Genomic DNA, 115343 nt, shown 5'->3' on the forward strand with positions numbered 1-115343 from the left:
AAGTATTCCACACATTAAAATCTAGGAAATATCAGTTTACTTAACCTAAAATCTCAAATTTGAAATCAGGATGCGGATTCTTTTAGTTGATGATGAAGTTGAGTTAACTGACCCTTTGAGTCGAGTCTTAACCCGCGAAGGTTATACAGTTGATGTGGCATTTGACGGAGCAAGTGGCAGCAATTTAGCAATGCAGGGAAATTACGATTTGCTAATTTTGGATTGGATGCTGCCGAGACAAACCGGACTGGCAATTTGCCAGAAGTTGCGATCGCAAGGACGGAATACGCCAGTGCTATTTCTCACCGCCAAAGATACCGTAGACGATCGCGTACAAGGACTCGACGCCGGTGCAGACGACTATTTAGTCAAACCTTTTGAACTGCGAGAATTGCTAGCCAGAGTCCGCGCATTGCTGCGGCGGCCTCCTACTTTTGATGCCGAGGTTGTTGTCGGGCGGCTGCAAGTTGCAGATTTACAGCTAGACTACGACAATCAATTAGCTTATCGGGGCGATCGCACAATTGATTTATCAGAAAAAGAATGTCAGTTATTAGAATACTTAATGCGCCACCCCGGTCAATTGCTAACACACGAACAAATACACCAGTATTTATGGACTGAAACCGAAAAACCCAGCAGCAATGTATTAGCCGCTCAAATTCGCCTGCTGCGGCGCAAAATAGAAGCACCGGGTGAATCTGTGCTAATCCAAACAGTCTACGGCAGAGGCTATCGCTTTGGAGAAGCAAATTAAAAATAATAGACATTGTACAAAAATCCCTCTTCTCTCTTCCATCGGACTGACATCCATTACATCCGTTACATCCGTTAAAAAATCCGTTGCCGAACTTCCCTCTTCCTTCTTCCTGTCTATTATCGGGAAAGTGTGCACCCTAAACCCGCCCTTACATATCTTGACAAACCAAAGTAATTACTGTCACCTCTGGGGGACAAAATAGCCTTCCCGGCGAATAAGTTCCCAAACCCCGATTCACGTACAGCAAATTACTCCCAACCTGATGCAAACCGCTAGCCCATTCCCAGTGAGTAACTACTCGATCGCAAGCCGAAAGATAAGGAATGAACTTTCGGATTCGTTTAGGAATCAAATAGCCAATTTTTCTCACCCAAGCGTACAAAGGGCCGATACCAGGAATAACAATTTGACCGCCGTGAGTGTGCCCAGACAACTGTAAATCAATCCGCCAATTTTGCAGCTTTTCAGCAGTATCAGGATTGTGAGACAATACAATCCGAGAAATGGCGGGATTTATTGATGCCATTACAGGTTTAGGCGCAAAATCGCCCGACCAAAAATCTGCTAGCCCAACTAAAGCCAATTGGGGCCCCAAGGGATAGATTGCTTCGTTGTACAAAACCCGAATCCCGACGCTATTTAAAGCATTAGCAACCTCTTTCTTTGCCCCCGGCCAATAGTGGTCGTGATTGCCCAAAACCGCGTAAATTCCCACCCGACTGTGCAAGTTTTTCAATCGCTCCACTAAGGTGTAAATAGGTGCGGGATCGTAGGTAATAAAGTCACCGGTTAAAAAAATCATGTCGGGTTCAGCTTCATTAGCTGCAGCAATCGCCTTTTCTAGCAACCATTCCGACAGCCGAACCCCGTCATAGTGAAAGTCAGTAAGCTGTACAATTTTAGTACCGGATAGATTTGCTGGAAGATTAGCGATTGGTATTGTTAAATACTCTATTCGCAGTTTCCCAGTTAATAACCTGTGCATAAATCTAAGGTTTATTGATGACAGAGCGCCACCTATAGCTTAGCAAATAAACAGGCAAGACTGCAAAAGTAGATATTCTTCCCTTTTCCCCCTGTCATCCGACTAATGACTAATAATCGCTGACTAATGACTACAATTATAGATGCGAAAAGTGGTATTAACTCAAGAGAATTGAAACATAAACTCCCAATCTTCATTTAGGATTTATTGCAAAATAGTTGGGTCTTACGTCCCCAACTACTACAGCATTTTTATAATATTATGACTTGCGTAACAATCTGTTTAAAACGCTATCAATCCTCCTCACACTGGCATTCCTAACCCGAATCTATATTCTTTTAGCAATTATCAAAGCTGAAATTGGTCTCGCATATAGCATAGGCTTACCACGGGGGGCTTGCCCCTACCAAACACTATCTCATCACTAATGATTTATTACTGAGTAGGTGGAAATAAACATGGCTTGGGGGAGACCGGGTTTTGCATTAATAATAAACTGTCGCTCGTATATATTATTGCCTTAGCCGCCCCTAATATCTTTTATTCTTGGTCGCGTCTGCCTATTTTTTAACTAATAAAGTTTGACAGATTTCGCTTCTTCTCAATATATTGCTGGTGGTAATCCTCTGCCATATAAAATTCAGCAGCAGGTTTGATTTCAGTGGCAATATCTTTGTCGTATTTACCGGAAGTTTGCAATTTTTGTTTGGAGGCGCGAGCGGCTTTTTCTTGTTCCCAATTGTGATAAAAAATTACAGACCTGTACTGTTCGCCTCTGTCGGGGCCTTGGCGATTGATTTGGGTAGGATCGTGACAGTTCCAGAATACATCTAGCAGTGCTTCGTAACTCACCTGCGATCGATCGTACTCTACCAGCACAGATTCAGCGTGACCGGTCACTCTAGCACAAACATCCAGGTAGCAAGGATTAGGCCAGTGACCTCCTGTATAGCCCGCAGCAGTCGAGACGACACCTGCAACGGCGCGAAACTTGTGTTCAACTCCCCAAAAACAACCGGCGGCAAATGTGGCTTTTTCCATCGTGTTACTCATCGTATTGGGATAAAACTCGGCACTAAATTATGCTTGACATATTCCCATTAGCGTGCATTCCCAAACTAATCGCGGCTGTACGTAGTTTAGCAAATATTGTCGTGCTTTCTCCAAGGGCTCTAAGGGCGATCGACTAATTCTCCCTGCCAAAAATTGTTGCCAGTAACAGTGCTGTAAATAATCGATTAACCACAACTGAGATTCAGTATCTAAAGTTTTATCAATTTCCTTGGCCAATTCCAAAGCAGACCGCAGATTTTGAGGTAACTGCTTCACCTTTTGCAGCAAATCCTCTGGCATTGATTGCAGTTGCTGCCAAATAGCAATTGCCTCCCCAGGACTGCCCTGAGCCATCCCCAGTACCTCCGGACGATCCAAAATCTCCGCGAATCCGGCTTGCTGCAAAACTTGTGCCATTGCTTGGGTATTCAGCCGAGAAAACTGGATTTTTTGACAGCGGGAAATCAAAGTTGGCAGCAAAGCTTCCACTGTCGGAGCAATTAAAATTAGCGCCGCTTTTCCCGGTTCTTCCAATGTTTTCAGCAAGCCGTTAGCAGCTCCCTCACCCATTGTTTCTGCTTGTTCCAAAACTACGACTGAACGCCCAGCTTCTAGTGGCGGTCGGCTGAGAAATTCACCGATTTCTCGAACTTGTTCTAAGCGAATTTGTGGCGGTGCTTTCCGCTTTAAACCGGCTTCCTCTGCTTCCTTTGGCGTAAGCCGTTTACCTTGGTTCATGTAAGTTGGTTCTACCCAGAGCAAGTCTGGGTGATTTCGCTGTCTTACGCGATTTTGCACGGAGGCTATTAATCGGGTTTCGGCAAGATTGGCTGAGAATAAAAGCTCGATGAAAGACTGAGCAGCTAAACTTTTGCCGATGCCGTTAGAGCCGACAAATAAATAACCAGGAGCAATTCGGTTTCGCTCGACTGCTTGTGTTAGCAATTCTACTGGTCGCTCTTGTCCGATTAATGATGTGAAATAATTCATGTTTGCGGAAGAAGGAAGTTCGGCAACGGATTATGTAAGGGATGTAACGGATATCAGGAAGAAGGATGAAGGAATAAAATTTAGGGTGTCAGCAATTAAGAACATCTTAAGCGTAGGTGGTGGTTGCTATAATACAAAAAGGTTATTTTGGTTTAATGGACGGCTCAATAATTGTTTTGAGTTAACAATGTTAAGTTGTAAGTTCCTGGAGCAGGGCACGGCATTGTAGTGTTTCTAGATATGATGTAACCCTAATTTTCAGAATTGGTATTATTTAAATATCCCCAAGCTTCTAACCTGCGAGTTACAATAGTTTGAATTTCCTGAGCGACTTCATATTCAGGGCGATCGCCATTGATCCGGACAATTCGAGATTTATTTTCCTGGGCTAACTCCGCAAAACCTTGCTGTACAAGGCGGTGAAACTTCAAATCTGCTTGCTCGATCCGATCGCACCCTCCCCGAGCTTTTACCCTCGCCAAACCCGCCTCCACCTTAATATCCAGCCACAAAGTCAGATCGCTTTCCAAGCCGCCGGTGGCAATTTCATTCAACTGCTTAATTAAATTTAACTTAAGACCGCGGCCGTAGCCCTGATAAGCAATCGTAGAGTCAGTAAAGCGATCGCATAAAACAATCGTTCCCTTCGATAACTCGGGTTTGAGAAAAGTTTCGACGTGTTGAGCGCGATCGGCAGCATACATCATTAATTCTGCTCGATCGCATACCAATTCTCCCGAATCTTGTTTTAGCAGCAAATGTCGCAGTCCCCTTCCCAACTCAGTACCCCCCGGTTCGCGAGTCGCCACCAACCGGACTGTCAGAAAGCAACTTGCTTGCAACCAATCTATCAGCCGCTGCATTTGCGTAGTTTTACCCGCACCTTCAACCCCCTCAAACACGATAAGTTTGCCCTTCATTGCCCTAACTTCCCACCGGAATAAAATAAATCCATATTGTTCTGTTCATCTCTTCTAGGTTCGGTATGATAATAAAGTCTAAATGCCTCACGGCTGGAGTTGTCTATGGCTCGCTATACTGGTTTTTTTATCGTTGCCGTTCCGATCGACCGTCTCCGTCAGTCCCTGATTGAAATTTTAGAGTCATGCAATCTTGATATTATCTACAATACAGGAGATTCCGTCATGGCTCGCGAGCTTCCCGGTCAAGTTTCCATTGCCAAACTTGTCACCGCAGAAGTCCTAATTGAGAAAAACACGGCTAGCGACTCAGAGGTTCGCATGAACTTCGTGATTAAAAACGAGGAACTGCCCCTGCAAACCAACAACCACTGCCGTCAAATGTTCGAGCTAGTTAGTCGTTCAATTATGAACAACAATAACTGGCGACTCTTGGAAAGTATGGCACTGTAGCCATCAGTCATTAGTCCTCACTCATTAGTCATTAGTCATTAATTTGTGGCTAATGACCAATGACCTCCTACTTTTATCTGTCATCCATAAATTTAAGCTCGAAATCCCCGGCGCAAAAACAAAGAATTTGTAACCACGCTAACAGAACTAAACGCCATAAATGCTCCGGCCGCCGCAGGACTGAGTAGAATTCCGGTTGCAGGCAGCAAAAGACCCGCTGCAACCGGAATTCCCAGAGTATTGTAACCAAAAGCCCAAAATAAATTTTGGCGAATCTTATTAAAAGTAGCGCGCCCCAGCTCGATCGACTCAACAACATCCATCAAAGCATTTCGCATCAGCACAATTTGAGCTGTCTCAACTGCGACATCAGTACCGCAGTGCAAACCGATACCGACATCAGCTTGAGCCAAAGCCGGGGCGTCATTGATACCATCTCCCACCACAGCCACTTTACAGCCTTGGGCTTGCAAAGCCGCGATCGCCCTCGCCTTCCCCTCCGGCCGCACCTCGGCCAAAACATCAGCCGCCGCCAAATCTAGCTGCTGCGCCGTCGCCGCCGCCGCAGACGCCGTATCCCCCGTCAGCATCATCACCCGCAATCCCATGCCCCGCAAACGTTCCACCGCCGCCTTAGCATCCGGCCTCAGAGTATCTTTTAGCCCGATTACCCCCAGCAAAACGCCCCCAGAAGCCACGTAAACCGCCGTTTTGCCTTGCAAAGACCCCGACAATTCCGTCGCCACAGCGACCCCCTGCTTCTTCATCCACTCAGCATTCCCCGCGAACACCCGCCGGCCCTCCACCACAGCAGAAACCCCGAAACCAGGTTCCGTGCAGAAATCCTCAGCAGCTAGCAGCGGCAAACCTTGCTGTTGAGCTTCCAGCAAAATCGCTGCGGCGATGGGATGAGAAGCGCCCCTTTCCACCGCCGCCGCAATTTGCAGCAGTTTTGAGTCAATTGTGGAACAGGCATCTTGCCTGTTGCCAGAAACTCCCTCAATTGTGGAACAGGCATCTTGGCTGTTACCAGAAACTCCCTCAATTGTGGAACAAACATCTTGTTTGTTACCAACATTAATATCTGAGTTCAAATCCCACTCCGAATTCTGGAAAATCGGCAAATAATCTGTGAGTGTGAGATTTCCGGTTGTCAGAGTGCCCGTCTTGTCAAAAACCACCGTATCTAATTGATGCACCCGTTCTAAAACATCACCACCGCGAATTAAAAGTCCGCGCTCCGCCCCGATGCCAGAACCGACTAAAATTGCAGTTGGGGTAGCCAGTCCCAAAGCGCAGGGACAAGCGATGACTAAAACGGCGATCGCCAATTTCAAACTTAAGAGCAAAGGCGATTGATAATGGATAATTGGCAATTCATTTCCCATATTCATTGCCCCGTGTCCCATATCCATTGCCCCGTGTCCTAAAAGCACAGAAGGCCAAATATGAGTGCCGGCAAAATACCAAAATAGGAAAGTTAAAAGCGATATCGCCATTACCCCATACACAAAATATCCCGCGACAGTATCAGCTAAATTTTGAATCGGCGCTTTGCGAGTTTGGGCTGCCTGCACCAAAGCCACCATTTGAGCTACAGTTGTTTCCTTACCGGTGCGAGTGGCCCGCATCACAACTGCCCCGGATTTATTGATAGTTCCCGCCGCAACTGTATCTCCTGGCTGCTTCAAAACCGGCAGCGATTCACCAGTCAGCATCGACTCATCTATGGTTGTTTTACCTTCGCAAATTTCGCCGTCTACTGGTATTTTTTCTCCGGGCAAAACTTGCAGCCATTCTCCGACTCGGACGCGATCGGCGGGAATTTCAATGTATTGTGGATCGTAGACCTCTGATGTCGAGTTTAAAGGCAATTCTTCCGAGCGCAAATCTAAACTCGAAAGTTTAAAATCAACTAAGCGGGCTTTTGCCGGCTGCAATGCGATTAAAGCTTGTAAAGCTGATGCAGCGCGGCGTCTGGCTTGCTGTTCGAGAGTTTTGCCCAACAAAATAAAGCCCAGCAGCATCACCGGTTCGTCAAAAAAACATTCCCATCCCATCCGTGGAAACAGCAGCGCCGCGTTGCTAGCGGTGTAAGCTGTGACAGCGCCTAAAGCTACCAAAGTATTCATGTTGGGCGCATTTCGCCACAAACTGCGGCACCCGTCAACAATAATCGAACGGCCCGGTAGCAGCAAAGCTAGGGTGGCGAGTCCCCAGTGAAACCAAATATTGCTGAGAATTGGGGCTTTTGTGCCGAGTACGTGACCTAAACCGGATAAAATAATTAGGATTAGGGCGATCGTCAATTGCTTGATTTGCTGTCGAATTTCTTGCCGTCGCCGTTCAATTGTTGTCGCTTCTGCTTCCTGCTGATTTTCACCTGAACGAGACTGAGAGGGAAATCCATTATCAGTCAACTTTTTCGCTAAAGCTTCTGCATCGACAGTCCCCGGTTGACACTCAACCGTCGCGACTTCTACGGCTAAGTTAACGCAAGCTGAAATTACGCCTGAATATTGCATGAGTTGGCGTTCCACAGCTTTCGCGCAGCCGGCACATTTCATCCCGCCGACATCGAAAGTAACAAGTTCTGGCGGTGATTCTTTAACTGATATGATTTCTGGTTGAATTTCGGGGATTGTTTTGGGTAGAAATTGCATGGTTTTTTGGTATTGATTAGAATATTTCGCCACTTCAGAAAGGGTTTAATGCACTGTTTAGACAAATGTCTATATTTTTATCATAGATAAATATTGTGGCATCTTCCCAAAGTGTTAGTTTTTTTTAATTCTTATTAGTTGCAGGCGGTTAAATCCGCAGTCGGGGAGGGGTTTCAACTACTGTAGGACGGCGAGTTTAATGCTAAGACACACTTGGGACACGGCATTGCCGTTTCGCTATTTGATATAATGAGCCAATTGCCTAGTTAGTATCCAGCTTTTCTTTGACGAATTTAGCTATGACAGAAACACCAAAATTTTATATTGTCAAACGTCCTGCGGGTAATTGCGAAATTTTGCCGTTGGCGGAGCCCTCGCAGAGGATCGCGCAACTTGAAGAACAAAACCCCAGTATTATTGAAAAGTGGGGCCCTTACGATTCGCCCGAAGATGCCATCGCCCGCCGCATCGGATTAATTCGCGCCGGCAAATGCCAGCCGCAATGACGAATTACTATTACTTTCGTCTGAATCGCGAAAGCTAACCGGATCTCAAATCTGTTAGCCTCGGAATTCTTCATATTTCTCTTCTATTCATCTGCGTGAATCAGCGTCAATCCATTGTCATCTGCGGTTCAGAAATTATCTTTTTTTAACCGCAGATGAGGGCAGATAAACAGAGATTAATTAGATCGATTCTGGTGGCACCGTCCCTGATGGTTTACTGTTGACTGGATTTTACGTCCGACGATGCTACCGGATTTGAGATGACTCGCAAGGACGGATTGCAAAAAATAGCGAAGCATTCGAGTTTACAATCTTGGCTTTTAGCCGTAAATCTTCCCCCGAATGCTTTTTTTTCACTGAAACCCTATACAGGTTTTCTATTTAGATTTAGAAGGTGCTGCACTCGGTTTTGCTTGCGCCGCATTCGGTTTAGGGGGCGCTGCATTCGGTTTCGACTCCGCCTTATTGTTCCCTGTTTTACCAGTAACTTGCTGTGTCAAAACTTCCATAGCTTTCGCGTACTGGGGATCGGCCGTCGTAGCAATTTTATCGCGATCGCGCCTCAATTCCTGTTTTTGAGCGTCGGTGAGTTCTACCTTAAAATCCGGTTCAATCCCGGCGTGGTTGATATCAGTGCCGTTGGGAGTAAAATACTTGGCAATTGTCACCGCCAAACCGGCACCATTTCCCACGCCGCGTACTGACTGAACTAAACCTTTACCAAACGTCTTTGTTCCCACCAAAACCGCGCGTTTGTTGTCTTGCAAAGCACCGGATAGAATCTCGCTAGCACTTGCGGAACCGCCGTCTACCAGTACAACTAGCGGTTTGTCTGTGAGCTCTGCCTTATTTGCCGTTTGTTTATCCGCTTCACCGACTCGATCGACCGTCGAGACGATCGTACCTTCTTTGAGCCACATCCGAGCAATTTCAATACTTCCGTACAGCAACCCGCCGGGATTGGAACGCAAGTCTAAAATATAGCCCGTTACCTTTTTCTGTTCCAACTCCTTAATTGCCGATCGCATTTCCGATGCAGCATTCGCACTGAACTGATTTAAGCGAATATAGCCGACTTCTCCGATGGGAGTTTTCTGCACCGACTGCCGCACAGGATGAATTTCAATTTTAGCGCGTTTCAGCTTAAATTCTAATTCCTTGCTTCCCCGCAAAATAGTCAGCGTCACTTCAGTATTCACCTGGCCGCGAATCAAACTTACCGCTTGATTCGTATCCATGCCTTCGGTGCTCTTGCCGTCAATCTTAGTAATAATATCTTTTGCCAGAATACCAGCAGTAAAAGCAGGGGTATCTTCGATCGGCGAAATCACCACCAACTTTTTGGTTTCCTCATCTTGAGTCAACTGAATCCCAACTCCTGTCAGTTCCCCAGAAGTGTCAACCTGCATATTTCTGAACTCTTGAGGGTCCATAAACCGCGTATAAGGATCGTCCAGCTTCTTCAGCATTTCCCGAATTGCTTTGTAAGCTTCCTCGTCGCTGGTATAAGTCCGGTTCAAATAATCATTCCGCACCGCTTTCCAGTCAACCTGGTTAAAAGTGCCATCTACATAACTTTTGTCAATAATTTGCCAAACTTCATCAACCAACTCTTTAGGGCTTCCCCGAAAAGAAGCCAGAGATTTAGAACTGCAACCAGTGTTCGCAAGAGTTACAGCAGTGAGTACCACTGCTGCTGCACTTAGAACAAGCCCTCGTTTTGTTATAACCATTTGTCTGACGCGCGGGAGGAAAAGAGTTCAGAATAATTACGCTCAATCTAACACAGGCAAGGCCGGCTCGCGTTTGGCGTACATATATTATTCCACTTTGCCGAGTTCTGCGGTGTCAACTTAAGACTGAAACCCTCTATCTCTTTCGTTTGTATCAAAGTCTCGATCCCCCTAAATCCCCCTTAAGAAGGGGGACTTTGAGCGTTATTGTCCCCCCTTAACAAGGACTTTGAGCGCTCTTGTCCCCCCCTTACTAAGGGGGGTTAGGGGGGATCTCCGGGTTTAAAAACACGCATTAGGGACGATCCTCTCCGAGGGCTGCGCTAACGACAGCTATTAAGGATCGACCCAGCGATCGTCCGATTTAATCAAGTCTATCAATTCTGCCACCCCTCGGTCTTCCGGCACTTTCTTAATTTCTTCCCGGCCCCGGTACAGCGAAATATAACCCGGTTGCTTCCCGACGTAGCCGTAATCAGCATCAGCCATTTCTCCCGGGCCATTGACAATACAGCCCATTACTGCTATATCCAAACCCGTGAGATGCTTGGTCGCCTCTCTCACTTGGTGTAACACTTCCTCTAAATTAAACAAAGTGCGACCGCAGGAAGGACAAGCGACATACTCAACCATCGTTTTCCGCAGTCCCAAGGCTTGCAGAATGCTGTAGCAAACGGGAATCTCCTTTTCTGGGGCCTCTGTCAGCGAGACGCGGATGGTGTCACCGATACCGTCAGTTAACAAAGGTGCGAGGCCTGCGGTGGATTTGATGCGGCCGTATTCGCCGTCTCCTGCTTCCGTGACGCCCAAATGCAGCGGGTAATCCATGCCGAGTTCGTCCATCCGGTGCACCATCAAGCGGTAAGCAGCAACCATCACGGGCGCGCGGGAGGCTTTCAGGGAAAGTACGATATTTCGGAAGTCGAGGGATTCGCAAATTTTGATAAATTCCAGGGCCGATTCCACCATGCCTTCGGGCGTGTCGCCGTAGGTAAACAGCATCCGTTCGGCGAGGGAACCGTGATTGACGCCGATTCGCAAAGCTTTGCCTTGGTCGCGCAGGGAAATCACCAGAGGTTCCAGGGTTTCGCGGATTTTTTCGCCAATTTCCGCGAATTCGGCGTCGGTGTATTCGGTTCTGTCGGCTTTCGGCTTCTCGAACACGTAAAGTCCGGGATTGATTCTCACTTTGTCTACGTGTTTGGCGACTTCCAGGGCAATTTTCATGCCGTTGTGGTGGACATCGGCCACGAGGGGCACGGGTTGATAGGTGGCGTGCAGTTTTTGCTTGATTTCGGCTAAAGCTTTGGCGTGGGCCATGCTGGGCACGGTGACGCGGACGATTTCGCAGCCTATCTCGTGCAAGCGCCGAATTCCGGCGACTGAACCGTCGATGTCGAGGGTGTCTTCGTTAATCATCGATTGTACGACGACGGGGTTGCCGCCGCCGATCGTCACGCTACCGACTTTGACGGGCCGGGTTTTGCGGCGTTTGATGGTGGTGTCGAAGGTTGGTTCGGTGGTGAGGGTTTTAGTGGGGTTCGGCAGAGTTTGCATAACTGGTTGCTAGGGTTCTGTAATTAGAGTTTATAAAATTGTGTCTGCTGTTTTTTAGGTTTGCACAGAAAGGGTCTGTTTGGACAATGAGGTTTTGGGATTTATGATTCTTAATGAGATTGCTGCGAATTTGTCGATCGAATTATGTGGGAAAAGGGCGATCGAACTAAAAGCCAACCATCACCGGGAAGGCGAACTGAAGTTGGGCCCGTGGAACTAAACCGAACTTAGAAAATACAGTTAAAATACAGGCTAGGCCGAGATAAAAATTAATATTGGTTGGCGGTGAGGAGAATGGTTTGGACGCCGGGGCAGCGGTTAAATGGCGATCGGTATATCATTGAAGGCAAGTTAGGTGAGGGTGGCTTTGGGGTCACGTACCTAGCGCAGAAGGCGCAAAACAGGCAGCGGGTTGTCATCAAAACGCTGAAAGATGAATTATTGAGAGATCCAAATTTTGCCCGGTATCGGGACAGATTCCGGGATGAGGCGGTAAAGCTATCTGTGTGCAGGCATCCCAATATTGTGCAAATAGACAACTATTTCGATCATGGTAATTTGCCTTGCATTGCGATGGAATATGTGGCAGGAGAAGATTTGTGGAAATGGGTGGAAAGGCGCGGTATTTTGTCAGAAACTGAAGCTTTAAACTACATCTGCCAAGCAGGAGAAGCCGTAATAATAGTTCACGAAAAAGGTTTACTCCATAGGGATATCAAGCCACAAAACATTATGGTGCGTGACAATCAAGATGCAGTTTTGATTGATTTTGGTTTAGCGCGGGGTTTTATTCCAGATCGCACTCAACAAATGACTTTTGGGTTAACACATGGTTTTGCGCCTCCCGAACAGTACGGGGAAATGGGCAGATTTGCTGAGTACACAGATGTTTATGCTCTGGCGGCAACGCTATACTATCTGCTAACGAAAACACCACCAACTGCTGCATTTATGAGGGCTTTAAATCATCCTTTAAAGCCGCCGTTTCAGATTAATCCTAATATTAGCGATGCGGTGCATCAGGCAATTATGAAAGGGATGGAAATGGATGCGACAAAGCGCCCTCAGTCGGTGGAAAAATGGTTGGCTATGCTTCCACAAGCCACCATTGGCAATTGGGGACAAAGAGGGGGTGTTTCACCAACGATTCCTAGCCCGCAGCCACCGCCACCAATTCTACAATGGATAGGAACCCTTTGGCGCCCCAAACAAAATATTCCTAGCCCGCAGCCACAGCCACAACGTATAAATTTGATTTCAGCAAAAGGAGTCAATTATCGCAACCTCGATCGGCTGTTGGCTAGCGGAAAATGGCAAGAGGCGGATGGGGAAACGGCAATAAAAATGCTGGAAGTAGCGGGGAGAGCGGGGGATGGCTGGCTGAGGGCTGAAGATATCGATCGATTCCCCTGTGAAGACTTACGAACTATTGACCAACTTTGGGTAAAATACAGTAACGGACGTTTCGGCTTTTCGGTGCAGAAACGCATCTATCAAAGTCTGGGAGGAAGCAGAGAATACGATCAGGAAATTTGGGACGCTTTTGGCGATCGAATAGGTTGGCGTGTGAATAACAAATGGTTGTACTACAACGAATTAAAATTCAACACCAAAGCACATAGGGGGCACCTCCCAGTGGGGGCGAGATTGGGTGGGTTGGGAGTGTGTGGGGGGGGTGTGTGTGGAGGAGGGAATCTCTCTTCTCTCGCGTCGAGACTTGTAGAGTGTAACATCTAAGGGTTACAGAGTTTCGTGAAGGTTATAATAACCAAAGCTTGAACCACGAAACCTCGCTACTTCTACGTTTCGTATACCTGGCATTCACCGGACTGGGCTAAAAGCCTACCAGTGATACTAATTGTTAACATCATGTTTGATGTCGAATGAACTTTCAAATTATCGGAAACATTACTAATATTGAAACAATAGCAGTTGGCAACTCAATTCGGGAAGTGGAACGTTTGCATAAAAATTATGGTAATGGACGTTGGAGAAAACTCAAAGGAATTGCAACAATTATCCTTACTGATGGTACAGCCTGCGAAGCTGAGCTACATTGGTACGAAGCACACGGCATTGGAAAAAAAGAAATTAAAATCAAATATATTTTATAGGAGGAGTCATGAATCCCCATAACTTAGAAACACAATTTGTAGTTTGCATTAACAATCAAGACTATCAAGCATCCTTAGAAGTGCGAAAAATCTACCAAATAATACCGGATATTCGCGCTGGGGAACATCAATTTATCCGAGTTATTGATGAATCAGGTGAAGATTATTTGTATCCAGTCGCATATTTCGTACCCATCGCATTGCCGAAAGCCGTAGAAGCAGTATTTGCCTAGGAGAAATTACGAATGAACTCTGTAGAAAAATGCCCTAATTGCGGCGGTGAAATAGTTATCAAAGAAGTCGATAAACTTTGACGGGGCGGCAAGCATACTGCTATCTTAAAAGTATCCGCTGAAGTTTGCCTAAGCTGTGGAGAACGGTTGTACTCTGTGGAAACAGTTAGGAAATTTGCCAAAATTAGACAGCAATTGCAGCGAGAAGAGACTCAAGAATTTCAAGCGATGGGGCAATCTTTTCGAGTTGGATAAGTTATACGATAAAACCAATGAAAAACCTAACTCAATTAACCCAGCTTGAATTAGTGCTGCTGGAATTAGTAGCTAAAGGTCAAGGAAAGTGGAGTTGGTACGAACTCGCGAATGCACTTTCCCGTCGAGATGTACCGCGAGAACCTGACATGATGGTTGTCTTAAAAAAACTGGCTGCTGATGGCTTGGTTAAACGATATGTAGAAACTAATTCGCCTCGCGACAGATGGGAATTGACGCCAGAAGGGTCTATGGTGTTGGCAAACCCAAAAGCAGATAGTCAAAGCAGAATTATACGTTATGCAATTGCGATCCAGAAATCAGAAAGCAATTATTCTGCTTATGTTCCAGATTTACCCGGATGCGTAGCAACAGGTACAACTATCGAGGAAGTCGAACAGCAAATTAAAGCAGCAATAGTTTTTCATTTAGCAGAGTTGCGTCAATCTGGTTCGTCTATTCCTGAAGCCAGGACTTTATGCAAATATGTTGAGGTTTAATGTAATGAAAACTATCAATTAGTATGTGGATGGTGTTGTAGAAGTTATGGGAGGCAAGATTCGATCGCACTTCCCAATCATCCATCAAAAATCGAGGCGCGATCGCACTTCAGTCGATAAATCTCTCTCGCGGATGATGCGATCGCCCCTCCTCCCCAGCAAAACTACAAAATGTACTGGCAAATCCCTTCACAGACCCAGGCTCAGCAGTTAAATAATCTGAGGTTTTCCATTGGACGATCGCACAAACGCACCAACCACCGCAGCTAACAACCGCCGACCTCTAATTATCGCAGGAATTCTCCTCGGTATCGGTCAATCAGGCTTTTTTGACGGCATTGTGCTGCATCAACTCCTGCAGTGGCACCATATGTTTAGCAGCGTTAAAACCGATACTACCGTTGTCGGTTTAGAATTAAATACCCTCGGAGATGGATTGTTTCACGCTGCGGATTGGTTGGTAACAGTGGCGGGCATCTTCTGTTTGTGGCGTGCTGTGAAGCGCAAAGATGTTCCTTTGTCAACTCAAACTTTTTTCGGTTCAATATTAATTGGTGCTGGATTGTTTGACTTTGTAGAAGGCATTGTTGACCATCAAATTTTGGGAATCCACCACGTCAAACCCGGTATCAACGAGTTAGCTTGGGATTTAGGATTTCTCGCCCTCGGTCTTATTTTAGCGCTGTTAGGTTGGATGCTGGTACAGAGGGAAGTTCCGGCAGATACTAAAGTTTAAATGAATGCACAGATTGGAAATTATACCAAATCCGCCAAAATCGCCGACTCTCTTTTTAACTCATCAGTTCATCCCGCCGACTCCAACCAGGCAATCAAATCCTCTTGACTTCTAAAATCCAACAAAGCCTCTCCCAAATCATCTAACTGTTCCGCAGATAACCCCTGGATGCGAGTTTGAACTTCCACTGTAACATCACCCACCCGCCGCACTATCTGACGCATAATTAATCCTATTTCCCCCTCAATTTTACCCCTTTCGATTCCTTGTTCGATTCCTTGTTGTATTCCCTGTTCGATTCCCTGTTGTAGACCAATTTCTATCCCTTTCATCACAGACCCGATTTGGTCTTGGATAAACATTTCTCGCTTGTCTACATCGTTCAATTCGTCTAGGGTCAAATTTGCTCGGTTGGCAATTCCCAGCGCGGTATTAATCTCTTCAATAGACCCTAATGTCTCTGGTACTGCTTCCCAAGAGGGCGCGTTTTTCATAAAATAAATCCATTTTTCCGGCAGAGTTTCGAGTTCATTCAATTCTTTTTTGAATTTCGGTAACTCTACAAACACTAATTTTAACTCGCAGTTGGGATAGACGAATTTCTCTTCTGTTTCTGTGAATTCAAACTTTGAGATTAGTTTTTCGGTGTTTTCAAACAAGATAAAGTCGGTGATGGTTAAAGCAATCACTGGATTTAACTTTAAATAACCTTCTCCGGCTTTGAGTTGAGTAGAATAGGTTTTGGCTGCATTATATACTACCCGTTTTTCAAAGGCGGCGACGTTGAGTACGTGCATTTCCACAATCACGGTTTTGTTACCGGTAATCTTGGCTTTGACATCCAGGTAAGTGTCTTTCAATCCTGTAACGCTTCCTGCTGAATAAGGGTCAATTATTTCTAATTCTTGGATAGTTGGTTCTCCGTTATACAGCATTGCATTTAGGAAGCTGATGAGAATTTCTGGATGTTCGGAAGAAGCGAATATTTTTTTGAATGCAAAGTCTGTTTTGGGGCTGATGAAACGCATATTATAGAAGGAAGAGGGAAGAAGGAAGAAGGACAATGCAATATTTTAGGGATTTTTAGGTTGGTAGTTGCGCTTTACCACCCTTAGCGCAACTACGAAGTTTTTCAATTATCAGCCTGTGGCTTGAGTAGTAGCAGGCGACATAACTAGCTTTCCAGTTATATCCATCGTCGCAAGCTTCAGCACTTCATTAAAAGCTAAACCCCGAATTTTGAGTTCCCACCGAATGCCTTTTGCTTTCATTCGCTTGGCTTTCCGCATATCGACATCAGCAGCTTTTTGATGCAAAAGCAAATATTTCATTGCTGCTGTAGCTTCTACTTTTGTGGGAAATGCAATATAGGTGATAAATCCGCCGTCCCAGTGATTGGCATTGCGGACACTGCTGATAGTCGCAACTCTCGGACTAAAGCGGTTCCAGTAAAAGTCGCTGTAGCCGATCGACTCTGTTTTTACTTGGAGTTTGTTTGCCATTTGACTTAACTCCTATAACCTTGTGTGCGGGGTTGGCAGCAGGGCTTTAATTCTGCTATTTATATTATAGCATTCGGAAGTGGTAATTGGGAGCGAATGCTGGCTGTTATTTTACCTCCCAGACTGCTTCTGTCAATTCGGAAAAGTAAAATATCCCCAATCCCTTTAGTTCTTTTTTGTCTCGAATACAACTGCCTCAAAAAGCTCTACAAGCTTTAAGTCTGAATAAACCGATAAATACAAATACTTTTCCAGTTTCTGCCGATTTCTAGGTAAGAACAAGCCTAAACCTGATAAGCTTTTATACTTATGTCTAATTCTTGAGTCAAGTAATTCACCATGCTGTTGCACTCTCTGAATAAGAAAATTATTGAAAAATAACAATAAATCGTTACAGGCTGACGGACTTGCACCTGATAATTCGGTAAGTTTTTGTAAAAAATTTGCGAAATCAACAAAGGTTTCTCCAAAGTTACGATAAACTACTACAGTAGTGTTATTGGAAAAATTGACTTCAGGTCCTAAAATTGAGGATATAAAAACTTTCACTGGCGCAATATCTGCTTGCAAAATAGAATCAATCACAACATTAACTTTTTCGGTAAAATAGCGGAAATAATGATTGTTAGTTAATGTCAAACTATGGTACATATCAGGCTGTTCATAATCCATAATCTTTTTAGCTAGCTGAGAACCATCAATGTCTGGATAATCGCTCAAATGGCTTAACAATTGCTCATAATAGTAATTGGGCGCTCCAAGTTGCAGTTGAGATGAAAGCGTATACTTAGCAGTATTTTGGAAGGTATGGTGTACTTCAATATTTCCTTTATTACAATTTTGGAAAAATAATAAGTCTATATTTCCCTTTACAGAGCGGTTAAAATTCAATATAACTTGATTTATTTTTTGAAGATTCATCCATCTAATTTCTGAAATTAAAGGGGACGTGGGATGCTCGTCGGGGCTGATTTCCATAAGCGTTCCACTATGACCTAAAAACACAATAGCCCAGCGTTTGGCTTGAAATTGAGATTGGGCCCAAGTCAGATACTCACTCAAGACTTCTGCACTACTACTATCTGCTGTTTCTAAGTATTGCGTATCAACTTTACCTTGGCTAATCAGACTTCTAGAAACTTGTGCTGCTCCACTAAAGTCTGATTGTACGACTACCAAAACCTTATTATTTTTTACACCTTTACTTAGCATTTGAAGAATTGGTTGTCCGAATCTTGAGAGATTATTGTCATAGGGCATCCAGTATAGTAATATCCAGTCATAATGATTTTTTACCGTACTTCCAAGCATATATTGGTCTCCAGAGCGATATATTGTCTCTGTTAAAGAACTAATACTTACTGTTATCAGTTTTATGGCTTCCCTTCTTTTCACTTTCTCTGCTCCGGGTTGAGGATAGTCAGATTTTTGTAAACGGTATTTTTTGCTAACTAAAACCTCAATTCATATTCAGCAGTGACGCGGTTGTCTCCTTGAAAATTACTCGAACTTCTGAGTAAAATTTTATCGCTCACTCGATAGCGCACAGTAAATTCTGTCGGTTGATTGGCTGACAGAACTCGAATGATTGATGCTGAAATATTGCGCGTGATGTCAAACCCAACTTCTAAACCTAAACCGAGAGAACCCGCACCTGAACTCGAACTAGCTGTTTGTGCTTCGTTACCTCTAATCCGAGTGGGAAATAAGCGAAATTCGCTCAATCCTGTGGCGTTAGTAATCGCAGATTGAATGTTGTTCAATAAACCCGCACCAGCTAGATTTGCGATCGCCAGCGTACTGTCTCCTTGTCCCAAAGTCTGCACGAAACTGCCGCCCAACAGCGCTACAATCTCTGTTTGCGATCGACTCGGAGAACTCCTCAACTCCAGACTTTCCGCCAACTGAGAAGCCCTTCCCTGCACCAACGCTTGAATTCGGACACTCCGCACATTGCCGAAACTTGTCGGTTCGTCTGCGATTTCAGAGGCTACAGATGTGCCGGGAGTGCGGAACCGCGTTACTTCCTGCACCGAAGTTGCTAATCTCACATCCAGCGTCGGATCGAGTCCTTGTGTTGGTACAAAGGTCGCAGTCTGCGGGTATCCTCGATCGAGTCTAAACTCTGTCGTAAACAAATTCACCGACCCGGAGGTCAACCGAATCGTACCCTCCGGGCGAAGGTCATCTAAAGTTCCATTCACCGTCAAGCCCCCAGTCGCCTGAAAACTCAATATCGGCGCACTTGTGACCCGGATTCCCCGGCCCAAATTCAGCCGCAAATCGTTCAATCCAACTTCAAAGGAAGGGGAAGTCGGAGTCGCAGGAGAAGCAGAAACCTCAGTCGCAGGGGAAGCAGAAACCTCAGTCGCAGGAGAAGCAGAAGATGTCGAATCAGAATCGGAAGCAGAAGAGGAAGAAGCTAACTCAGTTGTGCCGCCGCCGGGACTCCGGAGAAATACTTCGCCGTTGTACAGTTCAATATTACCGCTCAACTGCGGGCGCCTCGCCGTGCCCCTTGCCTGCACTTGACCGACTACGCCGCCGCTGTACAATCCTCTGAGGTTCACTGCCAACTTGTCGAGATTGACAGCCAGGGGATTATCCGCATCGACATCGCCCTCGGCGAAGGGCACAGACAACGGAATCACGCCAGCGGCCACAACTTGCCCCTGACTCAACTGTCCCCGAATTCCCTCTACCCGAATACGATCGCCCTCGAAGCGCACCGTCCCAGTCAGCCCTGTCAGCGGTTCTGGGAAGGCTCTCGCCCGGACGGTTGCATTTTCAAAATTCGCGATTCCTTGCGCTACAGGGTCTTGCAGCGTCCCTCCGACGCGAATTTGCACCTGTCCCTGACCGCTGACCCACGCCACTTGCGGAGTCAATACATTAATAATTGCCAAACCTTCATTTTGCAAATTCGCCCTCACATCTATTTGATTGCTATCAGCTTTCACGGCTGCAAAGGGCAACTCAAAAGGCAAACTTCCCTGCACTTCAATCGGTTCGGTTTGAGTTACCAAAGCGCTGCCGCCAAAATTCAGGCGGGCGTTGCTGTAACTGAAACTGCCGTCGGCTTGTTTAATCGGTTCTCCGTTTAGCGTACCCTCAACCAAACTCAATTCTCCCGTGGCTTGCGGGTTTTCCAAACTGCCGGCCAAATTCGCCCGCAAATTCAGATTTCCCGTGACATCCACAAAAGGCAATTCCACCAGTTTTGCCAACTCTTCCACCGGCACATTTTCTATCCGCAACTGCCCGGATTGAGCTTTTTGCCCGAGTTGTCCCGAAAAGCCGATCGCACTTTTGCCCGATCGAATTTCCAAAGGCAAAACAGTTAAAATCCCGTCCTGAAAACTGCCTTCAATGCTGAACTTTTCAGCGACATATCTTCCCCACTGCCAGTTATCGCCTTTCACGTTAAATTGAGCTTGCACGCCCGTTTGCAAAGAACCTGCGACAGCAATTTCCGCGCCAAAAGTGCCTTGCAATTGGGATAAGGGAGGCAATTTTTCTGATGATTTCACTGCCTGCTGCTGCTGCAAAATAGTTTCAATTTCTGCCAAGCGGCGCAACTGTTCGATTAGCGGGGCATCCGGTTCTCCGACTGCTACAGTTTGCACGTCGCCGCTGTCACCGTAAACGGGAGGTTTTAAGCCTCTAGCTAAGTCACCTAAATTGAAATATTGCAAAGCGGTTAAAACCTGCTGCAAATTGCCTTGCTGGACGTTAACTTTCCCGGCAAATTGCGGGTTGGCGCCTGTTTGAACATTGCCGGAAATTAAGTATTGACCGCTGCCTTGGCGGAATATGCCATTTGTGAGAGTGGCGCTGCCGTTAGCGTAGCTGAATTCGGCTTGGAAACTGTCACCTTTAATGTAGCCGATCGCCGGTTGGGCGATCGCAATTTGTCCGCTTGCTTGCAAAGTCGCCGGATTTAACGGCATCTTCCAACCGGGCACATTTACTTGTCCCGAAACCGTACCGGTTATCGGCCCCAAACCGGCCTCTTTCCCCGGTGTGAGATTCAAAGCAGCCAGGGGAAAATCGCTTAAATTAACTCGCAAAGTTTCTCCCTCGGTTTGGCCCCTAGCGACAGATTCCCCGCGTTGAATTAAGAAAGATGTCGGCAGAAAAGATTGATTTAAAGCTACTTCAATTTTGTCGCTTGCGCCGGCCAAACGCAAATCTACACTTTTCCCAGCATCCGCATTCACACTCCCCGCCAGTACCGGGTCAAAAGCGATTTGATTTACTGCTAAATCCCGCACTTCCACGTCGCCAACTAAGCTGAGTTCGGCGAGGGTTCCGGTGAGGCTGCCGGTAAAATCTACATTGCCGCGCAGGGGTGGGTTTTGCTGTGAGGAATTTTTGTCCGCAATTGCAGACAAAAATGCTAACTGTTCTGCTGGTAAGGCTTCCAGGTTAAAGTTGGCGAGTTTGACATCCAAATCTAAGTTAGAAATTGAGGGCCCTCCTTTACCTCCGAGTTCGACGTTAACAAAGCCGCTTGCTGTCAAACCTGGAGTTGTGGCGTTCTCAATTTCCACCCGTTTGCCATCCCAATTAAATACTGCCTCAAAAGGTTGTTTCAAAAACGGCAATTCCGAGATGCGGAAACTGCCGCCGGCGCGAACTGTTTGTGGGGAAGCGGCAATCGGGCCGGATAAATTGATATTGCCGTTAAACAGTCCTTGAAGCTGGGGGAGATTTTGGGAACCAGAGACTCCACCTCCGTTTTGCAAGCTTTGTCGCTGCGACTCAAAGGCTTGCTGGAAGCGACTTAGAGCAATTTGCTCGCCCTCGATTGAGGCGCGCCAATTCCCCGATGCGGCGCTGCCTTTAGCATTGACAATTCCTCCGCCGTTGGCGAGTCGAATTTGTCCGTCGCCGTTGGCGGTGATGCCGTTGGCGGTTAAATTATCTACTGTTCCCAAAATGCGGACTTGGCCGTCGAGGGTTCCCTCAATTTCTGGCGGTAAATCCGCTGTCAGCAAACCTGTTTGTTTGAGGGTTTGTTCTAAATTACTGACGGCAATTCCGTTCGTTTCCAGCAATGCTTGCAAGTTGCCGTTTTCCAATTTTGCGGTAGTATCGATCGCCCCGAGTCGATCGACCAAAATCCGTCCTTCTCCGCTACCACTAATTCCCTTGGCTGTCAAGTTATCCAAACTGCCCGCTGCTTGGAATTCGCCGTTAACTCTGCCGTCAAATCCTTTCGGCAAAGTCGCCGTCAGCGGAAACAGTTGGAGATTGCGAACAGTTTGTTCTAAGCGACTGAGAATAACTCGATCGGCATCGGCGAAAGCTTGCCAGCGTCTGTCTTCTAATTTACCTCTAAAAGCAACAGTACCGTCGGCAATATTGAGTTGGCCGCTGCTGTTGACAGAAATATCGGCGGCGGTTGAATTATCAAGATTGCCGCTGGCTTGAATTTGATTCGATATTTGTCCGTCAAGCGATTGGAGATTTTGGATTTTTGATTTGAGATTGTTGAGGTTGGCGACTGTTTGGGGATTGTCAGCAGTGAAAGCTAAGCCAACATCTAACAGCGGCAATCCTAAATTTACTAAGCGGCTGATCGAAGTGCGATCTGTTTCTGCTGTTGCTTGCCAGTTTCCGGCTACCAATTCTCCTTTTAAATTAACATTGCTGCCTGCAAGATTGAGTCTGCCGCTGCCGCTGGCATTGATGGTGCTAGCCGTCAAATTGTCAAGGCTTCCCGATGCTGTAATTTGACTCGATAGGAGTCCGTCAATTGATTTGAGATTTTGGATTTTGGATTTTAGATTGTTGAGATTGGCAGATTGCTGATTTTCGGGATTGAATGCTGAAGCCACATCTAAAATCGGCAGTGTCAAATCTACCAGGCGGTCGATGGAAGTGCGATCTGTTTCTGCTGTTGCTTGCCAGTTTCCCGCTACCAATTCTCCGTTTAAATTGACATTACTGTCGGCAAAATTTAGCCTACCGTTGGCATTAACATTGATTCCGCCAGCAGTCAAATTGTCAACATTTCCCGCGACTTGAAATTCACCTGCTAGCTGTCCGCCTAGCGATTTTAGATTTTGGATTTTGGATTTTAGATTGTCTAGATTGGCGGTCGTTTCCCGTGCTAAGAACGGCAAGCCAATATCAATCAATTGATTGAGAGCTACTTTTTCAGTGTTGGCAACAACTTGCCAGTTCCCCGATTCGAGTTCGCCATTAACATCAACAATACTGTCAGCAATATTCAGCGTTCCTTTGCCCGTCGCAGCGATCGCATTTAAACTCAAATCGTCCAAAGTTCCCGCAGCTTCGACGGTTCCGCTGACCAAACCCCCTACTTCAGGAGGCAAACTCAGCCCCGGTACAACTGGCTGCAAACTGTTGAGGGCCACGCGATCGCCCTCGATGATAGCTTGCCACTGACGGTCTTTTAGCGCAGCATCCACGTTAACAGAAGCGTTGCCAATTTTCACAACTGTATTTTGCAAATCTGCCGAATTCCTTGCGGCTCTAATTTCGCCCGCTGCCGGGAAAGTTCCTTGCGGTGCTTGCCATTGAACTCTCGCTTGAATGTTGTCTAACGGGCCGAAAATTTGAGCTTTTGCGGAGACATTGCCAATATTAACACCAGCAGGAATTGGGAGAGCGTAAATTTGCGCGATCGCGTCTCCGGGTACATTTTCAGCTTGCAAGTCAAACACCAAACCAGATCGCGAATTCTCACTTCCCAACCTAATATCGACTTCACCTTTCCCGCCAATTTTACCACCCGCCGCCGGCACTACCAAAATATCGCTCAAAGTCAAACCTAAAGAGGAAAACGGGGGAATAGAAGATTGAGAATTGGGATTTGGGGTTTGAGCCATTCTCCCCCGTTCCAATTTGAAATTAGTGCTAATATTGTTTAATTGCAGGCGATCGACCGTAGCGGGTTTTGTCGAGGCGATCGCACCTGTCAGCACCGGCATTGCAACTGTTCCAGTCAGCTTGGCATCCGCCTTCACTTCCCCCGCCACAGCCACGGGTAATACTACTTTCTTCCCTAACTCTGTCTCCACCGCACTGACAACACTTGCCAAAGCGACTGGTTGCACGTTCGTTGTTAGATTGAAGCTAGCGTTCTCCAAATTAAAATTGGTTCCAGTGGCAACTGTTCCTGCTATTCTAAGCGGAATTAAACCGTAATTAGCCGCCAGACTATCGACAATCACATTAGTTCCCTGAAACCGCAACTGACCGCTGCTATTTTGTACGATTTGTTTCAGCGGAGCAATACTTGCTTGCACTCCTCCAAAACTAGCCGTTCCCACAATTCCCGATACTTTATTTTCTCGCAACTGCACGGTCAAATTACCATTAGCAAGACCTTTTTGTAACAAGATGCCGGCGGGAAGCTTCAGCAGTCGAGCGAGGTCGTACAAAGGCAAATTTTGACCTTGCAACTGCACGTTAGTTTGAGCAGCGGGTAACATAGAATCAGCTTTAACTATAAAATTATCGCTGTTAGTAAACTGACCGTTTAGTTCGTAGAGAACGCGCTTATTTTGGTCGCGAAATAGAGCGCTGCCATTTTTCAAGCTTACAGAAATCGGAGCCGAAGTTTTCTGTCCGACTGCGGGACTCGGCACCAAAACTGCGGCGACATTTTCAGCTCGAATTGCCTCAACTTCAGTTTTAAATAAACCCGGAGATTTCCGCTCTGCTGTTGGAATATTAACCCAGCGGCCTTGAGCATCCTGTTCGATATAAGCGCTGGGTTTAACTAGGGTAATATCTAATTTGAGAGTGCGGTTGAACAGCAGTGGCAAAACCGAAAACTGCACTTCCACTGCTTCAGTAGAAGCGTAATCGGGATCGGTAGGAGTTGCAGGTAAAGTCGATCGGCCAAACCGCAAACCTGTCAGAGAAAATCTCTCCAAACGTCCGAGTTGCACAGGTCGCTTCAGCAACTGACTGACTTCCGTTTCCACCAAAGGAGCTAACTTTTCCCGCACCCACTGGTATCCTACCGCTGCCCCCACCAAGGCGAGAATACTTAATCCCGTACCGCTAAGCAGCAGCAGACGCCACCAGCGGCGATGGGGACGGGGTGCGAGTTGATTTTTGTTATCGTCCGAGTTAGTCATGGGTGTTTCTCAAAAATCAGAGAATTCAGGAATTATAGGAAATCAGCCGATTTTAGACAGGTATAATCTCTGTGATTCGCCAGGGTGCCTTCTGCCTTTGGTAGACTCAAAAGTGAGGTCGGAAGTGCCGATCCCCGGGTCGAACGCAGGCAAAAGGCACGCCCCCACTCCAGAGTAGACTCCAGAAACCTTTACCGAACTTAATCAAAACACGCAACACCACCTAAAACCAAGTCCTCCAGCTCCCCCAAATCCCCTAGATTCCCCCCGCTGTGCGGGATCGGCGGTCAATCTCAAATCTCAAATATCAAACCAAGTCGTCCAAATGCCCCAATTCCTTTCGATCCCGCCAGTGCAGGATCGGTGGTCAATCTAAAATCTAAAATATAAAATTTAAAATCGGTTGCCCGATCGCTCCTAAGATAAAAAAACGGTGGTTAAGAAGGTCTTTAAAACTTATGCGAGTGTTCGTCTTACTCTTCAATGCCCGCACCGAGAATGAGGGAATTCATACCATTCAACTCGGCGATCGCAATAAAGTTCTGATGTTTGAGTCAGAAGACGACGCCACCCGCTTTGGCGTGATGTTGGAAGCTCAGGATTTCCCAGAGCCCACGGTTGAGGCGATCGACGAGGAGGAAATTAAGGAGTTCTGCGACAGTGTTGATTATGATTGGGAACTGGTGCCTGCAGGCGCGCTGGCGATCCCGCCAGAAGACAATGTAACACAGACTCAGTGGCAGCCGGAGCCCGAACCCGATCCAGATCCAGATTCTGACGTTTCCCAAAACGAACTGGATTCTATTCGCCGCCGACTCGAAGGACTTTTGTGAGAGTCCGCAGTCATTAGTAGAGTCTAATTGCAAAAATAGCTCTGTAATCTTGAAAAACATCTGCGTTTATCTGCGTTTATCTGCGGTTTCTCTCTAAATCAATGACCCATGACCCATAACCCATGACCCATGACCATGACCCATGACCAATAACGCAGAAAAAATTATGAAGAATTTGGAAGAACGGGGCCATCTGCTGACGGAACAGGTGAATGTCAACAGCGAGAATTTAGACCAACTCAGTTCGATCGAGTTAGTGGACTTGTTCAACCGGGAAGACGCCCAAACCTTAAGCGCGATCGCCCGTGCCCGCAAACAGTTAGCCCAAGCGATCGACATTGCAGCCGAGTCTCTGCGTCTAGGAGGCCGCCTGTTTTACGTCGGTGCGGGTACTTCCGGGCGTTTGGGGGTGCTGGATGCAGCCGAGTGTCCCCCCACCTTCTGCACGCCGCCCGAACTCGTACAGGGCATAATTGCCGGGGGTGCGGGGGCTTTGGTGCGGAGTTCGGAGGATTTGGAGGATCGGGCTGAGGATGGGGTCGAGGCGATCGCCCACCGTCAAATTACCCACTTAGATGTGGTTGTCGGGATTACGGCTGGAGGTACGACGCCGTTTGTCGCGGGCGCTTTGCAGGCGGCGCGCCAGCGGGGGGCGAAGACTGTGTTTATGGCCTGCGTACCCGTCGAACAAGTGAATTTTGAGGCTGATGTTGATATTCGGTTGTTGGTTGGCCCGGAGGTAGTGGCGGGTTCGACGCGCTTGAAAGCCGGTACAGTCACAAAAATGGCTTTAAATATCATTTCGACTGGGGTAATGGTGAAGCTGGGGAAGGTTTACGGCAATCGGATGGTTGATGTGGCCGTGACTAATAAGAAATTGCGCGATCGGGCTGTGCGGATGTTGCAGGATTTGACTGATTTAAGCCGGGAGGAGGCGGGTTTTTTGCTCGAAAAAAGCGGCAAGTCGGTTAAATTAGCTTTGATGATGCACTGGACTAATTTGGAAAAGGAAGAGTGCGATCGAATTCTGGGCGAGTTTCAAGGGAATTTGCGATCGGCTGTAGGATCAATTAGTCATTAGTCAGCAGTCAGCAGTCAGCAGTCATTAGTCAGTAGTGATTAGTCAGTAGTCAGTAGTCAGTTGTTATTGGTTATTGGTTATTGGTTATTCTTCATTCCCCATTCCCCATTCCCCATTCCCCATTCAGTTGTCAACTGTCATTTGCGATATCGATTCCAAAAATTGTGCAATCTCTTCTGCGGATCTGATGTGATAAACACTTTTGGTATTTTGAGCGCGATCGACATACTCGCGATATTTTGGAGTCAAATACTTGTGACACAACCAAAGAGCACGGTAACTATTAATTGAACTCTTCAATATCGGACTGTTTTGCGGCCAGCCTTCTGGCGGTATAAACTTACCTGTAATCAGCCGTTTAGTCACCCACAAGAAATGCACGTATAATGGCAGATCGACAAAAACCAGACTATCCGCCTCGTTGAGTCGAAGCCAGACGGTTTCCATACAACCAAACCCGTCAATAATCCATCGGTCAGCAGCCAAAATTTTCTCATGGGTATGCTTATATTCTTCATTGGGAACCTCAGCGCCCCCAGATTGATATTGAATCTTATCTAAGACGTAAAGTGGCAAACCAGTGATTTCCGATAATCTCTTGCTGAGAGTTGATTTACCACCTCCAGCGTTGCCAAACACCGCTACTTTTTTCATAGTTACCCTTTTAGTAATTTAGTTATTAGTCATTAGTCATTATTCATTAGTTATCAGTAGCAGACTAAAAGCTGAAGGTCGCTCTAATTTATAGCTTTCAAAAAACTCTATTTGGGTAATTTTTGGCCCGGATCATTGACGTTCTTGAGAAAGGCGATTAGGGTCAGTATATATATTTGTTGTTTGGCGATCGCTTGGATATTTTATCACACAAGCGGTCGCGGTTCGGTATTGTCGATCGATTTGTAAAATATCGGTCAAATCTAAGGCGATCGCTCCTTAGTTAAAAAAGTCGTTTCTGAAGCCAACGCACCTAGTACCAGACTGCTGGATACTCTACCCACTTTGAAATTTCAAACCGAGTCCTATGCAACCAAAACATAACCTTAACCTATACTCATTCTTGGCGTATCTCCCCTGGCTGAAGAAAAGCTACACTGCCAAAATTATGGTGGTTGCATTTTTAGGCACGCACGTTCCTTTGCTAACCTTAATGGTCTGGTTTCTTACCTCAAACGCTTACTCTGTAGAGACATCAGTCGGGGTTCTGCTGGTTGCTCTGCTGGCGACATTAGCGGGTACGGCAGCAACCCTTTATACGCTGCGCTACCTCCTTCTTCCGGTAATCTTAACCTCGGAGGCTCTACAAAACTACCTCGATACAAGAACTTTGCCGAACTTACCCACAGAGTTTACTGATGAAGTCGGTACGCTGATGGCAAATTCCTCACAAACGCTTTACAAACTAGATGAATTGATTCATTACATTACCCACTACGATGAACTGACGGGATTGCCAAATCGTGACTTATTCTGCGATCGCCTGAATCAAACCCGCTCTCAAAATCACTCACCCTTGGTCGCAGTGCTGGTATTGGGTATCGACGATTTCACAGGGATGCGCCATGCGTTGGAGCCTGGGATATGCGACTTACTAATTAGAGCCGTTTCCCAACGGGTGGTACAGTGCATGGATGGGTCAGATGTCTTGGCGCGTTTGAGCGATGGTGAGTTTGCGATCGCTCGCAGCGAACTCCACTCGCTGGAGAGTGTGGTCAAGCTATCCCAACTGCTGCTGAGTACGCTAGCAAAACCTTTCTCTGTAGAGGGTCAACCGATCCACCTCACCGCCAGTCTTGGCATTACATTGAACCATTTAGAAAATACCAATTCTCCAGAGCAACTTCTTCAGCAAGCTCACTTCGCACTTCATCAGGCAAAGCAGCAAGGGCGGAGTCACTATCAGTTTTATTCACCCGAAATGAACGTTCAGTTACAGGAGCGACTGGCCCTAGAAAATAGCCTGCGCGGAGCGCTGGATCGTAACGAACTACTGGTTTACTATCAACCGCTGATCGACTTGCACGGCGGACAGGTGACAGCAACGGAGGCGCTGGTTCGCTGGCAGCATTCTACAGAAGGTTTGGTCTCTCCGGCAAAATTTATTCCGATCGCCGAAGCCAATGGCGAGATCGTCCCCATTGGTGAATGGATCTTGCGAACGGCTTGCGCTCAAAACCGTCGCTGGCAACTGGCTGGGCTGCCAGCCCTGCGGATTTCGGTGAATCTGTCGGCTCGACAATTTGAGCAGGCGAATCTGGTTGAGATGGTTGGCCAAATTTTGGCAGAGACCGAACTCGAAGCTGCGTATTTAGAACTGGAAGTGACTGAAAGTGCATTGATGACTGACATTGAGCGATCGGTCAATATCTTAACGCAACTGCGAGAACTTGGCGTGTCCCTCGCCCTAGACGACTTTGGTACAGGTTATTCTTCCCTCAACTACCTGCAACGGTTTCCGGTTAATATGCTCAAGATCGATCGATCTTTTGTCCGAGATGTACTGTCTAACCCGGACAGCGCCACCATTACTGATGCGATCATTGCTCTGGCAAAAAGTCTGCGGTTAACGATCACCGCAGAAGGCATTGAAACCAAGGAGCAGCGTGACTACCTGCAAGCGCGAGGCTGCGATGAAGGTCAAGGGTTTTACTTCAGTCGCCCTGCTAACGCTGATACGATCGCCAAACTGCTAAACGAGTCGTTTCAGTCTGATGCAGCATCTATCGCTCTTGCCACCCACTTATAAGCTGAACCAGTCAAGAACTCGCCGTCAACCCGAAGGGTATGACGGAAGCTTGCAAAAAGCTCTGACTTGACCGGATTAAGTTGGCTTTTACTGGTAATGCGATCGTAAACTCAGTACCCCTGCCTGCGGTTGAGTTGACGGCGATCGTAGCGCCGTGTTTTTCCGTCCAGGACTTTATAACAATCAATCTCTCAAAACAGCCAACCCGATTATACTCTCAAAGTTAAATGTAAAGCGCTCTTGTTTTTAGATTCCTGACTTCTCCAAGAAGTCGGGAATCTGGGTATGCTGTTTTTTAGACGTTGACAAAAACAGAAGATGCAAGCTGACTTTGACTGACACCCTGCACGATTCCCAAATAATTACTGCCCGACTTAATCGCCGTAGAAGCGACACTTGCACCTCCATCCAACTGCAAACTCACAGCTTCAAAAGTCAAGTTTGCAAACCCGATACCGTCGGTCAAACCAATTTTATCCCCAGCCCCAAAATCGACAATTACATCCGCACTAATTAAAGTAGCCGCCGCAGACAAACCTCCTGCTAGGATAAACGTATCATTTCCAGCACCGCCGGTCAGAATATCTTGACCGCGATCGCCCGCCAACACATCGTGGCTGTTACCGCCAACCAAGACATCATCTTCTTTGCCGCCGCGAATAGTATTGTTACCGTCAGATCCGATTAGTCGATCGTTATCGTTATTGCCGCTGATAAAATCATTGCCAACACCGCCATCAATTGAATCGGATTCTTTGCCGCCCGATAAGCTGTCATTGCCACCTGCGCCATTAATTGTATCCGCACCCTGCATTCCATTAATGCTATCAGCACCTTCTCCCCCGGTGAGATTGTCTTTGCCGGAAAGGGCAAAAATTGGCAATCCCGCAGCATTTGTCGGTATTTCACTATCGGCACTATCTGATAGGAAATAATTGCCGTCGCTGGCTGTATTTTTGGGTGCTGTCGTCGGGCTGCCGTCCCCTGTAGCATTGGGTATTGGCGAAGTAATAGATATAGTGTTTGGTGTGGGAGTCGGTGTCGGTGTCGGTGCGGGATTGACACTACCGTCAAGAGAAGTCGCAAAAACTTGCGTCCAATAGTGATTCCAATTTTCTGTGCCAGTATCGTCGGCTAAGAAATAGTAACCGATGCCAATTTCTTTGAGATTGGGGTTAAGAATGTTAGCGCGGTGGCCGCTGCTGTTCATCCAAGATGATACAACTTGTTCGGGTGTAGAATAACCCGCAGCAATATTTTCTGCTGCCGTTGAGAATTGATAGCCTGTTGCAGAAATTCGACTTCCTAATGACGAACCATCTTTCCCGGTATGCGAAAAGAAGTCTTGCAGTGCCATCTTCTGGCTGTGATTTTCCGCCGCATTTAGTAACTGAGTATTTAAGGTTAGCGGGGACAAACCTAATTTACTGCGTTCTAAGTTCGTAAGTTCTAAAACTCTATAAATAAAGTTTTGATTAATTGGAGTTGGTGCGACTTGAGAGACAGATCGCTCTCCTGTTAAAATGTCCGAGGATTGAGAAGCGGAATTTTGTAGTTGTTCAAGCATGGGGATGATCGAGAGTTTTAAGACTTGGTTTTGCTGGTAGATGGCTTACCGTCTTAACGATAGTTTCCCCGATCGCTAGCTGGTTGGGTACAATTCAATAATTGTGTTAATCCCTGCCGCTACTGTATTTATTTTATTTTAATTATAGCTTTTGTCAAAGTGGGGATGTCAAGAGGCAGGCTCTGATTGGGAAAGCGAAGAGTGCGATCGACTTTAAGGAGATTTTCAAAGGAATTTGCGATCGCCATTGGCATCAATACAATTTTAGATTTTAGATTTTAGATTTTTCCTGATTAGTAAGCTTTGCACCTTCCACCCAGCCCGCTGGCTGGCTAGAAACCCGGTTTCTACGAGTTTTGCAGACAAAAACGAGCAATATAGGAAGAAACCGGGTTTCTGAATTCTGTGTGCGATCGCGAACGAAGTTGTTACTAGAATCCGCACAAAAAATTCTAAATTAATTCAAAATTCACAACCGCGCAGAGTTGTTCCCGATCGCCAAAGCAATCTCAAGATTTCAAACTATTTTCTTGTCCGGCTTTAGCCTCCTGAGCAACTTGTTCAACCTCATCTTTGGCGAGAATTTCCAAAACCTCCTCTGCTTCTGTACCGCCCAACCGCCCCAGAGCTTGAGCTACTCTGTAACGGATCTGCCAATCAGCATTGGAAGCGTAGGGAAGCAGCAGCGGCAGCGCCCGTCTATCTCCCAATTCACCTAATGCGCTGATGGCAATGGTTTGGATCAATTCGTTTTCAGAAGTCAGGGCATTTTCTAACATCGGAAAGGCTTTCGGATCTCCCATTTCTCCCAAAGCCGCCACGATGCTCAGTTGCACCAGCCATTCAGAGGTACTGCTATAAACTTTCTGCAAATCTTCTAAAGCATCGGTTAATTTCAATGCGCCCAAAGCATCGGCTGCTGCTGCTTGCACGTCGGGTTCGGGGTCGTTGTTCAGGCTGTTTCGCAGTACCTCTAAAGCGTTCGGCAGATTCTGCGTACCGAGGGTTGATATCTGGCTGACTGCTGCGTAGCGAACCCGGACGTTTTTATCGCCGATCGCAATTTGAATCAGTTTATAGGCGATCGCGGGTTCTAGTTGCCGCAGTTGGTTGACTGCTCGCAGTCTTTCGCCAAAATCCTCGGAATTCAGCAATTGTTCGACAGACTCAGGGGTAATGCTCATCGGATTTTAGATTTTAGATTTTAGATTTTAGATTTGGTAATTGGTAATTGCCAAAAGCGAGGGAGATTGAAAGAGCGATTCCCTACGGGATAGCTTCGCTTCACGACTCATTTTCTGATACAGTCCTGGAACTGCAACAGTTAATTTAAGATTCGGCAGCCATCGATCGGATAATATCTCCCCTAGTGAGGATGCCGATTACTTTGCCGGCAGTATCAACCACCGGCAATCGGTGGATGCTGCGATCGTGCATCAGTTTGGCAGCTTCTTGGACAGATTGATCGGGCCCGATGGTAACAGGTTCTTTACTCATCGCTTCTCCTACTGTTTGTCCTAAAGCCTTGTGGAGTTCTCGCTCGTAACGAGATGGATTTTCCAAATAAATCACGCTGTCAAGCACCATGATATAAGCGGGGGGAGTTACGCCGGTTTCCCGCCACATCAAGTCGGTTTCGGAGATGACTCCTACCAACAAGTCATTCTCATCTACGACGGGAAGACCGCTAATGCGTCGATCGGCTAAAATTTTAATCGCTTCGTTCAAGGGCATTTCGGGTCGCGCCAAAATCGGCTCGCGGCTCATTACATCGGCTACTGTTTTTGGCATGATTAGCGGTTGATTGAGTTGTTGCTCTAAATCGATCATATAGGGAAAGCGTGACACAGACTGAAGAAAGGCAGCTCTGCTGAAAGGATTGGTTTGAAGGTAGTAAAGAAGGAAAAAGTTTGAATGCCAGAATTTTGCTGTTTTTTTCGATCGCACTATAAAATTCTGCCACTTGCCTCCCTCCAGCGGGCGATCGACCTGACAATATTGTTAAGATATATTAAAGAGCGGATAAATCCTTACCAATGCCAGAATCTCCAGCCCGAGAACCAGACTCCCAACCAGAAGCGCGCTGTGTATTGGTTTGCCAGTATGTATCTTGCCTCAAAAATGGTTCAGCAGCAGTGCTAGCTGCTTTTGAAGCTCAACAAGTTGCAGGGGTGAAAGTTGAGGCCTGTAGCTGTCAGGGACAGTGCACCACTGGCCCGACTGTACGAGTTACCCCGGACGAAATTTGGTATTGTCGAGTTAAACCGAGTGATGTACCGTTAATTGTGGAAGAGCACCTCACAGAGGGAAAACCTGTAGAAGCGCTGTTCAATCCGAGAATTCATGCGCGTTATTATTATTAATATTGACTTGATTCGGTGAAACTTCCAAGCTCTGGCGCATCTAATTTTAATAGTTATTGTTAAGGAACTGCCACTTTGAAAATCCAAGGAATTGCGCTTAGTTTGTTAGTGCTGGTGCTGGGGCGTCCGTCGGCGGTTGCGGCTCAAATGTCGGCGGTTGCTGGGGATATTTGTCCTGGGGAATTGGGAGTACAAGTAGATGCGATCGCCAACCGTCCCGAATTTAGCCGATCGCGCTGGGGCATTTTGATTCAACCTCTATCTTCTACTACTACTCTCTACAGCCGCGACGCCCAAAAATATTTTATTCCAGCATCAAATGCCAAGCTGCTAACTACAGCCGCTGCTTTGCAGAAACTCGGTGCAGATTTTCGGATTAAGACATCGGTTTACAGCGGCGAAAATGGCAGTTTGTACGTTGCCGGCAGGGGAGATCCGAGCATTGCTGAGGCTCAGTTGAAATCTTTGGCGCAGCAGTTGAAGCAGCGAGGAATCACCCAAGTAAACGAGTTAATTGGCGATGACAGCTATTTTCAAGGCAGTGCAGTCAATCCGAATTGGGAATGGGAAGACGCCCAAGCAGGTTACGGAGCGCCGATTAACAGTTTAATTTTCAATCAAAACGCGATCGACCTTCTTTTGTCCCCACAGGCGATCGGGCAACCTCTGAAAGTTACTTTTGCCGAACCAAAGCTGGCAAATCAGTGGCAACTTCAGAACAATTCAGTAACAGTCGCCCAAAGCGAATCTGAGTTTATTGATGTTGGCAGGGAGTTCTATCGACCTATAATTCGAGTGAGCGGACAGTTGAAAGTTGGTGGCGAACCTGAATCAGCTTATGTGGCAGTTGTCAACCCCGCTAATAATTTTTTGCAGCAGTTTCAGCAAGTTCTGGCGGCTGAGGGAATTCCTGTTAAACAAACTTTAGTTGCATCAGCTTCTCGCAATTTAAATCAAGAATTAGCGACCGTTGAATCGCCGCCGCTCGCCCAATTGGTGAGAGAAACTAATCGGGAAAGCAACAATCTTTATGCAGAAGTTTTATTGAGATTGCTGGGAAAAGTTACAGACAAGATGCCCCTGCAGCAAGAGGATACAGGTGAAATGGGTTTGAAAGAGTTAAAACTGTCTTTAACTCAATTAGGAGTAAATCCAAACAGCTACATATTAGCCGACGGTTCGGGACTTTCCCGCCACAATTTAATTAGCCCAGAAGCCTTGGTGCAAACTTTGAGATTTATGGCCAATTCACCTGCCGCATCGATTTACCGCCAGTCACTGCCGATCGCTGGCGAGAACGGCACTTTGAAAAATCGCTTTAATAATACACCAAACCGCGTAGTTTTGCAAGCAAAAACAGGAACTTTGAGCGGAGTTTCGGCACTGTCGGGGTATATCGAAGTTCCAAATTACGAGCCGTTGGTATTTAGCATTATCGTCAATCAATCGGACCTATCGGCTGCAAAAATGCGATCGGCAACGGACGAAATTGTGCTATTATTGAATCGCCTGCGCCGCTGTTAAAAAAGTACATTTAAGGTAAAAAACGTGCGTTCAGTAATTACGCCTAAAAAACCGGACACCCAACAACCCTACAAGTTTTAAGTTTCATTAGATTGCAGCCACGGGGATCGAAAAGCAGCTACAATAAAAGTAGAAAAATTAACAGCATTGGGCCGTTTTAGCCTGCTACCAGTCGGCGGGTTCTGTACTTCCCGAAAATAAGTCTAACTTTCCAACTATGAATTCTTTCGATTCCGAACAGCAACACATTTTTGTCGAAACCAATAACATCCGCCTGCACTGCGTTTCTCAAGGAGAAGGCGATCTCGTTCTCCTCCTGCATGGGTTTCCAGAGTTTTGGTACTCTTGGCGCCATCAAATTCCTGCTTTAGCGCGTCATTTTAAAGTTGTGGTGCCGGATTTGCGGGGCTACAACGATTCCGACAAGCCGGAAAGCGGTTATGATTTAGATACGCTGAGCGCGGATATTCGCGGTTTGATTGCGAGCCTCGGTTATACAAAAGCTCACGTTGTAGGTCATGATTGGGGAGGGGCGATTGCGTGGCACTTAGCTCAAAAATTCCCCGAACAACTCAACCGCTTGGCAATTTTAAACGCTCCGCACCCGCAGCGATTCGTGCAGGAAATGGCGAGCAATTTAGATCAAATCCGCCGCAGTTGGTACGTTTTGGCGTTTCAGGTTCCCGGCATTCCGGAATGGTTGATCCGGCAAAACTTGAAAGATTTTGTGCACAATGTTTTCCAAGGACAAGCTGTTCGCAAAGGATCTTTTAGTGCTGAGGAAACTAAGATTTATCAGACTGCTTTAGAAAAGCCGGGAGTATTAGCTGCCGCTATCAATTATTACCGCCAGATGTTTCACCCGCAGAGGCTTTGGAATTTGGCGGAGAAATTAGAACCTGTGACAGTACCTACTTTGGTGCTTTGGGGAGAAGAAGATGCGTTTTTGAGCCACAAACTTGTAGAAGGTTTAGACAGATTAATTACTGCTCCGTTTAAGTTGAAATTAGTTCCTCACTGCGGTCACTGGATTCAGCAGGAAGCGCCGCAAACGGTGAATCGAGAATTGCTGAGTTTTCTGAGAAATTCTTCTCGTTCTGTGGCTTTGGCATAGAAGGTTTTAAACATTGCAAATGAAAACCCGGTTTTACAGCTAAACCGGGTTTTCATCTGTCTAGGGATAGGTTTTTTTAGGGTGCGTCGTGCCTAGAGTTTCTGGATTACCAGAGAATTCCAGCTAGCTGACGCACGCTACTTATTTATCAGTCCCAGAGCAAATTTTCTTGGATCAGCAGTGCAATCATCGCAGTTCTGGAACAAACACCGAGTTTGATAAAAATCCGCCTCACGTAAGTAGCAACCGTCCAGTGACTGATATTTAAATTTTTGGCAATACATTTGTTGGGCAGCCCTTGGGCTACTAATTGTGCGATCGCTCTTTCCCGTGGACTCAGGCTAATTTCCGGTTTGTAACTTTTGCTTTGCATACTTTTGCAATGAGGTAACGAGTTAAAATCTAATCAATTAAGGGTAGAATTCCGAGTTTTTCTCGAACTTCCGATAAAGGAGTTTCCCAATCAGATGCAACGTCCCAATTAATTAACCGAGTGGCTAATTTTCCGTGTTTTAAGCCTTTGATAATTTGTCCGATCGCGCATTTGCCACCGATCAGTCCAACTAACACTAAAATCGCACAAGAAGGACGAAATACTTGAGCGCGAGTAAACGCTTGAAGTACAAGTTCATCTTCTGTTGAAGCTGAAAGACCAGTCAGAACGTGCCAAACGTCGTGGTTTCGCTGAATCCAGTCTCCCGATGCGATCGGCTCAAAGCCTTGTTCGTCTAGAAATCGCGCCACTTCGCACCCTAATGTTCCTGTTGGCAGTTGGCGCAATTTTGCCAAGTCTATTTCAAAGTGTCGATCGCTCTCAATTTGAGGATTAATTGTTTGAGCCATCTTTAATATAACTCCTAATTGACCGTCAGCCATAATTTATTATCCCTTCAACAATGATTTAAGTTTCGAGCAAATTAATTTGTGTTTGTCAAGTTCATTTTTGCGCTGAATCAAGACGACTTTTTTTACCGACTCAACTTAGAAAGCTTACTTTCTGTCACAGTAATTGGCTTTCAGGAGCTTTTACATTTCTTTACAAACAGGCTCAGAGGTGAAATCTGCCAGTTGCCCAAATCTGGCTAGTGTTACTTGCGGCAACTTGACCCACCCGGAAGTAGCCGTAAAATCCACAGTATCTAGCGGTGATTTGAACTCCTTTACTTACGTATATAAATTTATTCTGCTGCTAATTATTGGAACCTGCAATGAGTCAGAAGTTGAAGCTTGCAAGGCCCGTGATGCAGGTACAGACAAGTGAAGAGAACGGAAGGGAGCTGAAGCAAGGTGAAGTTATGCAGAGTTGATGCCGGGGATAGTCCGCACGCAGGGTCAGACGAGTGCGCTGTCGCTCAAATGAGTGACACTAATTTGAGCGACTGGTGAAGTATTTTTCTGCTAGCTATAATAAAGTATAAATTGTATAAATTCATAAAAAGTATTGCCATGAAACGACTGAATATGTGGTTCTATGCAGGAGTTATTTCCTTGATTTGGTGTGGTGCTGCTAGCGCTACCACTTATGTTAATCCTAACGGTAAAACGACTTTAAACTTGTCAGAAAAAGGAAACAATCGCAGCGGTTTTTACTTGACAAAAGTAGGCAATCGGGAATTTTTGGGCAATATTCTAATTACCCGTTCTGAAGGAGCAGCAGGCTCTTACTATTACAATGGGACTTTCAAAGACAGTGCGACCGGCCCTGGCAGAAAAATTGTTTGTTCTGGAGATATTGCCATTGTCAGGCGTCAAGTTGGAAGAAGCAACCAATTGGGAGCCGAAGTTACTTGGAAGGTGAAAGGAGGAGAAAATTGTCCTTCTATGGGCCAGACATTTAAAGTAAATTTAGTTGAAGCTTTACCGCGTCCTAATGCAAGTGGCGACTATACTTCTAGCAATGCTAATACTTGGTCGAGTCAAACAAATGGTTTTGTAACTTGGCCTGCTTGGCGAGTCACCTCGCGAGATGGACAACTCAACTGCCGCAAGACCGCAAACGGAGCAATTCAACAAGTTTACCGCGCGGATAGAGATACAGTTTCTGCTGAACTCAGGGGAGCAAATGCTATTACGATGGCGAACGGTCAACCCTGGTTGCTGACAAGACAAGGCTGTTATGTGCGCGCTAATTCTCAGTACATCGAGCCAGTTTCTTTGCCACAGTAAGTGACCAAAGCGATAAATAAACTACGGCTCATATCAAAGCCTGACTTCTTAATTAAATAAAGAAGTCAAGCTTCTGGGTGTTCTGTTTTTTTAACTTGTTCTACTTAAAACGTGATTTGCCATTTAGTGGCCCAGCAGCATAGCTTCTTCTGCCAAATCTTGGCTTTCAATAACCTTTGGTTCCTTTAGGATAAAAACACAAAGGAAGCACACAATTACAGCAGCAATTCCGAGTAGCTCAAAGAAGCTGCGGTTGCCTGCCACTGTTTGGGGCAGAAAGCTATAAATAGTCGCATAAATTACAGAGCCGACACTGCCGTAAGCACCTATATTTCCGGCAATTTGACCAGTTACTTCTCGTTTAATTAAGGACGCGATGCCAAAAGTTGCACCTGCTGCGGCGAAGACAAAGAAGGCACATAACATGGTCATGATAATTACAATTGCTAAATGCCAGTTGGCGCTAATTTGGCTCATAATTAAATACCCCAATCCCACTCCGCCCGTCATGACTGTCAGCGTCCACTTGCGGCTGCCGATTTTATCAGAAATTAAGCCTCCCGCTGGACGGCTGACCAAGTTCATCAGCGGATAGGTAGCAGCTATAGGCCCGGCGATCGCATGATTTAGATTGAAGGTGTGTTCAAAAAATTCCGGTAACATGGAAACCACAGCGAGCTCTGAACCAAAGCTGACTGCATAAGCTAGTTCTAATACGAATACTTGACTGATTTGATAGCGTTCTTGAGGTGGGTAATGTTTTTGACCGGTGACAACTTCTCGGTTAACTTCCCAGGCTTTGTAAGCCTGAATTAAATAGAGTGCTGTCAAACTAATCCAAATAGCGTACATCACATTTGCAGTCAGAAAATTTGCTTTCTGCAAGCGCCACACAATCAAAGCTAAGGCACCAAATAGAGGAATATTAGTCATCGACAGTGCCCAAAAGCTTTTGGCGCTGGTGACTTCCATTGCGCCGTTGCGGGCCGGCCGCTGATAGACTTTGCCGGGAGGAGTGTCTTGAACGTTGCAGTAAAAAATGACTCCGAAAACTGCTGTGGCAATCCCAGTAAGGGCGATCGCCAGCCGCCAATTTGTGTGTCCGACTGAGAGAAAAGCTGTTCCTGCCGCGATCGCGGGTAACGCTGCTTCTGCTGCAAAAGAGCCAAAGTTGCCCCAGCCGCCGTAGATACCTTGAGCGAAGCCGATATCTTTTGGGGGAAACCATTCGGCAACTAAGCGAATGCCAACTACGAATCCAGCGCCGACAATTCCCATTGCCAAACGGCTCAAAACTAACTGATTGAAGTTCTGGGCAAAGGCGAATGCCAAAGTCGGAAATGCTGCATACACCAGGAGTGAAGAGAAGGTGATGCGAGGCCCGAAGCGATCGAGCAACATCCCGATAATAATACGTGCAGGAATTGCGAAAGCTAGGTTACACAAACTGATGATTCTGGCTTGCCCAACTGTCAATCCCAAATCGTGCTGCACCGTTGTGCTGAAGGGTGCGTAGTTGAACCACACTACAAATGTTAAGAAAAAAGCAAACCAACTCAGGTTCAGAATCCGAAAAGGCCCTCTGAACGATAATAGCCCTTGAAGCATATATAACTTGTCCTAATAAATAATACAGATTATTAATTTCGAGTTGACTTTCTAACTGTTTGGGGTAACGGTTTATTTACGATCGCGCTTTAATGTTGCGTTCCAATTCAAGTGGATGTCCAGAGGAAAAATTGTATATAAAGTTACTGTTTGTGAGCAAAACCCCTATTGGCGCATGGAATTTATGCAGATATTGCATTTAAACATAATTTTAGTAATAAATACTTATTGTGTTAAAATAAAAAAAACAGTATATTTGAATACAGAAATTAAATTTATTTTAATAACAGGTAAGTAAAAATGCTTGTACGCTTAACCGAAACAGAAACCCAGCAAGGATCTCGCCACTCAATCAGTGCCATGAACAACGGATTAAAGGTTAAATCAAGACTTTTTAGTTTTCTGACTGTATGTGTAGCGGTGGCTGGATGCTTGGGAACTGCTTCTGGGGCGATCGCCCAGGAAGCTCAACCGCAAGTAAAAGCACAGGCGATCGAGCAATCCAATCAGCAGCCAGTCAACAGCACGACAAGTCAACCTAATGCTGTGCCTCAAATCGATACAGCAGCGCAAGAAGAAATTGCTCAGATGTTGCTGGGATTTATCTATTTTGTGTTGCCAGTGGGTGTAGGCTTAACTATTTTTCTGCACGACAAATATGCTCAGAAGCGCTCTGCTGCTCTCAACCAACAGATAGAAGTTTTAGAGATTTCCTTTCACCAAACTCCTCAACATTAAACAACGTGGTGAAATACTCTTATTTTAGAACCCCGGCTTCATCGAAGAAGTCGGGGTTATTTGTATTCTCTCAAATGCTTTACCCCTACATCTTATAAAAACAGAATAAACAGAGCCCCGACTTCTTTAAAAAGTCGGGGTTCTAACAGCTATCGGATTTATTGACTAAAAGATTTAGATTTCTTCCAAATCATCTACATCTTCTACATTGTCTAGATCTTCTACATTGTCTAGATCTTCTGCATCCTCATCCTCATTGTCAACAGGGGCAACAGAATTAGCAGAAACCACAGCACCAGTCTCAAGTTTCTTTTTAACTAGCTGCTCAATTTCATTTTTGAAGTCGGCATTTTTCTCCATGTGTTGGATCACTTTGTCTCGTCCTTGAGCTATGTTCTCGCCGTTATAGCTATACCAAGAACCTTTTTTGATAATTACTCCCATTTCGTCGGCCAAGTCAGTCAGACAGCCTAAAGTAGAAATGCCTTTGCCAAATACAATGTCAAATTCGGCAATGCGGAAAGGCGGAGCAACTTTATTTTTAGCAACTTTAACTTTCGTGCGGTTGCCGTACTCTTCTGTGCCTTTTTTCAAGGTTTGAATCCGGCGGATGTCGAGCCGCACGCTGGCGTAGAATTTAAGGGCGTTACCGCCAGTTGTGGTTTCGGGGTTGCCGTAAGTTACGCCGATTTTCTGCCGCAATTGGTTGAGGAAGATGACGGTACAGCCGGATTTGCCGATATTGCCGGTGATTTTCCGCAAAGCTTGACTCATCAAGCGCGCTTGCAAACCCATGTGAGAGTCGCCCATGTCGCCTTCGATTTCGGCGCGGGGGACGAGGGCGGCTACGGAGTCAATTACTACGATATCGACGGCGACGGAACGCACGAGTTGATCGACAATTTCTAGGCCCATTTCGCCGGTATCCGGCTGGGAAACTAATAGATTTTCAATATCGACGCCTAAAGCTGAGGCGTAGGTGGGATCGAGGGCGTGTTCGGCATCGACGAAGGCTGCGATACCGCCGGATTTTTGGACTTCGGCGATCGCGTGGAGGGCTAGAGTGGTTTTACCGGAACTTTCCGGGCCGTAAATTTCAATGACTCGGCCTTTTGGCAAACCGCCGCCCAAAGCAATGTCCAGTGTCAGGGCTCCGGTGGGAATGGTTTCTACCCTCATGCGAGTGGAGTCTCCCAATCGGACGATCGCTCCTTTGCCAAAGCTGCGCTCGATTTGGGAGAGTACGGAAGTTAAGGCTTTTTGCTTTTCTGAGTTTTCAGTGGAAGTTTTTATAGACGTTTCTTTTTTTGCCATTTGCGGTATGCGGGTAGACCCCTTGCGGAGCTTGTTGATTAACTGTACAACACGTATGTTAGCAGTTATTTTTGGGGTCTGGAGGTTCTGGAAGGATCTGGTTGAAGATTCTTGATTTTCGAGGTAGTTGAGCCTGAGCCAGCTTTCACAAGGCGCTGATGTAGAGGTATTCGGCATCCGGCAGAGGGTAGAATGATCGTCTGTTGGGGTCTGTACGGGGTATCGATCGCTCTGGGAGTGCGGTTTACGATGGTCTACAGTTCCAAATTCCGTGAAGCGTAGCTATCCCGGAGGGAATCGCCACAATTAGCTTCTTCGCCGGAAGCCCCACACCATAGCGGTACTCCGCTTGGTGTTGGGATGGATAGGCGGGTTGCTGTAGGAACGGAAGCAACCAATTAATCTGGCGAGTCCTGACCTTCAATGTACTTTTTCAATGTCGTCACAGTTACACCGCTCGCGCGTAGCAATAAAATAAGAACCATTCCATAAAACATCCTTGTAATAGAATTTATTCACCCTTTCCTCAAACTCGGAGCGCAATCTACGGCTTGTAACGGTTTTGACCGAAGAGCGAGACGCAAGCCCCTGGCTTTAGACACGGGGACAAGTCGGCTGCGGTTTCAACCGCCTTCAATATTCAACAAATCTTAATACAAAGTTAATGTAGTATATAGGTTCGTGCTGTATAGTTATACTATGGGCGTCAATTACAAATCGAATAAAAATGTTGTTTACTCGTGTAAATACCACATTGTGTGGTGTCCGAAATATCGTCGAAAGGTTTTAGTAGAGGGTGTCGATACCCGTTTAAAGGAAATATTGTTAGAGGTGGCGACTGAGTTTAACAGTGAATTAATCGAGATGGAAGTAATGCCAGATCATGTTAACCTCTTAATTGAGTGCGATCCTCAGTTCGGAATTGCCAAACTAATTCGGTATATGAAAGGGCGTTCTTCTCGATATCTTCGTCAAGAATTCCCTTGGCTAAAAAGTCGATTGCCAACTCTATGGACAAATAGCTATTTTATTGCAACTGTTGGTGGCGCAGCAATTTCAGTAATCAAGCAGTACATTGAGAATCAAAAAAATGTCTAGTTATGGATGTCAACAAAATCTAATCAGTCTAAGTCGAGAGTTAAGAAGCGTACTAGAATTTGTATGCGAAGAGTCAAACAAGTTAGCTAATTGTGGGACTTACTACTCTCGGCAGTTGTATTTCAAAACCGGGAAAATTCCTAGCAAGTATGACTTGCACAAGTTATTTAAAGACAATCTTCACTTTAAAGCTTTATATTCCCATGTTGCCCAACAAACGTTGACCAGCGTTGCGGAATCTTTTAAGTCGTATATTGGACTGTTAAAAGGAATCAAGAGTGGTACGGTAACTCAACACCCTAAGCTGCCAAAATACCGCAAAAACAGCTTAAAACTTGTAACCTTCCCAAAGGCAGATGTAAAGCTGAAGAATGGACAACTGAGGTTTCCATTGGGGAGCAAAGTTAAGCTATGGTTCGGAATCGGTGAATTTTACTTACCAATGCCATCTAACTTAGACTACAAGACAATTAGGGAGATTCGTATTTTACCCAGAAACGGACAATTTTATGTCGAGTTTGTTTATCAACTTCAATCAACAGCAGTTGAATTAGATGTTAACAAAGCTCTGGGCATCGATCCAGGATTAAATAATTGGTTAACTTGTGTTTCCACCGTCGGAACAAGTTTTATAGTAGATGGACGGCATCTGAAATCATTAAACCAATGGTATAATAAGCGGATTGCATCAATAAAAGAGCATAAACCTCAAAGTTTTTGGTCTAAGCGATTGGCAAAAATTACGGAAAAACGAAATAGACAAACGAGAGATGCTGTCAACAAAGCAGCTAGATTAGTATTGAATCATTGCCGAGAAAACAAAATAGGTACAATCGTTTTTGGTTGGAACAAGGGAATGCGCCAAGAGATAAATCTTGGTAGCAAGACCAATCAAAATTTTGTGCAAATCCCTACCGCTCGATTGAAGGATAGGATTTCTGGGCTTTGTGAACAATATGGCATCCGGTTTGTTGAAACTGAAGAGAGCTATACAAGTAAGGCGAGTTTTTTAGATGAGGATGAACTACCTAAGTTCGGCGAAAAAACTGAAGGGTGGAAAGAATCAGGAAAGCGTATCAATCCCGGACTGTATTGCTCAAAAGACGGAAGCAAAATTAACGCTGATTGCAATGGTGCTGGAAATATTTTGCGAAAAGTAGCGGCAACTTTAGGGTTATGCCTTAAAAGAGTCAGTAGAGGCGCTTTGATTTCGCCTTTGAAAGTTCGTATCTGGACTCTTCAAGAATCCCCGTCCCGGAGCGGGCTGGGGAGTATCAAGCTATTTACTAATTTACTGAGTTCAATTCCAGGGTGATATTGAAACACTAGGTGGACGTGATTCTCTTCTCCATTGAACTCAATCACCCTGCACTCCCATTTTTCCAGTAAATCCTCAAAGACCTCGTGCAAGCGGTCTAGCATTTTCTTGGTGAATAAGTTTTTTCGGTACTTTGTTGTCAGGACTACATCAGCCTTCAAGTCTGACACAGAACGACCCCTAGAAACAAAATCATCTTTGATTCTGTCAAGATAAGTTAATCAGTGTATACTAAAATAGTAACACCAATTGACAAGCAAGTGAGAACAGCCTACCAGTACAAACTACGCCCAACAAAACACCAAGCCGCAGAGCTAGACAGATTGCTGTCAATGCTTTGCGCTCTGTACAATTACTTGTTGGCTGATAGGTTTAACTGGTACGAACAAAACCGCTCTCCTGTTAACGCTTGCCCTTTGGTTTGCCACTTAAGCGAACTCCGTGACAATCCTGATTATTTCAGCCAGAAAAAGACTCTACCCCCACTCAAAAAAACACACCCTTGGTACGGAAAAATATACTCTCAAGTCCTTCAAGATGTAGTCAAGCGAGTTAAGGTAACATTTGATAGATTTCTCAAAGGTGATAGTAACGGCAAACGTAGCGGCCAGCCAAGATTTAAAGCTCGTAATCGCTACCGCACCTTTACTTACCCTCAAATGAAAGACGGGTATATGCAAGGTAATCTAATCAACTTGCCGATGTTCGGGAAAGTCAAGGTTGTCTTGCATCGCCCTATGCCCGAAGGGTTCAAAATCAAAACCGCATCTGTCACCAAGAAAGCCGATGGTTACTACGTCACACTCTCCCTAGAAGACAAGACAGTCCCAACAATTAAGCCTGATTTCAACTCAAATAAAATTGCTGGAATTGACCTGGGCTTAAAGGAGTTCTTAACAACTTCTGAGGGTGAAGCCGTGGCTATTCCTCAACACTACTGCAAAGCGCAAAAACGGCTGCGGACTATCCAAAAACGGGTATCTCGTCGCAAAAAGGCGAGCAATCGCAGGCAAAAAGCCGTTAAACAATTGGGAAAACAACACAAAAAAGTTGCTGATAAAAGGAAGGATTTTCACTTCAAAACGGCTAATTATTTGCTATCAAAATATGACGCAATCGCTCATGAAGAGCTGAACGTCAAAGGGCTTGCTCGTACAAAGTTGGCTAAATCCGTGTTGGATGCTGGGTGGTCAAGCTTCCTGTCAATACTGACAAACAAAGCCGTAAATGCTGGTTTGTTGGCGGTTCCAGTAAGCGCCCATAACACTTCACAAGATTGCTCCAATTGTGGCGAGAAAGTACCCAAAAAGTTGCATATTCGCTGGCATGACTGCCCCTATTGTGGATGTAGTCTTGACCGCGACCACAATGCAGCTATTAACATCAAAAATAGAGCGGTGGGGCAACCCGTTCTTAAAGCTCAGTTAATGTCCGACGGGATACCGGGAGTCACTGAGAAGCCTACACCATACTGTACTCAGTTGGTGTAGGAGTTGTCACGACAAGCATGGGATCTACAGCACATCAAGACACATCTTTTAATACCAAAAATTCCCCCTGGCTGATGAGCTTATTGGCGATCGGCATTTTACTTGGTATCGGATTTCGGTTTTTTGAGATCGATCGCAAACTGTACTGGCACGACGAAGCTTACACATCAATCCGCGCCGCTGGTTTCACACGCCAAGAAATTGACGACGAACTATTCCAAAACCGGATTGTTCATGCACCAGAATTGCAAAAATATCAGAGGATTAAACCCGGAAGTACAGAAGCAGACACAATTCGTTCTTTAGCACTAGAAGACCCGCAGCATCCGCCTTTATACTTTCTCATGGCTCGTTGGTGGATGCAGCAATTTGGCAGTTCTCTAACAGCATCTCGCAGTTTGCCAGCACTATTGAGTTTGCTGTCGTTGCCTTTGATGTACGCTTTAGCTCAGGAACTTTTCGCCTCGAATTTGGCTGCGTTATTAGCAACAGCACTTTTGGCTTTATCTCCCTTTGACATATTGTTTGCTCAGACAGCAAGGCAGTACAGTTTGCTGACAGCGACAGTTATTGGCAGCAGTTGGCTGCTGCTGAGAGCAGTGCGGTTGCGGGGTTGGCAAGATTGGGTATTTTACTCGCTGGCGATCGCCTTTGGTTTCTACACTCACCCTTTCTTCAGTTTAACACTCATCGGACACGGAGTTTTTATAATTTCTTACTGGTTGTTTGTCAAAAAAACAAAATTGCCAGGTCACTTAACTAATTCCCAATTTTTCTTGGCAGTAACAGCAGCTTTAATATTGTATATTCCCTGGATTTACGTGCTGGCTACCAACCTGGAACGTGCTTCCTCTACGACTGATTGGACGCGAGTATCTCCGGGTTGGCTGTATCTTGTTAAATTGTGGACGCTCAGCTTTACAGCCTTATTTTTTGACTTCGACTTCGGGTTTGATAATATCTTGACTTATCTGCTGAGATTGCCATTTTTGCTGTTAATTGCGGCAGCCATTTACAAAATCTGTCGCCAGGCTAGCAGTTCAACTTGGCTGTTTATTTTAACATCAATTTTTATACCTTTTTTGATACTGGCATTACCGGATCTAATCATAGGTGGCAAACGTTCCGCCGTCAGCCGCTATCTGATTTCCTGCTTTCCCGGAGTGCAGCTAGCAGTTGCTTACTTGCTCGCCTGTTACCTGAAAACTCAGCAGCGGTTTTGGCAAGTCATTTTAGCCTTGGTATTTACAGCAAGTGTAGCCTCTTGTACGGTCAGCGCTTTTTCTGATACTTGGTGGAGCAAAGACTTGAGCTATTTTAATGCTGAAGTTGCGAAAATTATTAACCAAGACGCGATAGCTAATCGATCGATTAAAGATACAATTGTAATTAGCGATCGCGGCAACGATTTTACTAACATGGGAGATTTGCTTTCTCTGAGTTATTTGCTCGACAAAGACGTGCGGCTGATGCTGATGAGCCAGTCGCCAGATATGGAGATGCTGAACAAATATTCAGCTCCCCTGGTGTTCCGGCCTTCGGAAAAATTGCGATCGGCACTCAAGCAAAATCAACGCCGCTTAGAGCCAATTTTGCAGTATGCCAGACTTTTTCGAGCGCGGCGAGCTTCTTAGAACAGATTGACAGAAATCGAAGATCGTCCCCGGTAGGGTGCGTCAGTCGATTTTAGATTTTAGATTTTAGATTTATTCCACAGATGAATCTGGGAGATTAAACTTTGGTCTAAAATTTTTAGATATTCACGACAGGAGTAGATGGCCCGGTATAGGTTTTTGGGCGAGGTGAGAAAAAACTGTTTGAGTTGCCTCAAATATTTCGACTGACGCACCTTAAATCACTATTTGGGCATTTTTGTCAATATTCCCGGTAAGGTGCGTTAGAAAAAAAACTGTGTGAGTTATCTCAACTATTGGGGCTGACACACCCGACATCATCAGCAATAATTATTTGAATACTTAGGATAAAACGCAATGCAAGAGTTAAATAATTCACCTTCCGAATCGGCGCAGAAGTTTCGCAATCTTCAGACAGAATTACGCGAACGTTGGCGAGCGATAGAAGAATTTGACAGCGGAGATTGTGACATTATTATCATTCCTTCTGTCAGCTTAGATCAGCAAGAAATGCGAAAAATTGAGGGTGCTTACCACTACGAAGAGCGACATTTATTTTCATTGATTCGCCTGCGAAATCCCCGCACGCGCTTAATTTACATTACCTCGGAGCCCTTGCACCCGATGATTGTGGATTATTACCTGCAATTGCTGCCGGGAATTCCATTTTCTCACGCGCGCGATCGGCTTTTGCTGTTCAGCGCTTACGATGCTTCTGCCAAATCCCTCACCCAGAAAATTTTAGAGCGCCCCCGCTTGATGGAGCGCATTCGTCAAGCAGTACGGCCGACAAAATCTTATATGGTTTGTTATAACTCGACGCCCTTAGAACGGGAGTTATCTGTTAAATTGGGGATTCCTTTGTGGGCCAGCGATCCCGATCTGTTATATTGGGGAACAAAAAGCGGCAGCAGGCAAATTTTCCAAGAATGTGGCGTGCCTTATCCTGACGGTTCCGAGTTGGTTTGGAATGCGGAAGATTTAGCAGAAGCTGCCGCTCAATTGTGGGAACGGCAGCCGGATTTGCAGCGGATGGTAATTAAGTTAAATGAAGGTTTTTCGGGAGAAGGAAATGCACTTCTAGATTTGCGTTCCCTGACAAGTAAAGCGCCTCAAGAAAGAGCGAAGGCAATTGGGAATTGCTTCCATAATTTGCGCTTTCAATCCACAGGCGAAACCTGGGAAAATTTTAGCAGCCGCATTCCTGAATTAGGGGCAATTGCCGAAGCATTTATCGAAGGAGAACAAAAGTTCTCGCCCAGTGTTCAAGGCAGAATTATTCCCAGTGGCGAAGTAGAAATCCTCTCCACTCACGACCAGATTTTAGGAGGCCCAGACGGTCAAATTTTCTTGGGTTGCCGATTTCCGGCGGACGAATCTTACCGACTGGCGTTGCAAGAATTGGGATGGAAAGTCGGGCAAAACTTAGCTAAAAAAGGGGCTTTAGAGAGATTTGGAGTGGATTTTCTCGCTGTAAAGCAATCCGATGGGAAATGGGATCTTCAAGCAATAGAAATTAACTTACGAAAAGGAGGCACAACTCATCCTTTTATGGCTTTGAAGCTGTTAACAAACGGTCGGTACGATCGCACTACCGGATTATTTTACAGCCAGCAGGGCCGTCCGAAATATTATGTCGCTTCAGACAATTTGAAAAAAGAGCGCTATCGGGGATTATTACCCAACGATTTGATGGATATTATTGCTGACAATCAACTGCACTTTGACAGCGGTACAGAGACGGGCAGTGTGTTTCATTTAATGGGTTGTTTGTCGGAGTTTGGCAAATTGGGATTGACGAGTATCGGCAATTCGCAGCAAGAGGCAGAGGAGATGTATAACAAAGTGGTGAAAGTTCTCGATCGCGAAACATCGTACTAAATCTGCTGGAATGGCAGCACGATCGGAAGTTAAGCAAGTTTTAAATTTTGACCTTCATTAATCTGTAGTAGTAAGGTGCGCCTAGCGCACCCTACTGAGGGTTGTACCTAATTTTTAGCGGGATAAAGGGGCGTGGGGTCGATCGAACCTGTACGGTTGAGTGGCCAAAAACGCACAATTGCCCTACCGATGATATTTTGCTTGGGTACAAAGCCCCAATAATGACTGTCACAGCTTGCGTTGCGGTTGTCGCCGAGCACCAAGTAAGAATTTGGAGCTACAACTACAGGCCCGTAGGGATACTGCGGAATTTCTTCAATATATTTTTCCTGTAGCGGCTGCTTGTTAATAAAAACTTTTCCCTCTCTGACTTCCACAGTGTCCCCTGGAAGTCCGATCACTCGCTTGATATAGGCATCTTTGATCGGTGGCGGCTGTCCCGTGCACAAACTAGCCGGGTCGGGAGGCATAAATACGATAATATCTCCTCGGTGGGGGTCTTGGAATCGATAGCTGACCTTATCTATAATTAATCGATCGTTAATTTGTAAGGTTGGGAGCATCGAGCCGGTGGGAATGTAGCGTGCTTCGGCAACCAGGGTGCGGATACCAAAGGCTAAAAATGCTGCTAAGCCGATCGTCTTAATTCCTTCGATCCAAGGATTTTCGGTGTCTTGCGGAGGTTTTTCGTCGGCTGACTTGTCTAGACGAGTCATAGGGTATTGTAGTGACTGAGCTGGATACGAATTATAAACTTAATAATGCTTCCATGCTAGCACGCTGTTTACTCAATTAATGGTATCTTATGACTCCCAAATCAAGTTTGTTAATCCGTCGCGCTCGCATTCTTTTGCCCAATGGTGAGTTTTTGGTAGGAGATGTGCAAATCTGCGATCGCAAAATTGTCAAGGTTGCTGCAGAAATTGTCGAATCTGGCGATCGAGAAATAGATGCCAAAGGCTTAACTCTGTTACCCGGAGTAATCGATCCCCAGGTACATTTCCGGGAACCGGGTTTAGAACACAAGGAAGACTTATTTACCGCTAGCTGCGCTTGCGCTAAAGGCGGCGTGACATCGTTTCTGGAAATGCCGAATACCCGACCTCTGACCACAACCCAAGCTGCCTTAGATGATAAACTAAGTCGCGCTGCCGAGAAGTGTTTGGTGAATTACGGCTTTTTTATTGGTGCAACGCCTGAGAATTTGCCGGATTTGTTGACTGCAAATCCGACTCCGGGAATTAAGGTGTTTATGGGTTCGATGCACGGGCAGTTGTTGGTGGATGGAGAAGCAACTTTAGAACAGATTTTTGCTGCCGGCGATCGACTAATTGCCGTGCACGCAGAAGACCAAGCTAGAATCAACCAGAGGCGTCAGGAATTTGCCGGGATTTCCGATGTTGCCGTGCACTCGCAAATTCAAGACAACCAAGCAGCTTTATTGGCAACTCAGCTAGCATTAAAACTTTCTAATAAATATCAGCGGCGTCTGCACATTCTGCACCTTTCAACGGGGGATGAAGCTGAGTTGTTGCGCCAGGAAAAACCGAGTTGGGTAACAGCAGAAGTTACGCCGCAGCATTTGTTGTTAAATACCAGCGCCTATCAAAAAATTGGCAGTTTAGCTCAGATGAATCCGCCTTTGCGCGAACCCCGCGATAACGAAATACTTTGGCAAGCTTTACTCGACGGCGTAATTGATTTTATCGCCACCGACCACGCGCCGCATACATTAGCAGAAAAAGCTCAAGATTATCCGAATACGCCGTCTGGAATGCCGGGAGTCGAAACTTCTTTGCCTTTGATGCTGACGCAAGCAGTAGAGGGAAGATGTACAGTGGCACAAGTTGCTAATTGGATGTCGGCGGCAGTTGCTAAGGCTTATAAGATTCCGAATAAGGGGTCTATTTCTCCGGGTTTTGATGCCGATTTGGTATTAGTAGATTTGGATAATTATCGACCAGTAGTGCGAGAAGAAATGGTGAGCAAGTGCGGCTGGAGTCCCTTTGAAGGATGGAATTTAACTGGATGGCCTGTGGTCACGGTTGTGGGAGGAAAAGTTGTTTTTGAGAATGGTAAATTGGATACAAAGGTTAGGGGAGAAGCTTTGAGATTTGACGCGGAGCCAGCTTGAATACAGGTAAAGTGTTAAAATCCGATCGAGGATGACAGTAATGGCAAAGTTGTACCAATATGTAGGCTCGAATGAAATTCGGCTTTCTGTTGCTGACTTTCCTATTGGTACTAGGATTGATTCAGTCAGTCAGCTAGAGAAATGGATTGCTAAAACTAGCCGGAAGCCGAATATTTTTAGTTCGCTCGCAGCAACTTTTGTAGTAGATTTAAAAGGCGATCTTTGCATCGCCGATCGCCACTCAGAACATATAGCTTGTGCGGGCGGATTTCCTGTACTCTCGGCGGGAGAAATATTTTTTGGAAGCGGCAATCGCGGCTGGGAAGTGCTAGAAATTACCAATCAATCAACAGGCTTTTGTCCCGAACCCGAGTCTTGGTTTCAAGTAGCGGAATCTCTCGATCGCATACCGATCGCTCGCCCCGATAAATTTACAATAGAGTTTGTATTTCGCCGCTGTCCTGCGTGTCGCCAACTGAACATTATCAAAGACCACCTATTTGTATGTTCGGTCTGCAATACCGACTTGCCCCATCTTTGGAATTGCGACCATTTTTGAGCCTAACTCAAAAAACTTTTGCTAAAATAACTGTATATTCTCCTATTGCAAAGGCGATATTACCCATGCTTCTCCAAGAACTAGAAACACAACTCCTGGCCTTAACTCCGACTGAGAAAGCTGAAGCCATCCGGCTTTTAACCCAAAGTTTAAACAATAGCTGGCCAGGAATTACTAAAACTCCCGACGTGTGTGGCGGCGATGCTTGCATTGCCAAAACTCGCATTCCTGTTTGGCTGCTTGAAAGTTTTCGCCGCGAAGGTTCAAGCGATGCCGAACTTTTACAATTTTATCCCCATCTAAGCGCTGCCGATCTAGTCAATGTTTGGACTTATGCTGATGCACATCAGGAGGAAATCGAACAAGCAATCCGCAAGAATGAGGAAGCCTGAGTCATGCTAAATTTGTATGCAGACGAACAATTTCCTTTGCCAGTTGTGCAATTGCTGCGCGCTTTTGGTCACAATGTCCTCACGGTTCAGGAAGCAGGAAAAGCAGGACTTGGGATTCCAGATCCAGAGGTGCTAGCATTTGCTATAAGCAACGATCGAGCTGTTTTGACATTAAATCGATTTGATTTCATCGGACTGCACAACCGACAGCCAGGCCACGCTGGTATTATTGTTTGTACCAAAGATAGGAACGTAGAAAAGTTGGCAACACGCATTAATGATGCTATTGCTGGTGAGGAAACTTTGAGAGGTAAATTGATTCGAGTCAACCGCCCGCCGCAGTAAGTTCGATCGCCTTTTCTCAAATTTCCAATTGCCAATCCAATAAGTCGCCATTACCAATTACTTCAATTTGCCGCCCGTTATCTAAATAACTTAAAGAAATTTGCAAATAATTCTCTGGTTTGTACTGCAATCTTTCTGCCCATTCGATCGCCACAATTCCCAAATCCCTTTCTAATCCGTCCCAATAACTTTCTAAGTGCAAAGCCTCGGCTTCTGCGGGTTCAAGTCGATACAAATCTAGATGGTACAGCGGAATTCGCCCTGTAAAATACTCGTTAATCAAGGTGAAAGTAGGACTCTCAATCGAGTCTGAGATTCCTAAACCTTCAGCGATGCCTTGAACCAAGGTAGTTTTGCCCGCACCTAAATCTCCTTGTAATAAGATTACAGTGCCGGCGGGGAGCGATCGACCTAACGCAACACCAAACTTGCGCGTAGCCTCAGAATCGGGAAGCAAAGTTTTCATTTCAATAATTAGTCATTAGTCATTAGTCATTTGTTATTTGTTATTTGTTACTCGCTGCCGGCGGCCAATAACCAATAACCAATAATATTAGTCAACAGTCAACAGTAAACAGTAAACAGTAAACATTCAGCAGCTTAAATGTTCTGGGCGCGGCCGTACCAACGCAGCAACATCCCCGCCAACCTTTGAGAATTGTGGCGAATTAAACCCGTATTTTCATCTTCATCCATGACATTGGCGATGACAACTCGCCGCCCCAATTGCGTTACGGCTTCTCGATCGAGCACAACCGGATAAGAATTCTCCTGAGAATAGCGTATCAAAGCCTTTGCAGAAGGGACTTTTCCTTGAACGACTACAGCATCGAACAGCGGCCTGCCGCAAGCGCGGTCGATCGCCCGAATGTGGTCTGCAACACTGTATCCGTCAGTTTCCCCCGGCTGAGTCATAATATTGCAAACATAAATGCGCGGAACTGCGCTGTTGGCGATCGCATCAGCAATTTCCGGGACCAACAAATTCGGAATGACACTCGTATAAAGACTCCCCGGCCCAATAATAATAAAATCCGCTTCCCGAAGACCTTCCACAGCCCTAGGTAATGCCGGAGGATGAGCAGGAGTACAGCCTATTTTGAGGATTTTTCCGTTAGCTTTTGTAATGCTGGACTCCCCCTCAATCCTCCGGCCGTCAGCCAGTTCAGCCCACAAAGACACGTCGCTCAGAGTAGCAGGCAGCACCTCTCCCCTAACGGCTAAAACTTTAGAACTCGCGGCGATCGCCTGTTCCAAATCTCCAGCAATATCGCTCATCGCCGTCAAAAACAAATTCCCAAAACTGTGACCCATCAAACCGTCACCGGCCTGAAAGCGATATTGAAATAACTCAGTCAATAACTTTTCCTCATCTGCCAAAGCCGCCAAACAATTGCGAATGTCTCCCGGTGGCAATACCCCTATTTCCCGCCGCAGCCGCCCCGAAGACCCCCCATCATCCGCCACCGTGACAATAGCAGTGATTTTGGCACTGTAATCCTTCAATCCCCTGAGCAAATTAGAAAGACCGGTACCGCCCCCAATTGCCACAATTTTCGGGCCGCGGTGCAAGCGGCGGTGGTTGAGGAGTCGATCGACCAATTCCTCATTCCCTTCGGGCATCAGCACTTGAGTAATAGAGTTCAAACTGCGAGTTTGCCCCCACAGAATTAACAAAATCCCGGCAGCAATGATGATCGGCCCCGACACGTAATTGGGAATAACTTCCGCAATCCACGCCAAAAAATTTCTCAACAATTGCAATAAGAAGAAAATGGGAGTCATCCCAGTCCAAATCGCTAAACCCAAAGTGGCAAGTACCACGCCGCTGGCACTGATCAGCAGCCACCGTTTCACTAAAAGTCCGGGGGCTAACCACTTAAACCACTGGTGAACTCGCCCGTTCCGCAAAGAAGGGGCGTAAGGATTTCTGGATTGGGCAAAAACCTGCTTGGCTTTAGCCAAGACGCGGAGGGCTTTAGGAAGTGAACTAATTGACATGGTTAATTAGTCTTAAGGGTATTGGAACAGCTCGAGCTGACAAATTTACAATACAAGAGAGTTTTGATTCTGGCAGTCAATTTAAGTAATTAGTGATTAGTCATGAGTCATGAGTCATTAGGTAGACTGATGACTGACGACTGACAACTTATTGATAACATCCTATGGCTGAGCCACTAATCGAACTCAAGGGGGTAAGTAAGTCCTTCGGCCAGAACCCGATCCTCGATCGAGTCGATCTGAGGATTTATCGGGGAGAAGCCCTGGCAATTATTGGCCCTTCCGGGACGGGGAAATCTACGATTCTGCGGATAATTGCGGGTTTGTTGGCCCCGGATGCCGGTGAGATTTTTGTTCAGGGACAGCGCAGGGTCGGATGGGTGGACGACGTGGCAGATCCGATCGGAATTGGGATGGTTTTTCAGCAAGCGGCTTTGTTTGATTCGCTGACGGTGGAGGAGAATGTCGGTTTTTTACTTTACCAGCATTCTAAGCTGCCGCGCCGCCGCATTCGGGAATTGGTTGAGGAAAAGTTGGAGATGGTGGGTTTGCCGCGAATTGGCGAACGCTATCCGGCGCAGTTGTCTGGGGGAATGAGGAAGCGGGTAAGTTTTGCCCGCGCTATCATGGCGAATCCTGATAATGACAGGGATAATCCAGAGGTTTTGCTGTACGACGAACCGACGGCGGGTTTAGATCCGATTGCTTCGACGGTAATTGAAGATTTAATCAGGGACTTGCAGGCTGCCCAAGGTGTTTGCAGCACTTATGCGATCGTCACTCACCAAGACAGTACCATCCGCCGCACTGCCGATCGCATCGTGTTTCTCTATCGAGGCAAAGTGCAGTGGGAGGGAACTGTCAGCGATATTGCATCGACAGATAATTTACTGATCGGACAATTTTTTAGCGGCAGTGTTACTGGGCCAATTCAAGCGCTTGGATAGTTAGCCAATTGTAGATTTTAGATTTTAGATTTTAGATTGAAATGACCGATGATGAATGACTAATAACCAATGATCGATGACCAATGACTGAGGAGAAAATATGCGATCGCGAACTGTAAGAGAAGGTTCTGTCGGGTTCTTAATTTTAGTAGGAATCGGTTTATTTGGCGGCTTAGTGCTCTGGCTGCGGGGCGTACAGCTAGGGAACCGCAGCTACAAATTCGCCGTAGAATTTGGCAGCGCCCAAGGAATGCAAATAGGCACGCCCATCAAATATCGTGGGGTTGCAGTCGGTAAAATTACCGCCCTCAAACCGGGTTCCAACGGCGTAGACGTGACGCTGGAAATTGCCCCCGGTACTTTAGTGATTCCCCGGGATGTGGTGATCGAAGCGAATAAATCGGGTTTAATTGGCGAATCGTCGATCGACATTACCCCCAACGCGATTTTGCCAGAATCGTTACTTACCGCCAATCCCGTTAGTGCAGACTGTCCCGCAGAGATTATCTGCCAAAATTCGCGCTTAAAAGGTCAAGCAGGAGTCACTATCGACGAACTTATTCGATCCACAGTCCGCCTAGCTAATTTCTACACCGATCCCGCGCTGTTCAACAATATTAAATCCCTGACAGAAAATACAGCTAACACAGCTAAAGGCGCAGCTAAACTCACTCAAGATTTATCTAATTTAACTCAAACTGCTCAATCCGAAATAAAAAACTTAAATCAAGATGTAAGGGGAGAAATTGGGAGCTTAAATCAATCGGTAAAAACCGAAATAGCAAGTTTAAATCAATCGTTAAAAGGAGAAGCCAGTAGTTTAAATCAATCATTAAAGGGAGAAGCCAGCAGTTTAAATCAATCTCTAAAAGGGGAAATATCAGCAGTCGCCACTGATGTTTCTAAAGTAGCAGCTACGGCCGACACTTCCACAAAAGCCGTATCTGCAGCTGCGATAAATTCTGCTAATTCAGTAACTCAAGCAGCCAATCAAGTTACATTAACAGCCAACCAACTCAATTCTTTAGTATCAACCAACCGCGCCAGTTTAGTCTCAACTCTGAATAACATCAATCAAAGCAGTCAAGAACTGCGCGTAGCTGTCAGCAGTTTTAGTCCAACAATTAATCGAATTAACCAAGGACAATTGCTGAACAATTTAGAAGTTTTATCAGCGAATGCTGCCCAAGCTTCTGGTAATTTGCGAGATTTATCCAGCCAGGTGAACAATCCGGCAACTTTGCTATTATTGCAGCAAACTCTAGATTCTGCACGAGCTACATTTCAGAACGTCCAAAAAATTACTTCCGACGTAGATGATTTGACCGGAGATCCGGCTTTCCGCAACAATATTCGCAGGTTATTCAACGGATTAGGAGGTTTGTTGGGTTCGACGGAACAACTGCGACAGCAAGTTAAAGTTACTCAAACATTAGCTCCACTTTCTGATAAAATAAATGCAAGTACACCTGCCAAAAATAAATCAGTAGAGCCTGGATTTCCTCGCTTGCAAAAACAGCCCAAATTGCCTGTTATACCTTCTCAAAGTGCAAGGTCAGTAGAACAAGTTGCTCCATAAAATACCCCTTAAAACATGGTATCATTGAATAACCGAAATTATTGCAATAGTTGCGAGTTTATATGTTTCTTAACTCTGCATTCTCTGGGTTAAACAGGGGTAAGGTGCGCATTGCGTACCTTATAGTTAGTAAGGTGCGCAGTCCGGACCCCCGACTTAAAGTTATTGACCAAATCCTATTAACAAAAAACTCTTTCAATCTAAACAAGGAAAAGCAATGACGCAAACATTATCGAAACCGGACGCAACCAAAACTCAGTATACTCTAACTTGGGAAAAATTGCCAGAGGACTTTAAATTACCAGATGAGCCTGTGGAAAACATCGACCAACCACTTTTAGCCGCCGCCCTGCGAGAAGCTTTGGATCTGGCAGGATTTATCCTAGCTTCAATGCTAATAGCTTCCAATTTAGGACTCGGTGCCAAAGTTAACGACAAAACAGTAGTAAAAGCCCCTGAGTGGGTGTTCGTTACCTCGGTATTGCCAGCAGAAACAGGAGAAGTTCGCCGCAGTTATACGCCCAATGCTGAGGGAGAAATACCTGCCGTAGTGATGGAATTTTTATCGGATACTGACGGCAGTGAATATTCAAATAAACCGACATATCCTTACGGAAAATGGCGGTTTTACGAGCGAATTTTGCAAGTACCGGTTTATGTAATTTTTGAACCGAAATCGGGAGTCTTGGAAGTGTACAGACTCTCGACATCGGGAGAATACGAATTGCAAGAACTGGATGCTAATCAGCGATTCTGGATAGAATCAATGGGCGTATTTCTGGGGGTTTGGGAAGATGAAAAATCTCATAGAACCGGTTATTGGTTGCGCTGGTGGGATGAGAATGGCAATTTGCTGCTGTGGGGTGCCGAACGGGTGGAACAGGAACGACAGAGGGCCGATCGACTAATGGCATACTTGAGGAGTCAGGGTATCGATCCTGATGGCATTTGAATGTGTGGGAGGTCGATCGACCTTTCGGCCATTAATCCAATCCCATTTTGATTGCACAATCGAGTCAGCCAGGGCATTTTAGATTAAAAATAACCACCATTAAGGAGCGATCGACATGACTGCAACAACATTAGATGAAAAATTAGATCGGCTTTCTGATGAATTAGCCTCAGCACTAGAAGCGGAACGCCAGCGTGCTCCTGAACTCACATCTTTGCTACCGCGTTACCGAGCTCGGTTTGGCGAAATGCCAGAGAGTAACGGCTAAAAAGTAAGGGTGCGATCGCCCTTCACTGATCGAGATCGCCCGCGTGTTATTTTCACCTAAATATCCTTTACAAATCTCAGGTTTAGTGTAATGGGCGAGAATTGGTCTCAAATTTTAAAGGGCCAAGGGCGATCGTTTTGCGCTCGAACTTGGGCAATCTAGATATAGGCGCTTCTTGAGTGCCTGGAAAACAGCGAGGCCAAGAGTTAGCAATGGAAAGCACACAGAAAAAATCTAGCCCTCGTCCAGTTAATAAGGGCGAGCGAACTAAGCAGATTTTTGCGTTAGTATCAATGGTTTCGTTTGGTGGTTCTGCAATTTTTGGTATTTTCAGTCTGTTCAGCAGCGGTTTGAGTAGCCAGCACCAACAAAAACCGGCGACTGCTGCTGTTTCTCAGGAATCTTTGCTGGCGGAGCAGGAACGGGGATATGAAACGGTTTTGCAGCGGGAACCGCAGAATCAGACGGCTCTGGAGGGGTTGGCAAATGTGCGGTTGCAGATGAATAATAAGGTGGGGGCGATCGAGCCTTTGGAGAAGTTGGTGAAGCTAAATCCCGATCGGGCGGATTATAAGGCGCTGTTGGAGCAGGCGAAGGGGAAATAGTAGGCGAGCGGTCAATTTTGTTAGTAAGATAGATTGAAAATCCTTAAATTGTATGTAGCTTCCTAATTAAAATACCCGACTTAGTTTCACCAAACGAAGGATTGAATATGGGCATAGTACGCATGGGACCACCAATAGAAATCATCTCCCAACTAAAAGCAGCTTACGGGATTAATAATTTTATTGAAACAGGAACCTATCAAGGTCATACAGCATACTGGGCAAGCCAAGTATTTGAACAAGTTTTTACAATTGAGTATTCTCAAGACCTTTATCAAAAAGCTACCGAAAAATACGGTCATATCAAAAACATAGAGTTTTTGTACGGTGATACCAGAAACATTCTTGATAATACACTATCACAACTTGAAAGTCCAAGTTTATTCTGGCTAGACGCTCATTGGAGCGGAGGGCAAACCTATGGAGAAATCGATGAGTGTCCCTTACTCGCAGAAATCGAAATAATCAACCGCTCCAACTGCGAAGAATTTATTTTTATTGATGATGCCCGATTGTTTTTATCTCCTCCACCGCCACCCCATGCACCTCAACATTGGCCGGATATTAGCGCAGTATTAAACTTGTTGAATTCAGGAAAAAATAGCAGGCATATTGTAATTATTGATGATGTTATTATTGCTGTTCCGGCGCGGACAAAAGAACTAATTGTTCAGTATTGCCACCAAGATTCGCTCACAACTTCAGGCCACACAGGGAGCGGGAAACTGGAACAAAATCCTCAAAGCACTGGGGTGTCTGCTAATAATATTAATCACGGAGAGTCTATCAATAACTATGAATTGAAGATTATAGAAAATTTTATTGCTTCCGGTAATGTAGTTTTCGATATTGGCGCAAACATAGGTAACTGGACAAATCAAGTATTAAACATATGCCCCGACGTTCAAATTCATTTGTTTGAGCCAGCACCGCCTATATATCAAAAACTTCTACAAAACCTAGCTGAACCGATTAAAAACGGTCAACTTGTGTTAAACAACTTGGCAATAGCACACCAACAGGAAATCAGGGAATTTTATTACTACGATAAATTTTCAGGATGGAGTACCTTTCACCGCAGATTAGCAATCGAAAAACAATATAATATTCAGTTGCCTCAGCCATTTCAGATTTTAACAGCTACCCTTAATGATTATGTCCAAACAAGGGGCATAAAGCGAATTAATTTCTTAAAAATTGATACAGAAGGTGGCGAACTAGAAGTCCTTCACGGAGCAACTAACCTCTTGCAAAAAGGCAAAGTAGATTATATTCAGTTTGAGTATGGCGGAACATTTGTCGATGCCAACATCACATTAAAACAAGTATTCGAGCATTTACAAAAATTTCGTTATACAATTTTTAAAATACGGCCCAATGCTTTACAACCCTTACCCGAGTTTTTACCAGAATATGAGAATTACGAGTATAGCAACTTTTTAGCTGTGAACGAGAGGTTCACAGCTTTGATTTTTAGTCAAGCACCAAATCTGCTCGATTTGCAGCAGCTTTGCGGAGAACATTCTGTTGCACCGCGCGGCGTTATTCACATTGGGGCACACGAAGGCAAGGAAATTGCAAGATACCAAGCGATGGGGGTGCGAAGGGTACTGTTTGTTGAAGCCAACCCTGCTGTGTTTGAACGTTTGAAAACGAATATAGCGGGTTTTCCTCACGTGCTAGCGGTGAATTGTGCAGTTAGCAACATCAACGGCACAAGCACATTGTATGTAACTTCTATGGATCAAAGCAGTTCTATCTTACCATTGAAGGAGCATCAAAAGTTTTATCCAGAAATTAAGGAAGTTGAGCGTGTAGTTGTGGAGTCGAGAACTCTGGATACACTTCTAGAAGAACTTCAAATTGATCCCGCAGATTTTAATATCTTAAATATTGATATTCAAGGTGCAGAGTTGTTGGCTTTGCAGGGAGCAACGAATGTTCTCAGATACATAGAAGCAATAAACACGGAAGTTAATTATGAAGAACTATATGAAGGCTGCGCTTTAATTGACGAAATCGATGAGTTTCTGGAGATGTGCGGTTTCGATCGCGTAGCAACTACAACACCGTTTCATCCTTCTTGGGGCGATGCGTTTTATGTGAAAAAGCCCGCAGTCACAATGTCCACCCTGGGTAGAAACGGACGGTTTGCCAATCAAATATTTCAGTATGCCTTCTTGAAAATCTATGCCAAAGAACATAACTTGAAAGTAGAGACGCCAGCTTGGATTGGTCAATATCTCTTTGGTTGCAATGATTCTCCCATTTCTCAAGAGTTACCCGTAGTTACCGAACCCACCAGTAAATTGTCAGCAGCTAGCATCCCTAAAGCGAAAGAAATATTTAAAAATGTGAACTTTTGGGGTTATTTTCAATATCACACAAAGTATTACAAACCCCACCAAGAGTATTTCCGCTCCCTGTTCAAACCAGTACGCGAAATAGAAACGAAAATGAAGGAAGCGATAGCTCGTCTGCGATCGCGCGGCAAAACCATCGTCGGTTTGCACTTGCGGCGGGCAGACTACGGCTACGGAGATTTTTTTATAGCACCGAGCGAATGGTACAAGGACTTTCTAAAAGGTTTGTGGGAAACCCTCGACGAACCAATACTATTTATTGCCAGCGATGAACCGGAAAAAGTTTTAAGTGATTTTGCAGAGTATAATCCAATTACGACCAAAGACTTAGGTATAGAGCTGCCGCAAGCAGAGTTTTATCCTGATTTTTACTTGTTGAGCCAGTGCGATATAGTCGCAATTTCAAATAGCTCATTTTCCTTCGCAGCTTGTATGCTTAACGAAACAGGCAAATTTTTCTTTCGTCCGCACTTGTCTGCGGAAAAATTAATTCCATTTGACCCCTGGGATAGCGAACCGATATTACGAAACTATATGCCAATTCATTTTTTTACAATAGTCTTAAATGGTGAACCTTTCATCCGCTACCATATAGAAATATTTAACCAACTTCCCTTTAACTGGCACTGGCATATAGTTGAGGGGGTAGCTGATTTGAAGCACGACACTGCCTGGACTCTTCGATTTGGCGGAAAAATTACTAACGAATTTCATAGCCAAGGTCACAGCAAAGATGGGACATCAGAATATATAGATGAAATAGCACGTATTTATCCCGAAAATATTACTGTTTATCGCAAACCAGAAGGTGTTTTTTGGGATGGGAAGCGCGAAATGGTAAATGCACCGCTGGAAAATATTAAAGAGGAATGCTTGTTATGGCAGGTGGATGCAGATGAATTGTGGACAGCAGAACAAATTTGTAAAGCCAGACAAATGTTCGTTGAGAATCCCGAAAAAACAGCAGCTTTTTACTGGTGCTGGTATTTTGTAGGAGAGAAGCTGATTGTGAGCACGCGCAACTGTTATGCTCAGAATCCTGCACAGGAATGGTTGCGAACCTGGAGGTTTAAACCGGGGGCAAGATGGGCATCACACTCGCCTCCAGTCTTAGTTGAGCCTTTACCAGACGGACAAGAGAGGAATATTGCAACTGTTAATCCATTTTTGCATGAAGAAACAGAAAAGCAGGGTTTGGTATTTCAGCACTTTGCTTATGTAACGCCAGAACAGTTACGATTTAAAGAAATATACTACGGTTATAAAAATGCAGTATATGAATGGAGTATGCTGCAATTAGAAACTAAGTTGCCTGTGCCTTTGGGTAATTATTTGTCCTGGGTGCAAGATGGCACAATGGTTGATAAGGCTGAGTCTTTTGGTGTAGCACCAATAGCACAACGTGACAAAGATAATAATGTATGGAGGTTCGTTCAGCCAGAGGAGTTGTTAAGACAAAAAGTGCTGCAAAAAGTAACCCCAAGGATTATTGTTGATGGTGTGTTTTTTCAGCTTTACAATACGGGAATTGCTCGCGTGTGGCGATCGCTCTTAGAAGAGTGGGTAACACAGAAATTTGCCAACCATATAATTGTGCTCGATCGCGCCGGAACAGCACCCAAAATTCCAGGCATTTTCTATTGCCCGGTTACTGCCTACGACTATGATAAAACAGATGGCGATCGCGAAATGCTCCAGCAAGTCTGCGACGAACTAGAAGCTGACTTATTTATCTCAACTTACTACACAACCCCACTATCAACACCTTCTGTCTTTATCGCCTATGACATGACTCCTGAAGTCTTTGAGACAAATCTTGATGAACCCATGTGGCGCGAGAAACATTACGGCATCCGCCACGCATCTGCATACATTACTATTTCCCACAATACAGCATCAGACTTATTAAAGTTTTTTCCTGATATTGCCCCAGAGTTAGTAACAGTCGCTCATTGTGGAGTTCCCCAAAATTTATCGCCAGCTAGTCCAGAGGAGATCGAGAGTTTTAAGATTAAATACAATCTCTCAAAGCCATACTTTATGATGGTGGGTGCGGCCGGCGGTCATAAAAATGCACCCTTATTCTTGCAAGCTTTCGCACAACTGCCCAATCAGCCAGAATTTGATATTGTCTGCACAGCTCACAGCGCTTTAACAAAAGATGAGTTTGAACCTTACACTTCAGGGAGTACAGTGCATAAGCTTCCCCTCAGCGATGAAGAGTTAAAAGCAGCTTTTTCGGGTGCTGTTGCGCTGGTTTATCCGTCCCAGTATGAAGGCTTTGGCTTGCCCATTTTAGAGGCAATGGCTTGCGGATGTCCAGTGATTACTTGTCCCAATGCTTCTATACCTGAAGTGGCGGGAGAGGCAGCTTTATATGTTCCGGATGATGACGTTGAAGCAATGACGATCGCACTTATTAACATTCAAAAGCCAGAAGTGCGCGAAGCTTTGATAGCTGCCGGAATTCAGCAAGCGAAAAAGTTTTCCTGGTCAAAAATGAGCAAAGAAGTCAGTTATGCTTTGATTCAGGCTAGCCTATTGCCTCTTAAACTTAGAAATATTAATTTCATTACTTTCCCTGACTGGGAGCAGGCCGAAGAAACTCTCTTTTTCCAAATGGAAGAGGCTATTGGGAAGGTAATAACACACTCTGATAGTAACAACCTCAATCTTTTAATTGATACGAGTAATTTGACAGAAGCTTCAGAAATTGATGCAGATTTAGTTGTTTCTGGTGCAGTAATGAGTCTTCTGATGAAGGAGGATATTAATATTACCACAGCGCCAGAAATTACTATCCTTGGAAGGCTGAGTGAAGTACAATGCAAAGCTTTGTTGTCTCGAATTCAGGCTCGCATCTCTATGGAACGTGAAAATATACAGGCGATTGCTGATACTAAAGCACTCGCCCTCCCCCTCTATCCTGACGAAAATTGCGAGATAAGCGGAGAGCACGTAGAGGCAAAATCAATGGATTATTCTCGTGACTTGAGGGATAAATATACGGACTATGTTTATCATAATTGCCCTAGTCTGGATGCAAATTCTCTAGCTCGTCTAACGACAATCCTTGAAAGCACCTGCTGGGAAGAACCTACCTCTAGCAGAGACTTAAACAACGTTGCAGTATTAGCTTTGATCGTAGCAGAAAAGTCTGAGGACTTATCAGAGCGCCAACTGTATCTCAATATGGCTTTAGAAGCCTTAAACCAAGGAAGAGAGCAAGATAGCTGTCCTCTCTGCATAGCTCATCTAGCTCTCCTCTTGACGATGACTGGAGAAATGTCGCAAGCTATAGAACTTGCTTTTCCTGCTTTTATCAACACCGTCCCCAATGTTTACAGTACCAAAGAGAAACTTCCCTCTGCACTGGTTTACCTACCTTCACCGCGCAACAGTTTGGTTAATACTCTGGCTGAGCAATTGACACATTTACTTCAAGCAAGAGATGCTTATACTCAGGCATTTTTCCTTTTAAGCGACGTGCTATGTCGAACTCACCTTGTATTTTATGGAGCAGGTGGACTCCGACTACTGAATCTAGCAGAGAAGATATTACCAGATTCGAGTTCCATCAAGTTTAAACTAGGAGTTTCGTGCATGGTTAACAATTTAAGGGAAGGACTTGTATCCCTGCACCAAGCCCAGCAGCTAGCGCCAGAGTCACCGCAGATTTTTCAAGCTCTCTACCTCGCTTATCGAGATATACAGGATAGAGATTCAGCTAGCTACTGGCTAAATGAGGCTCGTGAATTTTATAAAAAAGAGCCTACTTCTCCTGATTGGAAATGGACTACGTTAGGAGTAAATTCTTCTATCACTTACCTGCCTGTTGAAAAAAAGCTATTGTTAGCCGTTGAGCCTAGTTTTCGGAGTATTGTAACAGGCGTCCTGCTTGCAGAGGGAGATTGGTTTGAACAGGAAGTGGAATTTTGGCGGAATTCCCTCAAACCGGGCATGACAGTTATAGATGTTGGCGCAAATGTGGGAGTCTATACCTTTAGTGCTGCGCAACGGGTGGGACCTAGAGGTCGTGTACTAGCAGTTGAACCTTTTTCAGGTTGCTTGCGCTGCTTAGAAGAAACCTGTAGAATTAATGAGTTAGATTGGGTACAAATATGTACTGGAGCTGCTAGCGATCGCATTGGTACAGCACGATTGCACCTTTACACATCTAGCGAATTAAACGAAATTGTTACTGGCGATGTGGAAGAACCAGTACAACTTGGTTCCTTTGAAGAAGTCCCGTGTTTTACTTTGGACAGTTTAGTTGATCAGGAAAACGTCAAGCGAGTTGATTACCTTAAAATAGATGCAGAAGGACACGAAATGTCAGTTTTAATAGGTAGCGAAAAAATATTATCGGAATTTTTTCCTATCATCCTCTATGAAAATATCGCTTTGAGCAAAGGCAGTAATTTACCTGTTGCTGATTATCTTAAAAGCAAAGGGTATAAACTCTTTCGCTATCAACCTTACGCCCAGGAACTAATTCCTATAAACTCATCTGACGAGTTGGAGGGAAACCTAAATGTTATCGCTGTTCCTGAGAGCAAAATAGATCTCATTTCTCAATCTTCAAAGTAGATTTCAATTAATAAAGCCAGCCGGCAAAATTTAGGCTATGTCACTATTCCTCCCCAGTTTAAAAAGAAGCGGTCATTTAGATCGGATTCACATGACAGTTTGTAACGTTGGCTCTCGCAAAGTTACCAGTGAAGATGACTATAGTCAGAAAGGGTGGGAAATATTTGCACCACATCTGACTATTTATGGATTTGATGTTGATGCTGATGCTTGTGAGGCTAGCAATACTGCTCTGGAAGCTCAACCCATAAATTACACAGAAAAACATATTCCTCTAGCGCTAGCAAATTCAGTAGGCGAATCTACACTTTATGTAACTAAGGATCCCATGTGTAGCTCTCTGTACCCACCTAATGAACCTTATATTGAGCGGTTTTCTGGGTTGCCAGAATTAGTCAACTTAGATTTTTATGTGGGAATAGAAACAACTACATTAGATGAGTTTTGCAAAAGTGAAGGCATTGAGGAAATCGACTTTTTGCAAATTGACGTTCAGGGCGCAGAATTACAAGTATTACAAGGTGCTTCTCAAATCTTGGGAAAGTCTATTCTTGCTGTCCAGGCTGAAGTCGAGTTTTCACACCTCTATAAAAATCAGCCTTTATTTGCGGACGTTGATATTTATCTCAGGGAACAAGGATTTACTTTGTTTGATTTAGATAAAACTTCTCGCTTGCGGAGCATATCTCCCATTCGTTCAACAGTTCGCGCTGGACAGTTATTAGACGGAGAGGCGTTTTACTTTCGGGATCTGATAGACGACAGCTTGGAAAACAATCTAAAAACACCAGAGAGAATTCTAAAATTAGCTTGCATTGCTGATATTCTCAATTTCCCTGACTATACTCTGGAATTATTAGAGTATTTAACTTTCCACTATGGCAGCAACCCTGACTATAATTTTGCGAACAATATCGTTGAGAGTTTGGCTCAATTTTCAGAGCTTGTCAACAAAGGACTAACTTCTCTGCCTGCTGTTTCCCGAATTTTAGATTATATTGATGGTTATGATATTGACTCTCTCATCCCCAGTGAAGCTGATATTACCACTAAAGACCAGCAGGAACTACCTATCGATCCTATGAAGGTGTTCCACTGCGATGAATATCTGCGACACAACCAGAGAAGATTAGAACATTTAGCAAGCTTAGGATTAGATTTTGTAGGGAAAACTGTACTCGAACTTGGAGCAGGAATTGGCGATCATACAAGCTTTTTTCTGGATCGAAGCTGTGAAGTAGTTGCCGCGGAAGGTAGACCGCAAAACTTGGAAATACTTAGAGCGCGTTATCCCGATATTGAGGCAATACAACTAGATATAGATACTCCCGATTTAAAAATAAATCAGCAATTTGACATTGTTTACTGCTACGGGTTGCTTTATCACTTGCAAACACCCACTCAAGCTATCGAGTTTATGGCTCGCAGTTGCCAAAACATGCTGCTGCTGGAGACCTCCGTCTCGTTTGGCGAAGAAGAAGCTATCAATTTTTGCAAAGAAGAAGCAGATTATCCATCGCAAGCTATATCCGGTAATGGATGCCGACCTACTAGAAAGTGGGTGTACAATCAACTAAAGCAATACTTCGAGTTCGTTTATATGCCTATAACCCAACCTAACCACGAACAGTTTCCTATTGATTGGACTTTATCTTCATCGGAAACATTGGTTCGCTCAGTATTTATTGCTTCCCGACAAGAGTTGAACAATATCCTTTTACTTGAAGATATTCCCTTGAAGCAACAGCGCCATTGAAATTTGGAAGTGGATTTTACAGCGTTGATTGTGAATTTAGATCCTCGGAATTGTACAATAATTACTCTACAAAATCTCCTTACTACTGCTGATAATTTTCAACATATCTCTGCCACATTTGCTCGTAAGCTTTTTCCATCTCTCGCGTAAATTGCTTACCATTCCAGAGGGGAGAAGTTTGTCGTGACTGCCGCAATTTCCAAGATATTTGCTGCCGCAAAACAGGATCTTTTCCTAAACGAATCCCCCACTCAAGATATTCTTCATCAGTCCATGAAATCCCCTCAGTTATACCTGCATTCATCATCATCCCGTAACTGTTGCGTGCTGAAAACTGCTCGCCTACCCGTGTCACCAGAGGAATGCACATCCAGAGAGTTTCTAGAGTAGTAGTCGCTCCATTGTAGGGATAAGTATCGAGTACAACATCAGCCATCCCTAAATTCGCTCGGTGAACGGCTTCTGAAGCGGATGGAGGCAAAAATCGCAAGCGATCCGCACTTACCTCCTCTGATGCCGCAATCTGAATAAAAAAGTTTTTTAGCGATTCTTGTTCAGCAAACCATTTAGTTACAAAGTAGCTATTCGGGACTGCTTTAATAATTTGCATTTGCAGCCGAGCTGTGTTGGGATTGTACTTGTATCCCATCTGACTGCAGTAGTATATGACGGCATCGCTAGGAATATCTAGCGAATCGCGTCGAACCGTCGGCACTCCCACTTCAAAACCATCTACTGCTACATAAGTTTCAGGCAATCGCCATATTTTTTCCGCGTAATAATCCTGTGCTGCTTCCGGTAAAACGTAATTATCTGCAATATAGTAATCAACATTTGGTACGCCAGAAGCATCCCACCCCAACCAACTAACTTGTACAGGGGCGGGCTTAATTGCCATTACCTCACAGCTAGAATTCATCGTAATGCTATCGAGCTCGATCAATATATCTATTTCGTCTTCGTAAATTTTTTCAGCAGCTTCAATACCAGAGATACCTAGTTTACAAGCTTTGTCAGATTTGCTAATATACCATTGCTGAATGGGATCATTAGTCAGTTTTGATCCAAGTAGATAAGCACATATTTCAAAGTGCTCGCGGTCGTGATGTTCAAACAACGACCGAGCCAGCCATCCTACAGAATGGCTACGTAAGCAATAAGATAAATAACCAACTTTATAACGTCTTTTTTGATTCCCTCCCTGAAGCAGGGGCAGCGAGCGCTGGCGACACTTCTTCACTACTGGCTTGGCATAATTTTCAACATTTTCTTGAAAAAGATTACCAATTTGGATGCGAATTCTCCCGGCTTCTTGAGGTCGATCTTCAAAGTAAGGAAAGAAAAATAACGAACTCATCAAGCGAATCGCAGCAGTTGAATCCACATGAGTCGGATATTCCTCAATGAGCGCCCCCATCATTAATTTGTGTGCCTCAAACGCTGACCAAGCATCTTCCCAATGACCACCAGCCAGCATCAGCCCGCGCAGCAGCACGTGATTAGCAAAAATTTTATCTACCAACCGTTCCATCACTGAGTAGCAAAGCTTAGCAGTTTCTATCCCCTTAGAAAAATTCCCGATATCTTGGTAAAAACCAGCCAGAGCACGCAAAATTTCTTGGTGCTTCGCTTGTAACTGCAAGGCGAGTTCCACATAGCGGGTCGCTAAGTGAAACTGCTTTCCTGAATATGCGATGTCATAGGCAAATAAAAGTAAATTTTCAATAACAGGTAGAGGTTCTTTAACGTATTTTAAACAAGCTTCTGTAAATTCAAATGATGAAGGGTGGAATGGAGCAAAATCTAAAACGCTCTTCCATACTTGCAGCAGCAGGTCTGAGTCCACTGCTATAGGAGGCTCTGACTTCAGAAGCTTGATAATCGCGCCCAAATCGTCTGATTCTTCACCTCTGTAAGTTTTTCGCACCATGGAAAGTCCCACCGAATGCAAGAGGTTATTAATATCCCCTGGATGGATTTCTCGGATGTGCTGCCGAATCGCCCAAGCTACTTCATAATTGGTCAACTCCAACCGTTGTCGTTCAGCCTCAGCTTCCAGCACTTCCAACAGTTCTGCTGTCCAGAGTTCAATTTCTTCAGATTCACCCTCAGCCATTGCTAGCAGCCAAGTTGTTTGAGCTTCTGCTTCTTGTTCTTGCAACAGCAATATCAATCCTAAGTGCCAGTAGTAAGACTTCTGGCTTGGTTGCTCTGCAATTGCCTGTTCGTAGAGCATAGCTGCCTGAGCATAATTTTCTTTAAGCAGGAGTTGCTCGGCTTTCTCCTGCCAATCGGGCGCAAGTGCTAATAAATTGTCAGAAATCATAAACTCAGCCAATAAAAGCAGTTTTTTATTTACACTAAAGCGGGCAGCACATAACGCTAACCCGCTCTTTCGTACTTTTTCACAAGCAATGCTTGTGTACTAAGCTGTTACTTAGTAACTAGGGTCATACCGGTACAAGCAGTATTGCTACCAGCAAGAGTAATAGCTGTAGGAGCACCAGGCTGCGTCGTTTCGCAAAGGAGTGTCTGTGTGCCTGAAGCCCCTGAAGCATCGGGCGCAGTCACTGCTACAGCTCCTGCATATCCCTTCAGCGAAGCTAAAGTAGCCGCATTAGGAGTCGCTGCTGAAGTTACTCCGTTCGCACTTGTAGTGCCAATGGTGTATCCATAGTTAGTGGTCGAAGTTTTGAGACCAAGACCCAACAAATTGACATCTGTTGTAAACTTGGTGTTTTCTGCGTAGTAAGCTTGTACTCCCTTGTTAATGGAACTGACATACTGCTTAGCTTCTGTCTGCTTGGCTTTGTTAGCTTGGCTGAGGAAGGAAGGCAAAGCAATAGCAGACAAAATACCGATAATGATGATAACAACCAGCAGTTCAATCAGGGTGAAACCTTGATCCTGTCTTCTTTTGTTGATGTGTTGCAGGAACTTGGCTTTAAATTCAGTCTTCATAAGTCTTTTCTCCGTGAGGGGTGGGATGCTTGATTTCTAACTCTTATATGTAACTTACCCAGTTATCGGCGCTTTAATATCACCCCCAACTATTTTTTTTCTCAACTTCTGGCTCTAAGGCTCCAAAAGCACATACAGAAAGATTTCCAGCCTAATCAACAGTTCCTTGACTTCCTCAAAGGCAGTCTCCTCACTAACAGACTCTAGGTTAACACCGATCTGCGAGCGGATGGATCGCCACTGCTCCACGAGCGACACCACAGACTGCGGCTCATCCCACAGAGGTAGCAAGCAAGTCGCCATTGTACTCTCGATCGCCACTGGTGCTAGAGTTGGCACAATAATATAACGGCTAATCTCAAACGGCGTCTGGCTGTCAATGCAATTACTCAAGTCTTTCCTAATCTGGGAAGTCCTCAGTTGAGGGTGCAGGTGTACCCGTGCTTCCCGCCATTGAGCCTGGGTCCATTCCGCAGCGGGCACAAAAGCCTGAGTTCGATCGGGATTGCCGCACCAGAAATCAAACAAACGGTGCAGGGGATGTAACAAGTCAAATAAATGCAGTCGCTCTTCCAGAGAAGCTTCTGGCAGACTCATTGCCAAAAACGGAGGCAAATCATCTGGATCTTTGAACAAATCCATCAACTCCCACCTGCGCCAAGCCACCATACTGATAAACTCTAAATCAGCACCTCTCAACATTGCAAACACTTCAGGAATGGTACAACCTTTATCACCCACCAATAAATAGTTAGCCATAATCCATGCCTCATTCTGCGCGCGATCGGAATTCCAGGTGAATGCCTTAAGCCCTACTTCATCTTGTAATGCTTCCATTGTTTCCCGGACTATTTCCACCTCCAATTCTCCCGGAGATCCATTCATTAATCCCATTGCTTTGAAAGCAGCTTGAGCGCGAAATACTCCGGCTCTACCATTTGAACTGTGAAGGTTTGTGCGGATAATTCCGTCTGGAGACAGAACTGACTTCATCGCTTGCAATCCAGCAATAGCATCTGGCAAGAGATACAGAACTTCGTCAGCATTGATATAGTCAAACTCTAACCCTAAACTTGGTAACTCTTCTATCTTCAAAGCATAAAACTCTGCATTAGCAACTCCATGATACTGTAAACGTTGCTCAGCTAGTTTCACAGATTCTTCTGATAAATCGATGCCTACTATTTTCGCTCCCGGATTGGCTAGAGCTAAAACCAAGGATTTATAACCGGTGCCGCATCCCGCATCTAGGATAACTTTACCTTCTGTATTGATAATTTTTCTATTTCTGAAGTAGTAAGCAGTTACAAGATTATGAATGTAGAGCAATTCACTGTTGTCTTTTGGAGATTGTTCCAGCGGGATTCTGGGAAAAGGAGTATTGTCAAATTGCTGGCGAATGTTTTCTATTAACTCTAAATTTTGGTGATCCATTTTCAATTACACTCAACGCTGGCAAATTACCTTAGTATCTCAGAAAATAGCCGATCGCCCGTCCACCCGCAACACATACTTGCAATAATAGTCTGACAACCTATCGCCCAACCAACTACCACCTCCATGAACACCAACATCAGCCCCATCCTCAAAGTATTCACCCTATCGGCCGCACTTTCCCTGGCCATCAAGTACGCAGGGCCTAGCTTATCCATACCCTCTACCGACCTCAACGCCCTAATCGCCGTCTTTACCCCCAGTATCATCCTAGCTGCTATCCTCGGCTGGCGATCGCGCCAACAGCAGCAGTAGAGACACAATCAAAAAGTGCGGATCTACACTAGGTCTAAAGACTATGTTTTTGCCAAAATCTTAATTCCCCGTACAGCTTATCAAAACCAAAGTTGAGGCACTCACCATGATTCAAACCATATCCGAATTAGTAACATTCGATGAATTCATTGATTGGTATCCTGAAAATTCAGAACACCGCTACGAACTGCACAATGGAGAAATTGTTGAGATACAAAAAGCAACAGGTAAACATTCTAAAGTAGCTGGTTTTACCGCACTGAAAGTCGGAATAGAGATTGAGCGTCTCAATTTGCCCTACTTCATCCCCAAAGAATGCGTCATCAAACCCATGCGCGAGGAATCGGGATATGAGCCAGATATAATTGTACTTAACGAACAAACCATTGCCAACGAGCCACGATGGGAAAAATCATCAGTTATCACAATGGGTTCATCAGTCGCCCTAATCGTCGAGGTAACTAGCACTAATTGGGGTGATGATTATGCCCTAAAGCTTGAGGCATATGAGTCAATGGGTATTCAAGAATATTGGATTATAGACTATCTAGGATTGGGCGGCAGACGGTTTATTGGCAACCCCAAACAACCCACTTTTTCGATTTACCAACTAATTGACGGGGAATACCAAGTCAAACTGTTCAGAAGCGGCGAGGGTATTGAGTCCCCAACTTTCCCGGAATTGAAGCTGACAGCGCAGCAGGTGTTCGCCAAAGGCAATTGAGGAGGCTGCTTATACTGATGTCCGAGTAGGGGTATCTGATTAAAGATGCGATCGCGCCCATCTGCTGTATCTTGTATAGAGGCGATTCATCGCTTCTGGGCTGCTGAACAATTAACAAGCAGCCATTCCCAATACCGTATTCCTCAATCTAAAATCTAAAATCTAAAATCTAAAATCTAATGAAGCTAGGACAGTGGATGGGCTTATTAGCCCTCATCGCATCTTGTTACATCCTGTGGCAAATCAGGCAGGCTTTACTGCTGCTGTTTGCCGCCGTCGTCTTAGCCACAGCCTTAAACAGACTAGCACGCTACTTGCAAAAATTCGGACTCAAAAGATCGATCGCTGTACTCTTATCAGTTAGCTTCCTAATCCTGGTATTCGTAGGCTTATTCCTGATAATTGTACCGCCCTTTACCCAACAGTTTCAACAACTTACCCAAAGAGCCCCTCAAGGAATCGAAAGATTAAATCAGTGGATAGATCAATTTGAGGGTCGCTTTTCAGGGCAATTTGGCCAGCGGCTACCCAATCTTGATGTTAACGACATCATGCAACAACTGCAACCTTTATTCAACCAACTCGTCGGTGGTGCAGGAGCTTTTGTCGGCAACACATTAGGCGTTATCCTAAGCTTCTTGCTCGTCATAGTTTTGACTTTGATGACATTAGCCGAACCTCTATCTTACCGCAAAGCATTCATCCAACTATTTCCCTCTTTTTATCGGCGACGAGTCGATGGAATCTTAGATGAATGCGAAATAGCTCTCGGTCGATGGGTAATCGGCGCTTTAATTAGCATGAGTGTCATCACTTTTCTGAGTTTAATTGGTTTGTCAGTATTGCAGGTTCCCCTAGCTCTAGCTCACGCTGTTTTAGCGGGCTTGCTGAATCTAATACCCAATATCGGGCCGGGTTTGAGCGTCATTCCCCCAATGACGATCGCACTTTTAGACTCTCCGTTAAAATCCGGTTTTGTGCTGATCCTTTACTTTCTAATTCAACAATTTGAAAGCAACCTCCTCACCCCCTACGTCATGGCACAGCAAGTATCACTGCTGCCAGCAGTAACATTAATAGCTCAAGTATTCTTCGCCACCTTCTTTGGATTTTTAGGCTTATTGCTAGCTCTCCCCCTCACCGTTGTAGCTCAAGTTTGGATTAGGGAAGCCCTCATTAAAGATATTCTAAACCAGTGGAGTGCCAGTCCTAAAACCTTAGCGGCAATCGATTCTGCTATCCATGAAAAGCATGAATACATAGGAGTCGCCGACAGCCTGCAAGAAAAATATTTACCCGAACCGAAACCAGACATCCCCGATCGCGCTGAAAATGAGGCTCCTGAAAATCAATAATTAAGGTTCATAATGACTTCCCTTCTGCTTTATTCCCACTTATAGGACAGAAGGATTCACTATAAACTTAGTTAGGAAATTTGTGGTACGAACTCCCCCAATAAATGTCTTCAAGCCTCGAATTTTATACCGTCTCTCTGGTAGCTATAAAAATATGTTGAACACTCAAATTCAAGTGCCAAAATATGGGTAACACACCCCTATCACTCCCCGATACATACTGACTTGATACTCGCAGTTAACCAACTGGTAAACAGAAAAAGTAGGTTGTTTCGGATTCCAAATATAGCGTCTGCCGCCAACTCCCAAATAGTCCGCAATTCAGTATTGAGAAATGCCCAAAGCTTCGTAATCAACTAATTTGTAGCCGTAATCATCCCGCCAATTGGTACTGACAACTTCGACAATTAGCGGGACAGAACTACCCATTGTAATGATAGATTCCTTTTTCCATCTCGGTTCGCTGTCAGTCCCTTGCCTGTCCAAAACGATCGCATCCGGTTCGTAACCAGATAGCTCGTTATCAGCTTGGACCACGCAATTGTTTGGGGACGAAGTAGGGAAGTCCTAGTCGTTGGATTTCAAATTTGAGCTCGGCGACTGGGAAGCCAGCTAATTCTGAAGGTTCTCCGGTTGCTTTAGGCATCTCAACAATAGTTCCATTGTGCAGTTCGTAACGGTTTTCATAATTTTCAGGATACCAGTCAATAAATTCATCGAAGGTGACTGGTTTTAATATCGCTTGAGTCAGGGCGATCGCTCTTTATTTTATTTATAATATAATCCGGATATCTGTTATAGCATTTTGCGGTGTTATCAAACCGAGGTCGATAGCCAAAAAAGCATTCGCTCGATCGACATTCCATCAATCCAAAGTCAATCCCAAATCAAAATCAATCCAAAATCAATCAATTCAAAATCTAAAATCTAAAATCCAAAATCTAAAATATATGAGATCGATAGACGAAATCAACGATAAAATCAGCCAGGGCAAAGCCACAGTCTGGACAATCGAAGAACTCAAAACTAGAGTTCAAGAAACCAGCATTACCCAAGCAGCCAAAGAAGTCGATGTGATTACCACCGGCACCTTCGAGCCGATGGAATCCTCCGGTGCAATCATCAACCTCGGCCATACCGACCCGCCGATCAAAATCCGCCAGTGCTGGCTGGACGGCGTTTTAGCCTACTCCGGCTTCGGGGCAGTAGACCTGTACCTGGGAGCCACCCAAGTAGCCGAAGACGGCGAAGAATCCCGCGAACGGGGTGGCGGACACGTCATCGAAGACTTAATAGCCGGCAAACCCGTGCAGTTGCGAGCCTTGGGGCAAGTAACAGACTGCTACCCCCGCGCTTCCTTTGAAACCACGATTACCCGCGATACAATCAACCAGTTTTATTTATTCAATCCCCGCAACGCATATCAAAACTTTATTGTTGGAGTCAACGGGGGCGATCGCCCGCTGTTCACCTACCTCGGCCCCCTGCAACCAAACCTCGGCAACGCCGTCTACTCGAACCTTGGAGCCATGTCTCCCTTGCTAAACGACCCCGACCTCGAAATCATCGGCATCGGCACCCGCATCTTTCTAGGAGGCGCTCAGGGCTACATCACCTGGGAAGGAACCCAGCACTTCCCGCTGCAAAAACGCCAGCCGAACCGCACCCCCATCGGCCCGGCCGCCACCCTCGCACTCATCGGCGACGCCAAACAGATGAACTCCAAATGGGTGCGCGGCTGCTACTTCAAAAACTACGGCCCATCCCTGATGCTGGGAGTCGGCATCCCGTTTCCTGTCTTAAACGAAACAGTCGTCGCCCACTGTGCAGTCTCAGACAAAAAAATAGTAGCGCCGGTGGTAGATTTCTCTATCCCCCGGCGCGTTCGTCCCACCTTCGGTTTAGTCAGCTATGCTCAATTAAAGACTGGCCGCATCCTCATCGAGGGCAAACCAGTACGGGCCGCCCCCCTTGCGAGTATGTTTCTCTCCCGGCAAGTAGCATTGGAATTGAAGCAGCAAATTGAAGCGGGTCAATTTACCCTCACGGCGTCAGTTGCTCCCCTACCCACCGACAGAGTATTTCTCCCGCAAGATTTGTGGGGGGCCCAAGTGAGGCTGGAATAGACAGTCGCTAGAGTAAAGTGACGGATTATAAATTTAATGAACCACAAGAGGATATTCAAAGACGATCTTCGACACAGATAGCTCTGTTTACCTTGGCGGTGTCGATTTTTTACCACTTTGGAACTTTGACTGTGAGAGGGCAAGGCATTGGCATATTTCATCACATCATTCTCCATGATGCAACACCAGACTTTATATTATTCCAAGTCAGTTCATATGTTGTACAAGTCAGTACGCTTGCCGATCTACTATCTTAAGTACGGGCGGATTCCTCTGTTATCTTAATCATTCAACTTTGTGCAACACCCATAATAGAGCGCGAAAGCTAACACTCAAGAGTGAGCAATGACATTTTTATGTCATTTATGCGTCTAGGAATGACATCGGAATGACATCGAGCGGGTCCTCGTCCCCGCTGGCGAGCCACCTCAGAGGGAGGGAAATCAAAGCGATCGAAATTAGATCGCTTCTGACCCAATTTGCCCGCTTATTCTACAGTCGGAGAAACTGGCCGACAGCCAGACAATATTGAGTGCAAATTGACGACGTTTCCGATTACTGCGATCGCAGGTGCTGCAAATCCGACCGCCTCAACTTGCTCTACAATTGTACCCAAAGTCCCGATCAGTTCTTCTTGTTCCGGCCGCGTTCCCCAGCGCACTAACGCTATTGGCGTTTCTGCACTCAATTGGGCTGCTGTTAACTGACCGATAATGTAAGGCAAATTGTGGATTCCCATGTATACTACAATTGTTTCCGAGCCGCGGGCGATCGCCTGCCAATTTACTTCCGGTCGATATTTTCCGGCTGATTCGTGACCGGTGACAAAGGTGACAGAGGAACTGTACGATCGATGTGTTAAAGGAATTCCCGCATAAGCAGGGGCCGCAATTCCAGAAGTGACACCGGGCACTACTTCTACCGACACTCCAGCTTTTACCAACTCTTCCATTTCTTCGCCGCCGCGGCCGAAGATAAACGGATCGCCGCCTTTGAGACGAACTACGATCGCATTATCTCCAGCTTTTTCTATCATTAGTTGAGTGGTTTCGTCCTGCATTAACGAGTGACGACCTTTGCGTTTTCCGGCATCAATTCGTTCTGCTTGGGGGTTGATTGCTGCCAAAATTTGAGGGCTGACTAAAGCGTCGTAAATCACGACATCTGCACACTCTAACAAAGCTTTTCCCTTCAAGGTCATCAAACCCGGATCTCCGGGTCCCGCACCTACTAAATACACTTTTCCTAAAGACATTTTTCTTTCTTCCTTTACCTCTTCTGTGCCTCTGCGGTTCATTTTTGAATTAAATCCCTAATTAAGTCTGCTAATTCTACACTTGGGCCTAGAGGATTTGCGAGATGAAGTTCTGTCGCAGGAAATTGCTGCTTTAGCTGTGCGACATTTTTGGCGATCGCATCTGTAATTCCTCCATTAAATAAGAAGTATGGCACAATCCCTATTTGCTGCTGTCCACCACGAACCAAACTGTCAATTTGCTCTTCCAAACTCGGCTTTACCGACCAATAAGCTGTCAGCGCACCGAGTTGGCTGGCGATTTCCTCAACAATCGAGTTACCTCCGGGGCGACGGCTGCCGTGAGATAATAAAATCCATTTTGGCCATAGCAGATTGGGGAGAAAAGTCACCTCTTGCATCTGACTTTTTACCAATTTTGTTAAGCCTGCTTCCTGAGAACCTAAATGCGGGCGCAATTCAATTTTTAGCTTGTCACCAAAAGTTTTTTGGGCAATTTCCACCTCTGCCGGTATGTCTTCGGCGACGTGAACTCCCGGCAATAAAAATACAGGCAGGATTTGCAATTCTGTCAGTCCCAGCGACAGGGTACGTTCGCCAAAACTGCAAATTTGTTCGTGCAGCGGTGCGGGGCCGAGTTCTAAGGTGGCGGTTGCTACTGCGGGGAATGAGTCAGCCAAATTTTGAGACACCAGTTGACCTAGGTTTTCCAAAGCTAGTTGGGGTCTGGGGTCGCGGCTGCCGTGAGAGACTAATAAATAGGTGGATGAGCGCAATTTCAATATGGATTTGATGTTAATGTTCGATCGGGATTTCAAATAATTGTAACACCCTAGGGCACGTGACTTGAAAAATACTCAACCCTCAACCGGAAGCTTCCGAGTCGCGCACCTCTAACAACTAAAGCAAAGTACCCAGCTTGAAAATTACTCAACACAGGGCTTAAATCTTCTAAGCCGCGCACCTTCTTTTGTAAGGTGCGCGGCTTAAAATTTACTTAATAATGGGCTTAAATCTTATAAGCCACACAATCTAAACAACTCTCAAATTAACCTTTGGGAGCGGGATCGGCAATGTATTGGAAAGTAGGTTCTGAGTTCCAAGGGCCGCGTTCATCCTTGCCATTTGTTGACAAGTTAAAGTAGAGATCCACAGTGGAATCTGGCGGAATATTACCGAACAGCGGATCGGTGAGTTTACCCAACGCTTCGAGAGCTTTCATGAACATTTCAGTGTGAGAAATTTCGCGAGTCAGTAGAAAGTGCAGCGTCTTTTTCGTTCCCATATCCGGTGCTAGTTTAATCAACTCTTCGTAGGTTTGGCGAGCTCCTGCTTCCGCACCGATATTAGCGCGTAAATCGCGCACTACATCGCCACCTTCGTTGACATAAGCACCCGTCCAAGCTTGACCTTGGCTATCCAGCAAGTGCGGACCTACACCGCGCACCGCAAACAAAGTGCTTTTATAAGCTTCTGTTTGGTCAACGTTTTTGGTGTGCATTTCGATGAGTTTGCCCACCATTTCTAAGTGGCTGAATTCTTCTATTGCAATATCTTGGAGCATATCCTTAATCCCTGCATCTTCACAGTGAAAGGACTGCACCCAGTATTGCAGAGCTGCTGTGAGCTCTCCGGTTGCTCCGCCAAACTGTTCTAGGAGCAATTGGGCAAAACGGGGGTTGGCTTCGTCTACTGTCACCGCAGCCATTAATTGTTTTTTGTGAAAAAACATGGATCGATACCTCTTTTAATTATGTTGTTACAGTCTCTGGATTGCAGACTTGTAGCTGTGTTCACCTTCAGCATCCATTGTGCGACAAGCGATCGCACCGAACCTCGGTCGCTAGTTACATCTAACGAGACAAATTTCTCTACTTTCAGGTAGAGTTTAAATATGAAATTTTACTTAGTGAGTCGGTTGAGCAAATTACAATTTAGGAGCAAGATTATTGTCGCACTCGGTTAATTTTGCTGACAGGGCATCGAGATGCCGCAGCCACTGAATGCCACCAACCCAACTGCGAGAGGGGAGGTGTCCGATTGGTGCTTGCTGACTAAATTTAATCTGCCCTAAAGTAGTAGCAGAATTGTAGGTTTGCCAGTTGACCCGATCGCAAAATCTGATATAGTCTCCCTTAACGCTTTCATAAATCTGCTTTTGGACGCTGAAGCCAAACCGACCTTGACTGTAGCGCAGCCAAAGGCGATCGAGTGTTTGCAAATCTTCGCAGGGGATCTGGTAAATTTGGCTAATTTCTAGCTGAGTTCCCGGTGGCTGCGAAAGAGATTGACACATCAAGCCCCAAGTTTCGCGATCGGCTTCTTTCCATTTTTGGTTAGACAAATAATTTCGCAGTTTGGTATAATCTACTCCCCGTGCAGAAATTAGGGCTTGATCGAGATTTGAAGTAACAGATAAGGAAAAAGTTTCTGCGGAATTGGCGACGTATTTTGTCGGTAAAATGGGAGAATCAGAAGTTTGTAGCGCGCTGATATCGCTTGAGTTGTCGCAATTACTGAGAGCAGGAGCGATCATCGGCTGTTCGCGCGAAAGCAAATTTTGATGGCGAATATCTAAAGCTGCTTGGATATCTTGCAAAACTTCCGTAGCAAAACTGTACCGCTGAGTGAGACGAGTTTGCAGCAATTTATCTAAAATTTCACCTAACTCCTCGCTAATACTCGTGGATTTGGGAAGAAACTCGCGCCACCACCAGCGCTCGTTGTTGCAGTCGTACATATCCAAGGGAGGAACTTGCGTCATCAGGCGAATGCAAGTAACACCTAAACTGTAAAGGTCGCTAGCAGGAAATACTTTGCCGCGCATTTGTTCGGGAGCTACATAATCTTGACTGCCGATGAGCGTTGCTGGACGGAGTAGCGCTGAATCAGTCAGCAGTTTGGCTATGCCGAAATCGATCAATACGAGTTTGTTGTCTGATTGGCGGCGGATAATATTTTCGGGTTTGATGTCCCGGTGAATGACGCGCTTGTCGTGGATAAATTGCAGCACGGGCAATAAGTCTTGCAGCACTTGCCAAATTTGATTTTCATCGTATACACTCTTGTCTAATTCTTGTTTAAGAGTCGCTCCCTCTATAAACTCTTGAACTAAATAAATATGACCTTCTTGTTCAAAGCAGGCTAATAATGTGGGGATTTGGGGGTGTTTTCCGAGTTCGTCTAAACGGACGCCTTCTTGCCGAAATAATTCAACGGCTTTGTTGACAATTTCGGGGTCGCGGTCGTAAAAATAAAATTGCTTGACTGCACAGCGGGGTAGAGATGGGATGTCTTCATCAATGGCTAGGAAAGTTTTACCAAATCCGCCTCTACCTAAAAGTTCAATCGGGCGATATCGCTGTCTCAGCAACAGGTTAAAGCCGCAGTTTAAGCAAAATTGTGAGGCGTTGGAGTTTTGAGGATTTTGACATTCAGGGTTCACACAGTAGCTCATATTGATTTTAGATTTTATATTGCGGACAAGACTTTTTTTTAAACGAACCGCGAAGACGCGAAGCGGCGCGAAGGAAGAGGGAAAAGAGAAGAGAGAATGGGATGGTTGATAACTGTCCCGCTTCTGGCGTTGTATTTTTCGGGCGGGCGGGACACCCCACCAGCATTTCATCTGAGATGTTGCACCATTCTCAATAAGGCTTTTAGGGGCGGGCTAGAAGAGCCCACCCTAAAATAAATTCCTTCTTTGTGGAACAGGCATCTTGCCTGTTCTTAAAAATGGTGCCAGAGGTGAGTTTTATCAAACAGGACTGTAAAATGTAGATGCGCCTGGGCTGATAAGGCTATTTTAATGCGCTGGATCGAATCGGGACGCTGCCAGATCTGCCGAACCCAGGCCGCATGACTGCTGGGGGCGAGATAATTGCCGTTGGCGAAGCCCTCGAAGAGGCTCGCACAGGCCGATCGCGCAGAGCGAAAATTGTGCTATAGTCTTACTGTGCTGGGAACTTGAGGCACAATCGATCTGTCCGGTTGAGGGACGCTCAGAAATATTTCAAAATATTTTTGCCTTACCCCTAGACTTGTGCTGAGATCTGATGCTATAGTTAAAACTGATACGGCGAGCGTAGCCAAGTGGTTAAGGCAGTGGTTTGTGGTACCACCATTCGTGGGTTCAAGTCCCATCGTTCGCCCTTTTGATTCTAAACACTTTAATTCAATATCCTGTCGCCTGTACGGTAATTTGCGATGGTCGTAGGGTGTGCATTGCACACCTTAATCTTTTTTGGGATGTAGCGGTTCTGTCGGCACAAGTTCCGATGTGCTAATCTTAAATCCAATCTAAAATCTAACATCAAAATATGCCATCTTTAGTAACAGAAGATTGGGGATATAAATTTAGTGGCGATCGCACAATTAATAAGTTTATTCGGGATATAGAAGGAGAAGCGGCTTTAGGGAAATATTGCGATTGGGAATGCAAAGAACGTGCGGAAATTCTGATGTCGGAGATAGCTGGCAAATCCCACAATCTTTTCTACGTCCGTCGCCAAAAGGTAAATGAGAGATTTTCGGAAGAAGAAATCTGGGAATTACTCCTTGCTACGGATGGAGATGATTTTGAATTACCCCAATTGTTGCAAAAAGCCGATCGCACTTTGCGGTTGTTAGCAACTGTACGCTGTGAAGACGGAATCGGCGGTTTAAAACTGCTGGATGCTGGTTTGGTGGCGATTCCCAGAGGAAGGAAAGATGGGTATGCTTTGCCAGTTCAGTTGCGACTTTTGGCTAACAGTAGATCGCCAATTCCTGTAAAGTCGATCGCCCGCGTCCAACAAATGCCATTTTGGGACGACAGACACGTACCAACTACGGAACAACTAAAAGTTTGGCATACTTTTTTAAATGTGGAAAAACGCATTGCGGAAGCGCGTCAATTTTGCGTGCCTTTCCGAGGACACAATTACGGTTCCGGCTTCAAGATCGTCACTTTTGAAATTGAACGTAATTCCGCAACTCTTGACGGCTATGAGGAAAATCCCTTAGAATTGGGCGACTTTCGCGATCGGCTAAAAAAGGCGCGAAATGAAGAAATTATTCTGTTTGATTCGCCGCCCGGAAGCAGAAGCAGCCGAGATGGCGAGACATTGGGTAGCATCGCTGAAATTGACTTTGAACATAGTAAATTACGTATTAAGTTAGATGTTGATTTAGGATCTCGCATGGCGGGCGGCAGATATCAAATGCCCAAACAAGGATTCTTGTATTTTGAGGCGGCGGGCGATATCAGTCAGATAGAACGCAAGAAAAAAGCTTTAAAAATGCTGACAGACGGGCGCGCTCAAAATCCCTATTTGAGTGAGTTTTTATTCGACTCTTCTCAGGCAAGAATGCCCGAAAAACTGATTAAATTGGAGCGGGAAAACTTATTAAATCGCAATGCTAATGAGGATCAACTTGCCGCCGTAGAAACGGTGCTTTCGGCGCGGGATTTAATTTTGATTCAAGGGCCGCCGGGAACTGGCAAAACGACTGTGATTGCGGAGATTTGCTATCAAATTGCCCGTCAGGGCGGGAAAACGCTCATTGCTTCCCAAGCAAATTTGGCTGTAGACAATGCTTTGAGTCGGTTAGTTCACAATCCGGCAATTCGGGCTTTGCGGAAGGGAAAAGCTCATAAGGTGCAGGAAGAAGGGCAGCCGTTTTTGGAGGAAAATGCGATCGGCACTTGGCTGCAAAATACGGCGACTGACTGCGAAGAAAAGCTCTCGCAGCGCCTGACTAATGTCAAATCTTTGCGGCAGTTGGTGGCAGAATCAGAGCGATTTACCGCCTACTGTGCCGCCGAGAGAGATTTTTTTAATGAACTGAAACACCTGCACGACAGTAAAGCAAGTATTGAGGAAAAGTACAGCCAGCAAGCAGCCGATTATGAACGGACTTTAACCGAAAAAAGCGAGATTGAATCTCTAGTTAGTGGGTTAGCAAATCTGCTGGATGCGCCGCAAGTTAACTGGGAATCTCCAGAAATTGCCGAGTTTATGCCCCGACTAAAACCCTATTCAGAAGGCAATGTTTTAGTAGAAAACTTTATGGCAAATGTTCGGATTGCCGCTAGCAATGCTATTCAAATAGGCTTCGATCGCCCTGCTTGTGGCGCGTTTGGGATTGCGGTTTGGCTGCAGGAAACTGTAGCAGCGCAAATATCGGAATTTAAGACAGCATTCGATCGCGCTGATGATGTTTGTCACGCTATGTCGGGGGTTGCGGAGTCGTTGCGGGTTTCCCGCCAGATGTCTGAGGCTGTGAATCAACTCGAATTGGGCGATCGGCAAAATCAGACACACCGCCACAATCTCGAACAGAAAATCAAGAATTTGGAACTGCGAAAAGCGGAAATTGCAGCCGTTGTCGTCGCCGTTGCACAGTGGATTGAGACAGCAGATACGGGACTCTATGAAGTCGTGAAATCTTGCTGGGAAACGGGCGCAATGCTCACGGATGATATGGTAGAATTGCCCGCAGGATTGCTGAAAATTGCCCGATCGCTCAAATTGCCGATCGTGCCGCCCAAATGCAAAATCAATTTGCCTGATTTGGATCGGTTGCAAAAGGCGATATCCCACGAAGAAAGCGCAGGTTTTAAGGACTTACAAGGGCAACAGTTCCGGTTTAGCGAGTTTCTGCACTTAAATTTGAGTCAAACGCCGATCGTGCTCTCTGCGGGCGATCGTACCCAGTGGCAGCAACTAGCCAAAGACTTCGCCAGCTACTCCCAAGTCAGCCAAAGTCAGCGCAAATTTATCATCGAAAAAGCTCGCACTTTCTTAGGTAGCATTCAACAATTTTATAGTGAATCATTGCACCCAAATCATATCCAGGCTACCTTCGATCGCCTAGTCAAAGAATTGCTGCACAGTATCCTCGCAAATGCTCGTCAGTGCGTGGTTCCCCTGAAAACCGAAACCGAACAGCAGCTTATAAAACAGCAACAGTTATTAGATAAAATTGGTCAAACCTTGAGCCAGCAGCAAATATCCGCCGCTAAACTTCAGGTAGAAACAGCGCAGCAAGAGGCGAACTTAAAAATTAGCGAAGTTACTAATTTGTTGCAAGCAATTGTCCAACAGCCCAATGTACCTGAAAAATTGCGAATTTTAGCCGAACAATATCTCGCCCAAAAATCGAATATTTGGGAGCAACCGCAGCAGTTTGTTAAGCAAGTTGAGGCTTGGAAAGCCAGCCTGATTCAGCTTGACAAATCAATTGCTGACTTAGACCCGTTTGGGGTTTTGGAGACAATCAAAAACACTCTTGACGAGCATTTGTCCCCGCTGCGAATTGCGGCTGCAACTTCGCAGCAGCAACTCGCCGAACTTCAAACAGAATTGAGCGAAATTAACGCTCAACTGCAACAGCAGCAACCAACAGCAGCTTTACTTGTTGAGAGAAATTGGTGGGAGTCAGCATGGGAAACTATCCCGACTCAATATCAGCCAGAAGTTCCGAATACAGGATTATTCAGCGTAGCTTTTTTAAACAAAATTAAGCGTCTCTTCAAAACTTGGTCACGAAAATTAGAACAAGAAGAAACAGCCCTAAATCGCTCTCAAACGTTTGTGACTGATTGGATTCAAAAACTCCGCAATCCATCAGAAAAAGACCGTAACGATTTAAAGCAAATTTATATTGACAATGCCAACGTAATCGGCATTACTTGCGTGCAAGCGGCTAGCTTCGATTTTACTAAAAACTTTCCCAGCTTTGATGCAGTCATCATTGACGAAGTTAGCAAATGCACTCCGCCCGAGTTATTAATCCCCGCTTTGAAAGGCAGAAAGTTAGTATTAGTGGGCGATCACCGGCAATTGCCGCCGATGTTTAATCAAAGTACGATCGACGATATTGCCGAAGACATCGGCTGTACCGGAGACGAACTTAGCTTCATCAAAGAATCTTTATTTAAAGTATTGTTTGAAACTGCCAGCGACAGCATCAAAAAAATGCTGACAACTCAGTATCGAATGCACCCACAAATTATGGGCGCAATCAATCAGTTTTACCAGCAAAAGCTCAACTGTGGTATTCAGGAAGCTGACACCAAGCGCGCCCACAACCTCGCAGGTAGAATCATTCAAGAAAATAATCACATTCTCTGGGTGAAAACGCCCGTGGGACAAGGGTTTGAAGAGGAAAAACAGGGGACTTCGCGGTTGAATGTCAAGGAGATTGATGCGATCGAGCGTTTGTGCGAACAAATGGACACAGCTTGGCAGCCCAAAGTTGCCGACGGCGAACCACCGAAAGAAATCGGAATCATCACTTTTTATGCTGCTCAATTAAATGCAATTAAAGACAGAATCGAAGGGGAAAGATTCCCTGCTTTGAGCATCCGTACTGGTACGGTTGACATATTTCAAGGCATGGAAAGACCTGTAATTATTGTCAGCACAGTGTGCAATAATGTTAGGGGCGATATTGGATTTGCTAAGGAACCGGAACGGGTGAATGTGGCATTTTCCCGCGCTCAAGAATTGCTGGTAGTTGTCGGCTGCCACGATTTATTTACCCAACAAACAGGTACAGTGGGAAAAATGTATCAGGAAGTTTCAAAAACGGTTCGTCACTGCGGAGGTTTTGTAGATGTTTCTAGCGTCCTCAACTAAACCAATAGACTCGAATTTAAGTTCGCTAGCCGAACAAATTGAGCAACAAAATCCGGGTTTGTCAGTGTTGGCGGCGCGTCAATTCCGCTTCGCAATCCGGCAAACTCCGCTGGAGGTGGCGATTAGCGAACCGCGCCAGTTTAACGTGTTGGAAGAGTTCATTTTGCGGGCGGGCGTTGAGTTTGAACCTGCGCCAACTTTGAAGGAATTGGCGGATTTGCTGGGGTTAGACGAGATTTTTGTGAAGACTACGGTGGCGACTCTGGTTAGTTTGGAAAGCTTGGAGGTGGCTGAAAATGGGCAAATTGCGATCGCCCCGCAAGGCAGAGATTTTTTCGATAAAGGTGCGGTTAGTCGATCGCAAATTCAATCAATTTATGCCATTTCCGATCCACTAAATCAAACTCTTACCTTCAAGTTCGATGCTTTAACGCCAGAATCGCTCAACTTACCCGATTTAGCAGATTTAGTATCGCTCGAACATAAAATTACTGACCTTGCGGATTTAAGTATAGCAGAAATCCAGCCGTTAATTCAAGCTTCCGGCTTAGGAATTCACGTCCCCGAAAACGGCAAAATTGTGTCAAAATGCGATGTCATCGGCGACGATTTAGATATTTGGCAAACAGTCTCGATTTTTGTGTTGTTAGATGCGATCGAAAATAAAACTACTATTCAAGTCCGACAGGGAAAGCAAATATTAGAAACAGCTTCAAACTTGCTAAACGAACTTGAATCGCAACAAAAACTTTCCTTGAACGACTTGTGTAAAGTAACCCCAGACATCGCACAGCAAGAATCAGAGACAATCCCCGTCCAGAAAACTCCTCAAAAGCCATCTAAGAAGAAATCCAAGAAAACGATATGATAAGCACTACACTCCTGATTAACTTAAAAATTAAAACTATATAGAAAATTAGGATGGTACCGATTGACAGTATACCGCGATTTTGGTATAATTAATACTTGTTTGCAATCGCGCTGAGAATTTGTCTGTGTCTGCCAAAGATACTTTCCACGAATCCGTAAAGCGAGCCCTTGAAAAAGAACAGTGGGTGATTACTGCCGATCCACTAAGGTTTAAGTTTGGCAATGTTAAATTTCAGGTTGATTTGGGAGCAGAAAGGTTAGTCGCAGCGGAGCGAGGAGGGGAGAAAATTGCAGTCGAAATCAAAAGCTTCCTCAATCCTTCTGTAATTACAGACTTTTATGCTGCATTGGGACAATTTCTCAGTTATCGGCTAGGGCTGGCATCTGTTGAACCTAATCGGAAATTATACTTGGCAGTACCAATTGACGTGTATAGAACATTTTTTCAGTCTGAGTTCACTCAAACTGCGGTACAACAGTATCAGGTATTGCTAATCGTATACGATGCAACAAATGAGGTAATTGTACAATGGACAAACTAGCTCAATATCGTCAGTACGTTCAGACATTAATGAGCCGTTATGCCGAAGATGATGTTTCAGATGATGAAGTCGAAGTGCAACTAATTTTAGACACAGAGCGAGATCATTATCAGTGGATGAATGTCGGCTGGGAACACTTAACCCGGATTTATCAAACCTTCATTCACATTGACATCAAAGATGGAAAAATCTGGCTACAACAAAATTTGACTGAGGAAAATCCTGCGGAGGAATTAGTTGCAATGGGAGTACCGAGAGAGGATATTATTTTGGGATTGCAACCCCCATACAAACGACCGTATACTGATTACGGTGTAGCGTAAAATGTCAAGATAAAAAAACAGAATACTCAGATAACCGACTTCGCCAAAGTTGTCGGGTATCTAATTCGCCCTACTAAGCGTTAACGCATTTCAGCATCCGCAAAGTAGCCGCCACGTAATTACGTTTTGCATAATCATTCGGAGCAAACCGAGCCCATTTCGTTAAGAGTGGCAGCAACAGAACAATAAGAAGACATTTGATTAATAATAGAAGCAGCCCAATAATTATGAATGTCTGAAAAAGTTGTAGACGGCTCTTTAGCAACTAAATTCGGCTGCATTCCCCACGCCAAGAAACCAAATTCCGCCGCTCGACGGCGAACCGCCATTAATTCAGCGCCAGTGACGGGCTGCGAAGGTTTAAATGTTCCATCTTGATAACCGCTAACTATCTTGTTGTCCCGCGCAAATGGAAGTTTTCCTGCACTCCATCGGTAAAGAGGAACGTCGCTATAGGGAGGGATAGAAACATAGCTAGGAAATGTGATATTAGCACCTTGTATTCATTTTAAGGATTCCCAAACTAAAAATACCAATTGCTCTCTGGTAACATCAAGTTGCGGTCGAAAGGTATTATGTTGAGAAAACCGGGCTACAAACCCAAAGCCCACAGCTTCTTTAATGTCGGAAGCGTAGATATCATCGGTAGTTATCTCCGAATTGTAGAAAAGCGAGTATGGCCTACGGTATTGGTATTTCCTGCGGTATTGGCTGCGGTGATGGCTGCGGTATTGGCTGCGGTATGGGCTGCGGTGTTGGTATTGGTATTGGTATTGGCTGCGGTATTGGCTGCGGTGTTGCTTCGGTATTGCCTCCGGTATTGCCTCCGGTATTGCCAATTTCTTCCGGCGCGGGTTGATTGGTAGTGAAATAAAAGTGACCTAATGTGCGGCCTTGGTAAGCTCTTTTACTCAAGCGCCAAGCAGGATCGAGACTGATTTTCATGAAGTCGTTTACATCGCCGTTTGTGCGCCCGATAATCACCGATTTACCTTGGTAATCTACCGGAGTTCCAATTAGTAGAACATTGCCATCAACAGTTTCCAAAGTTAGGGTGTATTTTAATGCTAAATCGGTGCCTGCCATGCGAATTGAAAAGCCATTGCTGTCAGTGGCGCGGCCACAAATACCGGTGAAATCAAAACTAACTAATAATGGATCGACTTTCACGGGATTAGACCCACTTTCGCTCCAGCATTTTCGCTTGTCAGAGACTTGTTCTAGAATTAGCAATTGGTAGCCGCCGGAAGGGCGGGGTTGGGCGATGACAATTACTCGGTCTTGGTTAATTTCGGTTTCGTCAAAAGTAAATGCTTTAGCCGAACCGATCGCGCCAAGTGTTAAAATTGCTGAACCTGCCAGTGCGGCCACTGTTCGTACAAGTGAATGTTTCATGATTTTTCCCTATTGGCTCCTGATTGTGATGAGACTTATCTAGAATATAAAAAAGTCGCCCTCTTCCAACAACAAGATAAAATTTTACCATCTCTTGTTCCGGTGGTACCAAGTGCGAGCGATCGGCGATTGCCACCTTGGTTCGTAGTGAAAACTCAATTCCGAGCGAATTTTAGGAGAACTTTCGTCCTCACTACAAAGTTATAACCGTTATTTTAGCGAGGAACTTTATAAGCTATTCGACCTCTAAATTGTATTTTCCGGGCAGGAGGGACGCCCACTCCACAAGAATTCAAGGGATATTTACAGTAAAATTTAGATGAGCCTGGAGTTATTACTTGCGGGAAACATCGCACTATTGAGCAAAAAAACGGTGCGTTACACTCTTGTTAACGCACCCTAAAACAAACATTCAAAAAGTGTCTTTGCCCTCTAGCGGAACATACTGCTAACAGAACTATCTTCGTGAATCCGCCAAATAGTTTCTCCGAGCAAATTGGCTACCGAAAGCACCGTCAACTGCTTAAAACGGTTCTCTTCCGGCACAGGAATTGTATTCGTAACAATTACCTCTTCCAGAACCCCGCTCGACAAACGCTCGATCGCCGGAGGCGAAAACACCGCATGAGTAGCACAAGCATAAACCTGCCTCGCACCCTCGCGGCGCAACAATCTCGCACCTTCAGAAATCGTGCCGGCAGTATCGATCATGTCGTCCACCAACACAGCAGTTTTGCCCCTGACATCACCGATAAGATTCATCACTTCTGCCACGTTGTGAGCTTGGCGGCGCTTGTCAATAATTGCCAGGGGAGCATCACCAAGCTTTTTGGCAAAAGCTCTCGCCCTAGCGACTCCGCCAACATCCGGCGAAACCACAACAATATCCGTCAATTGCTTGCTCGCCAGATAATCCAATAGTACCGGCGAACCGTAAACGTGATCGAAAGGAATGTCAAAATAACCTTGAATCTGAGCTGAGTGCAAATCCATCGCCAAAATGCGACCGGCCCCAGCTTCCGTAATCAAATTAGCCACTAATTTTGCAGTAATCGACTCTCTTCCGGCCGTTTTGCGGTCAGCCCTAGCATATCCGTAATAGGGGATGACGGCAGTAATTTGTCTGGCCGAAGCGCGGCGACAAGCATCGATCATAATTAACAATTCCATGAGGCGATCGTTTACCGGACAGCAAGTTGGCTGAATCAAGTAAACATCGCAACCCCGAATCGATTCTTGAATTTGAACGTAGAGTTCCCCATCAGCAAACCGCTTGCGAACCATCGGCCCCAAATCGATCCCCAGATAGCGAGCCACCTCTTGGGCGAGAGGAACATTAGCAGAACCGGAGAACAGCCGCAGACGGTCATGAGCGGAAACCGGCGGCTCGGGAAGCGGAAGCGGTAAAGTAGCAGAACGGATCACAGCAGGCCTCTTGCAGGACGTTTATTCCATCGCTATCTTACCATCTGAAACTAGAAATATTCAGCCAATTTTTTAATAGATTTAACTTTCGGGGCGACCACAAGTGTGAAGTCAACCGAATTGAATAGGACTTGCAGAAATATGTCCAACAAACCCGGTTTCTACCCCACATTCGGCATCCTTAACGGTCATAATCGGTTTTTACTTATTTTTATCGAGCCATAAAACTATGAATTATACTTTAATACCGTACATTAACGGACAAATTACTTTTTAAAGGCATAATTTATTACTGTAAAGATAGAGCATTCTGCGTAATTATGCTGTGTGACACCCCCAAGGTATGGAATGTGGGTTCTAGCGAACTCTGTACTGGCAGAAGTACGATCGCACTTGTGCCCCTGCGTCTAAAAGTTCTGGCGTGAGTCAATTTGGGGCCGAGGCTGGAAGTCTAGCAGCCCAAAATTCAGTCGAAGGCCGAAGGCATCCGGGTTCAATGCGATAAAAATGCCGCCAACAGGCAATAAACTTGAAAAATACTGTAAAAAAAGTTAAGAATCGGAAGCATACTCCAGATTTTTGATATTGGGCAAAGCAAGGTAGAAATCGATGAGCTTAAGAGAACGCATTGACGCAGAAATCAAAGCAGCCATGAAGTCCAAGGACAAAGTTCGCTTGGAAACAGTTCGCGGCATCAAGAAATTTATTCTCGAAAAAGAAGTCAGCCTTCGTCCCTCCGGCCAAGAGACGCTGACAGAAGCTCAAGAAATGGAAATTTTGATGCAAATAGCCAAACAGCGCCGGGATTCGATCGAACAATACCGCAAAGGTGGCCGCGAAGATTTAGTGGCACAAGAGGAGGCGGAGTTGGCAATTGTTGAAGAGTATTTGCCGCCGCAGATGTCAGACGAAGAGGTGAGTCAAGTCGTTGACGAAGTGATTGCTTCGGTTGGCGCTACTTCGGCAAAAGATATGGGCAAGGTGATGGGCAAGGCAATGCAGCAGCTTAAGGGCAAAGCAGACGGTAACAGAATTCAAGACATGGTGAAAGCAAAGCTTAACAGCTAGTTAGCTCAAACTCAAATCTTGCAGCACTTGCGATCGGCATTTCAGGGGCGGGCTATTAGCGCCACAAGAATATGGAACTTTGAACCCAACAGGAATCCGGGCTGTTGCTCAAAGTTGCTCAAACACTCCAGGACTCATCAAGACTAAAGAAACCGGGTTTTTTATCGGATCTGCAGGTTGCAACCTGTCTATTTTCGTGAAAAAACCCGGTTTCTCACCGTCATGGCGTCCAAGAATGTCAAAAAAATGTAAAATACTAACTTTGGTCGGGACTGGGGACTACAGAGAGTGAAGTCTGCTCAAGAGCATGAAAGACCTAGCATTACTAAGTCTGTGAGCGATCGTCTATTTTTTAACAGTTTCTACTTAAACTTATGCAGCCACCTATTGCTATTGGAACTCTCCTACAAAACCGCTACCGCTTGGTGAATATTTTAGGCCAAGGAGGATTTGGCCGGACTTATTTAGTAGAAGATTTGGGACGGTTTCAAGAACGCTGCGCCCTGAAGGAATTGATCCCTGTGCAAAGCGGGCCTTACGTTTTGGAAAAATCGAAGGAATTGTTTCAAAGAGAGGCAGCAATACTTTACCAAATTGGGCACCCGCAAATTCCCCAGTTTCGGGCAATATTTGAAGAGAACCAGCGTTTGTTTTTAGTGCAGGATTACGTGGAAGGGATGACTTACCGCGAACTGTTGCTCGATCGAACTTCAAATGGTCGCAGCTTCAGTGAAGCCGAAGTCTTGGTATTTATCCGGCAAATGCTGCCGGTACTCGCTCACATCCATGCCCGCGGCATCATCCACCGCGACATCTCCCCAGAAAATATAATTCGGCGCGAAAACGACCAAATGCCTGTGCTGATTGACTTTGGAGTGGTGAAGGAACTCGCCACCAAAGTCCAGTCTCCCGAAGGAACAGCCCACGCGACAACTGTCGGTAAAATCGGCTACGCGCCGATGGAACAGTTGCACAGCGGGCGAGCAACAGCCAGCAGCGACCTCTACGCTTTAGCTGTAACGGCGATCGTCCTGCTGACAGGCAAAGAACCGCAGGAATTGCTCGATCAAACAACGCTGCAGTGGAATTGGCAGCAGCGAGTGCAGGTGAGTACGGGTTTGGCTTTGGTGCTGAATCGGATGTTGAGCCGGTCTCCAGGCGATCGATATCAATCTGTCAGCGAAGTCGCCCAAGCACTCGATACCCAAACTAATCCTAAGCCTAGCCAGCCAACTGTACCGCCCGCGCCGCCAGCAGTGGTGCCGACAAACCCTTCGCTAATAGCAACGGTGGCCGTGGGCAGGCCGCCAGAGCCCGCCGCCCAGAGTTCCCCCCCGCCAAACCAGCCAGACCCGTTAAGTGAGCCTGCTGGCGACACTTTTTGGGACAATCCCATGGCTGCGATCGGACTGCTGGCGGGCTTAGTAATCTTGACGGGCTTCGGTTCCTGGGCTTTAGTCGGCTCATTTCTCAACAATTCGCGCCCCAAACCCACTCCGACACCGCCAGCACTCACAAGTCCGACGCCGACACTAACTCCGATACCAAACCCGCTACCCTTGCCAACCCCAACCCCACAACCTTTGCCAACCCCAACCCCGCAACCTTTGCCGGAAACGAGCCCAGAACCTTTACCGGAACCGAGCCCAGAACCTTTGCCGGAACCGAGCCCAGAACCTTTGCCGGAACCGAGCCCAGAACCTTTGCCGGAACCGAGTCCAGAACCCAGCCCAGAAGCCAGCCCAGAACCCAGCCCAGCGCCAACTCCGACACCAAAACCGACGCCCGCGCCGACTCCCGCGCCCAAACCGACGCCCAAACCGGCGCCCGCACCAACTCCCGCACCCAAACCGACGCCCGCGCCGTCGCCAACACCAGCACCAACTCCCGCGCCGACACCCGCACCGTCACCGGAACCGGCCCCAACACCCGCACCGTCACCGGAACCGGCCCCAACACCCGCACCGTCACCGGAACCGGCCCCAACTCCTGCACCCTCGCCGTCACCGGAACCCGCGCCGTCACCGGAACCAGCACCCACACCCGCACCGTCGCCAGAACTCTAAACTTCTGGCAAAATTCCCCTAGACTGAGGTTGAGGCCAATTATTTGTTAGCTATTTGTCAATGAACTCCTTGCTAATTGCTGGAACTGATACCGACGCGGGCAAAACTGTTTTGACCAGCGCTCTGGCTGCTTATTGGCAAATGTATTTTCCCGATCGCAGTTTGGGAATTATGAAGCTGTTGCAAACGGGAACGGGCGATCGCGAACTCTACAACCGTTTGTTTTCCCTCGACCAATCCCCCGAAGAACTCAATCCTCTGCACTTTGATGCGCCTCTAGCACCGCCGATCGCCGCCGAACGGGAGGGGAGACGTATCGAACTCGAAAAGGTTTGGACGGCGTGGCAAAGCCTCTCGGAGCGCAAGGATTTTGTGTTGGTGGAAGCTTTGGGAGGACTCGGTTCGCCTGTAACGTGGGAACTGACGGTGGCCGATATTGCCAGGGATTGGCGGCTGAGGGGGGTTTTGGTAGTACCTGTGAAGTTGGGGGCGATCGGGCAAGCTGTGGCGAATGTTGCTCTCGCCAGACACACTGGTTTTAAGCTGAGAGGAATTGTGCTCAATTGCGTTAAAGCTTATTCGGAACAAGAAATTGCCGATCTAGCGCCCGTTGATTTGATCCAGTCGCTGACTCAAATACCTGTGTTGGGTATTTTGCCGCATTTAGATGACCCGACTGACCTTGCTAAATTAGCTAAAGTTGCTTCAGATTTAGATTTAGAACAGTTACTGCCAGGGGTTAATTTAGTGCCTCAGACTTCTAAATAACCCTATTCTCAACACCTCTCTTTCTCTGCGTACTCTGCGGCCTCTGTGGTTAAAAACTAAGATTTTATTTTAACCGCAGAGAGCGCAGAGAACACAGAGAAAGAGAAGAGAGAGTTTCACAAATTGCTATAAGGAGAATGAAAAATGGTTTCTACTTTACCGAATTTAACTTCTGTAAATTTATCTCAGTTGCGGCTGGAAATTAGAAATTTGCAGCCTCAGCTAGTCGAATGGCGCCGCCTTTTGCACCAAAAGCCGGAGTTGAGTTTTGATGAAAATTTAACGGCGCAGTTTGTATCGCAAAAGTTGCAGGAATGGGGAATAGAGCATCAAACTAATATTGCTAAAACTGGTATTGTCGCCACTATAGACAGCGGCAAACCGGGGCGGGTTTTGGCAATTCGGGCAGATATGGATGCTTTGCCTATTCAAGAGGAAAATGAGGTGGATTATCGATCGCAGCATGATGGAATTATGCACGCTTGCGGTCACGACGGCCACACTGCGATCGCCCTCGGTACTGTCTGTTATCTCGCAAAGCACAAACACAGCTTTTCGGGTAAAGTAAAATTTATTTTTCAGCCCGCCGAAGAAGGGCCAGGAGGCGCAAAACCGATGGTTGAAGCGGGAGTTTTGAAGAATCCTGATGTTGATGCGATCGTGGGCTTGCATTTGTGGAACAATCTACCTTTGGGTACTGTAGGCGTCCGCAGCGGGGCTTTGATGGCGGCTGTAGAAGTTTTTGAGTGCACGATTTTTGGCAAAGGTGGACACGGCGCAATGCCACATCAGACTGTGGACTCGATCGTAGTTACAGCCCAAATTGTCAGCGCGTTGCAGGCAATTGTCGCGCGGAACATTGACCCGATCGACTCAGCGGTAGTAACTGTTGGCAAATTCCACGCAGGCCACACCCACAACGTCATTGCCGACACCGCTCAAATCGGTGGCACGGTGCGCTATTTCAATCCAGCATATCAAGGTTATTTTGCACAGCGAATCGAGCAAGTAATTGCCGGAATTTGTCAGAGTCACGGGGCAAATTACCAATTAGATTATTGTTCGCTTTACCCGCCAGTTATTAATGATTCGAGAATAGCTGAATTGGTCCGCGGCGTGGCAGAATCAGTTGTCGAAACTCCTGCAGGAATCGTTCCCGAATGCCAAACAATGGGCGGCGAGGATATGTCGTTCTTTTTGCAAGAAGTTCCCGGTTGTTATTTCTTTTTGGGTTCAGCAAATCCAGAGAAAAACTTAGCTTACCCGCACCATCACCCGCGTTTTGATTTTGATGAAACTGCGCTGGGGATGGGTGTAGAAATGTTTGTGCGGTGTGTGGAAAATTTTTGCGGTTAGCTTTATATGTAGGGTGCGCAGTCCGCACCTTACCGCTATCTAATTATCTAGTTTGAAAGATATTCTGCACCATTTTCTTATCTACACTCGCCGCCGCTTTATCCAATTCGGCAATCTCGCCCGAGTCTAACTCCCACCCCAAAGCACCAATATTATCCCTCGCCTGTTCCACAGATTTAGCCCCCGGAATCGGAATAGTTTCTTTACAGATGCACCAGTTGATGGCTACCTGCGAAACAGTCTTGTTCCTGAATGCCGCTATTTCTCGCAAACACTCCAAAAGCGCTCGCATTCCCGGAAGTAGCTGCTTGCACGCCAAACCTCGGATACCTTTAGGAAGAGAGCCGTTTTCGGAGTATTTACCCGTCAGCAACCCCAAGGCTAGAGGACTGTAAGCAATCAATTTTATACCCAATTCATCGCAAACATCTTTCAATCCGAGTTCTGTTACCGGATAGGTGGAGAGTAGCGAATATTGCACTTGTAAAGTAACAATAGGAATTTGGCGATCGCTAAATTTCTGATGCACCCATTTCAGGCGTTTCGGCCCGTAATTAGACAAGCCCACTCCCTTGACCAATCCTTGCTCGTAAAGGTCAGCCAAACCGTCTAAAAGCGCCCCCTCTTGCCAAGGAGCGTAATTGGCTGTAGACCAGTGCATTTGTACCAAATCTACATTTTTTCCGAGGCGCGCAGCAGAGGCTTTGCAAGCCGATATCATTGATTGTCGCGTCAGTCTCCAAGGATAAGCAGCCAGTTTTGTCGCAATACAAATACTGTCTTTATTTTTATCTTGATATTCTTGATAAAACTGCCCCAAAAGCTGCTCGCTGCGTCCGTTTAATTTCCCTGTTCCGTAAGAGTCGCCGGTATCGAATAAAGTGACGCCGTTACTAACACAAAGATTGAAAACGGCTTGCAATTCCTCGTCCATACTTTCATTGTAGCCCCAGAGAAATCTGTTGCCCCAGGCCCAAGTGCCACAGCCCATTTGTGGAAGTAAAAGTTTTTGGTTAGTTTGCATTTTTATTGATGATTAATGATTGATCTCGCGGTAAGGTGCGCTAGGCGCACCCTACTTTTTAATTATTTTACGTGGTTGGTAATGGGGAAGGTTGGCTGTTTTTGGTAGGTTGCTCTGGCTTAGCTTTCGGGTCTGGTTTGGGTGGCGCAGGCGGAGGAAAAGTCGCCGCGCGTCTGGGTATTTGTAGCGCTGTTCGGAATGCAGAAGACGGGAAGAAAGCACTAAATTGAGAAAGTCGATGGGCGAGGGGTTCTGGTGCATATTCCCACAAGCTTTCGTAGTAGAAGAAAGCGACACCTAAGCCGTATCCTTGGACTGCTTGCACCTGAGATTTAATTTGGTGAATCGGTACTGGGTTATTCCTCAAACCTGTCATAATCCCAACTCCGGTGGGAATTTTTTGCTGTGCTTCTTGCATTTCTGGACGGTTAATTTTGTCCACAAATGATTCTAGATTGGGACGGTAGACTTGCACGATTAGCTCGTCGGCAATATCCAAACGCACCCAAGCCAGCCAATCTTGTAGGTGATGTTTGTAAGCAAAATCGTAATAATTGGGAGAAATCGAGAAAATTGCATTGGGTTTGACTGCTTTGACGGCTTGATTTAGCTGCGACATAAAAGCCGTAATTTTATTGGCTCGCCACTGCACCCATGCTGGATTTTGAAAATCTTTGGGCGGAGCTTTTTTTGTTTCTTTGGTATACAAAGCAATTGTGTAGTCATCGTAGCCAAATTCTGCCGGCAAACTCATGTGGTCGTCAAATTGAATGCCGTCGGCGTTGTATTGAGTGGTGATTTCTAGTACGAGTTCGGTAATGAATTGCTGGACTTCTGGATGAAAGGGATTGAGCCAAACTACTTCCCCGCCCGCGTCGTTTGATGTTTGGCTGCCGTCCTGTTTTTGGGTCAGCCACTCGGGATGATTTAAGGCTAATTCTGATGTGGGGGGAGCCATGAAACCAAACTCAAACCAAGGAATCACTAACAGGCCTTGGCGGTGAGCTTTATCAATTAAATCGGCGAGCATATCTTGTCCGTCTAACCCTCTGTAAACAAAGGGTTGAATGTCTCTTTGCTGCGCTACATAGCTGGGATACATTGCATAGCCAGAATTCCAGACTACGGGATAAATTGTGTTGAAATTTAACCGCTTTAATTGGCTGACAGCATCTCCTAGTTTGCGACGATCTCTGAGAATGTCTTTGTCGTTTGTCGTCATCCAAACGCCGCGAATTTCCTGGCGGGGTTGCTGGGCGATCGCCGGAATGAAGTTGTTCGCTAGCAATACTATAATGAATGAGAGGGCAAACAGAAGCGGGAAAAGAGTTTTAATCGATCGCTGCCAACTGCGCGGAATGATGCGTAATGTCATAGTTTTGAATGGTGAGTTAGCTATTGAAACACACCCCGGCATAATTTGGTGATAAAATTTGCTCGCTCTACAGTCTACAGCCATTGGCGCTGAATGTGGAATCGGTTAAGTGCAATAGGTGGATTGATGTTATGCGATCGCCACTGAGCGAAGTATAATCTATGAGACAGAGAGTAGATGAGAGCATTATGTCAAAGTGCTGGGAAATCATTCATTACGCACTGCAAGCTCTCTTTACCGGACAGTGTGGCCCAAGGAATGCGAGTGCTGTACAATATCGGTGCTGGAATATTTCGATCGAACATCTGTAATTGTGAAACATTTAGTGTTAATTGGTGGCGGTCACAGTCATGCTATTGTATTAAAAATGTTCGGCATCAAACCGCTGCCTGGAGTGCGTTTGACTCTGATTAGCGATGTCCTGCACGCGCCTTATTCGGGAATGCTGCCGGGGCACGTTGCCGGGTTTTACGGTTATGATGAATGTCACATCGATTTGCGATCGCTCGCTGAATTTGCTGGATGTCAAATATTGGTCGATCGGGCGATCGCGATCGACTTTAACAAAAACTTAGTTATTTGTCAAACTCACCCTTCGGTTAATTTTGATTTGCTTTCTGTGGATATCGGCAGCACTCCCGCGACTTTATCTGTACCGGGTGCGGCAGAATATGCAATTGCAGCTAAACCCGTACCGGAGTTTTTAGCTAGCTGGAATCAGTTGATACAATCTAGGCAAAATCATCCCGATAAACCGCTGCGGATCGCAATTGTCGGTGGCGGTGCAGGTGGTGTAGAATTAGCCTTAAATATGCAATCTCGATTGGGGAAGGAAGAGGGGTTCGGCAACGGATTCTGTAACGGATTTAACGGATGGATATTAAGGTACACCGAAAGACATAAAAGAGAAAAGGGAAGGGGGAAGAAAGAAGAATTAGAAATTCATTTGTTTCACAGCCGCGCTGAATTGATGCAGGGACACAATCAGCGGGTGCGCCGACGCCTTAAAGAAATTCTGATTAATCGTGGCGTTAAAGTGCATTTGCAGGAAAAAGTCTGTGCAGTAAAAAAGATTGAGAGAGAAACCAACCCTCAATTCCCTACCAATTACCAAATTTCCTGTAAATCAGGTTTAGAATTAGAGTGCGATCGCATTTTTTGGGTGACACAAGCATCGGCAGCCAATTGGATCGCAGAATCCGGTTTAGCAGCCGACTCAAACGGCTTTATGCAAGTCAACGATTGCCTGCAATCAGTCTCTCACCCCAACGTATTTGGGGCTGGCGATATCGCTGCGATGGTTAATTATCCCCGTCCCAAAGCAGGCGTGTTTGCCGTGCGTCAGGGCAAACCGCTGTTTGAAAACTTGCAGCAGTTTTTATTGCGAAAACCCCTCAAACCCTTTGCACCGCAGGAACAATACTTAGGGTTAATTGGTACTGGGAATAAAAGGGCGATCGCATCTCGCGGATCTTTCATGTGGGAATCGGCGCTGCTGTGGTATTGGAAAGATTGGATCGATCGCCAATTTATGCAAAAATTTAGCAATCTGCCCAAAACCCGCAATACCCAATAGCAATACATTCAGATATTCTCCTCTCTTCCTCTGCGTCAATAGCGTCCTCTGCGGTAAATAAAAAAGTCTTATTGAAAAACCCTTTAAGATTGTTATAGTAATATCAGAAGTCAGAAAAACTAACTATGTTCAGAAAAATTGGATTTGGGCTGCTGTGGATTGCATTTATCACCTACGCCTTTGTATTTGCACCACCCGACAGCCCAGAAAAAACCATCACACTAATTACCAATCTTTCCACAGGCAAAATAGCAGGCATCAACCCTTTAATTGTAGCTTTATTCAACATCATGGGAGTCTGGCCGCTCATCTACAGTTGCGTCTTATTTGCTGACGGCAGGGGGCAGAAAATACCTGCATGGTTATTTGCCACTTTATCCTTTGGCGTCGGTGCCTTTGCCTTGCTGCCTTATTTAGCCCTGCGGGAACCGAATCCAGAATTTCCCGGTCATAAAAATATCTTTTTAAAGATATTAGACTCCCGTTTTACTGGAATTTTCTTAACATTAGCTGCTGTTGGTTTAGTTGCCTTTGGCTTGACAAAAGGCGATTGGTCTGATTTTATTGGACAGTGGCAAACCAGCCGTTTTATCCATGTAAGCAGTTTAGATTTTTGTATACTTTGCCTGCTATTTCCTGCCTTATTAGGAGACGATATGGCGCGCCGAGGAATGCAGAACTCTACAGCATTTTGGGCAGTAACATTAGTACCGCTGTTCGGGCCGTTGGCTTATCTGTGTACGCGCAAACCGCTGCCAGAAACTAATACTAAAACTGTTACAAATTAGACAGCCGTGCAGGGAATTTTCAGTTTAATCTAGGAATAAATCACAATAAATCAGACAAGAAACAGGCAAGATGCCTGTTTCACAATAAGTAAGTTTTATTGTGGGTGGGCTTGGAGTCCGCCGATAAAAGACTGATTACAAATAGTGCAAAATCCGAGTATTAATCTAAATAATTATTTCCCAGTTTCTAGCAAATGAAAAAATTTCCTATCGTTGGCATCACAACACATAACCGCTGTTCAGCAGGCGCATATCGCTTAAATGGAACTTATATTGATGCTGTTCAGGCGGCTGGTGGCATTCCGATTTTATTGCCGCCCAATCAATTAGATCCGGGTAGTATTTTGGATGCAGTAGATGGTTTGATTTTTTCCGGGGGCGGAGATATCAACCCAGAACTTTATGGCGGTTATGTCGATCGCACAGTTTACTCGGTTAATGCAGAACGCGACAATTTTGAATTAAGCTTAGCAAAGCTAGCTTTGAAAGCTGATATACCTGTGTTGGGGATTTGCCGGGGAATGCAAATGTTGAACGTAGCCAGCGGCGGCAGTTTGGTGATTCACGTACCGGATGCTTACGGAGATGAGGTTAATCACGGATCGGGAATTCCCCCGCGTGCGATCGAGCATACCATTGAAATTGAGCCAAACAGTCGGCTAGCAAAAATTATGGGACAAACTTCAACAACAGTTGTTTCCTGGCATCATCAAGCAGTGCGGAAGGTAACATCCGATTGGCGAATTGTAGCCGATGCACCTGACACTTTGGTAGAAGCAATGGAACACTGCTATCACCCTTGGATGATAGCAATTCAATGGCACCCGGAAATGTCACCAAACTGTTCGTTCAACTCTCGAATTTTTCAGGCTTTCGTAGAAGCAGCAGCTTCAAGATTTATGAATTCTACCAAGTCTGCATCAAATGCAATTCATACATTTTGATAGTCACTTATTCTTGATAGTCAGTATCTATTTCAATATCCAGGGTATCTTCATCTATTCTGACATACAGAACATTCGGGCGACAACAAACCTGACAATCTTCGATATAAGATTGCTCCATACCACCGCTAATATCAACAAAAGTTTTACTCTGTTCGCCGCAGAAAGCACAGTAATATTCAGCCGTTGTTGGCATTTTTCTCGCACTCTCTTTTTGTGACTTCGTGGCGGTAGCGAAACATATCTGTTAACCGCATTTCCACCCACCAACCTAACAGCAAATCGACAATCGGGCCGCCCGGTATCGAAAATGCGATCGCATCTGTCAATCTAGTTTTGCCATTTTCTGAGGTAAACTCGTGTCGGTGAGTCCAACGTGCCATTGGCCCCTCAGTTTGTTCATCAACAAACAAGCGATATTGTTCGCACCGAGTGTGAGTCGCCACCCATTTTACAGGAATCGGCCCCAATAACAGGCGAAATTCTGATACAGCACCCACATCGAGTCCCCCTTCGCGGCGAATGATTTTCACCGGTTGCCAAGGCGGAGTCAAAAGTTGCAGAATGTCGGGCCTTTCGTGAAAGTTCCAGACTGCTTCAACGGTGGCATTAATCAGCGACGAATATTTAAAATTGGGCATTTTCTAGATTAAGTTAAACAGTTATTTCCGATCGCGTTTCAGCATTTGCAGTATTATCCTCTGTATCCGTACAAACAGCAACAGTTAGTTTCAATCCAAAAGCATTCAGCCAAGTTCCTAGATTGTAAATCGCATCATTTCCTTGCTGCGATAGCAATTCATCCAGTTTTTTTAAGTGCAATTCATATTCTTCAGGAGTCATTTTCGGTTGACCCAAAGCTTCTGCTACATCGCCCAGAGCAAGTTTCAGCAATTCAGGTTCCGGGTCGATTTCCTCTATAGTTGCCGTTATATAGGCGGCTGACAATGCCGGGTTTTTTCTCAGAGATTCAATCAAAAACGGATGATCTGGAATACTTTTAGCCATTGTTTTAAATCCTGTTGTAATCTGTCCAGTATTCTTTTGCTTGGAGGATATCTCGGTTTTGAGTGCTTTTATCTCCACCGCAGAGGAGAAGCACAATTGTTGTTCCAACTTGCCCAAAATAGATTCGGAAACCAGGGCCATAGTCTATTCTGAGTTCGCAAACTCCTTCTCCAACTGAACGATAGTCTCCCAAATTACCAGTAACAACCCGATTTAGCCTAGATCGAATCTTGGCTTGAGTGTTTGTATCTTTGAAGGAATCAAACCACTCAGCGAAAGGTACTCTGCCATCTGAGGTGACATAACGCTGAATTTCCTTGGGTTGAACTTCTGGCATAATTGTATTATAGTACGTCGCTCCTTATTTTATCTTGTTAAGTTAGCTTTCAATCTACTTACTTGCAAAGATGCGATCCTCTTCGAGGGCTTCGCTAACGCACTTTCGCATCCGCTATTTCCTAAGTCGTCAACTGCAAATCCTTCGTCCTAAAATGACTCATCGCCTCAGCCAAATGCTTCTTCAAAGTCGCCTCCGGTAGCGGCCCTTTTAAATGACTCCAAGGCAAAACCTGCTCCAATTCCCACTCTTGAAAAACATAAAAATCCATCTCAGGCAACTGTCCCCGCAACTCCTTAAATGCCCGTCGATAACTGCCCAAAGTATCGCCGTAATGCCGCACTAATTCCAACAGCCGAGACAACCGCCGATCGCCTCTAGAGAGCAACCCCTGAATCACAGACCAGTTATAGCTTTCAGGTCTAAATTCTAAACCTAACTTCCGCAATTCTTTATCTAAAAACTTCAGCCTCTTCTCTGCATCTTTATTCACTCCAAACCACTGAAAAGGAGTGTGAGATTTCGGGACAAAAGTGCTGCATCCCAGAGTCAACCGCAAACCGGGAACAGCTTTTCTAATCGCCCGCATCATTGCTACCGTTTCCTCTAAATCCTCCATCTCTTCACCTGGAATTCCCGCCATTCCGTAAAGTTTAATTCCCTTTAATCCACCAGCTTTAGCATTGATAGCAGCTTGAATAATTTCGTCATTGGTGAGTTTTTTGTTAACGATTTTGCGGAGGCGATCGCTCCCGCTTTCCACGGCAATCGTCACAGATTTGCTGTCTCTGTTTGTCAAAATTTCTGCTAGCTTAACTGTCACCGTATTCGTCCGTACCGAAGAAAGACTCAAGCGCACGCCGTCGTATTTCGGATGATTCAAATGAGCCAGCAACGCTTCAAATTCCGGGTGCTGAGTCACCGAAGCACCCAACAAACCCAAACGATTAGTCACAGCTAAACCGCGATCTATCGCCGGAATTAACGAATCCTCCAAACTCGCCGTTCTAAACGGCAAAGTCAGATAACTTGCCAAACAAAAACGGCACATTTCTGGACAACTACGAACCACTTCCACCATGTAAATATTTTCCCAAGCCGCTTTTTCCGTCACTACAGTGGAAGCAGATAAAGTATTGCCGCGATACGTCTGTTTTTCAACCATACTGGGAATTCCCAAATCAACAGGCTGAATCGATTTAATCCCCTCAGTCGCATCCAGATAAGTTACTTCGTACAAACTGGGGACGTAAACTCCCGGAACTTGGGCTAAATGCCGCAATTGAGTTTTTCTGTCGGCGGTACGGACTTCTTTACAAGCATCAATAAAATTGTCTATGAGATGTTCGCCATCTCCCAGCAAAATCACATCAAAAAAATCGGCAAAAGGTTCGGGATTAGCCGTAAAAACCGGGCCACCGCCGAATACTATCGGATGATTATCAGTTCGTTTTGACGCCCAAATCGGAATTTCTAGAGATTCCAATAAATTGAGAATATTTACATAGTCTAGTTCCCAAGAAAGCGAAAATCCCAGTAACTCTGGATGTCGGGGAAGTGGTTCGCGAATATCAGTAAATAAACGACCTACTTCAATATCCGATCGCACCGCCAAAGTTGCCCATACTATCTGATAGCCGAGACTGGTAATACCCACCGTGTACTCGTTGGGAAAAGCAAAAATAGTCGGGATAGCGTCAGCATCGGGCGTTGCTGGGGCAAATAGTAAGCGTTCTTGGGCAAATGGATTAGGAGTCATCCGATTTTAGATTTTAGATTTTAGATTTTAGATTGGGGAGTTTAGATTTTAGATTTTAGATTGGGGAGTTTAGATTTTAGATTGGGGAATTTATCCCACGGATAAATCCGGGGCTTTGTAACCAAAGTATTTTGAATGGCGATCGAGTTTAGCCTTAGCACTAAAAAATATAATTATAGCTCATAAATGACCCTAACTTTAAGTTGATACCTATACCTTCTGACAACTGACAACTGACAAATGACCGAAAGCAATTGGTTGCCACGCCTCCGGATTCATCTGTGGATCGGCAAACAAAGCTCCGCATCCGATAAACCTGAGAACGGTACAGCCCGTGGGTGGTTAATCGAAAATCGAAAATCGAAAATCGAAAATCGATTGACTTTTTGAAAGTTAGTCTGAAATAGAATCGCGATCGTCCTGAGTTCTCGGAGTAGTCGGAGTAGGCGGTGCACTGTGAAAAGTTGCAATCAACAAACAGATAATCCCAGCATTAATAAACACATCCGCCAGATTAAATACGGGGAACCGAATTATCCGAAAATCGATAAAATCTACAACATGACCCGAAACAAATCTATCTATGCCGTTCCCCAGTGCTCCCCCCAAAATCAAACCGTAGCCAGCTTGTTCCCAGCGGTTAATTCGCGGCCCGAACCAAGCCAGCACAATCAATCCGACACTAACGCCCAAAGACAGCCACCGCAACCAATTCGCCCCGCCATTGCTGAACAGACTAAAAGCCGCACCGGTATTAACAACATAAGTGAAGTGAAACACTCCGGGTAACAGCGGCTGCGTCTGCGGAGGAATCGTCAAGTCAAAATTTTGCACCACCCAAAACTTAGTCAGGTGGTCTAAAACTAAACTGATAACAGCAGCAATCCAGAACAAGGGATTTCTTTTAAAACGCATGAATTAGGCAATTGAATAGGGGGCATCGGGCATGGGATAATTTACTCAAATTTCGCTGGTTTTTGTCAGCAGAATGCAGTGCAGCAAAGCAATCCCAGCCGCAGCGAGATGACTCTCCCGTTGGGCAATGATAGTATAACCTTATTTGACACAACAACCAATCCCCGATTACCGATTACCAATTCCCCATTCCCAATTCTCAATTCCCGAATTAATAAAACATCAAGCGGCGTAAAGTAAATGACAGCACTGCGATCGCACAAACTACTGCCAATTGTCCCGGCAGGGGATAAACCGAATATTTAAGAATCTCATCAAATAAAGGTGTTTTTTTTGCCGGAGGTAGCCAGTAAGTAAAAATTAGATAAATTAAGCCGATCGCGTGAACAGTGAACAAACCGCACAAACAGCTAAAAGCCATAGATTCCAGCCGCGAAGCTACCTTAAAAGCCACCCAGCCACACACCCAAGCACCAGGCACAAAACCCAGCAAATACCCAAAACTCGCTTCTTTGAGATAGCCGATGCCGCCGCCTTGAGAAAAAACTGGCCACAAAGTTAATCCTAATGCCAAATAAGCAATTTGCGAGAGAGCCGCAGCATTTTTTCCCCCCATGCAGCCTACTAGCAAAACGGCGCCAATTTGATAGGTAACACCTAAAGAGTACGCCTGAAGTCCTCGATCGTCCCACAACCCAATCGGAATTGTGACAGATGCAGGCAAAAAAGTGCCTCCTATCGTCAGCAGCAAACCAATAACAGCCCAGATTAATTCAATAGGAGCAGGCATTATCATCAAACGGCATTCGTCAGAAGGTATAAGGCAGAAGGCATTTGTCAGAGGCAAGCTTCAATGCCCGCAGCTTTTAAATTCTTAATACTAGCACTACTGTCAAAATAACCACCATTGTATGGTTTTCTGGTTCTCAAGCCTCGATCTTGTGATAATTTAATCGGGAATTTTTCGCGATCGGGCGATCGAATGCTTGTTTCCGTAGCTATTTCTCTGCCCTATATCTTATATATTCACAATTGTCAAGCTCATAATTAACATTAATAATATTAATTAATATTAAATTGCCATTAAGTGTAAAGATTCTTAACCTAACCTTTACTTTTGCGCGCTATGCTGATGCGGGACACCCATATAACGATCGCAGATTTTGTATACCTATGCTTTTTCGTCTCAACTTGATTAATTCAAACCGTTTGACTACTGCAATTTCCGCTACGGCGATCGCCCTCAGTTTAGCAGCTTGCGGCGGCGGCAGCACAACCACAGGCAGCAGCCCCAGCCCCGGCGACACCGCAGCATCTCCCGGCGCTTCCCCCGTTGCAGCCACCGGCACAGCGGAAAACACCAAACTCGCCCTAGCCTCAGACGTAGCCATCACTGCAGCCGGCGCCTCATTCCCCGCCCCCCTGTACCAGCGTTGGTTTCAAGACTTCAACAAAATCAACCCCAAAGTACAAATTAACTATCAATCAGTAGGCAGCGGCGCCGGAGTCGAACAATTTACCAAAGGCACAGTAGACTTTGGGGCCAGCGACACCGGCATGAAAGACGACGAAATCGCCAAAGTTCCAGCCGACAAAGGCGTAATCTTGCTGCCCATGACAGCAGGCAGCATCGTCATCGGCTATAACCTGCCAGACTTAACCGAACCATTGAAACTACCACGGGACGTTTACGCAGATATCTTCGCCGGTAAAATTACCAACTGGAACGATCCCAAAATTGCAGCCGCCAACCCGACCGCTAAATTGCCAGACCAAGCCATCACCATCGTCCACCGTTCCGACGGTAGCGGTACCACCGCCGTCTTCACCAAACACCTGAGTGCCATCAGCCCCGACTGGAAAACGGCAGTAGGCGACGGCAAAACAGTACAGTGGCCCGTAGGCGTAGGCGCAAAAGGCAACGAAGGCGTCACAGCCCAAATACTGCAAACCGCAGGCAGCATCGGCTACATAGAATACGGCTATGCCAAAAACAACAATGTCAAATTTGCATCTTTGGAAAACAAAGCAGGCAGCTTTGTCGCACCTACCGACGAATCAGCTTCTCAAGCTTTAGCAACTGTGCCGATGCCGGAAAACCTGCGAGCATTTATCGAAGACCCCGAAGGCGCTCAATCATATCCAATTGTCACCTACACTTGGATGCTGGTCCCCAAAACAGTTACTGACCCCAACAAAGCCAAAACCATCGAGGCAATGGTTGAATACGGCTTGAATGAAGGTCAAAAAGTTAGTTCCGAATTGGGCTACGTTCCTCTACCTCAAAACGTTAAAGAAAAAGTAGCCGCGGCCGCTGACGGCATCAGCGCAGACTACAAGATTGAGGTTGCCAAATAGTAACTGTTGACTGTTGACTGTTGTCCGTTGTCAGAGGGAAAAAAGCCCTTCGGCATTGCGCGTGCAGGTAAAAATCAGCAAGAATGAAGAGAGATATTTCTGTGGGGCGGGTTTTACCAGAAATATTTGTTAAAAAGTCAGGGGATTAATAAATCCGCCCCTCTTCTATGTAACAATCGGTGCATCTGTGTAGGGGTGGGTTTGACCAGAAATACTTGTTGAAAAGTCAGGGAATTAATAAACCCGCCCCTCTTTGATTTTATTTATGGTCTTTCTTTCTGCTTCGTTATAGCTTTTTCCGAAACAGGCTATTTTCGGCTACTATATATTTGGTTTTTTTTTCTATGATTTCAGATAATAACAGCGCTCGATCGCAGACCCGATCGCGCTCTCAAGCCGAAAAGTCCTTAGACCAAGGCTTTATCTGGCTGACGCGGATTTTGGGCATAGGAGTTGGTGTAATTTTGCTGGTAATCGCGCTCACCGTTGCTTATCGGGCTTTACCGGCGATTCAACAGTACGGTTTGGGCTTTCTGTTTGGCAGTAGCTGGAATCCGGTTAAAGAAGAGTACGGTGCGCTGCCGATGATTTACGGGACGATCGTCAGTTCGGCGATCGCGCTCTTAATTGCAGTACCATTAGGAGTAGGGACTGCCATTTTCTTGAGCGAGGACTTTCTGCCGCTGCCAGTGCGTACAGCTTTGGTTTTTTTAGTAGAACTTTTAGCCGCCATTCCCAGCGTAGTCTACGGTTTGTGGGGAATTGCCGTATTGATTCCCATGATTACCACTCTCGGCAAGTTTCTCAACGGCACTTTCGGATGGCTGCCGATTTTTAGCACCCCGCCAGTGGGCCCGGGAATGTTACCAGCCGGAGTAATTTTGGGAATCATGACTTTGCCCATTATTACTGCTATCTCCCGCGACTCTTTGGCAAGTCTCCCCCCCGACTTGCGGCAAGCATCTCTAGGTTTAGGAGCTACTCGCTGGACAACAATTTTTAGAGTGCTCGTACCGGCGGCTTTTTCCGGCATTGTCGGCGGAATTATGCTTGGGCTCGGTCGCGCTATGGGAGAAACAATGGCTGCAACTCTGTTAATTGGCAATTCCAATCAGTTAAGTCTTTCTGTGCTAGCTCCGGCAAATACTATTGCTTCTCTGATGGCAAATCAGTTTGCAGAAGCCTCCGGGTTGCAAATAGCAGCTCTGATGTACACTGGGCTAATTCTGTTTATTATGACACTGATTGTTAATATTTTGGCAGAGTGGATTGTTTCTCAAGTAAGAGCGAAATACAACTAGAAGTTTGCCGCCATTTCCTACATAGTTTTAGTTTATGTCAAATAGCGTCTCCGATGAGAATCCTTTGGTATCGAAAACAGGCAGTTTAAAGAAGGTTAAAAATAGCCCGCAAGCGCTGTTTAGTCTGGCGATGACTGTACTGGCTGGAGCTAGTCTGGCCATCACTCTGCTACCTTTGTTTGCAGTGCTTTCCTACGTCACAGTACAAGGTTTCAATCGCCTGAATTTAGACTTGTTTACCAAGCTGCCACCGCCACCCGGACTATCGGGAGGCGGTATTGCTAATGCAATTCTCGGTACATTGATGACGGTGGGAATTGCTTCTTTAATTGCTGTTCCTTTTGGTGTATTGGCAGCAGTTTATTTGTCGGAGTTCAGCAGCGGCCAAGTAGCTCGCTGGGTACGCTTTGCTACCAATGTCCTCAGTGGCGTTCCTTCGATTATTGCCGGGGTATTTGCCTACGGTTTGTTCGTGGTAAATATGGGAGGTTTTTCGGCAATTGCAGGGGGTGCGGCGCTGGCTGTGCTGATGTTGCCCACGATTGTGCGGACTACTGACGAAGCTCTACAAATCGTCCCGCAAGATATTAGATGGGCGTCGGTTGGGGTGGGTGCTTCTAATTATCAGACGGTGTTGCAGGTGGTTTTGCCTGCGGCAATTCCGGCTATTTTAACGGGTGTGACACTGGCAATTGCTCGCGCTGCTGGAGAAACTGCTCCTTTGATTTTTACGGCGCTCAATTCGCCTTTTTGGCCGGCAGGATTTGATAAGCCAACTCCGAGTCTTTCGGTTTTGGTGTACAACTTTGCAACGGTTCCTTTTAAGGCACAGAAAGAATTGGCCTGGGCGGCATCTTTGATTTTGGTGATTATGGTTTTGCTGACGAGTATTCTTTCTCGCTGGGCTACTCGCCAAAAAGTTTATTGAAGGAAGAAGACCCTGAGACTTGGGGAATTGATAAAAAGAAGGAACAAGAAAGATTTTACCTATCTCCAACTCGATCGCTCTCATCTTCTCCTTATTTTGTAAAATTCGATTGGATACTTACCTGTATGATGATGGATTTAGACAAGCAAACGGAAACAGTTTTACGGACAGAAAATATCAATATTTTTTACGGCGCTTTCCACGCGGTTAAAAATGTTTCAATGGAGATTCCTAAAAATCGCATTACTGCCTTGATTGGGCCGTCTGGCTGCGGCAAAAGTACAATTCTGCGATGTTTTAACAGGCTCAACGATTTAGTTAGCGGTTTTCGTTTAGAGGGTAGGATTGATTACCACGGTCAAAATCTTTACGATCCTGATATTGATGCTGTGGCGGTGCGCCGCAAGATTGGGATGGTGTTTCAAAAGCCGAATCCTTTCCCGAAGTCGATTTATGACAATATTGCTTACGGTGCGAGGGTGAACAATTATAAGGGGGATATGGATGAGCTGGTGGAAAAATCGCTCAGCCAAGCTTATTTGTGGGATGAGGTGAAGGATAAGTTGAAGCAAAGCGGTTTTTCTCTTTCGGGCGGCCAGCAGCAGCGTTTGTGTATTGCTAGGGCGATCGCGATTAATCCTGATGTAGTGTTAATGGATGAACCTTGCGCTTCTCTTGACCCGATTTCTACGATTAAGATTGAGGAGTTGATGCGGGAACTCAAGGAAAAGTATACGATTGTGATCGTTACTCACAATATGCAGCAGGCTTCTCGGGTTTCTGACCTGACTGCTTTTTTCAATGCTAAACTTTCTGACGATGGGAAGCGGTTTGGCTATCTTGTGGAATGTGATAAGACTGAGGTAATTTTCCAAAGTCCAAAGGAAGAGTCTACTTTAGATTATGTGAGCGGCCGTTTTGGTTGATTCCCCGACAAGTTGAAACAATCGGGCTACACAAACTCTCGTCCCTCTCTAAGGGATGAAAAGAATTTAATTTGCTGAGTATGGTAACGACAAAAAAAACTGCGTAAAAGTTTTGTCAATTTAGAATCCCGCTTTCTTGGAGAAAGCGGGATTCTGGATTTTATGATTAAAAACTCGATCGTACTTTTTGCAAATACAAGCCACTGATTTTTGTGAAGAAATGCTCGAAGAGTTCACATATTCTTCATCCAATGCTTTAACAGGTTTTCTTTTACCATGTTTTGGCGCATAACTTCGAGCAAGTATTCCTGAGCTTGGTCTTGGCTTAACCTTTTTACTTCTTCGCGCAGCACTTGAAGTTTGAACTGCTGTTCCATGCTGAGGCTGGTTGTAGGCATATCCATAAATCGCTCCTCCAGTTTGCTGAGATTGATGCGAAATTGATCGGAATGACGTTTCGCAGGATTTGTTGTGTCTCCTACATTGTAAACTATCATAACATTCACTTGACAATATGTCCAAAGTAGACATTTTGAGACTAATTTGTGTAGCAAAAGTACATCTAAGTGGGGGGAGCTCTATCATAAAAAGGCGTCAACACCGGGAAGCATAAGCCAAAGGAGCTAGTTCGTATGGATGCAATGGAGTTTTTTCAAAGCAGTGCTGGGGAGTGGCGTTCTCAGCGCAGCACTCACCACCTCGCTTTCCGCCAAGCGGAGATTGGGGATTCAAATATTCAGGTAACAGCCCTAGCTGCCGATGACGCTAGAGTCGCGGAGATTTGCAAGATGCACGAAGTCGATCCGAGCCGGGCGGCTGGGGGGGCTTTTGTGACATGGCACGGCTCGATGGCGTGGGATAAGGATGATGAGAATCATAAAGGGTCTACGGTGTTCGCGATCGTCCCCGATCCTGAAAATCCCCGGCAGGGCTTGATGTTGCGCGAACGGGGCTATGCGGAAATTGTGCCTGTGGCTGGCCGTTTTGAGATGGATGACGAGGATGGGCTGCTGCTGACTACCGAATACGAAACGATGAGTTCGATCGAGCGTTTTTGGTTTGCTAATCCGAACGTGCGGATGCGGACGAGTACCGTAAAGCGCTTTGGCGGTTTCAGCACATCGACTTTTTGTACCGAAATTCGGGTGGAACCAGACTCGGATGCAACATCAGAAGCCGCAGGAGATCAAGTGGCCGCCAGCGAGTTTTATTCGGCTCTGGGTTGGTAATTTAGTCATTAGTCATGAGTCATCGGTCATAACTTTGGCTTCGTTTCCAGACTCAGCCTGGGAATCAGGGTCTCAGGCTCTGCCTCCGGTTAGATTAGACGAGGCAGAGCCTCTCAAGTGGCGTTCCCAGCCAGAGACTGGAAGGGTGATTGCTAATTACTGACTGCTGACTTCCCCAAAGTCAACAAATGTTACAGATTGTTGCAAAAATTCAGGAAAATCAGATTTAGATTGCGGGAATCCCCTAATCTGTATGTTGGTTAGTTGTATCCGTTATGCTGGCAGCTCACGGTGTCAACTATTTCTGAAATTTGAGATAACGGAGATTTTAACGTGGCGCTACCTTTGATAAACTACGCCCCCAAAAGCCAAAACCAGCGCGTAGCTGGTTTTGAAACAGGGAGCGACGAGCAGCCCAGAATTTTCACAACTGAAAATGTGCTCTCGTCTGGAGACATGGAAAATTTGATTTGGGCTGGATATCGCCAGATTTACAGCGAACACCAAATCCTCAAGAGCAACCGCCAAAAGTCTTTGGAGTCGCAACTCAAGTTCGGCCAAATTACTGTGCGAGACTTTATTCGCGGTTTGGCGACTTCTTCTCCTTTCCTAGAGCGGAATTACCAAACTAACAGCAACTATCGGTTTGTGGAAATGTGCGTGCAGCGCATTTTGGGCCGGGATGTGTACAGCGAGCGCGAAAAGATTGCTTGGTCGATCGTGGTAGCAAATAAGGGGCCTCAAGGCTTTATTGACGAGTTGGTCAATAGCGAAGAGTACCTGGATAAGTTCGGCTACGATACCGTACCTTACCAGCAGCGCCGAATTTTGCCTCAGCGAGTTGGAGGAGACACTCCTTTCAACTTGAAAACGCCCCGCTACGGTGAGTACCACCGTTCGCAGCTTGGCTTCCCGCAAATCATCTGGCAAACAAGTGTCCGCCGTTTTGTTCCTCAAGAACAGCAGGCTAAGGCTGGCGATCCGTCGAACTATTTGGGTATGGCGCGCAATATGCCGCTGCCTGCTACTGCGCCGCAGCGCGTGCCTCTAGCTAATATCAATATCGAGACGATGGTTCCCCGTCGCCGGTAATTGATGCTGCCCTGATGCGATTATTTGTGTCGGGCGATCGACTGAATCGATCGGCTTTTAGGCTGAGAGAGTTTTGAGTCTTGAGTTTTGAGGTTTGAGTTTTTTGATAAACTTGGAATCCAAAACTCAGGGCTCATACTTTTTGGGGAAAGAAGGAAGTTCGGCAACGAGCAATCTACAGGATTTAACCGATAAATATTAGACTTGAATTGAAGCCCTTTTTCGCTCTCCTATCTTTAAATGTATCTGCGTTCATCTGCGTAAATCTATTTTCATCTGCGGTTGACATCTTACATCAAAGATTTAGGCAAGAAGTTTAATCAAGAAAAAAGGAAGGGGAAAAAATGTTTATAGTAAATACTTTACCAGTGTTAACTGCCCAAAATATCAAGTGTGAGAGCGCAATCGCAATATTTTCAACAAAGTGTTGAATTGATCGGGTAAAGGTGCGATCGCCTCTATTAATTCTCCAGTTACGGGATGCTGCAATGTCAGCCGCCATGCGTGGAGGGCTTGTCCGGTTAAATTGACGCCGATAGAACGGTTGGAACTGTACATCGGATCGCCCACAATCGGATGTTTTATTTCCGCTGTATGCACGCGAATTTGATGGGTGCGGCCGGTTTCTAATTGATAGTGCATTAAGCAATAGTTGCCGATTCTTTCTTTGATTTTCCAGTGAGTAACTGCGGGGCGACCGCCTTTTTCTACTGGTACTACTGCCATTTTTTTGCGGTCTGTGGGATGCCGCCCGATGGGTAAGTCTATTGTGCCTGTTTCGGTGTTGGGAGCCCCGTAAACTATGCCTAAATATTCGCGGCGGGCGGTTTTGGTTTTGAGTTGGGCTTGCAGGTGTTGGTGGGCTATATCGGTTTTGGCGATCGCGATCGCACCTGTTGTATCTTTGTCTAATCTGTGCACGATTCCCGGCCGCTGAACTCCGCCTATTTCTGCTAGGGGACAGTGGGCTAAGAGGGCGTTGACTAATGTACCGTCTGCGTGTCCGGCGGCTGGGTGGACGACTAATCCGGCTGGTTTGTTGATGATAATTAGGCTGTCGTCTTCGTAGAGAATGTCGAGGGGAATTGATTCCGGCTGCAAGGAAGTGGGCTGGGTTTCGGGTAATGTGAGGT

At 45.6% G+C, this 115343-nt stretch carries 101 protein-coding genes, 1 tRNA gene and 3 pseudogenes (2 of these 105 cut by a window edge); 57 read left to right on the forward strand and 48 right to left on the reverse strand.

All coding sequences use genetic code 11. The annotated features are described in order from the left end of the window. Together QUA33_RS00485 and rppA are read left to right on the forward strand one after the other, a co-directional pair. Positions 1-25, forward strand: the end of a protein-coding gene (locus QUA33_RS00485; RefSeq protein ID WP_333145604.1) for a glutathione S-transferase family protein. Its footprint begins 626 nt before the window's first position; 25 of the gene's 651 nt are visible here — the last part of the coding sequence; its start codon lies off the left edge, out of view; the stop codon is at positions 23-25. 45 nt (positions 26-70) lie between these two features. After that, the gene (gene rppA / locus QUA33_RS00490; RefSeq protein WP_333145606.1) at positions 71-757 is read left to right on the forward strand and encodes a two-component system response regulator RppA; all 687 of its coding nucleotides are present in this window, start codon (positions 71-73) and stop codon (positions 755-757) included. Between the two features lie 151 nt (positions 758-908). Here rppA and QUA33_RS00495 read toward each other — a convergent pair whose 3' ends face one another. The 4 genes from QUA33_RS00495 to tmk all read right to left on the reverse strand — a co-directional run bounded on the left by QUA33_RS00495 (position 909) and on the right by tmk (position 4708). After that, entirely contained in the window at positions 909-1745 is an 837-nt protein-coding gene (locus QUA33_RS00495; protein ID WP_333076545.1) for a metallophosphoesterase, read from the reverse strand. Positions 1746-2312: 567 nt separating this feature from the next. After that, positions 2313-2786 carry a peptide-methionine (S)-S-oxide reductase MsrA gene (gene msrA / locus QUA33_RS00500; RefSeq protein ID WP_333145607.1) on the reverse strand — a complete coding sequence of 158 codons (474 nt, stop codon included), beginning with the start codon at positions 2784-2786 and terminating at the stop codon, positions 2313-2315. Positions 2787-2825: 39 nt separating this feature from the next. Continuing rightward, the gene (locus QUA33_RS00505; RefSeq protein ID WP_333145609.1) at positions 2826-3788 is read right to left on the reverse strand and encodes a DNA polymerase III subunit delta'; all 963 of its coding nucleotides are present in this window, start codon (positions 3786-3788) and stop codon (positions 2826-2828) included. Positions 3789-4039: 251 nt separating this feature from the next. Further along, positions 4040-4708, reverse strand: coding sequence for a dTMP kinase (gene tmk / locus QUA33_RS00510; RefSeq protein WP_333145611.1), 669 nt, complete (start codon positions 4706-4708; stop codon positions 4040-4042). A gap of 105 nt (positions 4709-4813) precedes the next feature. Between tmk and QUA33_RS00515 the strand changes: the two genes are divergently transcribed. Further along, positions 4814-5161 carry a hypothetical protein gene (locus QUA33_RS00515; protein ID WP_190659999.1) on the forward strand — a complete coding sequence of 116 codons (348 nt, stop codon included), beginning with the start codon at positions 4814-4816 and terminating at the stop codon, positions 5159-5161. A 92-nt stretch (positions 5162-5253) separates the two neighbouring features. Here the strand turns inward: QUA33_RS00515 and QUA33_RS00520 are convergent, their stop codons facing one another. Then, positions 5254-7824, reverse strand: a complete 2571-nt coding sequence (locus QUA33_RS00520; protein WP_333145614.1) for a heavy metal translocating P-type ATPase — start codon at positions 7822-7824, stop codon at positions 5254-5256. A 299-nt stretch (positions 7825-8123) separates the two neighbouring features. Between QUA33_RS00520 and QUA33_RS00525 the strand changes: the two genes are divergently transcribed. Next, entirely contained in the window at positions 8124-8330 is a 207-nt protein-coding gene (locus QUA33_RS00525; protein WP_190660003.1) for a DDE transposase family protein, read from the forward strand. 377 nt (positions 8331-8707) lie between these two features. On the opposite strand, the gene ctpC is transcribed toward QUA33_RS00525, so the two are convergent. Both ctpC and ispG read right to left on the reverse strand, forming a co-directional pair. Then, complete coding sequence (gene ctpC, locus QUA33_RS00530) at positions 8708-10063, reverse strand: carboxyl-terminal processing protease CtpC (protein WP_333145616.1); 1356 nt, start codon at positions 10061-10063, stop codon at positions 8708-8710. 336 nt (positions 10064-10399) lie between these two features. After that, positions 10400-11620, reverse strand: coding sequence for a (E)-4-hydroxy-3-methylbut-2-enyl-diphosphate synthase (ispG, locus tag QUA33_RS00535; protein ID WP_333145618.1), 1221 nt, complete (start codon positions 11618-11620; stop codon positions 10400-10402). A 294-nt stretch (positions 11621-11914) separates the two neighbouring features. On the opposite strand from ispG, the gene QUA33_RS00540 reads away from it, so the two are divergent. From QUA33_RS00540 to QUA33_RS00570, 7 genes and pseudogenes are all read left to right on the forward strand, one after another. Further along, the gene (locus tag QUA33_RS00540) at positions 11915-13357 is read left to right on the forward strand and encodes a serine/threonine-protein kinase (RefSeq protein ID WP_333145621.1); all 1443 of its coding nucleotides are present in this window, start codon (positions 11915-11917) and stop codon (positions 13355-13357) included. Between the two features lie 146 nt (positions 13358-13503). Next, a complete protein-coding gene (locus tag QUA33_RS00545) occupies positions 13504-13734 on the forward strand; it encodes a hypothetical protein (RefSeq protein ID WP_333145624.1) in 231 nt (76 codons plus the stop codon). Between the two features lie 8 nt (positions 13735-13742). After that, the gene (locus QUA33_RS00550; protein WP_333145626.1) at positions 13743-13967 is read left to right on the forward strand and encodes a hypothetical protein; all 225 of its coding nucleotides are present in this window, start codon (positions 13743-13745) and stop codon (positions 13965-13967) included. A gap of 93 nt (positions 13968-14060) precedes the next feature. After that, positions 14061-14222 (forward strand): annotated as a pseudogene (locus QUA33_RS00555) (YgiT-type zinc finger protein); the annotation flags it as partial. A gap of 17 nt (positions 14223-14239) precedes the next feature. Then, positions 14240-14722: a type II toxin-antitoxin system HicB family antitoxin gene (locus QUA33_RS00560; RefSeq protein WP_333145628.1), complete on the forward strand. Its 483-nt coding sequence runs from the start codon at positions 14240-14242 to the stop codon at positions 14720-14722. Between the two features lie 25 nt (positions 14723-14747). Beyond that, a complete protein-coding gene (locus tag QUA33_RS00565; RefSeq protein ID WP_333145630.1) occupies positions 14748-14936 on the forward strand; it encodes a hypothetical protein in 189 nt (62 codons plus the stop codon). An 18-nt stretch (positions 14937-14954) separates the two neighbouring features. Further along, the gene (locus tag QUA33_RS00570; protein WP_333145631.1) at positions 14955-15458 is read left to right on the forward strand and encodes a DUF2243 domain-containing protein; all 504 of its coding nucleotides are present in this window, start codon (positions 14955-14957) and stop codon (positions 15456-15458) included. Positions 15459-15526: 68 nt separating this feature from the next. Here the strand turns inward: QUA33_RS00570 and QUA33_RS00575 are convergent, their stop codons facing one another. From QUA33_RS00575 to QUA33_RS00590, 4 genes are all read right to left on the reverse strand, one after another. Further along, positions 15527-16486: an Rpn family recombination-promoting nuclease/putative transposase gene (locus QUA33_RS00575; RefSeq protein WP_333145633.1), complete on the reverse strand. Its 960-nt coding sequence runs from the start codon at positions 16484-16486 to the stop codon at positions 15527-15529. Positions 16487-16597: 111 nt separating this feature from the next. Next, positions 16598-16960, reverse strand: coding sequence for a hypothetical protein (locus QUA33_RS00580; protein WP_333145635.1), 363 nt, complete (start codon positions 16958-16960; stop codon positions 16598-16600). A gap of 165 nt (positions 16961-17125) precedes the next feature. Beyond that, positions 17126-18355, reverse strand: a complete 1230-nt coding sequence (locus tag QUA33_RS00585) for a clostripain-related cysteine peptidase (RefSeq protein WP_333099519.1) — start codon at positions 18353-18355, stop codon at positions 17126-17128. Between the two features lie 56 nt (positions 18356-18411). Beyond that, complete coding sequence (locus tag QUA33_RS00590; RefSeq protein ID WP_333145637.1) at positions 18412-25080, reverse strand: translocation/assembly module TamB domain-containing protein; 6669 nt, start codon at positions 25078-25080, stop codon at positions 18412-18414. Positions 25081-25538: 458 nt separating this feature from the next. On the opposite strand from QUA33_RS00590, the gene QUA33_RS00595 reads away from it, so the two are divergent. Further along, the gene (locus QUA33_RS00595; protein ID WP_333066613.1) at positions 25539-25913 is read left to right on the forward strand and encodes a DUF3110 domain-containing protein; all 375 of its coding nucleotides are present in this window, start codon (positions 25539-25541) and stop codon (positions 25911-25913) included. A 166-nt stretch (positions 25914-26079) separates the two neighbouring features. Then, positions 26080-26994 carry an N-acetylmuramic acid 6-phosphate etherase gene (gene murQ, locus QUA33_RS00600; protein WP_333145808.1) on the forward strand — a complete coding sequence of 305 codons (915 nt, stop codon included), beginning with the start codon at positions 26080-26082 and terminating at the stop codon, positions 26992-26994. A 123-nt stretch (positions 26995-27117) separates the two neighbouring features. Here murQ and QUA33_RS00605 read toward each other — a convergent pair whose 3' ends face one another. After that, the gene (locus tag QUA33_RS00605) at positions 27118-27648 is read right to left on the reverse strand and encodes an adenylate kinase (protein ID WP_333145639.1); all 531 of its coding nucleotides are present in this window, start codon (positions 27646-27648) and stop codon (positions 27118-27120) included. Positions 27649-28096: 448 nt separating this feature from the next. Between QUA33_RS00605 and QUA33_RS00610 the strand changes: the two genes are divergently transcribed. After that, the gene (locus QUA33_RS00610) at positions 28097-29737 is read left to right on the forward strand and encodes a bifunctional diguanylate cyclase/phosphodiesterase (protein WP_333145642.1); all 1641 of its coding nucleotides are present in this window, start codon (positions 28097-28099) and stop codon (positions 29735-29737) included. 10 nt (positions 29738-29747) lie between these two features. Here QUA33_RS00610 and QUA33_RS00615 read toward each other — a convergent pair whose 3' ends face one another. From QUA33_RS00615 to QUA33_RS00630, 4 genes are all read right to left on the reverse strand, one after another. Then, positions 29748-29924 carry a hypothetical protein gene (locus QUA33_RS00615; RefSeq protein ID WP_333145645.1) on the reverse strand — a complete coding sequence of 59 codons (177 nt, stop codon included), beginning with the start codon at positions 29922-29924 and terminating at the stop codon, positions 29748-29750. A 108-nt stretch (positions 29925-30032) separates the two neighbouring features. Beyond that, the gene (locus QUA33_RS00620) at positions 30033-31304 is read right to left on the reverse strand and encodes a CAP domain-containing protein (protein WP_333145648.1); all 1272 of its coding nucleotides are present in this window, start codon (positions 31302-31304) and stop codon (positions 30033-30035) included. Between the two features lie 509 nt (positions 31305-31813). After that, positions 31814-32488 (reverse strand): phycobilisome degradation protein NblB, encoded by a 675-nt coding sequence (nblB, locus tag QUA33_RS00625; RefSeq protein ID WP_333145650.1) that lies wholly within the window; start codon positions 32486-32488, stop codon positions 31814-31816. 145 nt (positions 32489-32633) lie between these two features. Beyond that, on the reverse strand, positions 32634-33134 hold the full coding sequence (locus tag QUA33_RS00630) for a CBS domain-containing protein (protein WP_333099528.1): 501 nt from the start codon (positions 33132-33134) through the stop codon (positions 32634-32636). 206 nt (positions 33135-33340) lie between these two features. Here QUA33_RS00630 and QUA33_RS00635 point away from each other — a divergent pair, with 206 nt between their 5' ends. The 3 genes from QUA33_RS00635 to QUA33_RS00645 all read left to right on the forward strand — a co-directional run bounded on the left by QUA33_RS00635 (position 33341) and on the right by QUA33_RS00645 (position 36305). Then, positions 33341-33667 carry a (2Fe-2S) ferredoxin domain-containing protein gene (locus QUA33_RS00635; RefSeq protein ID WP_333099530.1) on the forward strand — a complete coding sequence of 109 codons (327 nt, stop codon included), beginning with the start codon at positions 33341-33343 and terminating at the stop codon, positions 33665-33667. 81 nt (positions 33668-33748) lie between these two features. Then, complete coding sequence (gene dacB, locus QUA33_RS00640; protein ID WP_445243206.1) at positions 33749-35191, forward strand: D-alanyl-D-alanine carboxypeptidase/D-alanyl-D-alanine endopeptidase; 1443 nt, start codon at positions 33749-33751, stop codon at positions 35189-35191. A gap of 217 nt (positions 35192-35408) precedes the next feature. After that, positions 35409-36305 carry an alpha/beta hydrolase gene (locus QUA33_RS00645; RefSeq protein WP_333099533.1) on the forward strand — a complete coding sequence of 299 codons (897 nt, stop codon included), beginning with the start codon at positions 35409-35411 and terminating at the stop codon, positions 36303-36305. Between the two features lie 148 nt (positions 36306-36453). On the opposite strand, the gene QUA33_RS00650 is transcribed toward QUA33_RS00645, so the two are convergent. Together QUA33_RS00650 and QUA33_RS00655 are read right to left on the reverse strand one after the other, a co-directional pair. Further along, positions 36454-36678 carry a helix-turn-helix transcriptional regulator gene (locus QUA33_RS00650; RefSeq protein WP_333036912.1) on the reverse strand — a complete coding sequence of 75 codons (225 nt, stop codon included), beginning with the start codon at positions 36676-36678 and terminating at the stop codon, positions 36454-36456. A gap of 29 nt (positions 36679-36707) precedes the next feature. After that, a complete protein-coding gene (locus tag QUA33_RS00655; RefSeq protein ID WP_333099535.1) occupies positions 36708-37181 on the reverse strand; it encodes a Coq4 family protein in 474 nt (157 codons plus the stop codon). A gap of 570 nt (positions 37182-37751) precedes the next feature. Here QUA33_RS00655 and QUA33_RS00660 point away from each other — a divergent pair. Further along, positions 37752-38471, forward strand: coding sequence for a hypothetical protein (locus QUA33_RS00660; RefSeq protein WP_333145655.1), 720 nt, complete (start codon positions 37752-37754; stop codon positions 38469-38471). 123 nt (positions 38472-38594) lie between these two features. Here the strand turns inward: QUA33_RS00660 and QUA33_RS00665 are convergent, their stop codons facing one another. After that, a complete protein-coding gene (locus QUA33_RS00665; protein WP_333099539.1) occupies positions 38595-40079 on the reverse strand; it encodes a NarK family nitrate/nitrite MFS transporter in 1485 nt (494 codons plus the stop codon). 300 nt (positions 40080-40379) lie between these two features. Between QUA33_RS00665 and QUA33_RS00670 the strand changes: the two genes are divergently transcribed. Continuing rightward, entirely contained in the window at positions 40380-40817 is a 438-nt protein-coding gene (locus QUA33_RS00670) for a hypothetical protein (protein WP_333145657.1), read from the forward strand. A 174-nt stretch (positions 40818-40991) separates the two neighbouring features. On the opposite strand, the gene recA is transcribed toward QUA33_RS00670, so the two are convergent. Continuing rightward, entirely contained in the window at positions 40992-42131 is a 1140-nt protein-coding gene (recA, locus tag QUA33_RS00675; protein WP_333099543.1) for a recombinase RecA, read from the reverse strand. A gap of 420 nt (positions 42132-42551) precedes the next feature. Then, the gene (locus tag QUA33_RS28145) at positions 42552-42650 is read right to left on the reverse strand and encodes a hypothetical protein (protein WP_445243205.1); all 99 of its coding nucleotides are present in this window, start codon (positions 42648-42650) and stop codon (positions 42552-42554) included. Positions 42651-42830: 180 nt separating this feature from the next. On the opposite strand from QUA33_RS28145, the gene tnpA (QUA33_RS00680) reads away from it, so the two are divergent. Then, the gene (tnpA, locus tag QUA33_RS00680; protein WP_333145658.1) at positions 42831-43229 is read left to right on the forward strand and encodes an IS200/IS605 family transposase; all 399 of its coding nucleotides are present in this window, start codon (positions 42831-42833) and stop codon (positions 43227-43229) included. After that, positions 43222-44544: a transposase gene (locus QUA33_RS00685; protein WP_333145660.1), complete on the forward strand. Its 1323-nt coding sequence runs from the start codon at positions 43222-43224 to the stop codon at positions 44542-44544. The genes tnpA (QUA33_RS00680) and QUA33_RS00685 overlap by 8 nt, the downstream gene beginning before the upstream one ends. Here the strand turns inward: QUA33_RS00685 and tnpA (QUA33_RS00690) are convergent. Beyond that, positions 44505-44750: pseudogene (gene tnpA, locus QUA33_RS00690) on the reverse strand (IS200/IS605 family transposase); the annotation flags it as partial. The gene QUA33_RS00685 and the pseudogene tnpA (QUA33_RS00690) sit on opposite strands and share 40 nt — an antisense overlap. A 21-nt stretch (positions 44751-44771) precedes the next feature. Between tnpA (QUA33_RS00690) and QUA33_RS00695 the strand changes: the two are divergent. The 3 genes from QUA33_RS00695 (at position 44772) to QUA33_RS00705 (ending at position 49552) form a co-directional block, all read left to right on the forward strand. Then, positions 44772-46037 (forward strand): RNA-guided endonuclease InsQ/TnpB family protein, encoded by a 1266-nt coding sequence (locus QUA33_RS00695; RefSeq protein WP_445243202.1) that lies wholly within the window; start codon positions 44772-44774, stop codon positions 46035-46037. 17 nt (positions 46038-46054) lie between these two features. Beyond that, on the forward strand, positions 46055-47671 hold the full coding sequence (locus QUA33_RS00700) for a glycosyltransferase family 39 protein (protein WP_333145662.1): 1617 nt from the start codon (positions 46055-46057) through the stop codon (positions 47669-47671). 357 nt (positions 47672-48028) lie between these two features. Beyond that, complete coding sequence (locus QUA33_RS00705) at positions 48029-49552, forward strand: peptide ligase PGM1-related protein (RefSeq protein WP_333099547.1); 1524 nt, start codon at positions 48029-48031, stop codon at positions 49550-49552. A 107-nt stretch (positions 49553-49659) separates the two neighbouring features. On the opposite strand, the gene lepB is transcribed toward QUA33_RS00705, so the two are convergent. Then, on the reverse strand, positions 49660-50268 hold the full coding sequence (gene lepB, locus QUA33_RS00710) for a signal peptidase I (protein ID WP_015174642.1): 609 nt from the start codon (positions 50266-50268) through the stop codon (positions 49660-49662). 89 nt (positions 50269-50357) lie between these two features. On the opposite strand from lepB, the gene QUA33_RS00715 reads away from it, so the two are divergent. From QUA33_RS00715 to QUA33_RS00730, 4 genes are all read left to right on the forward strand, one after another. Beyond that, a complete protein-coding gene (locus QUA33_RS00715; RefSeq protein WP_333145663.1) occupies positions 50358-51686 on the forward strand; it encodes a dihydroorotase in 1329 nt (442 codons plus the stop codon). A gap of 40 nt (positions 51687-51726) precedes the next feature. After that, entirely contained in the window at positions 51727-52245 is a 519-nt protein-coding gene (locus QUA33_RS00720) for a hypothetical protein (protein ID WP_333145666.1), read from the forward strand. Between the two features lie 65 nt (positions 52246-52310). After that, on the forward strand, positions 52311-52637 hold the full coding sequence (locus QUA33_RS00725) for a DUF433 domain-containing protein (protein ID WP_172190336.1): 327 nt from the start codon (positions 52311-52313) through the stop codon (positions 52635-52637). Between the two features lie 3 nt (positions 52638-52640). Further along, positions 52641-52982: a DUF5615 family PIN-like protein gene (locus QUA33_RS00730; protein WP_172190337.1), complete on the forward strand. Its 342-nt coding sequence runs from the start codon at positions 52641-52643 to the stop codon at positions 52980-52982. 16 nt (positions 52983-52998) lie between these two features. Here QUA33_RS00730 and tsaE read toward each other — a convergent pair whose 3' ends face one another. Both tsaE and QUA33_RS00740 read right to left on the reverse strand, forming a co-directional pair. Beyond that, positions 52999-53448 (reverse strand): tRNA (adenosine(37)-N6)-threonylcarbamoyltransferase complex ATPase subunit type 1 TsaE, encoded by a 450-nt coding sequence (gene tsaE / locus QUA33_RS00735; RefSeq protein ID WP_333145669.1) that lies wholly within the window; start codon positions 53446-53448, stop codon positions 52999-53001. 134 nt (positions 53449-53582) lie between these two features. Next, a complete protein-coding gene (locus QUA33_RS00740) occupies positions 53583-54983 on the reverse strand; it encodes a gluconeogenesis factor YvcK family protein (RefSeq protein ID WP_333145672.1) in 1401 nt (466 codons plus the stop codon). Positions 54984-55147: 164 nt separating this feature from the next. Between QUA33_RS00740 and QUA33_RS00745 the strand changes: the two genes are divergently transcribed. From QUA33_RS00745 to QUA33_RS00775, 7 genes are all read left to right on the forward strand, one after another. Then, entirely contained in the window at positions 55148-55930 is a 783-nt protein-coding gene (locus QUA33_RS00745) for an ATP-binding cassette domain-containing protein (protein ID WP_333145674.1), read from the forward strand. 100 nt (positions 55931-56030) lie between these two features. Beyond that, positions 56031-57509, forward strand: coding sequence for an MlaD family protein (locus tag QUA33_RS00750; protein WP_333145677.1), 1479 nt, complete (start codon positions 56031-56033; stop codon positions 57507-57509). 217 nt (positions 57510-57726) lie between these two features. Then, entirely contained in the window at positions 57727-58461 is a 735-nt protein-coding gene (locus QUA33_RS00755; RefSeq protein WP_333145680.1) for a Uma2 family endonuclease, read from the forward strand. Between the two features lie 115 nt (positions 58462-58576). Beyond that, positions 58577-58729, forward strand: coding sequence for a hypothetical protein (locus tag QUA33_RS00760; RefSeq protein WP_333145682.1), 153 nt, complete (start codon positions 58577-58579; stop codon positions 58727-58729). Between the two features lie 212 nt (positions 58730-58941). Then, positions 58942-59334 (forward strand): tetratricopeptide repeat protein, encoded by a 393-nt coding sequence (locus tag QUA33_RS00765; RefSeq protein ID WP_333145684.1) that lies wholly within the window; start codon positions 58942-58944, stop codon positions 59332-59334. 122 nt (positions 59335-59456) lie between these two features. After that, positions 59457-66287 (forward strand): FkbM family methyltransferase, encoded by a 6831-nt coding sequence (locus QUA33_RS00770; RefSeq protein ID WP_333145687.1) that lies wholly within the window; start codon positions 59457-59459, stop codon positions 66285-66287. A gap of 37 nt (positions 66288-66324) precedes the next feature. Beyond that, the gene (locus QUA33_RS00775) at positions 66325-68043 is read left to right on the forward strand and encodes an FkbM family methyltransferase (protein WP_333145689.1); all 1719 of its coding nucleotides are present in this window, start codon (positions 66325-66327) and stop codon (positions 68041-68043) included. Between the two features lie 82 nt (positions 68044-68125). On the opposite strand, the gene QUA33_RS00780 is transcribed toward QUA33_RS00775, so the two are convergent. The 3 genes from QUA33_RS00780 to QUA33_RS00790 all read right to left on the reverse strand — a co-directional run bounded on the left by QUA33_RS00780 (position 68126) and on the right by QUA33_RS00790 (position 72438). Then, positions 68126-70369, reverse strand: a complete 2244-nt coding sequence (locus tag QUA33_RS00780; RefSeq protein WP_333145691.1) for an O-linked N-acetylglucosamine transferase family protein — start codon at positions 70367-70369, stop codon at positions 68126-68128. A gap of 107 nt (positions 70370-70476) precedes the next feature. Beyond that, complete coding sequence (locus tag QUA33_RS00785) at positions 70477-71004, reverse strand: type IV pilin-like G/H family protein (RefSeq protein ID WP_333145693.1); 528 nt, start codon at positions 71002-71004, stop codon at positions 70477-70479. Positions 71005-71118: 114 nt separating this feature from the next. Further along, the gene (locus QUA33_RS00790; protein WP_333145694.1) at positions 71119-72438 is read right to left on the reverse strand and encodes a methyltransferase domain-containing protein; all 1320 of its coding nucleotides are present in this window, start codon (positions 72436-72438) and stop codon (positions 71119-71121) included. Positions 72439-72564: 126 nt separating this feature from the next. Here QUA33_RS00790 and QUA33_RS00795 point away from each other — a divergent pair, with 126 nt between their 5' ends. From QUA33_RS00795 to QUA33_RS00805, 3 genes are all read left to right on the forward strand, one after another. Then, the gene (locus tag QUA33_RS00795; protein ID WP_332984302.1) at positions 72565-72753 is read left to right on the forward strand and encodes a hypothetical protein; all 189 of its coding nucleotides are present in this window, start codon (positions 72565-72567) and stop codon (positions 72751-72753) included. A 106-nt stretch (positions 72754-72859) separates the two neighbouring features. After that, on the forward strand, positions 72860-73477 hold the full coding sequence (locus QUA33_RS00800; protein WP_333145697.1) for a Uma2 family endonuclease: 618 nt from the start codon (positions 72860-72862) through the stop codon (positions 73475-73477). 179 nt (positions 73478-73656) lie between these two features. After that, entirely contained in the window at positions 73657-74832 is a 1176-nt protein-coding gene (locus tag QUA33_RS00805) for an AI-2E family transporter (RefSeq protein ID WP_333099110.1), read from the forward strand. A 321-nt stretch (positions 74833-75153) separates the two neighbouring features. Here QUA33_RS00805 and QUA33_RS00810 read toward each other — a convergent pair whose 3' ends face one another. Then, positions 75154-75369, reverse strand: a complete 216-nt coding sequence (locus QUA33_RS00810; protein ID WP_333099112.1) for a Uma2 family endonuclease — start codon at positions 75367-75369, stop codon at positions 75154-75156. Positions 75370-75782: 413 nt separating this feature from the next. Between QUA33_RS00810 and QUA33_RS00815 the strand changes: the two genes are divergently transcribed. Further along, the gene (locus QUA33_RS00815; protein WP_333099113.1) at positions 75783-76958 is read left to right on the forward strand and encodes a homocysteine biosynthesis protein; all 1176 of its coding nucleotides are present in this window, start codon (positions 75783-75785) and stop codon (positions 76956-76958) included. Between the two features lie 68 nt (positions 76959-77026). Here QUA33_RS00815 and QUA33_RS28150 read toward each other — a convergent pair. From QUA33_RS28150 to QUA33_RS00840, 5 genes and pseudogenes are all read right to left on the reverse strand, one after another. Then, positions 77027-77106, reverse strand: a pseudogene (locus QUA33_RS28150) (IS1 family transposase); the annotation flags it as partial. A 339-nt stretch (positions 77107-77445) separates the two neighbouring features. After that, positions 77446-78255, reverse strand: coding sequence for a uroporphyrinogen-III C-methyltransferase (cobA, locus tag QUA33_RS00825; RefSeq protein WP_333099114.1), 810 nt, complete (start codon positions 78253-78255; stop codon positions 77446-77448). Then, positions 78252-78995 (reverse strand): sirohydrochlorin chelatase, encoded by a 744-nt coding sequence (locus QUA33_RS00830; RefSeq protein WP_333145701.1) that lies wholly within the window; start codon positions 78993-78995, stop codon positions 78252-78254. The genes cobA and QUA33_RS00830 overlap by 4 nt, the downstream gene beginning before the upstream one ends. A 266-nt stretch (positions 78996-79261) precedes the next feature. Continuing rightward, positions 79262-79945 (reverse strand): manganese catalase family protein, encoded by a 684-nt coding sequence (locus QUA33_RS00835; protein WP_333036883.1) that lies wholly within the window; start codon positions 79943-79945, stop codon positions 79262-79264. A 195-nt stretch (positions 79946-80140) separates the two neighbouring features. Beyond that, a complete protein-coding gene (locus QUA33_RS00840; protein WP_333145704.1) occupies positions 80141-81670 on the reverse strand; it encodes a serine/threonine-protein kinase in 1530 nt (509 codons plus the stop codon). Between the two features lie 621 nt (positions 81671-82291). On the opposite strand from QUA33_RS00840, the gene QUA33_RS00845 reads away from it, so the two are divergent. From QUA33_RS00845 to QUA33_RS00865, 5 genes are all read left to right on the forward strand, one after another. Beyond that, positions 82292-82364 (forward strand) — tRNA-His (locus tag QUA33_RS00845). Positions 82365-82532: 168 nt separating this feature from the next. After that, positions 82533-86837 (forward strand): AAA domain-containing protein, encoded by a 4305-nt coding sequence (locus QUA33_RS00850; protein ID WP_333145705.1) that lies wholly within the window; start codon positions 82533-82535, stop codon positions 86835-86837. Beyond that, entirely contained in the window at positions 86815-87705 is an 891-nt protein-coding gene (locus QUA33_RS00855; RefSeq protein ID WP_333145707.1) for a hypothetical protein, read from the forward strand. Before QUA33_RS00850 ends, QUA33_RS00855 begins: the two co-directional genes overlap by 23 nt. A gap of 127 nt (positions 87706-87832) precedes the next feature. Beyond that, positions 87833-88249 (forward strand): XisH family protein, encoded by a 417-nt coding sequence (locus QUA33_RS00860; protein WP_333145709.1) that lies wholly within the window; start codon positions 87833-87835, stop codon positions 88247-88249. Further along, positions 88237-88572 carry a XisI protein gene (locus QUA33_RS00865; protein WP_333145711.1) on the forward strand — a complete coding sequence of 112 codons (336 nt, stop codon included), beginning with the start codon at positions 88237-88239 and terminating at the stop codon, positions 88570-88572. Before QUA33_RS00860 ends, QUA33_RS00865 begins: the two co-directional genes overlap by 13 nt. A gap of 134 nt (positions 88573-88706) precedes the next feature. Here the strand turns inward: QUA33_RS00865 and QUA33_RS00870 are convergent, their stop codons facing one another. From QUA33_RS00870 to QUA33_RS00880, 3 genes are all read right to left on the reverse strand, one after another. Then, complete coding sequence (locus QUA33_RS00870) at positions 88707-89075, reverse strand: S-layer homology domain-containing protein (protein ID WP_333145812.1); 369 nt, start codon at positions 89073-89075, stop codon at positions 88707-88709. Between the two features lie 178 nt (positions 89076-89253). After that, positions 89254-89967, reverse strand: coding sequence for a DUF3747 domain-containing protein (locus QUA33_RS00875; protein WP_333145713.1), 714 nt, complete (start codon positions 89965-89967; stop codon positions 89254-89256). A 432-nt stretch (positions 89968-90399) separates the two neighbouring features. Beyond that, entirely contained in the window at positions 90400-91392 is a 993-nt protein-coding gene (locus QUA33_RS00880) for a ribose-phosphate pyrophosphokinase (RefSeq protein ID WP_006635514.1), read from the reverse strand. Between the two features lie 609 nt (positions 91393-92001). Here QUA33_RS00880 and QUA33_RS00885 point away from each other — a divergent pair. The 4 genes from QUA33_RS00885 (at position 92002) to QUA33_RS00900 (ending at position 96650) form a co-directional block, all read left to right on the forward strand. Beyond that, entirely contained in the window at positions 92002-92460 is a 459-nt protein-coding gene (locus tag QUA33_RS00885; RefSeq protein WP_190661707.1) for a GatB/YqeY domain-containing protein, read from the forward strand. A gap of 374 nt (positions 92461-92834) precedes the next feature. After that, positions 92835-94526 (forward strand): serine/threonine-protein kinase, encoded by a 1692-nt coding sequence (locus QUA33_RS00890; protein WP_333145715.1) that lies wholly within the window; start codon positions 92835-92837, stop codon positions 94524-94526. Positions 94527-94586: 60 nt separating this feature from the next. Beyond that, a complete protein-coding gene (bioD, locus tag QUA33_RS00895; protein WP_333145717.1) occupies positions 94587-95294 on the forward strand; it encodes a dethiobiotin synthase in 708 nt (235 codons plus the stop codon). 144 nt (positions 95295-95438) lie between these two features. Beyond that, entirely contained in the window at positions 95439-96650 is a 1212-nt protein-coding gene (locus tag QUA33_RS00900) for a M20 family metallopeptidase (protein WP_333145719.1), read from the forward strand. A 43-nt stretch (positions 96651-96693) separates the two neighbouring features. Here the strand turns inward: QUA33_RS00900 and QUA33_RS00905 are convergent, their stop codons facing one another. Then, positions 96694-97674 (reverse strand): aldo/keto reductase, encoded by a 981-nt coding sequence (locus QUA33_RS00905; protein WP_333145720.1) that lies wholly within the window; start codon positions 97672-97674, stop codon positions 96694-96696. 67 nt (positions 97675-97741) lie between these two features. Next, complete coding sequence (locus QUA33_RS00910; RefSeq protein WP_333099128.1) at positions 97742-99133, reverse strand: glycoside hydrolase family 10 protein; 1392 nt, start codon at positions 99131-99133, stop codon at positions 97742-97744. 229 nt (positions 99134-99362) lie between these two features. Here QUA33_RS00910 and QUA33_RS00915 point away from each other — a divergent pair, with 229 nt between their 5' ends. From QUA33_RS00915 to QUA33_RS00925, 3 genes are all read left to right on the forward strand, one after another. After that, on the forward strand, positions 99363-100625 hold the full coding sequence (locus QUA33_RS00915) for an FAD-dependent oxidoreductase (RefSeq protein WP_333145722.1): 1263 nt from the start codon (positions 99363-99365) through the stop codon (positions 100623-100625). 125 nt (positions 100626-100750) lie between these two features. Continuing rightward, positions 100751-101413 (forward strand): DUF2834 domain-containing protein, encoded by a 663-nt coding sequence (locus QUA33_RS00920; RefSeq protein WP_333145725.1) that lies wholly within the window; start codon positions 100751-100753, stop codon positions 101411-101413. Between the two features lie 194 nt (positions 101414-101607). Further along, positions 101608-102357: a gamma-glutamyl-gamma-aminobutyrate hydrolase family protein gene (locus QUA33_RS00925; RefSeq protein WP_333145727.1), complete on the forward strand. Its 750-nt coding sequence runs from the start codon at positions 101608-101610 to the stop codon at positions 102355-102357. A gap of 7 nt (positions 102358-102364) precedes the next feature. Here the strand turns inward: QUA33_RS00925 and QUA33_RS00930 are convergent, their stop codons facing one another. From QUA33_RS00930 to QUA33_RS00960, 7 genes are all read right to left on the reverse strand, one after another. Next, positions 102365-102553 carry a CPXCG motif-containing cysteine-rich protein gene (locus tag QUA33_RS00930; protein WP_333145729.1) on the reverse strand — a complete coding sequence of 63 codons (189 nt, stop codon included), beginning with the start codon at positions 102551-102553 and terminating at the stop codon, positions 102365-102367. Beyond that, on the reverse strand, positions 102537-102998 hold the full coding sequence (locus QUA33_RS00935) for an SRPBCC family protein (protein WP_333145731.1): 462 nt from the start codon (positions 102996-102998) through the stop codon (positions 102537-102539). The genes QUA33_RS00930 and QUA33_RS00935 overlap by 17 nt, the downstream gene beginning before the upstream one ends. A gap of 13 nt (positions 102999-103011) precedes the next feature. Beyond that, positions 103012-103365 carry a transcriptional regulator gene (locus QUA33_RS00940; RefSeq protein ID WP_333145733.1) on the reverse strand — a complete coding sequence of 118 codons (354 nt, stop codon included), beginning with the start codon at positions 103363-103365 and terminating at the stop codon, positions 103012-103014. A 4-nt stretch (positions 103366-103369) separates the two neighbouring features. Continuing rightward, complete coding sequence (locus tag QUA33_RS00945) at positions 103370-103702, reverse strand: type II toxin-antitoxin system RelE/ParE family toxin (RefSeq protein ID WP_194008965.1); 333 nt, start codon at positions 103700-103702, stop codon at positions 103370-103372. A gap of 121 nt (positions 103703-103823) precedes the next feature. Beyond that, positions 103824-105461, reverse strand: a complete 1638-nt coding sequence (locus tag QUA33_RS00950) for a radical SAM protein (protein WP_333145735.1) — start codon at positions 105459-105461, stop codon at positions 103824-103826. 393 nt (positions 105462-105854) lie between these two features. Next, the gene (lspA, locus tag QUA33_RS00955) at positions 105855-106376 is read right to left on the reverse strand and encodes a signal peptidase II (RefSeq protein ID WP_333145737.1); all 522 of its coding nucleotides are present in this window, start codon (positions 106374-106376) and stop codon (positions 105855-105857) included. A 211-nt stretch (positions 106377-106587) separates the two neighbouring features. Beyond that, positions 106588-107166, reverse strand: a complete 579-nt coding sequence (locus tag QUA33_RS00960; RefSeq protein ID WP_006635529.1) for a biotin transporter BioY — start codon at positions 107164-107166, stop codon at positions 106588-106590. Between the two features lie 383 nt (positions 107167-107549). On the opposite strand from QUA33_RS00960, the gene pstS reads away from it, so the two are divergent. The 4 genes from pstS (at position 107550) to pstB (ending at position 111889) form a co-directional block, all read left to right on the forward strand. Further along, positions 107550-108734: a phosphate ABC transporter substrate-binding protein PstS gene (gene pstS / locus QUA33_RS00965; RefSeq protein ID WP_333145740.1), complete on the forward strand. Its 1185-nt coding sequence runs from the start codon at positions 107550-107552 to the stop codon at positions 108732-108734. Positions 108735-109078: 344 nt separating this feature from the next. Continuing rightward, a complete protein-coding gene (gene pstC, locus QUA33_RS00970; protein WP_333099136.1) occupies positions 109079-110035 on the forward strand; it encodes a phosphate ABC transporter permease subunit PstC in 957 nt (318 codons plus the stop codon). Positions 110036-110069: 34 nt separating this feature from the next. Beyond that, positions 110070-110963: a phosphate ABC transporter permease PstA gene (pstA, locus tag QUA33_RS00975; protein ID WP_333099138.1), complete on the forward strand. Its 894-nt coding sequence runs from the start codon at positions 110070-110072 to the stop codon at positions 110961-110963. 125 nt (positions 110964-111088) lie between these two features. Beyond that, positions 111089-111889 carry a phosphate ABC transporter ATP-binding protein PstB gene (pstB, locus tag QUA33_RS00980; RefSeq protein ID WP_333036858.1) on the forward strand — a complete coding sequence of 267 codons (801 nt, stop codon included), beginning with the start codon at positions 111089-111091 and terminating at the stop codon, positions 111887-111889. 233 nt (positions 111890-112122) lie between these two features. Here pstB and QUA33_RS28155 read toward each other — a convergent pair whose 3' ends face one another. Next, positions 112123-112386 carry an NblA/ycf18 family protein gene (locus QUA33_RS28155; RefSeq protein ID WP_445242851.1) on the reverse strand — a complete coding sequence of 88 codons (264 nt, stop codon included), beginning with the start codon at positions 112384-112386 and terminating at the stop codon, positions 112123-112125. 135 nt (positions 112387-112521) lie between these two features. Between QUA33_RS28155 and QUA33_RS00990 the strand changes: the two genes are divergently transcribed. Both QUA33_RS00990 and QUA33_RS00995 read left to right on the forward strand, forming a co-directional pair. Next, a complete protein-coding gene (locus QUA33_RS00990) occupies positions 112522-113118 on the forward strand; it encodes a phycobiliprotein lyase (RefSeq protein WP_333145742.1) in 597 nt (198 codons plus the stop codon). A 333-nt stretch (positions 113119-113451) separates the two neighbouring features. Next, positions 113452-114210, forward strand: a complete 759-nt coding sequence (locus QUA33_RS00995; RefSeq protein ID WP_333099139.1) for a phycobilisome rod-core linker polypeptide — start codon at positions 113452-113454, stop codon at positions 114208-114210. A gap of 387 nt (positions 114211-114597) precedes the next feature. Here the strand turns inward: QUA33_RS00995 and QUA33_RS01000 are convergent, their stop codons facing one another. Continuing rightward, a protein-coding gene (locus QUA33_RS01000; protein ID WP_333145745.1) for an RluA family pseudouridine synthase crosses the window boundary here: on the reverse strand, positions 114598-115343 show its 3' portion. Its footprint extends 220 nt past the window's final position; 746 of the gene's 966 nt are visible here — the last part of the coding sequence; its start codon lies beyond the right edge, outside the window; the stop codon is at positions 114598-114600.

Source organism: Microcoleus sp. Pol14D4 (assembly GCF_036701245.1).
Lineage (GTDB): Bacteria > Cyanobacteriota > Cyanobacteriia > Cyanobacteriales > Microcoleaceae > Microcoleus.

Bases quoted from the DNA above. Each gene is read 5' to 3' on its own strand.
- QUA33_RS00705 (WP_333099547.1), top strand. From the start codon at position 48,029: ATGCAAGAGTTAAATAATTCACCTTCCGAATCGGCGCAGAAGTTTCGC.
- QUA33_RS00635 (WP_333099530.1), top strand. From the start codon at position 33,341: ATGCCAGAATCTCCAGCCCGAGAACCAGACTCCCAACCAGAAGCGCGC.
- QUA33_RS00580 (WP_333145635.1), bottom strand. From the start codon at position 16,960: ATGGCAAACAAACTCCAAGTAAAAACAGAGTCGATCGGCTACAGCGAC.
- QUA33_RS00790 (WP_333145694.1), bottom strand. From the start codon at position 72,438: ATGGATCACCAAAATTTAGAGTTAATAGAAAACATTCGCCAGCAATTT.
- rppA (WP_333145606.1), top strand. From the start codon at position 71: ATGCGGATTCTTTTAGTTGATGATGAAGTTGAGTTAACTGACCCTTTG.
- QUA33_RS00745 (WP_333145674.1), top strand. From the start codon at position 55,148: ATGGCTGAGCCACTAATCGAACTCAAGGGGGTAAGTAAGTCCTTCGGC.
- QUA33_RS00950 (WP_333145735.1), bottom strand. From the start codon at position 105,461: ATGACTCCTAATCCATTTGCCCAAGAACGCTTACTATTTGCCCCAGCA.
- QUA33_RS00935 (WP_333145731.1), bottom strand. From the start codon at position 102,998: ATGCCCAATTTTAAATATTCGTCGCTGATTAATGCCACCGTTGAAGCA.
- QUA33_RS00815 (WP_333099113.1), top strand. From the start codon at position 75,783: ATGAGATCGATAGACGAAATCAACGATAAAATCAGCCAGGGCAAAGCC.
- QUA33_RS00805 (WP_333099110.1), top strand. From the start codon at position 73,657: ATGAAGCTAGGACAGTGGATGGGCTTATTAGCCCTCATCGCATCTTGT.
- tsaE (WP_333145669.1), bottom strand. From the start codon at position 53,448: ATGAAAACTTTGCTTCCCGATTCTGAGGCTACGCGCAAGTTTGGTGTT.
- QUA33_RS00855 (WP_333145707.1), top strand. From the start codon at position 86,815: ATGTTTCTAGCGTCCTCAACTAAACCAATAGACTCGAATTTAAGTTCG.
- QUA33_RS00850 (WP_333145705.1), top strand. From the start codon at position 82,533: ATGCCATCTTTAGTAACAGAAGATTGGGGATATAAATTTAGTGGCGAT.
- QUA33_RS00770 (WP_333145687.1), top strand. From the start codon at position 59,457: ATGGGACCACCAATAGAAATCATCTCCCAACTAAAAGCAGCTTACGGG.
- murQ (WP_333145808.1), top strand. From the start codon at position 26,080: ATGAAGAATTTGGAAGAACGGGGCCATCTGCTGACGGAACAGGTGAAT.
- QUA33_RS00560 (WP_333145628.1), top strand. From the start codon at position 14,240: ATGAAAAACCTAACTCAATTAACCCAGCTTGAATTAGTGCTGCTGGAA.
- QUA33_RS00720 (WP_333145666.1), top strand. From the start codon at position 51,727: ATGGCAAAGTTGTACCAATATGTAGGCTCGAATGAAATTCGGCTTTCT.
- QUA33_RS00700 (WP_333145662.1), top strand. From the start codon at position 46,055: ATGGGATCTACAGCACATCAAGACACATCTTTTAATACCAAAAATTCC.
- QUA33_RS00495 (WP_333076545.1), bottom strand. From the start codon at position 1,745: ATGCACAGGTTATTAACTGGGAAACTGCGAATAGAGTATTTAACAATA.
- QUA33_RS00900 (WP_333145719.1), top strand. From the start codon at position 95,439: ATGGTTTCTACTTTACCGAATTTAACTTCTGTAAATTTATCTCAGTTG.
- QUA33_RS00540 (WP_333145621.1), top strand. From the start codon at position 11,915: ATGGTTTGGACGCCGGGGCAGCGGTTAAATGGCGATCGGTATATCATT.
- pstC (WP_333099136.1), top strand. From the start codon at position 109,079: ATGATTTCAGATAATAACAGCGCTCGATCGCAGACCCGATCGCGCTCT.
- QUA33_RS00760 (WP_333145682.1), top strand. From the start codon at position 58,577: ATGACTGCAACAACATTAGATGAAAAATTAGATCGGCTTTCTGATGAA.
- QUA33_RS00775 (WP_333145689.1), top strand. From the start codon at position 66,325: ATGTCACTATTCCTCCCCAGTTTAAAAAGAAGCGGTCATTTAGATCGG.
- QUA33_RS00795 (WP_332984302.1), top strand. From the start codon at position 72,565: ATGAACACCAACATCAGCCCCATCCTCAAAGTATTCACCCTATCGGCC.
- QUA33_RS00630 (WP_333099528.1), bottom strand. From the start codon at position 33,134: ATGATCGATTTAGAGCAACAACTCAATCAACCGCTAATCATGCCAAAA.
- QUA33_RS00655 (WP_333099535.1), bottom strand. From the start codon at position 37,181: ATGGCTGACGGTCAATTAGGAGTTATATTAAAGATGGCTCAAACAATT.
- QUA33_RS00525 (WP_190660003.1), top strand. From the start codon at position 8,124: ATGACAGAAACACCAAAATTTTATATTGTCAAACGTCCTGCGGGTAAT.
- pstB (WP_333036858.1), top strand. From the start codon at position 111,089: ATGATGATGGATTTAGACAAGCAAACGGAAACAGTTTTACGGACAGAA.
- QUA33_RS00650 (WP_333036912.1), bottom strand. From the start codon at position 36,678: ATGCAAAGCAAAAGTTACAAACCGGAAATTAGCCTGAGTCCACGGGAA.
- QUA33_RS00750 (WP_333145677.1), top strand. From the start codon at position 56,031: ATGCGATCGCGAACTGTAAGAGAAGGTTCTGTCGGGTTCTTAATTTTA.
- QUA33_RS00575 (WP_333145633.1), bottom strand. From the start codon at position 16,486: ATGCGTTTCATCAGCCCCAAAACAGACTTTGCATTCAAAAAAATATTC.
- QUA33_RS00840 (WP_333145704.1), bottom strand. From the start codon at position 81,670: ATGAGCTACTGTGTGAACCCTGAATGTCAAAATCCTCAAAACTCCAAC.
- QUA33_RS00890 (WP_333145715.1), top strand. From the start codon at position 92,835: ATGCAGCCACCTATTGCTATTGGAACTCTCCTACAAAACCGCTACCGC.
- QUA33_RS00715 (WP_333145663.1), top strand. From the start codon at position 50,358: ATGACTCCCAAATCAAGTTTGTTAATCCGTCGCGCTCGCATTCTTTTG.
- QUA33_RS00940 (WP_333145733.1), bottom strand. From the start codon at position 103,365: ATGGCTAAAAGTATTCCAGATCATCCGTTTTTGATTGAATCTCTGAGA.
- QUA33_RS00875 (WP_333145713.1), bottom strand. From the start codon at position 89,967: ATGAAACATTCACTTGTACGAACAGTGGCCGCACTGGCAGGTTCAGCA.
- QUA33_RS00665 (WP_333099539.1), bottom strand. From the start codon at position 40,079: ATGCTTCAAGGGCTATTATCGTTCAGAGGGCCTTTTCGGATTCTGAAC.
- QUA33_RS00545 (WP_333145624.1), top strand. From the start codon at position 13,504: ATGAACTTTCAAATTATCGGAAACATTACTAATATTGAAACAATAGCA.
- ctpC (WP_333145616.1), bottom strand. From the start codon at position 10,063: ATGGTTATAACAAAACGAGGGCTTGTTCTAAGTGCAGCAGCAGTGGTA.
- QUA33_RS00755 (WP_333145680.1), top strand. From the start codon at position 57,727: ATGACGCAAACATTATCGAAACCGGACGCAACCAAAACTCAGTATACT.
- QUA33_RS00730 (WP_172190337.1), top strand. From the start codon at position 52,641: ATGCTAAATTTGTATGCAGACGAACAATTTCCTTTGCCAGTTGTGCAA.
- tnpA (WP_333145658.1), top strand. From the start codon at position 42,831: ATGGGCGTCAATTACAAATCGAATAAAAATGTTGTTTACTCGTGTAAA.
- QUA33_RS00930 (WP_333145729.1), bottom strand. From the start codon at position 102,553: ATGCCAACAACGGCTGAATATTACTGTGCTTTCTGCGGCGAACAGAGT.
- ispG (WP_333145618.1), bottom strand. From the start codon at position 11,620: ATGCAAACTCTGCCGAACCCCACTAAAACCCTCACCACCGAACCAACC.
- msrA (WP_333145607.1), bottom strand. From the start codon at position 2,786: ATGGAAAAAGCCACATTTGCCGCCGGTTGTTTTTGGGGAGTTGAACAC.
- QUA33_RS00610 (WP_333145642.1), top strand. From the start codon at position 28,097: ATGGTGGTTGCATTTTTAGGCACGCACGTTCCTTTGCTAACCTTAATG.
- QUA33_RS00595 (WP_333066613.1), top strand. From the start codon at position 25,539: ATGCGAGTGTTCGTCTTACTCTTCAATGCCCGCACCGAGAATGAGGGA.
- QUA33_RS00835 (WP_333036883.1), bottom strand. From the start codon at position 79,945: ATGTTTTTTCACAAAAAACAATTAATGGCTGCGGTGACAGTAGACGAA.
- QUA33_RS00685 (WP_333145660.1), top strand. From the start codon at position 43,222: ATGTCTAGTTATGGATGTCAACAAAATCTAATCAGTCTAAGTCGAGAG.
- QUA33_RS00725 (WP_172190336.1), top strand. From the start codon at position 52,311: ATGCTTCTCCAAGAACTAGAAACACAACTCCTGGCCTTAACTCCGACT.
- lepB (WP_015174642.1), bottom strand. From the start codon at position 50,268: ATGACTCGTCTAGACAAGTCAGCCGACGAAAAACCTCCGCAAGACACC.
- QUA33_RS00520 (WP_333145614.1), bottom strand. From the start codon at position 7,824: ATGCAATTTCTACCCAAAACAATCCCCGAAATTCAACCAGAAATCATA.
- QUA33_RS00885 (WP_190661707.1), top strand. From the start codon at position 92,002: ATGAGCTTAAGAGAACGCATTGACGCAGAAATCAAAGCAGCCATGAAG.
- lspA (WP_333145737.1), bottom strand. From the start codon at position 106,376: ATGCGTTTTAAAAGAAATCCCTTGTTCTGGATTGCTGCTGTTATCAGT.
- QUA33_RS00515 (WP_190659999.1), top strand. From the start codon at position 4,814: ATGGCTCGCTATACTGGTTTTTTTATCGTTGCCGTTCCGATCGACCGT.
- nblB (WP_333145650.1), bottom strand. From the start codon at position 32,488: ATGAGCATTACCCCTGAGTCTGTCGAACAATTGCTGAATTCCGAGGAT.
- QUA33_RS00590 (WP_333145637.1), bottom strand. From the start codon at position 25,080: ATGACTAACTCGGACGATAACAAAAATCAACTCGCACCCCGTCCCCAT.
- QUA33_RS00800 (WP_333145697.1), top strand. From the start codon at position 72,860: ATGATTCAAACCATATCCGAATTAGTAACATTCGATGAATTCATTGAT.
- QUA33_RS00645 (WP_333099533.1), top strand. From the start codon at position 35,409: ATGAATTCTTTCGATTCCGAACAGCAACACATTTTTGTCGAAACCAAT.
- QUA33_RS00905 (WP_333145720.1), bottom strand. From the start codon at position 97,674: ATGCAAACTAACCAAAAACTTTTACTTCCACAAATGGGCTGTGGCACT.
- QUA33_RS00765 (WP_333145684.1), top strand. From the start codon at position 58,942: ATGGAAAGCACACAGAAAAAATCTAGCCCTCGTCCAGTTAATAAGGGC.
- QUA33_RS00925 (WP_333145727.1), top strand. From the start codon at position 101,608: ATGAAAAAATTTCCTATCGTTGGCATCACAACACATAACCGCTGTTCA.
- QUA33_RS00505 (WP_333145609.1), bottom strand. From the start codon at position 3,788: ATGAATTATTTCACATCATTAATCGGACAAGAGCGACCAGTAGAATTG.
- QUA33_RS00550 (WP_333145626.1), top strand. From the start codon at position 13,743: ATGAATCCCCATAACTTAGAAACACAATTTGTAGTTTGCATTAACAAT.
- QUA33_RS00990 (WP_333145742.1), top strand. From the start codon at position 112,522: ATGGATGCAATGGAGTTTTTTCAAAGCAGTGCTGGGGAGTGGCGTTCT.
- tmk (WP_333145611.1), bottom strand. From the start codon at position 4,708: ATGAAGGGCAAACTTATCGTGTTTGAGGGGGTTGAAGGTGCGGGTAAA.
- QUA33_RS00785 (WP_333145693.1), bottom strand. From the start codon at position 71,004: ATGAAGACTGAATTTAAAGCCAAGTTCCTGCAACACATCAACAAAAGA.
- QUA33_RS28155 (WP_445242851.1), bottom strand. From the start codon at position 112,386: ATGATAGTTTACAATGTAGGAGACACAACAAATCCTGCGAAACGTCAT.
- QUA33_RS00740 (WP_333145672.1), bottom strand. From the start codon at position 54,983: ATGTCAATTAGTTCACTTCCTAAAGCCCTCCGCGTCTTGGCTAAAGCC.
- QUA33_RS00670 (WP_333145657.1), top strand. From the start codon at position 40,380: ATGCTTGTACGCTTAACCGAAACAGAAACCCAGCAAGGATCTCGCCAC.
- QUA33_RS00865 (WP_333145711.1), top strand. From the start codon at position 88,237: ATGGACAAACTAGCTCAATATCGTCAGTACGTTCAGACATTAATGAGC.
- QUA33_RS00620 (WP_333145648.1), bottom strand. From the start codon at position 31,304: ATGCTTGAACAACTACAAAATTCCGCTTCTCAATCCTCGGACATTTTA.
- recA (WP_333099543.1), bottom strand. From the start codon at position 42,131: ATGGCAAAAAAAGAAACGTCTATAAAAACTTCCACTGAAAACTCAGAA.
- QUA33_RS00605 (WP_333145639.1), bottom strand. From the start codon at position 27,648: ATGAAAAAAGTAGCGGTGTTTGGCAACGCTGGAGGTGGTAAATCAACT.
- QUA33_RS00660 (WP_333145655.1), top strand. From the start codon at position 37,752: ATGAAACGACTGAATATGTGGTTCTATGCAGGAGTTATTTCCTTGATT.
- bioD (WP_333145717.1), top strand. From the start codon at position 94,587: ATGAACTCCTTGCTAATTGCTGGAACTGATACCGACGCGGGCAAAACT.
- QUA33_RS00780 (WP_333145691.1), bottom strand. From the start codon at position 70,369: ATGATTTCTGACAATTTATTAGCACTTGCGCCCGATTGGCAGGAGAAA.
- QUA33_RS00910 (WP_333099128.1), bottom strand. From the start codon at position 99,133: ATGGCTGTAGACTGTAGAGCGAGCAAATTTTATCACCAAATTATGCCG.
- QUA33_RS00960 (WP_006635529.1), bottom strand. From the start codon at position 107,166: ATGCCTGCTCCTATTGAATTAATCTGGGCTGTTATTGGTTTGCTGCTG.
- cobA (WP_333099114.1), bottom strand. From the start codon at position 78,255: ATGAACCGCAGAGGCACAGAAGAGGTAAAGGAAGAAAGAAAAATGTCT.
- pstA (WP_333099138.1), top strand. From the start codon at position 110,070: ATGTCAAATAGCGTCTCCGATGAGAATCCTTTGGTATCGAAAACAGGC.
- pstS (WP_333145740.1), top strand. From the start codon at position 107,550: ATGCTTTTTCGTCTCAACTTGATTAATTCAAACCGTTTGACTACTGCA.
- QUA33_RS00945 (WP_194008965.1), bottom strand. From the start codon at position 103,702: ATGCCAGAAGTTCAACCCAAGGAAATTCAGCGTTATGTCACCTCAGAT.
- QUA33_RS00920 (WP_333145725.1), top strand. From the start codon at position 100,751: ATGTTCAGAAAAATTGGATTTGGGCTGCTGTGGATTGCATTTATCACC.